General features: G+C 67.7%; 80 protein-coding genes and 1 tRNA gene. 42 read left to right on the forward strand and 39 right to left on the reverse strand.

Translation table 11 applies throughout. From position 1 onward, the window contains the following. Positions 1 to 656 (reverse strand): glycine-rich domain-containing protein (locus J2850_RS27590; protein WP_209989473.1); only part of this gene is annotated, 656 nt, incomplete at its 3' end. A 271-nt stretch (positions 657 to 927) separates the two neighbouring features. After that, positions 928 to 2,841: a hybrid sensor histidine kinase/response regulator gene (locus tag J2850_RS27595; RefSeq protein ID WP_209989477.1), complete on the reverse strand. Its 1,914-nt coding sequence runs from the start codon at positions 2,839 to 2,841 to the stop codon at positions 928 to 930. 235 nt (positions 2,842 to 3,076) lie between these two features. Between J2850_RS27595 and J2850_RS27600 the strand changes: the two genes are divergently transcribed. The 3 genes from J2850_RS27600 to J2850_RS27610 all read left to right on the forward strand — a co-directional run bounded on the left by J2850_RS27600 (position 3,077) and on the right by J2850_RS27610 (position 7,979). Beyond that, the gene (locus tag J2850_RS27600) at positions 3,077 to 6,085 is read left to right on the forward strand and encodes a response regulator (protein ID WP_209989479.1); all 3,009 of its coding nucleotides are present in this window, start codon (positions 3,077 to 3,079) and stop codon (positions 6,083 to 6,085) included. Between the two features lie 122 nt (positions 6,086 to 6,207). Continuing rightward, positions 6,208 to 7,101 (forward strand): SMP-30/gluconolactonase/LRE family protein, encoded by an 894-nt coding sequence (locus J2850_RS27605; protein ID WP_209989483.1) that lies wholly within the window; start codon positions 6,208 to 6,210, stop codon positions 7,099 to 7,101. 134 nt (positions 7,102 to 7,235) lie between these two features. Then, on the forward strand, positions 7,236 to 7,979 hold the full coding sequence (locus tag J2850_RS27610) for an HAD-IA family hydrolase (protein WP_209989486.1): 744 nt from the start codon (positions 7,236 to 7,238) through the stop codon (positions 7,977 to 7,979). Between the two features lie 118 nt (positions 7,980 to 8,097). On the opposite strand, the gene J2850_RS27615 is transcribed toward J2850_RS27610, so the two are convergent. Together J2850_RS27615 and J2850_RS27620 are read right to left on the reverse strand one after the other, a co-directional pair. After that, positions 8,098 to 8,403, reverse strand: a complete 306-nt coding sequence (locus J2850_RS27615) for a VOC family protein (RefSeq protein ID WP_307354566.1) — start codon at positions 8,401 to 8,403, stop codon at positions 8,098 to 8,100. Between the two features lie 31 nt (positions 8,404 to 8,434). Next, a complete protein-coding gene (locus J2850_RS27620; protein ID WP_246513635.1) occupies positions 8,435 to 10,003 on the reverse strand; it encodes a L,D-transpeptidase family protein in 1,569 nt (522 codons plus the stop codon). Positions 10,004 to 10,345: 342 nt separating this feature from the next. Between J2850_RS27620 and urtA the strand changes: the two genes are divergently transcribed. The 7 genes from urtA (at position 10,346) to J2850_RS27655 (ending at position 17,032) form a co-directional block, all read left to right on the forward strand. Then, the gene (urtA, locus tag J2850_RS27625; RefSeq protein ID WP_209989488.1) at positions 10,346 to 11,656 is read left to right on the forward strand and encodes an urea ABC transporter substrate-binding protein; all 1,311 of its coding nucleotides are present in this window, start codon (positions 10,346 to 10,348) and stop codon (positions 11,654 to 11,656) included. A gap of 170 nt (positions 11,657 to 11,826) precedes the next feature. After that, positions 11,827 to 13,449, forward strand: a complete 1,623-nt coding sequence (gene urtB / locus J2850_RS27630) for an urea ABC transporter permease subunit UrtB (RefSeq protein WP_209989493.1) — start codon at positions 11,827 to 11,829, stop codon at positions 13,447 to 13,449. A 4-nt stretch (positions 13,450 to 13,453) separates the two neighbouring features. After that, the gene (urtC, locus tag J2850_RS27635) at positions 13,454 to 14,620 is read left to right on the forward strand and encodes an urea ABC transporter permease subunit UrtC (protein WP_209989495.1); all 1,167 of its coding nucleotides are present in this window, start codon (positions 13,454 to 13,456) and stop codon (positions 14,618 to 14,620) included. 3 nt (positions 14,621 to 14,623) lie between these two features. Further along, positions 14,624 to 15,370, forward strand: a complete 747-nt coding sequence (urtD, locus tag J2850_RS27640; RefSeq protein WP_209989498.1) for an urea ABC transporter ATP-binding protein UrtD — start codon at positions 14,624 to 14,626, stop codon at positions 15,368 to 15,370. Between the two features lie 15 nt (positions 15,371 to 15,385). Then, positions 15,386 to 16,081 (forward strand): urea ABC transporter ATP-binding subunit UrtE, encoded by a 696-nt coding sequence (gene urtE / locus J2850_RS27645; protein WP_209989501.1) that lies wholly within the window; start codon positions 15,386 to 15,388, stop codon positions 16,079 to 16,081. A 148-nt stretch (positions 16,082 to 16,229) separates the two neighbouring features. Further along, entirely contained in the window at positions 16,230 to 16,631 is a 402-nt protein-coding gene (locus J2850_RS27650; protein ID WP_209989504.1) for a COG4315 family predicted lipoprotein, read from the forward strand. Between the two features lie 248 nt (positions 16,632 to 16,879). Next, positions 16,880 to 17,032: a hypothetical protein gene (locus tag J2850_RS27655; protein ID WP_209989507.1), complete on the forward strand. Its 153-nt coding sequence runs from the start codon at positions 16,880 to 16,882 to the stop codon at positions 17,030 to 17,032. A gap of 46 nt (positions 17,033 to 17,078) precedes the next feature. Here J2850_RS27655 and J2850_RS27660 read toward each other — a convergent pair whose 3' ends face one another. Then, complete coding sequence (locus J2850_RS27660; protein WP_246513637.1) at positions 17,079 to 17,951, reverse strand: 5'-nucleotidase, lipoprotein e(P4) family; 873 nt, start codon at positions 17,949 to 17,951, stop codon at positions 17,079 to 17,081. Between the two features lie 145 nt (positions 17,952 to 18,096). After that, complete coding sequence (locus J2850_RS27665; RefSeq protein WP_209989509.1) at positions 18,097 to 18,732, reverse strand: glutathione S-transferase family protein; 636 nt, start codon at positions 18,730 to 18,732, stop codon at positions 18,097 to 18,099. A 98-nt stretch (positions 18,733 to 18,830) separates the two neighbouring features. On the opposite strand from J2850_RS27665, the gene J2850_RS27670 reads away from it, so the two are divergent. Together J2850_RS27670 and budC are read left to right on the forward strand one after the other, a co-directional pair. Continuing rightward, positions 18,831 to 19,739, forward strand: a complete 909-nt coding sequence (locus tag J2850_RS27670; protein WP_246513639.1) for a LysR family transcriptional regulator — start codon at positions 18,831 to 18,833, stop codon at positions 19,737 to 19,739. A 396-nt stretch (positions 19,740 to 20,135) separates the two neighbouring features. Then, the gene (gene budC / locus J2850_RS27675) at positions 20,136 to 20,900 is read left to right on the forward strand and encodes a meso-2,3-butanediol dehydrogenase (RefSeq protein WP_209989512.1); all 765 of its coding nucleotides are present in this window, start codon (positions 20,136 to 20,138) and stop codon (positions 20,898 to 20,900) included. A gap of 6 nt (positions 20,901 to 20,906) precedes the next feature. On the opposite strand, the gene J2850_RS27680 is transcribed toward budC, so the two are convergent. Further along, positions 20,907 to 21,995: a formylglycine-generating enzyme family protein gene (locus J2850_RS27680; protein WP_209989515.1), complete on the reverse strand. Its 1,089-nt coding sequence runs from the start codon at positions 21,993 to 21,995 to the stop codon at positions 20,907 to 20,909. Positions 21,996 to 22,276: 281 nt separating this feature from the next. On the opposite strand from J2850_RS27680, the gene J2850_RS27685 reads away from it, so the two are divergent. Next, positions 22,277 to 22,798 (forward strand): ferritin-like domain-containing protein, encoded by a 522-nt coding sequence (locus J2850_RS27685; RefSeq protein ID WP_209989517.1) that lies wholly within the window; start codon positions 22,277 to 22,279, stop codon positions 22,796 to 22,798. A gap of 89 nt (positions 22,799 to 22,887) precedes the next feature. On the opposite strand, the gene J2850_RS27690 is transcribed toward J2850_RS27685, so the two are convergent. Further along, the gene (locus J2850_RS27690; protein ID WP_209989521.1) at positions 22,888 to 23,055 is read right to left on the reverse strand and encodes a hypothetical protein; all 168 of its coding nucleotides are present in this window, start codon (positions 23,053 to 23,055) and stop codon (positions 22,888 to 22,890) included. 198 nt (positions 23,056 to 23,253) lie between these two features. Here J2850_RS27690 and J2850_RS32140 point away from each other — a divergent pair, with 198 nt between their 5' ends. The 7 genes from J2850_RS32140 (at position 23,254) to J2850_RS27725 (ending at position 28,426) form a co-directional block, all read left to right on the forward strand. Further along, on the forward strand, positions 23,254 to 24,051 hold the full coding sequence (locus J2850_RS32140) for an outer membrane lipoprotein (RefSeq protein ID WP_307354563.1): 798 nt from the start codon (positions 23,254 to 23,256) through the stop codon (positions 24,049 to 24,051). A 73-nt stretch (positions 24,052 to 24,124) separates the two neighbouring features. After that, positions 24,125 to 24,628, forward strand: a complete 504-nt coding sequence (locus J2850_RS27700; protein ID WP_246513641.1) for a PaaI family thioesterase — start codon at positions 24,125 to 24,127, stop codon at positions 24,626 to 24,628. A 181-nt stretch (positions 24,629 to 24,809) separates the two neighbouring features. Further along, the gene (gene rplM, locus J2850_RS27705) at positions 24,810 to 25,274 is read left to right on the forward strand and encodes a 50S ribosomal protein L13 (RefSeq protein WP_209989527.1); all 465 of its coding nucleotides are present in this window, start codon (positions 24,810 to 24,812) and stop codon (positions 25,272 to 25,274) included. A gap of 5 nt (positions 25,275 to 25,279) precedes the next feature. Continuing rightward, a complete protein-coding gene (gene rpsI / locus J2850_RS27710) occupies positions 25,280 to 25,768 on the forward strand; it encodes a 30S ribosomal protein S9 (RefSeq protein ID WP_246513643.1) in 489 nt (162 codons plus the stop codon). Between the two features lie 124 nt (positions 25,769 to 25,892). Then, complete coding sequence (gene argC / locus J2850_RS27715) at positions 25,893 to 26,957, forward strand: N-acetyl-gamma-glutamyl-phosphate reductase (protein WP_209989529.1); 1,065 nt, start codon at positions 25,893 to 25,895, stop codon at positions 26,955 to 26,957. A 165-nt stretch (positions 26,958 to 27,122) separates the two neighbouring features. Continuing rightward, positions 27,123 to 27,659 carry a gamma carbonic anhydrase family protein gene (locus tag J2850_RS27720; protein ID WP_209989533.1) on the forward strand — a complete coding sequence of 179 codons (537 nt, stop codon included), beginning with the start codon at positions 27,123 to 27,125 and terminating at the stop codon, positions 27,657 to 27,659. A 170-nt stretch (positions 27,660 to 27,829) separates the two neighbouring features. Next, the gene (locus J2850_RS27725) at positions 27,830 to 28,426 is read left to right on the forward strand and encodes an OmpA family protein (RefSeq protein WP_209989536.1); all 597 of its coding nucleotides are present in this window, start codon (positions 27,830 to 27,832) and stop codon (positions 28,424 to 28,426) included. Between the two features lie 162 nt (positions 28,427 to 28,588). Here J2850_RS27725 and J2850_RS27730 read toward each other — a convergent pair whose 3' ends face one another. Then, positions 28,589 to 29,278: a pyridoxamine 5'-phosphate oxidase family protein gene (locus J2850_RS27730; protein WP_209989539.1), complete on the reverse strand. Its 690-nt coding sequence runs from the start codon at positions 29,276 to 29,278 to the stop codon at positions 28,589 to 28,591. Between the two features lie 169 nt (positions 29,279 to 29,447). On the opposite strand from J2850_RS27730, the gene pdxR reads away from it, so the two are divergent. From pdxR to glgB, 3 genes are all read left to right on the forward strand, one after another. Then, positions 29,448 to 30,950 (forward strand): MocR-like pyridoxine biosynthesis transcription factor PdxR, encoded by a 1,503-nt coding sequence (gene pdxR / locus J2850_RS27735; protein WP_209989541.1) that lies wholly within the window; start codon positions 29,448 to 29,450, stop codon positions 30,948 to 30,950. A gap of 197 nt (positions 30,951 to 31,147) precedes the next feature. Beyond that, positions 31,148 to 34,489 (forward strand): maltose alpha-D-glucosyltransferase, encoded by a 3,342-nt coding sequence (gene treS / locus J2850_RS27740; protein WP_209989544.1) that lies wholly within the window; start codon positions 31,148 to 31,150, stop codon positions 34,487 to 34,489. A gap of 178 nt (positions 34,490 to 34,667) precedes the next feature. Beyond that, positions 34,668 to 36,932 (forward strand): 1,4-alpha-glucan branching protein GlgB, encoded by a 2,265-nt coding sequence (glgB, locus tag J2850_RS27745; protein ID WP_246513644.1) that lies wholly within the window; start codon positions 34,668 to 34,670, stop codon positions 36,930 to 36,932. 164 nt (positions 36,933 to 37,096) lie between these two features. Here the strand turns inward: glgB and J2850_RS27750 are convergent, their stop codons facing one another. Beyond that, positions 37,097 to 37,333: a hypothetical protein gene (locus tag J2850_RS27750; protein ID WP_209989548.1), complete on the reverse strand. Its 237-nt coding sequence runs from the start codon at positions 37,331 to 37,333 to the stop codon at positions 37,097 to 37,099. 264 nt (positions 37,334 to 37,597) lie between these two features. On the opposite strand from J2850_RS27750, the gene J2850_RS27755 reads away from it, so the two are divergent. After that, positions 37,598 to 37,689: transfer RNA gene (locus tag J2850_RS27755), tRNA-Ser, on the forward strand. Between the two features lie 269 nt (positions 37,690 to 37,958). Here J2850_RS27755 and J2850_RS27760 read toward each other — a convergent pair. Continuing rightward, on the reverse strand, positions 37,959 to 38,369 hold the full coding sequence (locus J2850_RS27760; protein ID WP_209989551.1) for a hypothetical protein: 411 nt from the start codon (positions 38,367 to 38,369) through the stop codon (positions 37,959 to 37,961). Between the two features lie 160 nt (positions 38,370 to 38,529). Here J2850_RS27760 and J2850_RS27765 point away from each other — a divergent pair, with 160 nt between their 5' ends. Next, positions 38,530 to 38,793 (forward strand): hypothetical protein, encoded by a 264-nt coding sequence (locus J2850_RS27765; protein WP_209989553.1) that lies wholly within the window; start codon positions 38,530 to 38,532, stop codon positions 38,791 to 38,793. A gap of 1,259 nt (positions 38,794 to 40,052) precedes the next feature. Here the strand turns inward: J2850_RS27765 and J2850_RS27770 are convergent. Together J2850_RS27770 and J2850_RS27775 are read right to left on the reverse strand one after the other, a co-directional pair. Further along, positions 40,053 to 40,547, reverse strand: coding sequence for a BLUF domain-containing protein (locus J2850_RS27770; protein WP_209989557.1), 495 nt, complete (start codon positions 40,545 to 40,547; stop codon positions 40,053 to 40,055). A gap of 827 nt (positions 40,548 to 41,374) precedes the next feature. Next, complete coding sequence (locus tag J2850_RS27775) at positions 41,375 to 41,857, reverse strand: hypothetical protein (RefSeq protein WP_209989560.1); 483 nt, start codon at positions 41,855 to 41,857, stop codon at positions 41,375 to 41,377. 292 nt (positions 41,858 to 42,149) lie between these two features. On the opposite strand from J2850_RS27775, the gene J2850_RS27780 reads away from it, so the two are divergent. Beyond that, positions 42,150 to 42,422 (forward strand): hypothetical protein, encoded by a 273-nt coding sequence (locus J2850_RS27780; RefSeq protein WP_209989563.1) that lies wholly within the window; start codon positions 42,150 to 42,152, stop codon positions 42,420 to 42,422. Between the two features lie 372 nt (positions 42,423 to 42,794). On the opposite strand, the gene J2850_RS27785 is transcribed toward J2850_RS27780, so the two are convergent. Continuing rightward, positions 42,795 to 43,298 (reverse strand): LysM and BON domain-containing protein, encoded by a 504-nt coding sequence (locus tag J2850_RS27785; protein ID WP_209989567.1) that lies wholly within the window; start codon positions 43,296 to 43,298, stop codon positions 42,795 to 42,797. A gap of 460 nt (positions 43,299 to 43,758) precedes the next feature. Here J2850_RS27785 and J2850_RS27790 point away from each other — a divergent pair, with 460 nt between their 5' ends. Then, on the forward strand, positions 43,759 to 43,950 hold the full coding sequence (locus tag J2850_RS27790) for a hypothetical protein (RefSeq protein WP_209989570.1): 192 nt from the start codon (positions 43,759 to 43,761) through the stop codon (positions 43,948 to 43,950). A 54-nt stretch (positions 43,951 to 44,004) separates the two neighbouring features. On the opposite strand, the gene J2850_RS27795 is transcribed toward J2850_RS27790, so the two are convergent. The 3 genes from J2850_RS27795 to J2850_RS27805 form a co-directional block, all read right to left on the reverse strand. Further along, positions 44,005 to 44,445, reverse strand: coding sequence for an acetyltransferase (locus tag J2850_RS27795; RefSeq protein WP_209989572.1), 441 nt, complete (start codon positions 44,443 to 44,445; stop codon positions 44,005 to 44,007). 516 nt (positions 44,446 to 44,961) lie between these two features. Next, positions 44,962 to 45,147: a hypothetical protein gene (locus J2850_RS27800; RefSeq protein ID WP_209989575.1), complete on the reverse strand. Its 186-nt coding sequence runs from the start codon at positions 45,145 to 45,147 to the stop codon at positions 44,962 to 44,964. 260 nt (positions 45,148 to 45,407) lie between these two features. Beyond that, positions 45,408 to 45,791, reverse strand: coding sequence for a hypothetical protein (locus J2850_RS27805; RefSeq protein WP_209989579.1), 384 nt, complete (start codon positions 45,789 to 45,791; stop codon positions 45,408 to 45,410). 426 nt (positions 45,792 to 46,217) lie between these two features. Here J2850_RS27805 and J2850_RS27810 point away from each other — a divergent pair, with 426 nt between their 5' ends. Further along, complete coding sequence (locus J2850_RS27810; protein ID WP_209989583.1) at positions 46,218 to 47,168, forward strand: LysR family transcriptional regulator; 951 nt, start codon at positions 46,218 to 46,220, stop codon at positions 47,166 to 47,168. Positions 47,169 to 47,191: 23 nt separating this feature from the next. On the opposite strand, the gene J2850_RS27815 is transcribed toward J2850_RS27810, so the two are convergent. After that, the gene (locus tag J2850_RS27815) at positions 47,192 to 48,271 is read right to left on the reverse strand and encodes a tartrate dehydrogenase (RefSeq protein WP_209989586.1); all 1,080 of its coding nucleotides are present in this window, start codon (positions 48,269 to 48,271) and stop codon (positions 47,192 to 47,194) included. A 157-nt stretch (positions 48,272 to 48,428) separates the two neighbouring features. On the opposite strand from J2850_RS27815, the gene J2850_RS27820 reads away from it, so the two are divergent. The 6 genes from J2850_RS27820 (at position 48,429) to J2850_RS27845 (ending at position 55,628) form a co-directional block, all read left to right on the forward strand. Then, complete coding sequence (locus J2850_RS27820; protein WP_209989589.1) at positions 48,429 to 49,343, forward strand: LysR substrate-binding domain-containing protein; 915 nt, start codon at positions 48,429 to 48,431, stop codon at positions 49,341 to 49,343. A 168-nt stretch (positions 49,344 to 49,511) separates the two neighbouring features. Next, positions 49,512 to 50,054: a formate dehydrogenase subunit gamma gene (locus J2850_RS27825; protein ID WP_209989592.1), complete on the forward strand. Its 543-nt coding sequence runs from the start codon at positions 49,512 to 49,514 to the stop codon at positions 50,052 to 50,054. Then, positions 50,051 to 51,631, forward strand: a complete 1,581-nt coding sequence (locus J2850_RS27830) for a formate dehydrogenase beta subunit (protein WP_209989594.1) — start codon at positions 50,051 to 50,053, stop codon at positions 51,629 to 51,631. Before J2850_RS27825 ends, J2850_RS27830 begins: the two co-directional genes overlap by 4 nt. Positions 51,632 to 51,655: 24 nt before the next feature. Then, positions 51,656 to 54,511: a formate dehydrogenase subunit alpha gene (gene fdhF, locus J2850_RS27835; RefSeq protein WP_209989597.1), complete on the forward strand. Its 2,856-nt coding sequence runs from the start codon at positions 51,656 to 51,658 to the stop codon at positions 54,509 to 54,511. A gap of 33 nt (positions 54,512 to 54,544) precedes the next feature. Continuing rightward, entirely contained in the window at positions 54,545 to 55,369 is an 825-nt protein-coding gene (fdhD, locus tag J2850_RS27840; protein ID WP_209989599.1) for a formate dehydrogenase accessory sulfurtransferase FdhD, read from the forward strand. Positions 55,370 to 55,400: 31 nt separating this feature from the next. Beyond that, positions 55,401 to 55,628, forward strand: a complete 228-nt coding sequence (locus J2850_RS27845; RefSeq protein WP_209989602.1) for a formate dehydrogenase subunit delta — start codon at positions 55,401 to 55,403, stop codon at positions 55,626 to 55,628. Positions 55,629 to 55,719: 91 nt separating this feature from the next. Here the strand turns inward: J2850_RS27845 and J2850_RS27850 are convergent, their stop codons facing one another. The 14 genes from J2850_RS27850 to J2850_RS27915 form a co-directional block, all read right to left on the reverse strand. Next, complete coding sequence (locus tag J2850_RS27850; protein WP_209989605.1) at positions 55,720 to 57,336, reverse strand: sensor histidine kinase; 1,617 nt, start codon at positions 57,334 to 57,336, stop codon at positions 55,720 to 55,722. After that, positions 57,317 to 58,129, reverse strand: a complete 813-nt coding sequence (locus J2850_RS27855) for a response regulator transcription factor (protein ID WP_209989608.1) — start codon at positions 58,127 to 58,129, stop codon at positions 57,317 to 57,319. The genes J2850_RS27850 and J2850_RS27855 overlap by 20 nt, the downstream gene beginning before the upstream one ends. A 28-nt stretch (positions 58,130 to 58,157) precedes the next feature. Continuing rightward, complete coding sequence (locus J2850_RS27860; protein WP_209989611.1) at positions 58,158 to 58,844, reverse strand: hypothetical protein; 687 nt, start codon at positions 58,842 to 58,844, stop codon at positions 58,158 to 58,160. 815 nt (positions 58,845 to 59,659) lie between these two features. Further along, positions 59,660 to 60,004, reverse strand: coding sequence for a HesB/IscA family protein (locus J2850_RS27865; protein ID WP_209989613.1), 345 nt, complete (start codon positions 60,002 to 60,004; stop codon positions 59,660 to 59,662). A gap of 21 nt (positions 60,005 to 60,025) precedes the next feature. Continuing rightward, entirely contained in the window at positions 60,026 to 60,460 is a 435-nt protein-coding gene (locus tag J2850_RS27870) for an iron-sulfur cluster assembly protein (RefSeq protein ID WP_209989616.1), read from the reverse strand. A 16-nt stretch (positions 60,461 to 60,476) separates the two neighbouring features. After that, a complete protein-coding gene (gene sufU, locus J2850_RS27875; RefSeq protein ID WP_209989620.1) occupies positions 60,477 to 60,944 on the reverse strand; it encodes a Fe-S cluster assembly sulfur transfer protein SufU in 468 nt (155 codons plus the stop codon). Next, the gene (locus J2850_RS27880; protein WP_209989623.1) at positions 60,941 to 62,203 is read right to left on the reverse strand and encodes a cysteine desulfurase; all 1,263 of its coding nucleotides are present in this window, start codon (positions 62,201 to 62,203) and stop codon (positions 60,941 to 60,943) included. The genes sufU and J2850_RS27880 overlap by 4 nt, the downstream gene beginning before the upstream one ends. Before the next feature lies 1 nt (position 62,204). Beyond that, a complete protein-coding gene (gene sufD / locus J2850_RS27885; protein WP_246513646.1) occupies positions 62,205 to 63,569 on the reverse strand; it encodes a Fe-S cluster assembly protein SufD in 1,365 nt (454 codons plus the stop codon). Beyond that, positions 63,569 to 64,321, reverse strand: a complete 753-nt coding sequence (sufC, locus tag J2850_RS27890; RefSeq protein ID WP_209989626.1) for a Fe-S cluster assembly ATPase SufC — start codon at positions 64,319 to 64,321, stop codon at positions 63,569 to 63,571. Before sufC ends, sufD begins: the two co-directional genes overlap by 1 nt. A gap of 109 nt (positions 64,322 to 64,430) precedes the next feature. Next, a complete protein-coding gene (gene sufB, locus J2850_RS27895; protein WP_209989629.1) occupies positions 64,431 to 65,915 on the reverse strand; it encodes a Fe-S cluster assembly protein SufB in 1,485 nt (494 codons plus the stop codon). 42 nt (positions 65,916 to 65,957) lie between these two features. Then, positions 65,958 to 66,425 carry an SUF system Fe-S cluster assembly regulator gene (locus J2850_RS27900; protein ID WP_209989632.1) on the reverse strand — a complete coding sequence of 156 codons (468 nt, stop codon included), beginning with the start codon at positions 66,423 to 66,425 and terminating at the stop codon, positions 65,958 to 65,960. Positions 66,426 to 66,751: 326 nt separating this feature from the next. Then, positions 66,752 to 67,762: a hypothetical protein gene (locus J2850_RS27905; RefSeq protein ID WP_209989634.1), complete on the reverse strand. Its 1,011-nt coding sequence runs from the start codon at positions 67,760 to 67,762 to the stop codon at positions 66,752 to 66,754. 9 nt (positions 67,763 to 67,771) lie between these two features. Beyond that, positions 67,772 to 68,212 carry a phage holin family protein gene (locus J2850_RS27910; RefSeq protein ID WP_209989637.1) on the reverse strand — a complete coding sequence of 147 codons (441 nt, stop codon included), beginning with the start codon at positions 68,210 to 68,212 and terminating at the stop codon, positions 67,772 to 67,774. Further along, entirely contained in the window at positions 68,209 to 69,129 is a 921-nt protein-coding gene (locus tag J2850_RS27915) for a hypothetical protein (RefSeq protein ID WP_209989640.1), read from the reverse strand. The genes J2850_RS27910 and J2850_RS27915 overlap by 4 nt, the downstream gene beginning before the upstream one ends. A gap of 208 nt (positions 69,130 to 69,337) precedes the next feature. Here J2850_RS27915 and J2850_RS27920 point away from each other — a divergent pair, with 208 nt between their 5' ends. Next, complete coding sequence (locus J2850_RS27920) at positions 69,338 to 70,513, forward strand: hypothetical protein (protein ID WP_209989643.1); 1,176 nt, start codon at positions 69,338 to 69,340, stop codon at positions 70,511 to 70,513. 145 nt (positions 70,514 to 70,658) lie between these two features. Beyond that, positions 70,659 to 72,824, forward strand: coding sequence for a malate synthase G (locus tag J2850_RS27925; protein ID WP_209989646.1), 2,166 nt, complete (start codon positions 70,659 to 70,661; stop codon positions 72,822 to 72,824). A 92-nt stretch (positions 72,825 to 72,916) separates the two neighbouring features. Here the strand turns inward: J2850_RS27925 and J2850_RS27930 are convergent, their stop codons facing one another. Both J2850_RS27930 and J2850_RS27935 read right to left on the reverse strand, forming a co-directional pair. Then, a complete protein-coding gene (locus tag J2850_RS27930; RefSeq protein WP_246513648.1) occupies positions 72,917 to 74,254 on the reverse strand; it encodes a class I SAM-dependent methyltransferase in 1,338 nt (445 codons plus the stop codon). Positions 74,255 to 74,266: 12 nt separating this feature from the next. Next, a complete protein-coding gene (locus J2850_RS27935) occupies positions 74,267 to 74,842 on the reverse strand; it encodes a class I SAM-dependent methyltransferase (RefSeq protein ID WP_209989649.1) in 576 nt (191 codons plus the stop codon). Between the two features lie 350 nt (positions 74,843 to 75,192). Between J2850_RS27935 and J2850_RS27940 the strand changes: the two genes are divergently transcribed. Then, positions 75,193 to 76,014, forward strand: coding sequence for a ParB/RepB/Spo0J family partition protein (locus J2850_RS27940; protein ID WP_209989652.1), 822 nt, complete (start codon positions 75,193 to 75,195; stop codon positions 76,012 to 76,014). Between the two features lie 19 nt (positions 76,015 to 76,033). Here J2850_RS27940 and J2850_RS27945 read toward each other — a convergent pair whose 3' ends face one another. Then, on the reverse strand, positions 76,034 to 76,666 hold the full coding sequence (locus J2850_RS27945; protein WP_209989655.1) for an MBL fold metallo-hydrolase: 633 nt from the start codon (positions 76,664 to 76,666) through the stop codon (positions 76,034 to 76,036). A 283-nt stretch (positions 76,667 to 76,949) separates the two neighbouring features. On the opposite strand from J2850_RS27945, the gene J2850_RS27950 reads away from it, so the two are divergent. Further along, the gene (locus J2850_RS27950) at positions 76,950 to 77,402 is read left to right on the forward strand and encodes an RrF2 family transcriptional regulator (protein ID WP_209989658.1); all 453 of its coding nucleotides are present in this window, start codon (positions 76,950 to 76,952) and stop codon (positions 77,400 to 77,402) included. A gap of 113 nt (positions 77,403 to 77,515) precedes the next feature. On the opposite strand, the gene J2850_RS27955 is transcribed toward J2850_RS27950, so the two are convergent. The 3 genes from J2850_RS27955 to phoU all read right to left on the reverse strand — a co-directional run bounded on the left by J2850_RS27955 (position 77,516) and on the right by phoU (position 81,028). Continuing rightward, positions 77,516 to 78,808, reverse strand: a complete 1,293-nt coding sequence (locus J2850_RS27955) for an adenylosuccinate synthase (RefSeq protein WP_209989660.1) — start codon at positions 78,806 to 78,808, stop codon at positions 77,516 to 77,518. A 99-nt stretch (positions 78,809 to 78,907) separates the two neighbouring features. Then, entirely contained in the window at positions 78,908 to 80,071 is a 1,164-nt protein-coding gene (locus J2850_RS27960) for an ATP phosphoribosyltransferase regulatory subunit (RefSeq protein ID WP_209989663.1), read from the reverse strand. Between the two features lie 165 nt (positions 80,072 to 80,236). Next, positions 80,237 to 81,028: a phosphate signaling complex protein PhoU gene (phoU, locus tag J2850_RS27965; RefSeq protein ID WP_246513650.1), complete on the reverse strand. Its 792-nt coding sequence runs from the start codon at positions 81,026 to 81,028 to the stop codon at positions 80,237 to 80,239. Positions 81,029 to 81,343: 315 nt separating this feature from the next. Between phoU and J2850_RS27970 the strand changes: the two genes are divergently transcribed. The 3 genes from J2850_RS27970 to J2850_RS27980 are packed head-to-tail and all read left to right on the forward strand — an operon-like array spanning position 81,344 to position 85,982. Then, positions 81,344 to 82,090: a hypothetical protein gene (locus tag J2850_RS27970; RefSeq protein WP_246513652.1), complete on the forward strand. Its 747-nt coding sequence runs from the start codon at positions 81,344 to 81,346 to the stop codon at positions 82,088 to 82,090. 36 nt (positions 82,091 to 82,126) lie between these two features. After that, entirely contained in the window at positions 82,127 to 84,262 is a 2,136-nt protein-coding gene (locus J2850_RS27975) for an adenylate/guanylate cyclase domain-containing protein (RefSeq protein WP_209989666.1), read from the forward strand. A gap of 10 nt (positions 84,263 to 84,272) precedes the next feature. Then, complete coding sequence (locus J2850_RS27980; protein ID WP_209989669.1) at positions 84,273 to 85,982, forward strand: ShlB/FhaC/HecB family hemolysin secretion/activation protein; 1,710 nt, start codon at positions 84,273 to 84,275, stop codon at positions 85,980 to 85,982. Positions 85,983 to 86,087: 105 nt separating this feature from the next. Here J2850_RS27980 and J2850_RS27985 read toward each other — a convergent pair whose 3' ends face one another. Further along, the gene (locus J2850_RS27985) at positions 86,088 to 86,690 is read right to left on the reverse strand and encodes a cold-shock protein (RefSeq protein ID WP_246513654.1); all 603 of its coding nucleotides are present in this window, start codon (positions 86,688 to 86,690) and stop codon (positions 86,088 to 86,090) included. 409 nt (positions 86,691 to 87,099) lie between these two features. On the opposite strand from J2850_RS27985, the gene J2850_RS27990 reads away from it, so the two are divergent. Then, positions 87,100 to 88,977: a right-handed parallel beta-helix repeat-containing protein gene (locus J2850_RS27990; RefSeq protein WP_209989671.1), complete on the forward strand. Its 1,878-nt coding sequence runs from the start codon at positions 87,100 to 87,102 to the stop codon at positions 88,975 to 88,977. Positions 88,978 to 89,269 lie beyond the last annotated feature (292 nt).

The raw sequence follows: 89,269 nt of genomic DNA on the forward strand, positions 1-89,269 counted from the left end.
GCGGCCTTGGCTTCGCGGAGGCAGTCTGCGGCCTTGGCTTCGCGGAGGCAGTCTGCGGCCTTGGCTTCGCGGAGGCAGTCTGCGGCCTTGGCTTCGCGGAGGCAGTCTGCGGCCTTGGCTTCGCGGAGGCAGTCTGCGGCCTTGGCTTCGCGGAGGCAATCGGCGGCCTTGGCTTCGCGGAGGCAGTCTGCGGCCTTGGCTTCGCGGAGGCAATCGGCGGCCTTGGCTTCGCGGAGGCAGTCTGCGGCCTTGGCTTCCCGGAGACAATCGGCAGCCTTGGCTTCCCGGAGACAGTCGGCACCGCCGACCAACTTGGCGCTATCGGCTCTGGCTGCCGCCATCCGCTCGGCGGATACGGTCACGCCGTTGTGGTGGAGGTATTCCCCGTAAACGGCATCACAGAAACGGAAATAGGCGCGGGTGTCGGCGACGATGAACTCGTGCCACAGGTCATCGCACGCTGCCGATGGGGGGACGATATCACGGTCGGGGTGCTCGGCACAGGCCAGCAGAAAGCTCTTGAGCTGAAGCAGTGCGCTTTTCGACGTCGAGCGCGGCATGCCCGCCGCGACGGCCCGATCCACGACATAGTTGAAGTCGAAGCCGGCGATGATGTCTCGTGCCCGCGGAACGGTGGAGGTGCTGACGCTAAGCATGCGATGTCTCCGTCGTTATTGGTTCCATACCCCGTTCAAGCCCTCTTGGCTGAGTGCTGGAGTGGCTAGGGGCGTTTCGCGATCGTCCCGGGGGATGGGCGCGATGCCGTCCCTCGAATGCACGCGGGCAGGTCAGCGATCTTATGCACGCAAATAAGAACAGCAAAGCGCAATCCAATACCGTCCGCGCCCAGGCGCAGGAAGGACACGGTATCGGTGGGTTTCCTCCGGCGGACGGCCGGGGGGTGCATCCGGTTTCAATCGACGGCGGTCACTTTGCAGGACTGTCGAGCGGAATGATGCGCCCGGGCGCCGATGTCTCGGGGCCGGTCATCGACGCCACAAGTTCCGCCAGGCGATCCGGCATGATCGGCTTGCCCGCGACCATAACGCCCATGGCGGCGGCACGATCCGATACAGCGCCGTCCAGACGGCCGGAGATCAGGACCGCCGGAACAGCCAGGCCGAACCGGCTCCGCAGTTCGGCAATGAAATCGAGCCCATTCTCGCTGGCGGACAGGTGATAGTCGGCGATGACCGCATCGGGCCGGATGATGCCGCTTTCCACCGCGTGCAAGGCCTCGGCAACGTTGGAGGCGCCATGGGCATGGTGGCCGGCGGAACTGAGGAACATGGTTATGGCCGACAGCACGAAGGCATCGTCATCGATGACGAGGATCGCGGTACGTCCGACCGCTGCGGCTCCGGTAGCGGCCTCCTTGGAAGGAAGCCGGTCGGGTACCGCCGGGCGGAAGGGGGGAGAGAAGGGTGGCGACACGGGCAGGTCGGCATCCGACGGAGTGGACGATGTCGGCGCGAGCGGCACCATCACCGAAAAGACCGATCCCTTGCCGGGGATCGAGCGCACCTTGATCTGGTGGTCGAGCACCGTGCCCAGCCGCTTGACGATCGACAGCCCGAGACCGATGCCGTTGTCGCGGTTGCGCTCCGGGTTGCCGATCTGGTGGAACTCTTCCCAGATGGCGTCGAGCCGGTCTTCGGGGATGCCGATGCCGGTGTCACGCACCTCGATGATCAGGTGGCCCGCTGACTCCATGCAAGCCACCTGGACCTGGCCGGCCGGCGTGTAGCGGATGGCATTGTCGATCAGGTTGCCGAGGAGGCGCAGCAGCAGCACGCGGTCGGTCACCACGGCCACGCGAAACGACGGCATGCCGAAGGTCAGTCCCTTGTTGCGGGCCACCGGGCCGTACTGGCTCTCCAGCGCTTCGAACAGCTCGCCGATCTCGTGCACCGCGATGCTGGCGGCGACGCCGCCGGCATCCAGGCGTGACACCTCCAGCAGTTCGTCCAGGAGCTGCTTCAGGGTCATGACCACATGTTCGATCTTCCGGGCGGCTTCGGCGACGTTGGGGGTGGGGGCCGAGGCGCGCAGCGTGGCCGTCAGCATCAGCAGCGACTGCGCGGGCTGGCGCAGGTCGTGGCTTGCCGCCGCCATGAACTTGGCCTTGGACGCCACCGCCTGCTCGGCCCGTTCCTTGGCGGCCTGCAGGTCGATGGCGTTCTGGCGGAAGGTGCCGAGAGCCTTGGCCATGCGTCCGATCTCGTCGTCGCGGTGGCGAACCGGCACATCCACCGTCACATCGCCGGCCGCGAGATCGGACATGGCGCGGGTCATCGCGGCGATCGGCAGCGTCATGCCGCGCGTCGCCCACACCACGCCCAGCACCACCAGCAGCAGCGTGAAGAGCCCGATCCCGGTCAGGACCAGCACATGGTGGCGGATCGCCGCATCGGTGGGCGCGGCATCCAGGCGGATCAGGAGCGTGCCGATGCTGCGCATGGCGCCGTTGCGGTCGACATGGGTCAACGGCACGGCTGCGGCGGTGGTCGCGGCCTCGCCGGCGATGCCCGGCTTGCGGAAGGTCAGGAAACGCTCGCCATGCGTCCCCAGGATCACCGCCTCGGCGAAGCTGTCGATCGACCGCAACGGTGCCAGGGCCGCGGTTGCGTCTTCCGGGGCGAGATCCCACAGGGCGTCGGCGACGTCGTCGAGTACGATCCTGGTCGCCAGCTCGGCACGGATGGCCAGTTCCTCGCGGGTGTTGCGGACGTCGGCATGGATCAGCACGGCCAGAGGCACCGCGACCAGCACGGTAACGAGCAGCACCGCGGACGCGGTGGTCCGGGCGACCAGGCTTCTTGAGAAGAGGTTCAACTGCATACCGAGATCTTTGGAGGCGACAAGTCGACGAAAATTCCGCGGCGACATCCTATCCGAAGCGGTCCGGAAACACGACAGCGGCTTGCTGGCGATGCGCCATGCACACGGGCGTCTTGCACCAAGTTCCAGGTTATAGACGAAAAGGCGATGCAATTGTTTCGAATCGTCGCTTCTTCTGTCCTTGTTGCCTGTTGTAAAAAACAGGGGCGGAACTGGACCGCCAGGGGGCGGAGCTATGGAAGCCAGCATTTTCATCGCCCTTGCGCATGGGGTCGGACTTCTGGCGTTGGTTCTGCTTGCCTACCGCTTCGTCCTCCGGCGTTTCGGGACCCGGCGCCGGGCCTTCGCCTTGCTCTCCGGCTTGCTGTTCGGGGCAGCCGCGGCCATCACCATGATCGATGCGACCACCGTCTCCCAGGGCGTCCAGGTGGATCTGCGCAACGTGATGATCGGACTGGCCGGCCTGTTCGGCGGGTGGCCGGCGGCGCTGACCTCGGCGGTGTTGGCCGGCGCGCTGCGGCTGTGGATGGGTGGCGGCGGTGCGGTGCCGGGCTTGTCCGGCATGCTGCTGACGGCGCTGGCCGCCCCTCTCCTCGGCCGGGTGATGGCGCGGCGCGAGGCTGGCGGACGGGGCGATGCCGGGCAGGGCGGGGTGGCCTTCGGCTTCCTGCCTCTCGCCGCCGCCGGGCTGGTCCTCTCGCCGCTGATGTTGGTGTCCTTCCTGCTGCTGCCGGACCGCGCCCTGGCCTGGGAGATCCTGGGACAGGTGGCGCTGCCGCTCGTCGGTTCGGGAAGCCTCGGCATCGGCATCCTCGGCACCATGCTGGCACGCGAGCACCGGCGCTTCGCCGACGAACGCGCATCGGCGGAAAGCGAAGCCCTGTTCCGCGCCGTGTTCGACAATTCCGTCGACAGCCTCTTCATCGTCCGCGTCGCCGGAGACGGGCGCTTCGTGCTGCAGCGCGCGAACGATGCCGCCTACCGCGCGTTCGGGACGACCGCCGACAAGGCCGACGGCAGGCCGCTCGACGCCATCCTGTCGCCCGATGCCGCCGCCAAGATGATCGCCGACCTGCAGTCCTGCATCGATGCCGGTGCCCCGACCCGCTTCGAGGAGCATCACAACCTGGATGGGACCACCCGCTGGTGGGAGGTCTCGCATGTGCCGATCCGCGATGCCGGCGGGACCATCGTCATGCTGTCGGTCGGCGCCCGCGACATCACCCGGCGCCACGAGGCGGAACGGGCGATCCGCAACAGCGAGGGACGTTACCGCCTGCTGGCCCGCAGCGTGACCGACATCATCAGCCGCATCGGGCTGGACGGGGTGCGCCGTTTCTGTTCGGAGGCGGCACGCGACAGCCTTGGCCTCGCCCCGTCCGACTTGGTGGGGCATCCGCTTGCCGAACGCGTCCATGCCGAAGACCGTGCCGACCTGGAAGAGGGGCTGGCGCGCCTGACGCCGGAGCGGCCGACGCTGAAGACCAGCTACCGCCTCCGCCATGCCGACGGCCACTGGGTGTGGGTCGAGGCCGCGGTGCGGCTGGTCGCCGACGACTGGGGCGCCCCGCAGGAGTTTGTCAGCGTCGAGCGCGACATCACCGCGCGCAAGGTGATGGAGGCGGAACTGCAGGACGCCCGCCAAGCGGCGGAGGGGGCAAGCCGGTCCAAGACCGAATTCCTGGCCAGCCTGAGCCATGAGCTGCGCACGCCGATGAACGCGGTCATCGGCTTCGCCGACCTCATCGCGCGCGAGGCGGAAGGGCCGATCGGCAACAGCCATTATCGCGATTTCGCGGTCAACATCCGCGACAGCGGCCAACATCTCCTGGAGCTGATCAACGAGATCCTCGACCATGTCCGGGCGGAAGCCGGGAAGCTGGAGCTGGAGGACGAGGTGGTCGATCTCGACGCCGCCGCGGTCTTCGCCATCCGCCTGCTGACCCCGCGGGCGGCCCGGGCCGGCGTCGCCATCGCCGCGCGGGTGGAGCCGGCGGCCCGGTACCTGCGCGGGGACGAGCGGCGCATCCGCCAGATCCTGCTGAACCTGCTGTCGAACGCGGTGAAATACACCCCGGCGGGCGGGGCGGTATCGCTGGCCGCGGCATTGGCGCCGGACGGCAGTCTGCTGATGGAGGTGCGGGACAACGGCGTCGGGATCCCGAAGCAGGATCTCGCGCGCGTGCTGCAAGCCTATGCCCGTGTCGACGGACCCGCCGCGCGGCAGACCGAAGGGGCCGGCCTCGGGCTGCCGCTGACCCGGCGGCTGGTGGAGTTGCATGGCGGCACCCTGTCGCTGTCCAGTCAGGTCGGAGAAGGCACGACGGTCAGCATCTGCTTCCCGGCTGAGCGGGTGGCCGATGAAAGCGGGCGGCCGGTGCATGGGCCGGCGGAACGCCCCAGCCTGTCGATCCTCATGGCGGACGATGACCAGAGCATCCTGGAGAACGGCTGCTCGATGCTGCGCGGCTGGGGGCACCGGGTGGTCGGCGTGTCCGGCGCCGGGGAGGCGCTGGTGGTGCTGCGCGGCCCGGAGCCGCTGGACCTTCTGTTCAGCGACATCGTGATGCCGCCCGGCATGACCGGAGCCGAACTGGCGCGCGAGGCGCGGCGCCTGCGTCCGGGCCTGCCGGTGCTGCTGGCCTCCGGCTTCGCCGCCCACGCCGTGGTCGCCGACGACGTGGCGCTGGGCGGTTACGACCTGATCGCGAAGCCCTATGATCCGGGGGAGCTCCGGGACCGCCTCGACCGTCTGCGGCCGCTTGCACCCTCCCCGGCGGCGCCTCCGCAGCCGGTGCCCACCACTCCCGCCGCGATCCCGCCGGACGCCGCCGCGGCGCCGGCGGCGGACGGGAGCCTGCGCATCCTGGTGGTGGAGGATGTGGAGCTGAACCGCCTGCTGGCGGTGACGCTGTTGAAGCAGGCCGGCCACGAGGTCACCGCGGTGGAGGACGGCTCCCAGGCGGTGGAGGCGGTCAAGCGCACCGACTTCGACCTGGTCCTGATGGACGTCAACATGCCGGTGATGGACGGTCTGGAGGCTACGCGGATCATCCGGACCCTGCCGCCGCCGGCCGGCGGCGTCGCGATCGTGGCGCTGACCGCCAACAGCTTTCCGGACGACGTGGCCCGCTGTTATGAAGCCGGCATGGACGGTTACGTCCCGAAGCCGATCGACCGCGCCGTGCTGCTCCGGGAAATCGACCGCTGCGTCGCCTTGCGGCGGGCGGCCACGGCGCGGTGACGACCGTCGGAAACGCTCCTCCCCGGTGAGGAAACCCGTCCTGCGGGGTTGATCGCTTGCCGGAACTGTCGGAGGCTGCCGGCGTGCCGCGCTTCCACCGGGCTGTGACAGGGGACCATGACATGACCGCCGGATCGTCCTTCGCCTGCATCCTCGACATCCACGCCAAGCTCGGAGAGGGGCCGGTCTGGTCGGCGGCCGAGCAGGTGCTCTACTGGGTCGACATCAAGGGGCGGACGCTCAACCGCTTCGACCCGGCCGCCGGCACCAACCATGCCATGGAGATGCCGGAGGAGATCGGCTGCGCCGCTCCGCGCAAGGGGGGTGGCTTCATCGCCGGCTTGCGGTCGGGCATCTGGGAGCTGGACGGGCAGGGGAGGCCGGTCGCCTGCCTCGCCGCCAACCCCGAGGACCAGGCCGCCAGCCGCTTCAACGACGGCCGCGTCGACCCCGTGGGCCGCTATCTCGCCGGGACCCTGGACGAACCCAAGGCAGGCGGCAAGGCGCATCTCTACCGCTACGACCGGCGCGGCTTGGCGGTGCTGGCAGGAGGGTTGCTGACCTCCAACGGGCTGGCTTTCAGCCCCGACGGGCGGACGCTGTACCATGCCGACACCCCGACCTTCACCGTGCGCCGATACCGCTACGATCCGGCCAGCGGGGAGATGAGCGACGGCGAGGTCTTCGTCCGCCTGCAGCCGGCCGGCGAAGACCGCGGCCGCCCCGATGGCGCGGCGGTGGACGCGGACGGATGCTATTGGGCGGCACTTTACGAAGGCGGGCGGGTCGCCCGTTTCGCGCCCGACGGGACGCTGCTGTCGGAACATCCGTTGCCGGCGCGCTGCCCGACCATGGTCGCCTTCGGCGGTCCCGACCTGCGGACCCTCTACGTCACGACCGCCAGCGCCGGCCGGCCGGCCGAGGAGTTGGAGCGCTTCCCGCAGTCGGGCGGCCTGTTCGCGATGAGGGTCGAGGTGCCGGGCTTGCCGCTGCCGTCCTTCGACCCGGCGGCTTAGAGTATGATCGCTTCAAGCGGTATCGCTTGAAACGTGACCTCCACCGGGGCCGGCTGCCGCGGGGCCGGAGTGGCCGCGGGGGCCATGCATGGACTTACCAACATGGGCGCGACGGAATGCAGGGGATATCACAAATGCAGCCGATCGATGCCGTCCTCCTCGACATGGACGGAACGATCCTGACCTCGATCCGGGCAGCGGAGCGGATATGGAGTGCATGGGCGCTGCGTCACGGCATCGACGTCGATGCCTTCCTGCCCACCATCCATGGCGTTCGGGCGGTGGAAACGATCCGGCGCCTGGGCCTGCCCGGCGTCGATCCGGAAGCCGAGGCCGCCGCAATCACGCAGTCCGAGATCGACGACACCGACGGGATCGAGGCGATCGCCGGGGCCCTGGAATTCCTCACCGCCCTGCCTGGGGACCGCTGGGCCATCGTGACATCGGCACCACGCGCGCTTGCCTTGCGCAGGATCGAGGCCGCCGGCTTGCCCGTGCCGGAAATTCTGGTCACCGCCGACGACGTGGAGCGGGGCAAGCCCGCCCCCGACTGTTTCCGACTGGCGGCCGAGAGGCTTGGAACCACGGCGGATCGCTGCCTCGTGATGGAAGACTCAGCGGCCGGGATCGCTGCGGCGCAAAGCGCGGGCGCATCGGTGCTGGTGGTCACGGCGACCCATCAGACGCCAATGGACGCCGATCCGACCGCGCCTGTCCATGCCATGATCGCCGACTATCGCGACCTTGCGCTGGAGCGTTCTTCCGACGGCTCGATCACGATCCGCCATATTGGTAGCGTCGCCGGACGGCAAGCCCGGCCCTGCTTCCTCATCGCCTCTCCGAGCCGCAGCCATCCACGCTCGGCTGCGGGCGTCTGACCGTCGACGCTTCCGGTGGGCGGCGATGGCCAACGCCATTCCGCGCGGTGTCAACGGCGCGGCGGCGCCGTCGCGCGCGGTTCGCGACCTCGACAAGATTGCCGTCGGGATCGCGGAATTACACCGAAGTGATCTGCCCGGTGGCGCCGGTGCGGGAGACCGGCCCTTCCTCGATGGCGATGCCGTGGTCCCGGAGAGGCGCGATCACCTCCTCAAGCGGCGTTTCGGCGATCAGGCAGAAGTCGCCGGAGCCGGCGGTCGGGCGGGAAGCCTTCGGATCGAGTTCGCGGCCGACCTCATGCAGGTTGATCTTCTGCATCCCGAAGGCCGGCGCGCGACGCCCGTTGCCGAAGCTGACCAACTCCATGCCCAGCACGTCGCGGTAGAAGGCGCAGGTCGCCTCGATCGAGGCGACCGTCAGCACGAGATGGTCGCCTCGATCCTCACGCAGCCCGTCACATGCCGGTCGGCGCCGGTGCCGGCTTGGGCAGAAGCGGAACCGCCGCGGAGGAAAGAGCGCTCGGCGCCGGCATGGCCGGCGCATGGGCGGCCGGAGCCGGAGGGGCGGAGGGATGGGCGACCGGCAGTTGCGAGGCGGCGGCCTGCGCCGGCGGTATCGGCAGGGGGGCGGGCTTGCTGATCGGCCGCGGGGTGGAAACCGGGGTGACCCGCGCCGCGTCGGGAGCGGCGGCCGGCGCCGGAGCGGGCGGATCCTCGTAGATGTCGGGATGGACGCGGACGACGCCGCCGGTATCGACCGACGCGTTCCAGTAGACGAAACGCACCGGGATCGGGTTGGGCAGGCGGATGGTCTTCGTTTCGCCGGTGTCGAGCTGCTGGCCGATGGAGGCGGGAGTGAGCTTGGCGGCGTCGAGCAGCGTTTCCGCCATCATGCGGGCATCCTCCAGCCTGACGCAGCCGGAGCTGGCGGCGCGCAGGTCGCGGCTGAAAAGCCGCGGGTCGTTGGTGCCGTGCAGGAAGATGCCGTCGCCGTTGGTCAGGTTGAAGCGGAAGCGGCCCAGCGCATTGTCGTCGCCCGGCTTCTGGACGATGCGGATGCGGCCGGCGTCCACCGCCCACCAGTTGACGGTCTGTGGTTCAACCGCGCTGCCGTCCAGATAGACGACGGCGTTCTTGATGCCGGGGGTGCCCTTCTTGCGCAGGATCGGCAGCTTGTCCTCGGTCAGAACGGTGGGCGGCACGGTCCAGGTCGGGTTGATGGTGACGCTGGTGATGCGGTCCTGCAGCAGCGGCGTCTTGCGCGACGGCCGGCCGACCACCGCCCGCATGGTGAAGGCCGGGCGGCCATGGTCGATGTAGGTGACCGACTGGGCCGGCAGGTTGACCAGGACGGCGGTGTCGGGGATCGCGGCCTGCTGGGCGCGCATCGCGGCGGCGGCGCGGCGCAGCAGCGCCACGGCCTGGGCCGGCGTGCGGTCGAGCGCCTGGCGCGTCACCTCGCCAACCTTGCCGTCGGGCTGCAGTCCTTCGGCCATCTGGAAGGCGCGCACGGCGTTCTCGACATTGTCGTCGAAGCTGTCCGTCGCCTGGTCCGCCGGCAGGTAGCCCAGTTCGATCAGGCGCTGGGCCACCCGGCCGACACGGTCGGCCAGCGGCGAGCGCACGCTGATGGTCACCGGCGGTGCCGGCTCGATCGGGGTCAGGCCGGGCAGGGTGGGTGCCTGCTCCTGCGTCTCGGCCGGGATCTCGATCGGCGGGGCGACGGATTCGATCATGCCGCCGTCGCCCTTCTTGACGACCGCACCGTAGCCGATGCGGGTGGCCTGTGCCTTGGGGGCGCTCTGGATTTCAAGCGCGCGCTGGTCGAGCGCCGCTGCCCAGCCGGCGATCAGCGGCGGCCTTGCGGCATGCGTCGGGTCCTTCTGCGATGCGGCCAGCGCCGGACCGCTCAGGACGATGCCGACCAGGCCGCCGACCAGGGACAGGGCGGCGGTACGGCGGAAGATCGGACGGCGGGATTCATGCATGGCGGACTGGACCAGATCGTGAACGGAAAGAAACAATCGCTGTATCCTTCGGCGAGCATCCGGGGAACCGCAAGCGACATTTGGTGTCGGCTGCTCTGTTCGTCACACTGTTGCTCCCGTGCATCGCGGCGTCGTCGCCCGCCCCCTGGCAGTTACAACAGCCGGTCACGACGGTTGGACGCTGCCGCATCGCATTTATTCCGGCGGGGCTCGGGATTTTCTCAGGGAGTGCGAAGCGACGAAAGCTGCACGGTTTCAACCGCCGCCGCCTTATGGGTCATTTGACGTAGATACGCCTTTTCGCAGTCGCAGTAGCCTTCTTCCCGACGCTGTGAAGCTCCGGAGCAACCGGGGCGGAAGACGGAAGGGGGCAACTTCATGCGGACCACGAAACTGACGTCGAGCCTTGGCATCGGGGCGCTTGCCGGCCTCGCCATGGGCGCGCTTGCCACTCTGGCCACGCCGGCGCAGGCCGCGGACGACACCATCAAGGTGGGCATCCTGCATTCGCTGTCGGGCACGATGGCGATCAGCGAGACGACCCTGAAGGACGTCATGCTGATGCTGATCGACGAACAGAACAAGAAGGGCGGCCTGCTCGGCAAGAAGCTGGAGCCGGTGGTGGTCGACCCGGCCTCCAACTGGCCGCTGTTCGCCGAGAAGGCGCGCGAGCTGATCTCGAAGGACAAGGTTTCCGCCGTGTTCGGCTGCTGGACCTCGGTCAGCCGCAAGTCGGTGCTGCCGGTCTTCGAGGAGCTGAACAACATCCTCTTCTACCCGGTCCAGTACGAGGGCGAGGAGTCGTCGCGCAACGTCTTCTACACCGGCGCCGCCCCGAACCAGCAGGCGGTCCCGGCGGTCGACTACCTGATGCAGAAGGAGAAGGTCCAGCGTTGGGTGCTGGCCGGCACCGACTATGTCTACCCGCGCACGACCAACAAGATCCTCGAGGCCTACCTGAAGAGCAAGGGTGTCAAGGCCGAGGACATCATGATCAACTACACGCCGTTCGGTCATTCCGACTGGCAGTCGATCGTGGCCGACATCAAGAAGTTCGGCTCCGCCGGGAAGAAGACCGCCGTGGTCTCGACCATCAACGGCGACGCCAACGTTCCTTTCTACAAGGAGCTGGGCAACCAAGGCGTGAAGGCCGAGGACATTCCGGTCGTCGCCTTCTCGGTCGGCGAGGAAGAGCTGGCGGGCATCGACACCAAGCCGCTGCTCGGCCATCTGGCCGCCTGGAACTACTTCCAGTCCGTCGAGACCCCGGCCAACGCCGAGTTCATCAAGGAGTGGAAGGCCTACACCAAGAACGACAAGCGCGTCACCAACGACCCGATGGAAGCCCACTACATCGGCTTCAACATGTGGGTGAAGGCGGTCGAGGCGGCCGGCACCACCGAGCCTGACAAGGTCATCGACGCCATGGTCGGCGTCTCGGTGCCCAACCTGACCGGCGGCTATTCGGCGATGCTGCCGAACCACCACATCACCAAGCCGGTGCTGATCGGCGAAGTGCAGGAGAACGGCCAGTTCGACGTCGTCTCCAAGACCCCGGGCCTGGTCCCCGGCGACGAGTGGTCGGACTACCTGCCGGACAGCAAGGACCTGATCGCCGACTGGCGCAAGCCCATGTCCTGCGGCAACTTCAACGTGAAGACCGGCAAGTGCGGCGGCAAGGGGTCGTGAGGACTGGTGCCCGTTCCCTGAGTTGAGTGGTCGCGACGCTTGCCCCCTCCCTAACCCTCCCCCGCTTTCAGCGGTGGAGGGGATCTCTCCCTCTCCCGCGTCAGCGGGGGAGGGTTGGCGAGGGGGCAAGCGTCGCACGTCTGCAAGCCCCCCGCACCGAAGGACCCGCGATGCGACGCGCTCTCCGCTGGCTGATGGCCGTCTGCGTGGTGGTCGCCACCTCGACCGCCGCGTTCGCCGCCGATCTCCGCCCGATCGTCCAGTCCCTGGGCAGCGGCGGCTATTCCGGAACCGAAAAGGCGCTGGAGCAACTGTCCGAAGCCGGCGATCCCGCCGCCGTGCCGGTGATCGAGGCGCTGCAGGCCGGCGACCTCCAGGTCCGAAAGTCGGACAACGCCGTGGTGATCGCCCGCAAGGCCGGCGACGCCTTCGCGCTGACCGATCCGCTGAGCGGCGCCGACCTCGGACAGGCCGCCGCAGCCGACCTCACCCGCATCCGCATCAACAATTCGCTCCGCCGCGCCATCAGCGCGACGCTGGGGGCGCTCACCCTGATGAGCCCCGACGCCGGCGTCCGCCGCTCCGCCGCCGATGCGGTGTTCAAGAGCCGCGACGCCAACGCGCTGGCGACGCTGGAGACGGCGATCGCCAAGGAGCAGGACAAGGGGGTCCGCGCCGCGATGGAGCAGGCGCGCGCCGCCGTCCTGCTGACCGGGGCCGCGGCCGCGACGATGCCGGACGCCGACGTCCAGGCCGCCGTCGACACGCTGGCCGCCCGCGGCGACCGCGACGCGCTGGTGCTGCTGAACATGGTCGCCGCATCCGGCGCCTCGGAGGCGACCAAGAAGTCCGCCGCCTCGGCGATCGCCACGGTGGAGCAGAAGCTGGCCCTGTGGGGCGCGCTGCAGAACCTCTGGTACGGGCTGTCGCTGGGCTCGGTGCTGCTGCTGGCCGCCATCGGCCTGGCCGTCACCTTCGGCGTGATGGGCGTCATCAACATGGCCCATGGCGAGATGGTGATGATCGGCGCCTACACCACCTTCCTGGTGCAGGAGTTCTTCCGCGCCCATGCCCCCGGCCTGTTCGACCTGTCGATCCTGGTGGCCCTGCCCGCGGCCTTCATCGTGTCGGGCGGCGTCGGCATCATCATCGAGCGCAGCGTGATCCGCTGGCTCTACGGCCGGCCGCTGGAGACGCTGCTCGCCACCTGGGGGCTGTCGCTGGCGCTCCAGCAGGCGGTGCGCAGCATCTTCGGCCCGACCAACCGCGAGGTCGGCGCGCCGAGCTGGATGTCCGGCGCCTTCGAGCTGGGCGGCCTGACCATCACCTACGGCCGGCTGTGGATCGTCGTCTTCGCCTTCGCCGTCTTCGCGGCCTTGCTGGCGGCGCTGAAGCGCACCTGGTTCGGCCTGTCGATCCGCGCGGTGACGCAGAACCGGCCGATGGCCAACGCCATGGGCATCCGCACCGCAAGGGTGGACGCGCTGACCTTCGGGCTCGGCTCCGGCATCGCCGGGCTGGCCGGGGTGGCGCTGAGCCAGATCGACAACGTCAGCCCCAACCTCGGCCAGGGCTACATCCTCGACAGCTTCATGGTCGTGGTGTTCGGCGGGGTGGGCAACTTGTGGGGCACGCTGGTCGGCGCGCTGACGCTGGGGACCATGAACAAGTTCCTCGAACCCTATGCCGGGGCGGTGCTGGGCAAGATCCTGGTGCTGGTCTTCATCATCCTGTTCATCCAACGGCGTCCGCGCGGCCTGTTCGCGCTGAAGGGCCGCGCGGTGGAGGCCTGATCCGATGCTGCTGCGCTTTTTCCTGATGGGTCTGGACCGCAAGGCCGGGATCGTCCTGGCGATCCTCGCCATCCTCGCGGTCGCCGTCCCGGTGATGACGCTGTGGGTGCCGGCCGACTCGCCCTTCCACCTGTCGGTCTTCACCGTCTCGCTGCTGGGCAAGTATCTGTGCTTCGCGCTGCTGGCGCTGGCGCTCGATCTGGTGTGGGGCTATTGCGGCATCCTGTCGCTCGGCCACGCCGCCTTCTTCGCGATCGGCGGCTATGCCATGGGCATGTACCTGATGCGGCAGATCGGCCCCCGCGGCGTCTACGGCAACCCGGTCCTGCCCGATTTCATGGTCTTCCTGAACTGGAAGGAACTGCCCTGGTACTGGCTGGGCTTCGACCAGTTCTGGTTCGCCGCCCTCATGGTGCTGGTGGTGCCCGGCGCGCTGGCCTTCGCCTTCGGCTGGTTCGCCTTCCGCAGCCGCGTCACCGGCGTCTACCTGTCGATCATCACCCAGGCGCTGACCTTCGCCCTGCTGCTGGCCTTCTTCCGCAACGACATGGGCTTCGGCGGCAACAACGGCCTGACCGACTTCAAGGACATCCTCGGCCACGACATCCAGGCCGACGGCACCCGCGTGGCACTGTTCGTGGCGACGGTGGCGGCGCTGGCGTTCAGCTACATGATCGCGTCCGGCGTCATCGCCTCGAAGCTGGGCAAGGTGCTGGTGGCGCTGCGCGACGCCGAGAGCCGGGTGCGCTTCATCGGCTACGACACCGAAAGCTACAAGCTGTTCGCCTGGACGCTGTCGGCCTGCATGGCCGGTGTGGCCGGCGCCCTCTACGTCCCGCAGGTCGGCATCATCAACCCGTCGGAGTTCGCCCCCGCCAGTTCGATCGAGGCGGTGATCTGGGTCGCGGTCGGCGGGCGCGGCACGCTGGCCGGCGCCATCCTGGGCGCGGTGCTGGTGAACATGGGCAAGAGCTATTTCACCGGCGCCCTGCCGGAGCTGTGGCTGTTCGCGCTCGGCGGCCTCTTCGTGCTGGTGACGCTGTTCCTGCCCAAGGGCCTGCTGGGACTGTGGGGCCAGCTTGCCGCCAAGCTGCCCGGCCGCCGCAAGCAGCCCGGGCTTTCCGAGGCGCGGAACTCCGACGCGCAGGCCGCCGGCCAGAAGGGAATGTAACCCATGAGCGCGGACTCGACCCTGCTCTATCTCGACGGTGTCTCGGTCAGCTTCGACGGCTTCCGGGCGCTGAACAACCTGTCGCTGGTGATGCTGCCGGGCGAGATGCGGGCGATCATCGGCCCGAACGGCGCCGGCAAGACGACGATGATGGACGTCATCACCGGCAAGACCCGCCCCGACCGCGGCACCATCCTGTTCGAGGGACGGACCGACCTGACCCGGCTGCGCGAGGCGGCGATCGCCAACCTCGGCATCGGCCGCAAGTTCCAGCGCCCGACGGTGTTCGAGCCGCACACGGTATGGGACAACCTGGAGCTGGCGCTGAAGGCGCCGCGTCGGCCGCTGAAGACGCTGACCTACGCCATCAACGGTACCGACCGCGACCGCATCGAGGAGATCCTGGCGATCACCCGCCTCTCCGCCCTGCGCGACCGCCAGGCCGGCGGCCTGTCGCACGGGCAGAAGCAGTGGCTGGAGATCGGCATGCTGCTGGCCCAGGATCCGAAGCTGCTGCTGGTCGACGAGCCGGTGGCCGGCATGACCGACGCCGAGACCGAGCAGACCGCCGAGCTGCTGTGCAGCATCGCCGGCCGGCATTCGGTGATCGTGGTCGAGCACGACATGACCTTCGTCCGGGCGCTGGGCGTCAAGGTGACGGTGCTGGCCGAGGGGTCGGTGCTGGCGGAAGGCTCGCTGGACTCGGTCAGCGCCAACGCGCAGGTCATCGACACCTATCTCGGCCGTTAACGGGGATCGCTCATCATGCTGGACGTTCGTTCCGTCGATCTGCATTACGGCGCCGCCCAGGCTCTGCGCGGCGTGTCCATGAAGGCCGAGGTCGGCAAGGTCACCTGCCTGGTCGGGCGCAACGGGGTCGGGAAATCGAGCCTGCTGCGCGCCATCGTCGGGCTGAAGCCGGTGTCCGGCGGCGCCATCGGCTGGGACGGCGCCGACGTCACCAGGATGGCGCCGGCCGACCGGGCGCGGCGCGGCATCGCCTATGTGCCGCAGGGTCGTGAGATCTTCCCGCTGCTGACGGTGCGGGAAAACCTGCTGACCGGCTATGCGCCGCTGCCGCGCGCCCAGCGCTCGATCCCCGACGAGGTGTTCGAACTTTTCCCGGTGCTGAAGTCGATGCTGGAGCGCCGCGGCGGCGACCTGTCGGGCGGCCAGCAGCAGCAGCTCGCCATCGGCCGCGCCCTGGTGACCCGCCCGCGCCTGCTGGTGCTGGACGAGCCGACCGAGGGCATCCAGCCCTCGATCATCAAGGACATCGGCCGGGCGATCGCCTACCTGCGCGACAAGGGCACCATGGCGATCCTGCTGGTCGAGCAGTATTTCGACTTCGCCCGCGACCTCGCCGACGACTGGGTGGTGATGGAGCGCGGCGAGGTGATGATGTCCGGCCCGCGCGCCGGCCTCGACGAGCAGGAGGTTCGCAAATACCTGACGGTATGAGGTGCCGCGATGGCGGTTCCCGTCGGCGGTTTCCCCGGCGGCTCCCCGGCGAGCCCCAGGCGGCTCATGGAATAATCCCTCCTCCCCTGCGTCATCCATCCGCTGGCCCCGCTTTCCGGGGAGGCGAATCATCGGGAGGAACCGCAGAATGATGTCCGCAATCCGAGTCACCGCCGCGACCGTCGCCTTCGGTCTGGGGGCCGCCCTGCTCGGCGCCCCGGCCTTCGCCCAGGACAAGGAGCCGGCCATGACGGGCAAGACGGCGATGGGGCCGGTCCTGACCGACGCCAAGGGCATGACGCTCTACGTCTTCGACAAGGACACCGCCGGCAAGTCCGCCTGCAACGGCCAATGCGCAACCAACTGGCCGCCGCTGATGGCCCCCGCCTCGGCCAAGCCGATGGGGAAATACACCGTCGTCACCCGCGACGACGGAAGCAAGCAGTGGGCCTATGACGGCAAGCCGCTTTATGCCTGGGCCAAGGATGCGAAGCCCGGCGACACCACGGGCGACGGCGTGAACAGCGTGTGGCACGTGGCCAAGCCGTAATCCTGTCCCATCCGGCGCCCCGCCGTGCGGAGGCGCGGCGCCGGATGGGGCCGTCGTCCATCTTCCGGCGGACCGGCCGTCCACCGGCCGCCAGCACCCAAATCCTGGCCGGAAGATCGACTGGAGTATGCTTAGCCGGTGGAGGTAACGCACAAACGTCGACTTGGCTGGCGGCCCTCTTTAACAGTCGTTAAGGATCGAAACCGCATGATGACCTCACCGTCATCTGGCTCATGGAGCTGCAAGCCATGTCGATCTACAACGCCACCTCCTTCGAAGCCGCCCCGTCCGCCGAACCGCAGGTCCGCAAGCTGCGTGGCCTTCCGCGGGTGGCGGTCTGGACGGTGATGATCGGTGCGCCGTGGGTCGTTATCGTGCAGGCGGTGCGCCTGTTCTTCTGAGAACGGCGCACCCTGTCGACCGCCAACCCCGCGCAGCAACGCTCCGTTATTGTGCGGGCGCCGTCCACGGCGCCAGCGCTCCGATCTTTTTGGCCCGCTTCTCGTCCGCTGACAGTTTGAAATTGTGGCCGTAGGGCGCGCTCTCGAACGAGCCGTACCCGGGATTGGCCAGCATCATCCAGTCGCGCCCGAAATGCTCCTTGGCCGCCTCATAGGCCTTGGCCCGTTCCGCTTCGCCGCCGTTGGCGGCATCGGTGAAGTCGTTGAAGTTGTCGCCGAACAGCAGGACGATCCGATAGTCCTTGGCGATGTAGGCGCGGCGCGCACTCTTCGCCGATCCCCATTCCTGCTTCTCCTTCGACATCAGGAAGGTGTCGACGTTGCCGCCCATGGGAAAGCCCAGCGCCTGGGCGTTCCGGCGGGTCGGCTCCTCCTGGTCGGCGCTGCGGTTGGTGACGTAGAAGACCTTCACGCCCTTCGAATCGGCATATTGCGTGAACTCGACCGCGCCCGGCACCGCCGTCGCCTTCTCCGCCCGCACCCAGGCGTCCCAGGTCTTGGGCGAGAAATCCGTGCCGGTGGCCACCAGCCCCGTCTGGTAGGCCGAGTTGTCCATCGCCGTCTCGTCGAGATCCAGGATCACTGCCGGCGGGAGTTCCTGGTAGGCGCCGGTCTGCTCGGTCGCCGCGGTCCAGCTCTTCTCGGCCAGCGCCTGATCCAGGCGGATCTTGGCCAGGGCATAGACCGCCAGCGCATTGGCCTTGTATTCCACCGAATTCTGCATCCACAGCTCGGCGTTCAGCAGGTCGTTCTGCGGAACGGGATCGGCGGCGAGCGCCGGGCCGGCCAGCAGCGAAAGGACAACCGCACCGGACAGCAGCGACCAGCGCCCGGATTCGGCGGATTTGCGCATCGACATACCCATCGTTCAGTGTCACGGAACCGTCATCGAAGCACAGTTCGCGGCGCTTGGCGATGGTACCGTGACGGTTGCGCCAGAGGACGGAACGTCGCGGCGCGATGCGGCGCTCCGCCAGGGCAGCGGCCTGCATCTCCGGCCGGGGCTACCGCCCGGAGCCGTCGGCGGTTGCGCTGCCGGGCATCGGCGGCAGGCGGGGGATCGCCTCGACCCGCTTCAGCCAGCGGCACACCGCCGGGTAGGGGGCAAGCGGAACGCCGCCCTCGGGCGCGCAGGCGACGTAGGCGTAGCAGGCGAGGTCGGCGATCGTCGGGTGTCCGGCCGCCAGCCAGTCACGGTCGGCCAGATGCCGCTCCATGGCATCGAGCAGCCGCAGGGCGAGCGCCTGCGCGTCGGCAAGCGTGCCCGGTCCTCCCCATCTCGTGAGGATCCGGGCGAGCGCCGGCCCGAAACGCAGCTCGCCGGCCGCGACCGACAGCCAGCGCTGAACGCTGGTGGCGGCGTCCGCTCCGCCGGGGTTCCATTGGCCGGCCGCGTCGTAGCGTTCCGCAAGATAGACCAGGATGGCGTTGGAGTCGGCCAGAACGCGGTCGCCGTCCACCAGCACCGGGATCTCGCCGAACGGATTGAGCGCCCGGAACTCGGCGCTGCGCCGCATCGCGGCATCGGCCTCGACGGTGCGATAGGGAAGAGCCAGGATGTTCAGGAACGCCTCCACCCGATGGGCGTGACCCGACAAGGGCGTTCCGTAAAGCGTGATGTCAGGGGCAGCCACGGCCATTCCTCCTCGGCTGTGCAGGCGACCGGCCCACTCCACCACTTGTGCGGTCTTGCAGGAATGGGGTTTGATCAGAATAGACCGTTTCGGAAACTGGAAGAATGATGGATCGGCTCGACGAACTGGCAATCTTCGTTGCGATCCTGGACGCCGGCAGCCTCGCCGCCGCCTCGAAGCGGCTGCGCCGGTCGGCGCCTGCCGTCACCCGTGCGCTGTCGGGACTGGAGGAGCGGCTGGGCGTCCGCCTGATCGAGCGGACGACCCGCAACCTCGCCGCCACCGATGCCGGCCGCCGGCTTGCGGAGCAGGCACGCCGCCTGCTTGCCGATTATGACGAGGCATTGGCCGCCACGGGCACCGACCGGCCGCTGCGGGGGCGGCTGCGCGTCACGGCGCCCGTGATGTTCGGCCGCAAGCATGTGACGCCACTCGTCCTGGACTTCATGCGCGCCTATCCGGACATCCGGATCGAGCTGGTGCTGTCGGACGGCAACCTCGATTTCATCGAGGAGGAACTGGACGTCGCCGTGCGCATCGGGCCGCTGCCCGATTCGGGCCTCGTCGCCAAGCGGGTGGGGCAGGTCGGGCGCTATCTGGTCGCCAGTCCCGCCTATCTGGACCGGCGCGGCATGCCGGTGTCGCCGGAGGATCTGGCCCATCATGACCTCATCCTCTCGACGGCCCGTCCTGGCCCGCCGGACTGGCGCTTCCTGGTCGGTGGGCGGGAGCGGCTGATCCGCGTCACCCCGTGCCTTGCCGTCAGCCACATCGAACCGGCCTTGCTCGCGGCCCGCGAGGGGGTGGGCATCGCCCGGCCGCTGTCCTATCAGGCGGCCGAGGACCTCGCAGCCGGCACCCTCGTGCGCCTGCTGCCACAGGCCGAGCCCGAGCCCCTGCCGGTGCAGGTGGTGGTGCCTTCGGCGCGGTGGATGCCCGGTCGGGTGCGGGCCTTCCTCGACCATGCGGTCCGGACGCTGGAAGGGCTGGCGGTGCTGCGGGCCAACGCCTGAAAGCCCGTGGCCGGGCGGCCCGCCATTGCCGCGGCGGGCGACTTCTCCATTCCCAACGCCAGCGACGGCAAGCGCCCAAGCGCGCGCTGTGCCGCCAAGGAGCGGCTCACGACCGTCGAGAGGATCGACCAGCCGGACCACCCGCGTGGTGGTCGACCCCGGCGGCGCCAATGGGAAGTTCGCCCGTGCCGGTTTCGCCGGGACGCCGGCCGAGGTGTGGCCCGGCAACAGGACCATTTTGGGCCAGATCGCGGCGGACGGGGCGGACGTGATGGCGACCGACGGCATCGAGGTCGGAAGGCCAAGCTGGAGGCTGCCATGCGGCAACCATGCCGCAACGGCGGCGGTCCGCTTCTGTTGGGACGGCGAAACCCACCAGCGGAAGGGATTGGAACCATGCATCGTTTCGAGGGCAAGGCGGTGATCGTCACCGGGGCCGGCTCCGGCATGGGGGAGGCGACGGCGCGGCGGTTCTCGCGCGAGGGCGCGATGGTCGCCCTCGTCGACCGCGACGGGGAGGCCGTGCGGCGCGTCGCAGCCGACCTGCCGTCCGACCGCAGCGTCGTCCATGTCGTCGACGTCTCGGACTGCGGGGCGGTCGAGGCGATGGTCGCCGCGGTGGCCGGGCGCTTCGGCAGGCTCGACGTGATCGTCAACAATGCCGGCGTCCATGCCGCCGGCAAGCCGGAGGAAATCGACAACGAAAGCTGGCGCCGGGTGATTGCCACCGACGTGGACGGCGTCTTCTTCGGCTGCCGCGCCGCCCTGCCGCACCTGGAGAAGACGCGCGGCTGCATCATCAACACCGCTTCGGTCTCCGGCACCGGCGGCGACTGGGGCATGAGCCCCTACAACGCGGCCAAGGGGGCGGTGGTGAACCTGACGCGCGCGCTGGCGCTCGACCTCGGCGCCAGGGGCATCCGGGTCAATTCGGTCTGTCCCACCCTGACGCGTACCGGAATGACGGTGGACATGCTGAAGGACGAGGCGCTGGTGGACAAGTTCAAGGAGCGCATCCCGCTGGGCCGCGTCTGCGAGCCGGAGGAGGTCGCGGCGGTGATCGCCTTCCTCGCCAGCGACGACGCCAGCTTCGTGAGCGGCATCAACATGGCGGTGGACGGCGGGCTGTCAGCATCGAACGGCCAGCCGGCCCAGGCCTAGGGCCACTCACCGCGCGGGGTGCGCCGGCCGGCTGCCGGGTTCCAGCGCGGCCGACCGGCCGGACGAGCCGCCGGGAGACGGCCCGGTCGGAGCCAGCTCGCGCACCACGCGGATGCCGTAGGCGGCATAGCCGATCTCGGCGTCCTCGGCGCGGCGGCTGGCCGAACGGGCATAGCGCGGGTTGCTGTGCCATGATCCTCCCCGCATCATCCGCCGGCGGCAGTTGCCGGCGAGGTTCGGGGAGCCATCCGCCGGCGCATCGCCGTAGCCGTCGGCCGCGCAATCCTCGACCCATTGCCAGACATTCCCCAGCATGTCGTAAAGCCCGAAGGCGTTCGGACGGTAGGAGCCGACGGGGGCGGTGAACAGCGCGCCGTCCCGGCATGGCGCGACCTGCCAATCGGTGAAGCGGTCCTTGGCGGTCAGGTCGGCGACGTTGGCGGCGTCGCAGCCGTCCGATGCCCTTTCCCCCCACCAGCGGGCGGACGAGGTGCCGGCGCGGGCGGCATATTCCCATTCCGCTTCGGTCGGCAGCCGGTAGCGTTCACCGGTCCGGCTGCTGAGCCACGCGGCATAGGCCTTCGCGTCGTACCAGCCGATGCAGACGGCCGGGTCGCGGTCCGTCTGCCCGAAGCCCGGGTCGTGCCAGGAGAAGTGCCAGCGCTTCTTCAGCTCGGTCTCTCCGGCATAGCCGTAGCAGCGCGTTTTCGGCTGGTAGCCGCTGTCCTCGATGAAGCGGCCGTATTCCGCGCGGGTGACCGGGTATCTGCCGATGGCGAGCGGGCGTGGGATGGAGACGGTCCGTTGCGGTGATTCCTCGGGGAAGTGTCCTTCCTCGGTCGGCGGCGAGCCCCTGACGAATTGCCCTGCCGGCACGACGACCAGGACGGGGGCGTCGGGATGATCCCAGATCTCCAGGGCAGGGGGGCCGTCGGCGGAGACCGGAAGGGTCTGCCAGGACTTGAAGGTCGCGAGCCGTTCCGCCCGCCAGCCGGACAGGTCGACCGGCTCGATCCTGCGCCACGCGGCCACACCGGCAAGCAGAATCACCAGCGCGATCAGGACACCCAACGATCGGGGCCGGGCAGGGTTCATGGCGCGAGGTCTCCCGGCGCGGTTTCCGAAGGCGGTTTCCGAAGGCGGCTTGGCGGCGGCGGTTCCCAGGTGACCGGCATCGCTATTAACCCGTCGGCACGCCCCTGCCGGCAACCGCTCGCCCGTGTCCTGGTGGGAGCAATCCGGGCGGCATCGGTCGGAGGCATACGGCCTTGCACCCATCGGTTACCTCGGACGACGGGTGGGGTGGAACCGGTGGCCGCGCTGTTGGCCTGAGGGCATCGAGTCACCCCGAGCACCGCAAACACAGGAGAAGACCCATGGCCGCCTATCCCGCGGACCTCACGCGCGACCTGTTCGTAACCGGCCTGCGGAACGCACATGCCCTGGAGCAGCAGGCGCTGGCATTGATGGACCGGCAGTTGGACCGGCTGGTCAACTATCCCGAGGTTGCCGACCATCTGCGGCTCCATCGCGGCGAAACGGAGGGACAGATCACCCGCATCGAGGAGATCCTCGACAAGCTGCAGGAAAGCCACTCCGGCCTGAAGGACGCCGCCCTGTCGATCATGGGCAATCTGGCGGCCCTCGGCCATACCTTTGCCGAGGACGAGATTCTCAAGAATTCCTTCGCCAACTTCGCCTTCGAGAATTTCGAGGTGGCCAGCTACCGCTCGCTGCTGACCGTCGCCGACGCCGGCTCCTTCGCCTTCGCGGTGCCGTTGCTGGAGAGGTCGCTGCGCGAGGAGGAGGCGATGGCCTCTTGGGTGATCGAGAACGTCCCGACCCTCACGCTGAAATACCTGTCGCTGAAGGCTGGCAACCAGACCGCCGGCCGTTAAGCCCCGCGGACGCGAAAGCGGCCGGGGAGGCGGATGCCTTCCCGGCCGCTTTTTCCGTTGTGCCGGATTTTCACCGGACGCCGGGGCCGTCAGACGTCGTAGATCGGGCCGGGGGTCTTCCTGTTGGCGCCGCCCGCAGCGTCCTCCGACTTCTCGGTCAGGGTCTTTTCGCGGCTTTCGCCGGCCTCGGCGGGACGGCCGGCGGCCGGCTTGTCCTTGCCGTGCTCCGGCTTGCCGTGTTTGGAGGCGTCGTTCATCGCGGTTCTCCCGGTTGTGGCCACACCGTCCCCAACAGTGCGCGGGCGCAGTCGTCACCCGCCAGCCGGTCATCGGACGCCGCCCGCCATCCTGTGGCCGCAAGCCTGCTTTCCGGCATTGTCCGGATTTTGCCCGGTGACTGACCGGAGGCATTGCCGTAAGAGACGGGGCGGGCTTCAATACGGATGGAACCCCTCGTGCTCCGATCGATCTCCTTCAGCTTGCTCGTCGCCGCTGCCGCTGGCCTCGCGGGCTGCTCCTCCGACTATTCCCCCAACACCTACTCGGCCAGCGCCGTTCAGCAGGCGAACAAGGTCGAGCCGGCGGTCGTCGTCGGCTTCCGTCAGGTGGCGATCAGCGCCAACGGCACCGTCGGCGCCGTGAGCGGCGGCGCGGCCGGCGGCATCCTGGGCGCACAGGTCGGCTCCGGCGGCATGAACTCGGCGCTCGGCACCGTCGGTGGCACGGCAATCGGCAGCCTGCTCGGCACGGCGATGGAGCACATCGCCGGCGACACCAACGGCTGGGAATACATCGTCCGCAAACCCAATGCGGAACTGCTGTCCGTCACCCAGAAGGAACCGAAGCCCCTGCCGATCGGCCAGAAGGTGCTCGTCATCACCGGCAACCAGGCGCGCATCGTGCCGGATTATTCGACGCCCCTCGATCCGACGGCGGCCGAACAGGCGAAGGCCGACGTCGCCAAGGGCGCGCCGGTCAAGGTCGAACCGCTGACGCTTGAGGAGGCCGCTCCCGCCGCGACCCCGGCGCCATCGGCATTGGCGCCCGCACCACCACCCGAACCCCCCAAGCCGGGCGTCGACGTCGAGCCGCTCCCCCCGCCTGCCGGAGCCGGCGTGCCGCCCACCGCTGCGCCGTCCACCGCGCCTGCCGCCCCTCCCGCGGTCACCTCTCCTGCCGCAATCCCTGCGCCCGCCGCGGCCGGCGATGCCGCGGCGGCGGGCGGCGGATCCGAGGCGCGGGCGGCGGACTAGCACCATACTTGCCCGAATGGTGGAATTAACGCACAGTCTGGTCGTCGGATCATAGCCGTCGATCAGAGGAAGCATGTCCACAGTCGAGCCCGTCCCCTCCAAGCAGGTTCCGTCTCCGGCCATGACCGTCGAGGAGCTTGATGCCCTGATCCGCGAGGGGGTGCCCCTGGTCGGCAGCTTCGGTGTGGTCGTCGACAGCCTGGGGGCCGGCACCATCCGCCTGCGGTTGCCTTACAAGGACGATTTCGTCCGCCCGGGCGGTACGGTCACCGGGCCGGCTATGTTCGGGCTGGCAGACGTGGCGCTCTACGGCGCGGTGCTGAGCCTGATCGGGCGGGTGGAACTCGCGGTCACCACCAGCATGACTATCAACTTCCTGCGTCGCCCGCCGCCGGTTGCCATCATTGCCGAGGCCAGGGTGCTGAAGCTGGGGAAACGGCTGGCTTACGGCGAGATCCTGATCTTCTCGGATGGCGATCCCGAGCCGGTTGCGCATGCCACCGGCACCTATTCGATCCCGCCCCATGCCCCCGTCGCCCTTGCGGTATCCAGTTACCATGCTGGGGAGGCCTTCTGAAAAATCGTTCAAAATCAATGCTCTTGAGGATGCGGTATTTAAATACCGTGCGGGCAAGACATTGATTTCAAATACGAATTTTTCGGTTGACAGGACAGCCCCCGACCCGTAGAAAGCCGTCCGCTTCGGCGCCCCGGATTCGGCGGCCTGCCGATCCGTGTTCTAAGAAACGAGTGTGGCGATGAAGACCTTCAATCTGAAGCCGACCGAAATCGAGAAGAAGTGGTACGTCGTCGATGCCGACGGCCTCGTTCTCGGCCGGCTTGCCAGCATCCTGGCGAACATCCTGCGCGGCAAGAACAAGCCGACCTACACCCCGCACATGGATTGCGGCGACCATGTCGTCGTGATCAACGCGGAGAAGGTGAAGCTGACCGGCAACAAGCGCGATGCCGACTTCTTCTACTGGCACACCGGTTATCCGGGCGGGATCAAGGGCCGTTCCAAGGGCCAGATCCTGGACGGCAAGTATCCGGAGCGGGTGATCGAGAAGGCCGTCGAGCGCATGGTTCCGCGTGGTCCGCTCGGCCGTCAGCAGATGACGCACCTGAAGGTCTACAAGGGCGCCGTCCACCCGCACGAAGCCCAGCAGCCGGCCGTCCTCGACGTCGCTGCCATGAACCCGAAGAATAAGCGGAGCGCGTAATCCAAATGGCTCAGGTTACCACCACCCTCTCCGGCCTGAAGGATCTGACGGGCGCCGCCGCCACCGCGACCGTCACCGAGGAGCTGGCCGCTCCGAAGCTGGACGCCCAGGGCCGCGCCTATGCCACCGGCAAGCGCAAGGACGCCGTCGCCCGCGTGTGGATCAAGCCGGGCACCGGCAAGGTCACCGTGAACGGCCGCGACCAGACGGTCTATTTCGCCCGCCCGGTGCTGCGCATGATGATCGCCCAGCCGTTCGACGTGGCTGAGCGCGTCGAGCAGTTCGACGTCGTCGCCACCGTCGCCGGCGGCGGCCTGTCGGGCCAGGCCGGTGCCGTCCGTCACGGCATCTCGAAGGCGCTGACCTACTTCGAGCCGGGCCTGCGTCCGCCGCTGAAGGCCGCCGGCTTCCTGACCCGCGACGCCCGTACGGTCGAGCGCAAGAAGTACGGCCGCGCCAAGGCCCGCCGCAGCTTCCAGTTCTCGAAGCGCTAATCCCTACACGGGCCCGCGGCTTTACGGTACAAGCGAGGGGCGCCCCGGAAGGGGCGCCCCTTTCTTTTTGTCGCGATTCCCAACCTCAAGGTTCCTCCCGTCGTCAGCGAAGGACATCGGTTCCATGGCCTCGATCAGTTCCATCAGCGGCTCGAAGATCCGCGTCGGCATTCTTGGCGCCTCCGGTTATACCGGCGCCGAACTCGTGCGCATGCTCCTGCGCCACCCGAACGTCGCGATCACCGCCCTGACCGCAGAGCGACAGGCCGGCAAGCCGATGGCCGAGGTCTTCCCGCACCTGGGCGGCTATGGCCTGCCCGACCTGGTGAAGATCGACGACCTGAAGTGGGACGGGGTGGACTTCGTCTTCTGCGCCCTGCCGCACGGCACCACCCAGGAGGTGGTTTCCGGCCTACCCAGCGGCTTGAAGGTGGTCGACCTGTCGGCCGACTTCCGGCTGACGGACCCGGTCGAATACGCCACCTGGTATGGCCATGAACACCGGGCGGTCGACCTTCAGAAGGAGGTCGCCTACGGCCTGACCGAGTTCAACCGGCAGGGCGTGCGCAAGGCGCGCGTCGTGGCCAATCCCGGCTGCTACCCGACCTGCTCGCTGCTGCCGCTGCTGCCGCTGCTGATGGACGGGCTGATCGAGCCCGGCGGCATCATCATCGACGCCAAGTCGGGCGTGTCGGGTGCCGGCCGGGATGCCAAGCAGGCCAACCTGTTCGCCGAGGTATCGGAAGGCTTCAACGCCTACGGCGTCGGGCACCACCGCCACATGCCGGAGATCGAGCAGGAGCTGCGGCTGGCCGCCGGCCGGCCGGTCACCGTGTCCTTCACGCCGCATCTGGTGCCGATGAACCGCGGCATGATGGCGACGATCTACGTCCGCATGGCCGACGGCATCACCGCCGACGACCTGCGCGCGACGCTGGCCAAGCGCTATGCCGACGAACCGTTCGTCGGCGTCACACCGGCGGGCGTGGTGCCGGCGACGCGGCATGTCCGGGCCTCCAACCACTGCCTGATGGGCGTGGTCGCTGACCGCACGCCGCGCGGCGCCATCATCGTGTCGGTCATCGACAACCTGGTGAAGGGCGCATCCGGCCAGGCCATCCAGAACATGAACGTCATGCTCGGGCTGGACGAAACCACCGGCATCAATCAGGCGCCGCTGTTCCCGTAATAAATCCGGCAGCGGGGCTGTGACGGAGTTGTGGCCCCCTGTCCGCACTGTTGCACGGAGGCACCAATCGGGATTTGCTTTGACCTGTCAATGCGAAATCAGGTGGTGCCTTAAGCCTTACGGTGCTTCAATCCGCCCCGTCATGCACGATTTCGGTACGACCTGATGTCTGGCCTTGTCCGCGCCTTCAACGGCATCCTGCCCACCGTCGATCCGACCGCGTTCATCGCGGAAACGGCGGCGGTGATCGGCGATGTCGTGATCGGGGCGAACAGCAGCATCTGGTACGGCTGCACCGTGCGTGGAGACGTCAACGAGATCCGAATCGGCGCTCGCACCAACATCCAGGACGGCACCGTGATCCACGTGGCCTCCGAAGGGCAGGGCACCTACATCGGGGACGACATCACCGTCGGCCATATGGCGTTGCTGCACGCCTGCACGCTGGAAGACGGCTGCTTCATCGGCATGAAAGCCTGCATCCTGGATGGGGCCCATGTCGAGTCGCGGGCGATGGTCGCCGCCGGTGCGCTGGTGACTCCCGGCAAGCGGGTGACGTCCGGATTCTTGTGGGCCGGCAGCCCGGCTCGGCCGGTTCGCGAGCTGACGGAACGTGATCTCGCGGTTTTTCCGGTTCTCAGCCAACGCTACACGGAATTGGCGGAATCCCACCGGGAAAGCTGCTATGGAAGTGGAGCATAGGTCCAAGAACAAGTTCGGTTCGGCCAAACGGCTGAGGTGTCGGAACACCGCCGCACACCACATGTTGGGAAGGTCGCTGCCGCGCTTGCACGTGGGCGGATGCTTCGGTTGATAGGTTCATCCCCCGCAGGCACTCTGATGGGGAAGGGTTCTGGAAGGGAGTGAAGACAATGAAGACTATTGTTCGCGCGGGTCTGGCGGCCATCCCGGCCGCCATCGTCGCTTTCGGCCTGTCGGCGGCCGCCAACGCCCAGGACGCGAGCCTGGTCGGCAAGGGCGTCGAGTGGTGCAACCCGGTCATCGGCTGGGGCAACGTCGCCGCCCGTACCGCTGACGGCGGCTACGTGATCCACCAGGGCAGCTATCCGTGCCCGCCGGCCGCCGCCGCTCCGGCTCCGGCCGCCGTCGCCGCGGTCCAGAGCGAATACCTGGTGTTCTTCGACTGGGACAAGTCGACCATCACCCCGGCCGCCGATCGCGTGATCGGTGACGCGGTGTCGGCCATCCTGAAGAACGGTGGCGCCAAGATCCACGTCGTCGGCCACACCGACACGTCGGGCTCGCCGGCCTACAACCAGAAGCTGTCGATCCGTCGCGCCGACGCGGTGAAGAAGGCCCTGGTCGCCAAGGGCATCCAGGCTGCCAACATCACGACCGAAGGCAAGGGCGAGAGCCAGCTGCTGGTCCAGACCGGCCCGAACGTCCGCGAGCCGTCCAACCGTCGCGCGCAGATCCTGCCGCGTCTGCTGAACGCCCCGTCGTCCTAAGGACGGGTCGGGCGGCTGGCCGTTCCGGGGGTTTCGGAACGGCCAGCCGCCCGCGGGACATCCCGCGCATGATAAAAGGCCGCGCCCGGCTCCACCGGGTCGCGGCCTTTTTTCTTTTCCGGGCAGTCAGACCCCCGGCCGCTCCACCGGCATCGCCGGGACTCAGCCGACAGTCCCCTGCGCCGGCCCCTGCGCCGCCCCCTGCGCCGGGTCACGCTCGGGCTCGCCGGCGACCAGCCGCAGCGGCACCACGCCTGCCCACACCGGATGTGACAGGTCCTCGACGTCGTCGGACGGCGGGCCGGAGCGCCGTTTCGCCGAGGCCTCGGCGATCGGGAAGGCCAGTACGGCGGTTGCCTTCAGCTCCTGCGGGTTCGGCGCGCGCACGCGGCCGCTGCGTCCCGGCTCGATTTTCTCCATCAGCGCGTCGAGCGCCGCCCGCTTCTCCGTTTCTTCCGCCACGAGCCGCGGCCGGCCGAACAGCATCACCGACCGATAATTGACCGAGTGATGGAAGGCCGAGCGGGCCAGCACCCAGCCGTCGATCAGCGAGATCGTCACACAGGCATCCCCGCCGTCCTGCAACCGCCGGATCATCCGGCTGGAGGAGGCACCGTGGATCATCAACTCGTCCCCGACCCGCCAGGGAACGGTCGGGATCACGACGGGGGACGGCGAGCCGTGACCCCTGATGGCGTCGTCGACGAATCCGATATGGCAGATCGGGGCCTCGTCGATGATGGCCTGGATCAGCGCCCTGTCATGGCTGCCGCGGTCGCCCATCCGCACCGCGCGGGTGCGTGGCGTCTGTGGCAAGGTGGCTTCCGGGAGAACTGTGTCGATGCTCGTCATGGTCTGGCGGCTCTGCATCATCAGGGAAACGGGTTGACGCCACCGGCTTCCTCGACCGGCGCGGGGAAGACGGGCGACGCCGATTGCGACGACCAAGCTTTGCCCGCATAATGGCCCTATCGAAAGGTCCGGAATGTGGATTCCGAAGGGGCCAATTGGGGAGGAATCCATGTCTCGTCCGCCGAGGCCGGTGCTCTCCAGCCTGGGGCCGCTGTCCCTCGACCGCGATGGCGCCGAACCGCTGCACCGCCAGCTCTACCTTGCCTTGCGGCAGGCGGTGTTGGATGGCCGGCTGCGGCCGGGGGAGCGGCTGCCGCCCAGCCGGACATTGGCGGCCGACCACGGGCTGTCGCGCAACACCGTGGTCACCGCATACGACACGCTGCTGGCGGAGGGCTACATCGCGGGCCGGACCGGGGCCGGAACCTTCGTCGCCTCCGCCTTGCCCGACGCCAAGCCGGATGGCGTCCAGCCGCGGTCGGAAGTGCGCCGCGGAGTCGGCCTGTCGACGCGCGGCCGGATGCTGGCCGGCGCGCCGGCGCTGGCGCGCGACAGGGTGGGACGGCCGTTCGCGCTCGGCACACCCGACCTCGACGCCTTTCCTTTCGCCCTGTGGGCGCAGTTGCTCGGCCGCTGCTGGCGCCAGGGCGGGAAGTCGCTGGCGGCGGAGCCGGACCCGCTCGGCCATCCGCCTCTGAGGGCGGAGATCGCGGCCTACCTGCGTGCCGTCCGTGCCGTGCGCTGCGAGGCCGAGCAGGTCGTCATCGTGTCGGGAGCGCAGCAGGGGCTGGCGCTGATGGCGCAGCTTCTTCTCGATCCCGGCGATGCCGCCTGGGTGGAGGATCCGGGCTGGCCCGGCAACCGCGCCGCCCTGCTGGGCGCCGGGGCGCGGCTGGTGCCGGTGCCGGTGGACGGCGAGGGGATCGACGTCGCCGCCGGAATGGCGCGCGGCCCGGACGCCCGGCTGGTGCTGGCCACGCCGTCGCACCAGTTCCCGCTCGGGGTGACGATGAGCCTGGCGCGCCGGCTGGGCCTGCTGGACTGGGCGGCGGCACGCGATGCCTGGATCGTCGAGGACGATTACGACAGCGAGTTCCGCTATGCCGGCCCGCCGCTGGCGGCGTTGCAGGGGCTGGACGGGGCCGGCCGCGTCATCTATGTCGGCAGCTTCAGCAAGGTCATGTTCCCGTCGCTCCGGCTCGGCTATGTGGTGGTGCCGCCCGATCTGGTGGAGCCGGTGCGTGCCGCACGCCGCCATTTCGACGGCGGCACCAGCCTGGTGCCGCAGGCGGCCCTCCACCGCTTCCTCGCCGACGGTCATTTCGCCTCCCACCTGCGGACCATGCGGGCGCTCTATGCCGGCAAGCGGTCGGTCATCCTGGACGCCGTCGGCCGCGCCTTCGCCGGCGATGCGAAGGCGGAGGCCGGAGAGGCGGGGATGCATGTCCTGTTGCGGCTGCCGCCGGACTGTCCGGACCGGCTCCTCTCCGAACGCGCGGCCCGCGTCGGCCTGACCGTGCCAGCGCTCTCAAGCTATTCCGCACCCGGCGCCGGGGCCGGCAACGGCCTGCTGCTGGGCTTCGCCGCGCACCAGCCGGAGGCGCTGTGCCGCGCGGTGGAGGATTTGGCGCGGCTTGCGGCAAAAGGGGATGCTTCACGTCACCTACCCTGATCGGCGCATTGCTCTTTCGGCAGCTTGACGCCGCCCTACGTTGAAGTCGCCGGCATTGGATTGCGCCGTCCCGCCTATCCTGAAGTCAGGGGTTGTCTTACGGCCGTTCGGATGAAACCTTCGACCCGTTGTCTTGTTTCCGTTCCGTGTTCCCGCGACACGTGTTCCGTCAATCGCTTCTCGAAAGTGCTGGACCCATGATCGATCGGCAGGACCGGCTCTGGTACAAGGACGCCGTCATCTACCAACTGCACATCAAGGCGTTCTTCGACGCCGACAATGACGGCATCGGCGACTTCGCCGGCCTGACCCAGAAGCTGGACTACATCCAGGATCTGGGGGTGACGGCGGTGTGGCTTCTGCCCTTCTATCCCTCGCCGCTGCGCGACGACGGATACGACATCGCCGACTACACCTCGGTCAACCCGACCTACGGGAACCTGGAGGATTTCCGGCGTTTCATGGAGGAATGCCACAACCGCGGCCTGCGGGTGATCACCGAACTGGTCATCAACCACACCTCCGACCAGCATCCCTGGTTCCAGCGGGCGCGTGAGGCGCCTCCGGGCTCCAATCATCGCGACTACTATGTCTGGTCGGACAGCGACCAGAAATACCAGGGTACCCGCATCATCTTCTGCGACACGGAGAAGTCCAACTGGACCTGGGATCCGGTCGCCAACGCCTATTACTGGCACCGTTTCTATTCGCACCAGCCCGACCTGAACTTCGACAATCCCGAAGTGCTGCAGGAGGTGCTGAAGGTGATGGGCTTCTGGCTGGACATGGGGGTGGACGGGCTGCGGCTCGACGCCATTCCCTACCTGAAGGAGCGCGAGGGCACCAACAACGAGAACCTGCCGGAGACCCACGACGTCCTGAAGGCGATCCGCGCGGCACTCGACGAGAAATACCCCGACCGCATGCTGCTGGCCGAGGCCAACCAGTGGCCGGAGGACGTGCTGCCCTATTTCGGCGATCCCGAGAAGGGCGGCGACGAATGCCACATGTCCTTCCACTTCCCGCTGATGCCGCGCATCTACATGGCGGTGGCGATGGAGGACCGGCACCCGATCGCCGACATCATGCGCCAGACGCCGGACATCCCGGCCGACTGCCAGTGGGCCATCTTCCTGCGCAACCATGACGAACTGACGCTGGAGATGGTCACCGACAGCGAGCGCGACTATCTCTGGAACTTCTACGCCGCCGACCGGCGCATGCGGATCAACCTGGGCATCCGGCGCCGGCTGGCGCCGCTGCTGGAGAACGACCGCCGCAAGATCGAGCTGCTGAACAGCCTGCTGCTGTCGATGCCGGGCACGCCGGTGCTGTATTACGGCGACGAGATCGGCATGGGCGACAACATCTATCTCGGCGACCGCGACGGCGTCCGCACGCCGATGCAGTGGTCGATCGACCGCAACGGCGGCTTCTCGCGCGCCGACCCGGCAAGGCTCTACCTGCCGGCGGTTCTCGACCCGATCTACGGCTTCATGGCGGTCAATGTCGAGGCGCAGGCCCGCAACCCCTCCTCACTGCTGAACTGGATGAAGCGGCTGGTGGCCGTGCGCAAGCAGCGGCAGAGCTTCGGCCGCGGCAGCTTCTCGCTGCTCTATCCGGGCAACCGCAAGGTGCTGTCCTACATCCGCTGCCTGGAGACCGAGGCCGGCGAGGAGATCGTTCTGTGCGTCGCCAACCTGTCGCGCTCGGCGCAGGCGGTCGAACTGGACCTGAAGTCCTTCAAGGGCCGCATCCCGGTCGAGCTGCTGGGGCGCACCGTCTTCCCGCCGGTGGGTGATTTGCCCTACCTGCTGACCCTGCCGGCCTACGGCTTCTACTGGTTCGCTCTGACCGCGGAGGCCGAGCTGCCGAGCTGGCACGAGGCGCCGCCGGAATCGAACCCCGACCTGCTGACCATCGTGGTGCGCGACGGCTGGCACAGCCTGACCACCGGCAAGGCGGCCGACGAACTCGGCCGCGACATCCTGCAGGTCTTCCTGCCCAAGCAGCGCTGGTTCTCCGCCAAGGATCGCCGCCTCCTGGCCTCGCACGTCACCATGGCGGCGCAACTGCCGGGACCGGGCGAGGGGTTCATGCTGGTGCGCACCCGCGTCCGCCTCGATGACGGGGCCGGTTCGGACAACGCCGAGCAGAACTATTTCCTGCCGCTGGCGATGAGCTGGGAAACCGGTGCCGGCGGTGCCGGCTGGCCGCTGCTGCCCTACACGCTGGCCAAGGTGCGGCGCGGGCCGCGGACCGGCGCCGTCTACGACGCGGTCCAGGCCGACGCCTTCGCCCTCTCGCTGATCGAGGCGCTGCGCCGCGGCGACACGCTCCAGACCACCAGCGGCGACGGGACGGGCGACAGCATCCGCTTCACCCCCACCGAGGCCCTGGCCGCGGTAGAGCTGTCGGCCGAACCGGAGGTGCGCCGGCTTGGGGTGGAGCAGTCCAACAACTCGGTGCTGATCGACAGCCAGATCGTGCTGAAGGTGCTGCGCCGCCTGGTCGAGGGCGAGCATCCCGAGGTCGAGATGGGCCGCTTCCTGACCGAGGTCGCCGGCTTCGCCAACAGCCCGGCCCTGCTGGGTTCGGTGGAGCAGGTCGCCGCCGACGGCACGCCGACGGCGCTCGCCGTGGCGCAGGCCTTCGTCCGCAACCAGGGCGACGGCTGGGCCAGCACGGTCGAAACGCTGGAGCGCGAACTGGAGGACATCCGCCTGGGCGTTTCCGCCACCACCGAAGGCGCGGCCGAGGCGGGCGAACCGTTCGGCATGCATCTGGTGATGATGACGACGCTGGGCCAGCGCACCGCCGAACTGCACCGGGCGCTGGCGCAGACCACCGGCAACCCGGCTTTCGATCCCGAACCGGTCACGCCGGAGGACCTGGGGCGCTGGGCCGCCGCCGCCCGTGCGCAGGCCGAGGCCGCCTTCAAGGCATTGCCGGGGGCTCTCGACCGGGTGAGCGCCGACGTGCGCGCTGATGCCGAGAGCCTGCTGTCCCGGCGCGACGAGGCGATGGCCAAGCTCGACGCGCTGGCCGGCATGGCGGTGGATGCGGTCAAGACGCGCATTCATGGCGACTACCACCTGGGCCAGGTGGTGCGGGCGCAGAACGACTGGTACATCCTGGACTTCGAAGGCGAGCCGTCGAAGACCCTGGAGGAACGCCGGGCCAAGGTCAGCCCGCTGCGTGACGTTGCCGGCATGCTGCGGTCCTTCAACTATGCCGCCTGGGCGGCGCTGTTCCGGCTGCAGGATGCTACCCAGTCCGACAGCCCGGCGCTGGCCGCGGCGCGCGATTGGGAGCGGCGCAGCGTCGACTCCTTCATGGAGGGGTACCGCACGGCCATCGAAGGCTGCCCGGCCTGGCCGTCGCGGCTGGAAGCGGCACGCGGTCTGCTGACGCTGTTCCTGCTGGAAAAGGCTTTCTATGAGATCGGCTACGAGGCGGCCAACCGTCCCACCTGGATCGGCATTCCGGTCAAGGGGGTGCTCGGCCTGCTCGACGATGCCGGCGAGGCCGCCCAGTAGGGGTACGGGCGCAACGGGCGTCCATCGGGGCGCGCGCCGAAGACGGCGCCCCGATGGACGCCGATTGCCGGGAATGGTGTGACGAAACCATCGCGGCTATGTTCACCCCTCGTGAGAATGGGGCCTTCAGGAAAAGGGCAGTTGGCCGATGGCAAGCGACATGACGACGGACACCCGAATGGCGCAAGGTTCGACCGGCGCCGGCGATGGCCGGGCCTCCGCCCAAGCCTCCGATACGCGCGCGGCGGCCCTGCGCCCTGCCGCCGAGGCGATCGCGCGGGCGGAGCATGGCGATCCCTTCGCCGTCCTTGGCATGCAGCAGGAGGCCGCCGGAAAGCCGGTGGAGGTGCGCGCCTTCGTGCCCGGGGCCGAGCGGCTCTGGGTGATCGACAGCGCGACCGGCGAGCCGGCCGGCGAGGCCGAACGGATCCACCAGGACGGCTTCTATCTGGCGGTGCTGCCGGAGCGTACGGAACGGTTCCGCTACCGGCTGCGCGCGCAGTACCCGCTGGCGACCCAGGAGTTCGAGGATCCCTACCGCTTCGGCAGCGTGCTCGGTGAACTGGACATCCACCTGCTGGGCGAGGGCACTCACCTGCACGCCTATGAGCGGCTGGGCGCCCACCCGCGCGAGGTCGACGGCGTGGCCGGTGTCGCCTTCGCCGTCTGGGCGCCGAGCGCCCGCAACGTCAGCGTGGTCGGCGACTTCAACAACTGGGACGGTCGCCGCCTGCCGATGCGCCGCCGCGTCGAAATCGGCGTCTGGGAGATCTTCGTTCCCGGCGCCCGCGTCGGCCAGCGCTACAAGTTCGAAATCCGCGGCCCCGACGGCAACCTGATGCCGGCCAAGGCCGATCCCTATGCCTTCCAAGCCGAGATGCGCCCGGCGACCGCCTCGGTCATCCACGGCCTGCCGTCCTACGAGTGGCGGGACCAGGAGTGGCAGGGGCGCAAGCTGACCACCTCCGACCGCACCGCCCCGGTGTCGATCTACGAGGTGCATCTGGGGTCCTGGGCGCGGGTGCCGGAGGAGGACAACCGCTTCCTGACCTACCAGGAGCTGGCGGAGCGGCTGATCCCCTACGCCAAGGATATGGGCTTCACCCATATCGAGCTGCTGCCGATCACCGAGCACCCGTTCGATGGCTCGTGGGGCTACCAGCCGATCGGGCTCTATGCGCCGACGGCGCGCCATGGCTCGCCGGAAGACTTCAAGGACTTCGTGAACGCCTGCCACCGGGCCGGGCTGGGCGTTCTGCTGGACTGGGTTCCCGGCCATTTCCCGACCGACCCGCACGGGCTGGGCGAGTTCGACGGCACCCATCTGTACGAGCATGCCGATCCCCGCCAGGGCTTCCACCAGGACTGGAACACCCTGATCTACAATTTCGGCCGGACGGAGGTGCAGAACTTCCTGCTGGGCAACGCGCTGTTCTGGCTCGACCAGTACAAGCTGGACGGGCTGCGCGTCGATGCGGTGGCGTCGATGCTGTATCTCGACTACAGCCGCAAGGAAGGGGAGTGGGTCCCCAACAAGTTCGGCGGCCGCGAGAACCTGGAATCGATCGCCTTCCTCAAGCGCATGAACGAGCTGGTCTATGGCCAGCAGCCCGGCGCCATGACGGTGGCGGAGGAATCGACCTCCTGGCCGATGGTGTCGAAGCCCACCTATCTCGGCGGCCTCGGCTTCGGCTATAAATGGAACATGGGGTGGATGCACGACACCCTGCATTACATGCAGAACGACCCGATCCATCGCCGCTACCATCACCACCAGATGACCTTCGGGCTGATCTATCAGTTCTCCGAGAATTTCGTGCTGCCGCTCAGCCATGACGAGGTGGTTCACGGCAAGGGCTCGCTCATCAACAAGATGCCGGGCGACGACTGGCAGAAGTTCGCCAACCTGCGCGCCTACTACGGCTTCATGTTCGCCCACCCCGGCAAGAAGCTGCTGTTCATGGGCGGCGAGTTCGCCCAGTGGAGCGAGTGGAGTGAGGCGCGGAGCCTGGACTGGCACCTGCTGGAACAGCCGCTGCATCGTGGCATGCGCGACCTCGTGCGCGACCTGAACGGCCTGTACCGCGAGCTGGAGCCGCTGCACAAGACCGACTGCGACCCGTCCGGCTTCGAATGGATCGAGTCGAACGACAACGAGAACTCGGTCTTCACCTTCCTGCGCAAGGCCGACGAGTCCGGCCACATCGTCGTGGCGGTCTGCAACTTCACCCCCGTGGTGCGCCATGGCTACCGCGTCGGCGTGCCGTTGCCCGGCCGTTACGTGGAACGGATGAACACCGACGACACCAAATACGGCGGCAGCGGCGTGAACAACGGCGGCGGCATCCATGCCGAGGAGGTCGCCTGGCATGGCCGCACCCATTCGCTCGACCTGACCATTCCGCCGCTGGCGACGCTGATCCTGGAGCGGGTGGCGGACTGACCGTTCTCGGCCGGTGGGATGGCGGCGATCGTGGAGAATGATCGCCGCCATCCCACTGCCCTGTTGGAGCCACCCCAACCGTGGGGGCCAGTATCGCCGCTGTCACGGACGGCCAGTCGTGCCCGCAATATGCCGCAGGAAAAGGATCGGGCAGGGCGGGCAGGTCAGGCGACGTGCAGATCGTGGTGCTGGAGGTGCTTGGGCCGGCGTCCTCGGCGTTTCGGCGCGGCAAAGGCGGCAAGGGAACCGTTCTCGCCGCGGAGTTCCGCACTCAACTCCTGCACGCAACGTTGCAACAGCTCCTTTTCCCGCTGGTCCTCGCGATCGGTGATCTCAAGGCAGCTCAGCTTGATCTCCACCAAGTCGATCAGCGTTTCCGTGCAACGGCGTGACAGGGGCATGGCATCCTCCGCGGCGAAGAGGGCGACGGGTTTCGGTGGCAGCGGGCGGCGATGAGAGGTGGCGTTACCCGGGCCTTGGTTTGCTCATTGCCTGACTATATCCGCAGGCCGATAAAAAGTATATAAAATTTGATGTAAATTTGTTTCCGCGCGAGGATTTTCGTGAAAAGCGCATTTCGGCTTCGGTAGGCGTTGACAAGAGTGTCGCCGGCCCGCTAGAACCCTCTCCACGCCGGCGGTGCCCTACGGGACGCCGCACTGGCTGGAGGGGTGGCCGAGTGGCTGAAGGCAACGGTTTGCTAAACCGTCATACGGGTTAAACCGTATCGTGGGTTCGAATCCCATCCCCTCCGCCACCGCGAAAAATCCCCTAATAAATCAAAATTTTACTTGGAAGCCGCACTGTTCGGTTCCGCCTTTGCCCCGTGGCGCCCGTTATAGTCGTGCCGGCTTTTGTGCCGTCCCTGTTCGGCACATATCCCAGACAAATCTCCGTCGTCTTCACGCTGCTGTGCCCCAGATGCTTCGACAGCGCGTAGATGTCCCAGCCGTTCCGCAAGGCCCGCACAGCGGATCCGTGGTGCAGATCATCGCACCGGAACGGCCTGAAAACTGTGCCGGATTGCTATGCCGACTCTTTTGCCGGCCGTACGATCTGCTCGAACCGGACGCTGACGTTCAGATATCGGCGGCCGTCGTCGTGCCAGAAGACGAACTCGCTGTTCAGGAAGCGGGGCCGGCCCTCCAGCAACTGGACCAGCGACGGCTCCAGGTTGACCGATCTCGGCAGGCTGCTCTTCGTCCTGGTGAATGTGACGGTGCCGCTCTTCAACTGGCGATCTGAGCGATCCGCGACCAGTAGGCGGACCGCATCGGCGGCGCGCTGTTCGACCTGGAGGCCGCGCTCGACCATCCCGACCGGGAGCCGCAGGGCAGCCGCCGCGACGGCGTCGCAACGCTGATGCGCCGTCGGGAGACGGGCGGCCGCCGGATCGACGGCGGCGGGCCGATGCGTGGTGTCCAGCCCCGGGTGCACCCGAACGCCGAGGCGGTGATCAACGCGATCCCCGCCATTCCCAACTGGTGTCAGCGTGGGCTGGTGCTCGAATACGCCCAGCTCGGCGACCAGCCGGACGGTCCAACGGCAACCAGACGCTGGTCCTCGTTCCCCGGTGCCCGAAAGCCGAGGCGGGGCGATGCGCCACATCGTTCGGGCGGAGTGGGTGGACCGGCCGCTGCAATCGGTGCTGCTGGCGGACTTGCGGCGCCAGAGCGTGCCGATCCTCGACCGGTACGGCCCGCTGCGGTTTCCCTCGCAGGAGCCGGGCTTCGCTTCCCGCATCACCGCCGACGGCGGGCGTCGGGTGGCCGTGCGCTGGTGCTCGCTGGATCCGTACCCGTCGGACGCCTGGATCGCGAACATGAACGCGCTCTACGCGGCTTGGCATGCGGGGGGATGATGGTGCTGGAGCGGCGGCTGCGACGCGTGGTGCTGCGGGACCACAGGCTCGTCGGGTTCGGCGTGCCGGCGGAACCGTGGGGGTGATGGAGGGGGTAGGGGCGCTTGGTGGAACGAGCAAGGGCCGCCCGGTGAGGAGCGGCCCTTGCTGGTCACCAGTAGTAGGGATGCGGACGCTTGGTTCCGGTGTAGGCCCAGACGATGCCGTCGGCATCCTTAGGGGTCAGCAGAAGCACCCGAAGGGTCCGGTGAACTCGGTAGCCGCTGGGGCCGGGTGTCGAACAGCCGGACCCACCAGCCGCAGGCCTTGCCGCGTCGGCATCCGCAGCTGATCAACCTAACTGTCGACGTTTCGAAATTCAGAAGCCGATTTTTAGCACCGATGCTGCTATGATAATAATTATCGCTAATATAAAGAACAAAATTGTCCTTGAGATTTCAAGGGCCGCTTCGTCTTTTGATGGTCTCACCCAACCACAGTTCAAGCATATCTTCTGCTCCGGCATCATCAGCTTATCACAGCGGTGGCATTGGTAGTTCGCCATTTCCTTAAATTTCCCAGCATTTGCACTGACGTCCAGGCAAGGAAGCGCTCGTTAACGAGGTCCGGAGTGTTGACGTTGTATGTGGCTGTCGCACTGTCAGCGTCAACACACGACGAACTCGCAGTACGCGGTACGCAACCAGGACTGAACGCTTGAGGACCTACAACACGGCAAAATCGATATGTTAAGGGTTTGGCAACGATTTCCCTGCAATAGTTGACGCCATGCACCGCCCGAGGTGCGACTGAACCAAGCCCCGCCGGAGAAATCCGCTGCGGGGCTTCGTCGTTTCTGGAGCTTCGCCACGATGGATACTCTGCTGTTGCCCGACATCGGCGACACGCTCGCCCGTATCGCCATCCTGTCGCCGGCCGCCCGGATCACGGCGCTGCTGGTGATCGGCTGTAGTGGGTCTCTGGATTTGGTGTCGGCGGCTACAGTCCGGCCCGGATGCTCAGATCGTTGTCGAGGCTTTGAAGAGCGCGGCCCAGGCCCAGGTAGAGACGGCGGCCAGCACCGCCGCCATGGCTCAGCAGAACGAACTGATTCTCTCGGAGGTGCGCGGCACAGCCGCGGAGATGCGGGTCATGGTCAATGCCGCTCTGGTCACGATCGAGCAAGCGGTTTGACGGCTGATCTGTTGAGTATTCCATCTGACCTGGTGGCGCGGATGATTGCCGTCAACTAAGCGGCAGGTGCGGGAGCGGCCTGCCTGTCAGCTCCTCAGCATATGTCGCGTGCGGGGAATTCGGCCACGCTTCAGCCCCGTTGCCGCGGGATCGATGTTTATCGCGGAGCATGCGAACTGATAGGCGAGTGACAGCAGGCCCAGCGAGAACACCGGATCCCGTGAGCGACGGAGGAAGTCATCATAGGAGCTTAAGGAGCCTGCTACCCGTCTCCAGAGAAGAGGGTCATCCAGGAACATCAGGTTCATGGCCCATGCGCCGAACTGACGACCGGCTGAACCGGCGGTAGACAGTAGAAGGTCAACATGATGGTGCCTGGCGTCCGCGGATACTCTCTGAAAAGTTGCATCAACAGCTTCCGCAGATCCTTCCAAAATTTGAACGAAGACGCCCCCACATTCGATCATGAAGCCGCTGATGCCATGTCTTCTATTGTTGCGCGCAGATAGAATGCATATGTCTTTGATAACATTGTATGACAATATGGAATTCAGTTCGCTCCGGAAGACGAGCATGTACATTCTTTCCTCCCGTTGATCAGCCGTGCTTTCTCAGTGTGTAGGAAGCTCGACCTTGGCCATCAATCCAAATGACCGCTTTTCCGTCAGGCGAATTGAGGAAGCGTATTTTTTTATTTTCAACCAAATGCGAAGCGGTTCTCTCATCATCGGAGGCCTAGGCGAGAGTCTCGTAATGCCAGCCTTCAAAGGTTGAAATCTGTCGATCGTGCCCTCAACCTCATATCCCCGCTTGCCCCTCTCCATCCAAGGTCACATGGATTAGCAATGCCGCGGCACTTGTGCCATCGGAACAAGTTCGAAAGCGTTGCCTCAACAAAACTCAGGTTCGGCCGTCAGTGTAGCCATGACTGCAACCTGGAGAGGCTGCGGGACACGATGGTGGTTGAGCAGGGTCAAACCGGCTCAGAAAATTTCCCTCGGCTACGGGGGGCCGGGAACCATCCTGTGTCATGGCAGCGCTGGCAGCCGTTCCCGTTGCACGAAGGGCAGAGGATCCAATCGTCGTTGCCCCATCTGGCGGCGACTTCACCATCGCAGGGACCGGCAACGCCACGCGCCGCACAGCCCCGGATGATGGCATCCAGCGTGTAGTAGGGCATTCCGCATTCGAGACAGATAGCGATCGGTGGGCTCTTCCGGGTCATGATGACCTCAACCGCAACGCTAGCTAGGCAGCTCTCACTCTACATACTCTTGTGCGTTTCCGCCATGTCGACGGTGTCGCACGCTGGTGGAAGTGAAGGACCACACCGGCGGCATCATGTGCGAAGCCGTCAACGAACGTTCTCGGTTGGAAGCGGCAACGTCGGAGGGTGAGGGGGAGCAGCTTAGCGCTTCTGCTGCAACGCTTTGATGAAAGCGGCTTGAAGCGTTGTCGGCGTACATGGCATTTCCAGCAGTATTCCGCCGAATGCGCCCGCTTTCCAGCGCTGGATCAGGCTGAGGTCGCCGGTAACTCCGATCCACGGGAGCGGATAGCCGAGTTCGGCTTCGAAGTGCCTGGCCAACTGGTCTCCGGTCTGCTCTCCGTTCATCGGCGGCAGAAGCATCACGGTCGGGCGAAGGCTATTTTCTTTGATGTCTGCGAGAATATGCTCGATGTATTCTCCAGAAATGACATGGCATCCCCAGGACTCAAGCAGCGCCTCGACGCCAAGCCGTAGAACTGCATTCTGCTCAAGAACTACAACGGTGTTCCCGATTATTTCTGGCGCGGCGTTAATTTCTCTATCCCTCGGATGGTGTGTAAAGATGTAGATGGTAAAACAAGTAATCCGGTAGGATGGCGCCTCCGGTCGCTTTTTTGTCATTCACCTGTGGTGAGCTTAAATCGCAGCCGTATAGGGGTATGTGTCATGTCAACCAACTCTGCAATGATCGGCGCCACCACGCTGATCCGGAGCTTGTCCGATGGACAAGTTGGATCGGGACCGATGGAAAGGTATGAGGTGGTGAGTAAGATGCCGGTTGGGGGCTGAACCTATGGCACGCCCCCGTAGCCTCCGCTTGCCTCTGTCCATCCTGGACACCCGCATCGGCAGGGCCATGGTGCCTGCGTCGTCGGAACCGGACCGCAAGTGACGGCTCGACGAAACCCGCGACTTGGCCCGTCAGCGTGGCTGCGACCGCGACTGCGAGACGCTGCGGGCCACGGTGGTGATCGAACCAGGCTGCCGGTGCGAGAGGTGCGGCATCATCGTCGTGTCGAACAAACGGGAGGCCACGGCCAGCCCCGTCCCCGTGGCCGAGGTGGACCGCATCGGGAGCATCACCGACCGGCCGGGCCTGAGGCTCGAGCGATCGAACCTGCGGGTGCTGTGCAAGCCCTCCCACTTGGGGCGGGCGGCCAAGGACCAGGGCGTTGCGCGCGGCTGAGGAGCAGGGGGGCAGTCGAAAGTCTGGGGGCTACGTAGCCAGCGGACCGCGTCCCCCCATTCAGAGTTTTTCCCGACGGATCACTTTGAGGTGCGGGCGTTGCGGTGGGCATGACCGGCCATGGCGAAACGCAAAGACATCGACCGGACAGCGATTGAGGCCACAGTTCGGGCCGGGATGCGCTGCCGATGTCTTTGGACAGAGTTGCCCGAACTCTTCGGTGATGCCCGGCGCGTTGAGCCCCATAGCCGCCACTGCGATGTTCTACTGGGTTAAATCGCGTGCGGCCAAGAAAAAGGCGCCAAGAAAAAGGCGCCAAGAAAAAGTGAGAAAGTGGAGGCCGCTCCATGAGGAGAGCAGCCTCCGAAAGCGTTATGCTCCAGGCGGGATCCGCAGAACCTGTCCCGGGTAAATCTCATCCGGATCCTTCAGCATTGGGCGGTTTGCCTCAAAAATTGCGGAATATTTATTGGCGTCATGGTAGAAGTGCTTGGATATTTTGGAGAGTGTGTCGCCACTTTGAACGGTATAGAATTGGCTGGCGGGATTTTCAGGAGCAGGCGCGTTTGCTGGGGCGCCGCCGCCTCCATCGACAGGCGCCGCCGCTTCGCCGCCACCATTGGCTGCGGAAACTCCTAGCTGATCTTCAACTTTCCCGATGCCGTGGACGTTCCCCAAGGCAATGACTATCTTCTCGCGCTGATCCTGGGAGGGAGCGGCTCCACGAACTGTCACCGTGTCGCCATCGACCGCGATGTCGAGGCCATTGGTGCTGATCCCCAACTGGTTCAGGTGTTGCCGTAGAGCATCGGGTGTCGGGCTTTCCCCGCCGACCTTTGGACCGGCATCGCGTCGGAAGAAATCGAACAAACCCATTGCGTCCTCCTGCTTGCTAATTAGGGAGGAGAACAGGATCGCTCCCGCACCGTTCCGGCACAGCCCCGTTGACGCCTATCATTCCTTTCGCCAACGGGGCCAATCCACCCGCGGACCCGAGCCGGATCACGCATCGGTCCAGGAACCCGCCCGATCGGGATCAATGCGCCTGCTGAGCGCGGCCGGGGGAGCGGGGCTGCGTGGTGGTTTCGTGAGCTGCGCAACAGCGGGCAAGGGAAACCGTGCGTATGGTTTCCTGGACCTGCCGGGTACCAAGGCGCCGATCGTCGCTGCCAGTTCGATTGCCAGGAAGTTCGAAGCCGGCATCGTCATGACGACGGGGGCGGCTTCCGTGCTGGCCGGGTGGGCGCCGGGACCTTCGGGTGTTGCCGGCACGGCGTGCCGGCAAGCTCCCGGGTGCGCAGGTCTGGCCGATCAAACACCATTAAGGAGATGAACAGTGGCGAGCGCCTTCACCATTTCTCAGGGGATTGCCGATGTGGCCGACCTGATCGACTGCGCTGCCCAGCGCGAAGCTTACCGTCGTGCGACCGAACTGCTCAGGCCCGCACTGGGGAGGATCGGCCACACGATGGCTGTCGGTGAAATGGACGGATGGACCGCGGCGTCGCCACGGCTTGCTGAACGCTGAACCGCGCCCGGAATTCCGGGTTGACGACGGTGCTTTCGGTGGAGCCACTGTGGGTCAGTCGGCCAGGACGAGGTGAATCAGTGGGAAAGGCCGTCCGCTACCGTCCAACTCAGAACGGCCCGTTTCCCGAAAGCCCAGACGCTTGTAGAAGGCGCGGGCCTGTGGGTTCTGCTCGTTCACATCCACTTCCAGGAATGGCGAACGGTGCCGGGCGTGATCGATCAGGGCTCGCCCCACGCCTTGGCCGTGCCGACGCGGGTCGACGAAGAGCGCGTCGATCTTCGTTTCACTCATCCCCATGAAGCCGACCGGCTGGTCGGCCTTGTCCACGGCAACAAGGAACTCGGTCTGGGGCAGATAGGAACCGCGGACCTGCTCAGCGTAGAAGGCGATGTCGCTTTCCGTCAGGAAGTCATGCGTCGCCCGAACCGCGGAGAGCCAGATGACAAACAGAGCGTCCTTGTCCTCGATGCGTGACGGTCGGATCGATACCATCGCATTCCGCTTTTAAATCATGGGCTGCCGATGGCCCGGGACCCGTGAGAATAGAGGGGAGCCACCCGCTCCATCAAGACGGCCGCGCGGGGCGGTATGGCGTGTGGAGCACGGAACCGGTCTGTGCATGCGCGGGGTCTGCAAAGAAAATGGGCGCCAGGAAGGCGCCCGCGAGTCGAGGGAGGTTGTCTGACTGCGCCGCCAGACAGCCTCAGCATGGCGCAACCGTCTTTCTCATTCGTGATCAAAGCGATAGGACAACCCCCTATCTCCTTCATGCAGGTCGCCATGGCGCTTCCCATATGGTTGGGTCCGCTGCCATTGCGCCCGGCGAGGGAACGCTGTGGGCCGGTCGGATGGATGTGGCCGAGGCTGTGGCGAAGTCCTTCGGCCGTGGGCATGCCGCCAGCGTCACCGTCATACTGACCGTCGCCGCAGGAGCGGTTCGAGGAATGACCGGTGCGGGGTGCCAGGTATGGCCGGGCCGGGCGGTCGGAGCTCGATATCGGCTCGGCTTTATCGTCGGGTTCGTCCGCGGTCGGGAGCTTCGTGGAAGTCTTCGACGATCCTGCGTGATTTCCGGATCATGTTCGTCGACTGCAGGATCATGATTTCCGACTTCAGCAGGAATTCGGCGCGCCTGCAGCGCTGCTCCTCAAGCAGTTCCAGCATGGTCGTGATGCGCGACAGGAAATATTCCATCACCAAGAGATTGAGCGCCGTGCATAGCATTGCAATACGCTCAGGAAGAAGGCGGCTGCCCGCCGGAAGAGCAGGGCCAACCTATTGCTTTGGTGGAAAAGGAAGCTTGAAGCGTCAGGTGTCGGGGAAATCTCTCGGCCGTTGACTTCCGCAACGTGCATGAACCCTTTCACATGGCGGCTTCCATTCCACAAGGGATGGCGGTGCGGCACTCGGCCACGTGGCGTCGTGTCCACTCGAGCCCCTGCCGGAGCTTGACGTCATGCGGCGGCGCGAAGGCGCATTGCCGGCCGGAGCCTTTGCATCAGTCCCTTGATGCCGAAGCCGGCAGGGAGGGTTTGAAGACAGCGCGGTTGAGGATGACGGCCTGCCGTCGAGCCGCCGGCCTGCCCGGCTTCGACGGTGGACCGTTCCGGCCCGTTGCCGAGGTCGCCGTAGCGTTGATGGATCTCGCCCGGCCCGATGATCGTACCGTCCGGACGGGAGATCACGGCGACGTGCCGGACAGGTTCCGGGATGGTTTCCATTGCATAGCGAACCGCCTCGTCGACACTTTCGAACTCCTTCTGCACCAATGTGCCGAAATCGTTGAAAAGAGGCTCCCAGACAGTGACTGACAATTGGCTCTCCATCATGCCGTCCACGAAGAAGAGTGCCGGAGATAAGTGGGCATGTCCAGGCGACTTTTTGCAATGAAGGCTGTTATCAAAATAAGACTGATATGTTAGCGGCGTTACAGTTCGAAACCGAATTCTACAAAATCATACATTGCGGACACACTGTGCATCATTTGCGTTTGCCGAGCGATAATATCGGCGGGCCAGACTCTAAACCATGTATCCCCCTCATTCATAGAAAGAGCCTCCGTCCATTAGGCGTGCGGTGGCCCGGTCCATGATCCCGGGCGCGGTGTAGAGGCCGTGGAAGCGTCCCGCTGAAGGGCCGTCGCAAGCCGCCGATGCCGGCGCTGGAAAGGCCGAAGAGGGGATGGTGGAAGGGCGCGCGCATTTGCCGCGCTCCCGGAGGCGATTGCCGTTATGCTTCCTCACCCCCAGATCCGAGCGCTTCCGATGTTCCGCAAGTTCGTCTATCTCCTGGCCCTGGCGCGCGAAAAGCATTTCGGCCGCGCGGCGGAGAGCTGCCACGTTTCGCAGCCGACCCTGTCCAACGCCATCCGCCAGCTCGAGGAGGAACTGCAGGTTCCCATCGTCGAGCGCGGGCAGAAGTTCGAGGGCTTCACGCCGGAAGGGCTGAAGGTGCTGGAATATGCCCGCCGCATCGTCGGCGAGCGCGACAACCTGCGGCAAGAGCTGCTGGCGCTGGCCCAGGGCGTCACCGGCCATCTGCGGCTTGGGGCCATCCCGACGGCCCTGCCGGCGGTGGCGCATGTGCTGGCGCCTTTCTCGGCCCGCTTCCCTCACATCCGCGCCAGCATCACCTCGATGAGCTCGCGCGAGATCCAGCGCGGCCTCGACGAGTTCGAACTGGACGCGGCGATCACCTATCTCGACAACGAACCGCTGAACAACGTCCGGACCTTGCCGCTCTATTCGGAGCGCTACTATCTGCTGGCCCAGCGCACCGACCTGTCGGAGGACCTGATCCGCCAGGAAGCGGTGCCCTGGGAACGGGCGGCCGGCCTGCGGCTGTGCCTGCTGACCCCCGACATGCAGAACCGCCGCATCGCCGAGGCCGCCTTCCGCATGACCGGCCGGAGCGTCGAGCCGGCGATGGAGACCAATTCGATCGTCACGCTCTACACCATCGTGCGGGCGGGCACCTGTGCCAGCATCGTGCCCGGCCAGCTCCTCACCTTCATGCCGCCGCACCCCGAGCTCGTCGCGCTGCCGCTCGTCGATCCCGACCTCAGCCATGTCGTCGGGCTCGCCTATGCCGACCGCGACCCGCCGCCGCCGCTGGCCAAGGCGCTGGCCGTGGCCGCGGCCGATGCCGACATCGCCCAGCGTGTCGCCATCGGGGTCGCCGACGCGATGATTCCCTGGCGGGTGGCGATCCGCTGACGCCCGGCCCCGCCAGGGGCGGGTCAGATTGCGGCGGCGATGGCCTTGCCGACCTCAGCCGTGCCGGCGGTCCCGCCGATGTCAGGCGTGCGCGGGCCCTGCGTCAGGACCGTTTCGATCGCCGCAATGATGGCGTCGTGGGCGGCCTTGAAAGCGGCGTCGCCGTTGCCGAGGAAATCGAGCATCATTGCGCCGGACCAGATCATCGCAACCGGGTTGGCGATGCCCTTGCCGAAGATGTCGGGTGCCGAGCCGTGCACCGGTTCGAACAGCGACGGGAAGCGGCGTTCGGGGTTGAGGTTGGCCGAGGGCGCCATGCCGATGGTGCCGGTGCAGGCCGGCCCGAGATCCGAGAGGATGTCGCCGAACAGGTTGGAGGCGACGACCACGTCGAAACGGTCGGGCTGCATGACGAAGCGCGCCGACAGGATGTCGATGTGCTGCCGGTCCCAGGAGACACCGGGATGGGACTTGGCCATCTCCTCCACCCGCTCGTCCCAATAGGGCATGCTGATCGAGATGCCGTTGGACTTGGTGGCTGCGGTCAGCTTGCGGCGTGGGCGCCCCTCGGCCAGTTCGAAGGCGAATTTCAGGATACGGTCGACGCCGTGGCGGGTGAACACCGCCTCCTGCAGCACGAACTCGCGCTCTGTGCCGGCGAACATGCGGCCGCCGACCGAGGAGTATTCGCCTTCGGTGTTCTCGCGAACCACGAAGAAATCGATGTCGCCGGGCTTGCGGTTGGCGAGCGGACAGGGCACCCCGGGCAGCAGGCGCACCGGCCGCAGGTTGACGTACTGGTCGAACTCGCGCCGGAACTTGATCAGCGATCCCCACAGCGAGATGTGGTCCGGCACCGTCGCCGGCCAGCCGACCGCGCCGAAATAGATGGCGTCGAAACCCTTCAGCGTCTCGAACCAGTCGTCCGGCATCATCTGGCCATGCTGCAGGTAATAGTCGCAGCTCGCCCAGTCGAAGCTGGTGAACTCGATCTCCAGTCCGAACTTGGCGGCCGCCGTCTCGACCGCGCGCATCCCTTCCGGCAGCACTTCCTTGCCGATGCCGTCGCCGGCGATGGCGGCGACCCTATAGGTTTTTCCCATGATCTTTCCTCCTGGCGGGATCAAAGCCCGACCGATCTCGGGCCAACCGATCTTGGGCCAACCGATCTTGGCCTGCCTGTTCTCTGGTCGGCCGCTACCATACCCGAAGGAATGCCGTTAATAATCGGGCTGACCATGCAGCCATAAATCACGGATCATGAACAGTGAACCGCTTCTGAAGGACTTGCGCGTCTTCTGCCTTGTCGCACGCAAGTCGGGCTTCGCCGCCGCCGCCGATGCGCTGGGGGCATCTCCCGCCTATGTCAGCAAGCGCATCCAGCTTCTGGAGGGCAGCCTCGGGGTGAAGCTCCTGCACCGCAGCACCCGGCGGGTCGCGGTGACGGAGGCCGGCGAGCGGGTCTACCGCTGGGCGCAATCGATCCTCGACGATGTCGACCACATGGTGGAGGACGTATCGGCGACCAGGCTCGATCCGCGCGGGCTGATCCGCATCAGCAGCAGCTTCGGTTTCGGGCGCGTCCACGTCGCCCCGGCCATCGCCGCGCTGGCCGAACGCTATCCGGAACTGGAGGTCCGCTTCGACGTTTCCGACCGGCTGGTCGACTTGGCGGGCGAGGGGATCGACCTCGACATCCGTGTCGGCAACGGGATCGCGCCGCAGCTCATGGCCAAGCGTCTGGCCGGCAACCGGCGGATCCTCTGCGCTTCCCCCCTCTATCTCGAGCGGCGGGGGGTGCCGAGGCATCTCGACGAACTGGCCGGGCATGATTGCCTGGTGATCAAGGAGCGCGACCATCCCTTCGGCGTCTGGCGCCTGACCGGTCCCGACGGCGAGGTGCCGGTCCGCGTCACCGGCCCGCTCGCCTCCAACCATGGCGAGATCGTCCACCAGTGGGCGATGGCCGGGCGCGGCATCATGCTGCGCTCGCTGTGGGACGTGCGCGCCGCGCTCGCCGCCGGCACGCTGGTGCATCTCCTGCAGGACCATGGCCAGCCGGCCGACGTCTGGGCGGTCTATCCATCCCGCCTGAGCAGCTCGGCGAAACTGCGGGTGTGCGTCGAGTTCCTGGAGCGGCATTTCCGCGAGGTCGGACTTGGGTCGGCGGTTTGATAGTTAAAAGCTATCAGCCCATCGGAAAAAACAATTTGCTGGTATACCGTATCCTCCGCCACTGTGACGGTGCCCGGCCGCGGAGAGACGGCCGGGCTATCCGCAGACGCCAAGCCAGAACGACGCCGTCCCCAAGCCGGCGCGGACGATCGCAAGGAGGGACCCCCCGTGAACGCATTGCAACCGTGGAGCGCCGAGCGCGCCATGACGATTGTCGCCGACAATCGGCACCTGCGCGGCGCCCTGCTGCCGATCCTTCACGCCCTGCAGGAAGAGTTCGGTTACATCGACGAAGAGGCGATCCCCTTGCTGGCGGCGGAGTTGAACCTCTCGCGCGCCGACGTTTATGGCGTGGTGTCCTTCTATCACGAATTCCGCCGCGAGAAGCCCGGCCGCCACATCATCAAGGTCTGCCGCGCCGAGGCCTGCCAGTCGATGGGCGCCAATGCCCTGGTCGACCACATCAAGAAGCAACTGCAGGTCGACTTCCACGGCACCACCGCCGACGGCTCCTTCACGCTGGAGCAGGTCTTCTGCCTCGGCAATTGCGCGCTGTCGCCGGCGGTCATGATCGACGAGCAACTGCATGGCCGCGTCACGCCGGAGCGCTTCGACGCCCTGGCGGCGGAAGCCCGGACGGCGCCGCATGCCCACCCGCATGCTCATCCCCCCGGCCATGGTGCCCACAGCCACAAGGGACATGCCCAATGAGCGGCCACCTCATCACCGTCTATGTGCCGCGTGACGCCGCCGCCCTGTCGGTCGGCGCCGATGCGGTGGCCGCCGCGATCCGGACGGAGGCCTCCTCGCGCGGCCTGCCGCTGCGCATCGTCCGCAACGGCTCGCGCGGCATGCTGTACCTGGAGACGCTTGTCGAGGTGGAAACCCCGGAAGGCCGCGTCGCCTACGGCCCGGTCACCCCGGCCGATGCGCCCGGCCTGTTCGACGCCGGCTTCCTGACCGGCGGGGAGCATGCGCTCGGCCACGGCCTGACCGAGGAAATCCCCTATTTCAAGAAGCAGGAACGGCTGACCTTCGCCCGCTGCGGCATCATCGACCCGCTGTCGGTCGAGGATTACCGCGCCCATGGCGGCTTCCGCGGGCTGGAGAACGCGCTGGCGATGACCCAGGCGGACATCGTCAAGATGGTGACCGACAGTGGCCTGCGCGGTCGCGGCGGCGCCGGCTTCCCCACCGGCATCAAGTGGAACACGGTGATGCAGGCGAAGGCCGACGAGAAGTTCGTCTGCTGCAACGCCGACGAGGGCGACAGCGGCACCTTCGCCGACCGCATGATCATCGAGGGCGACCCCTTCTGCCTGATCGAGGGCATGACCATCGCCGCCATCGCGGTGGGGGCGACCTCCGGCTACGTCTACATGCGGTCGGAATACCCGCACGCCACGGCCACCCTGCGCCACGCCATCAAGCTCGCCTATGACGAGGGCTGGCTCGGCGACAACATCCACGGCACCGACCGCACCTTCCACCTCGACGTCCGCGTCGGCGCCGGCGCCTACATCTGCGGCGAAGAGACCGCGATGCTGGAGAGCCTGGAGGGCAAGCGTGGCATGGTGCGCGCCAAGCCGCCGCTGCCGGCGCTGGAGGGCCTGTTCGGCAAGCCGACCGTGGTCAACAACGTGCTGTCGCTCTGCTCGGTGCCGATCATCCTCGACAAGGGCGGCGAGTATTACCGCGACTTCGGCGTCGGCCGCTCGCGCGGCACGCTGCCCTTCCAGCTCGCCGGCAACATCCGCCAAGGCGGCATCGTCGAGAAGGCGTTCGGCGTCACCCTGCACGAGCTGCTCTACGAGTTCGGCGGCGGCACCATCACCGGCCGGCCGATCCGCGCGGTGCAGGTCGGCGGCCCGCTCGGCGCCTATCTGCCACCCTCGCAGTTCGACCTGCCGAAGGACTACGAGGCCTTTGCGGCGCAGGAGGCGATGGTCGGCCATGGCGGCATCGTCGTCTTCGACGACAGCGTCGACATGGCCCAGCAGGCCCGCTTCGCCATGGAATTCTGCGTCGCCGAGTCCTGCGGCAAGTGCACCCCCTGCCGCATCGGCTCGACGCGCGGCATGGAGACGCTGGACAAGATCATCGCCGGCAAGAATGTCGACGCGAACCTCGAACTGCTCGCCGATCTCTGCGACGTGATGGTGGACGGCTCGCTCTGCGCCATGGGCGGCATGACGCCCTATCCGGTGCGCAGCGCGGTGAAGCACTTCCCGGAAGACTTCCGCAAGAAAAGCCCGGCCGTCCGCGTCACCCACATCGCCGCCGAATAACGAGCGACCCCAGGAGCACCCGAGATGACCCTCATCCACGAGACCGACTACGGCACTCCCGCCCGCGTCTCCGAGACCCTGGTGACGCTGGAGATCGACGGCCGCAGCATCACCGTTCCCGAAGGCACCTCGGTGATGCGCGCCGCGATGGACGCCGGCATCACCGTGCCGAAGCTGTGCGCCACCGACAGCCTGGAGCCCTTCGGCTCCTGCCGCCTTTGCGCGGTGGAGATCGAAGGGCGCCGCGGCACCCCGGCCTCCTGCACCACCCCCGTCGCACCCGGCATGAAGGTCCACACCCAGACCGACAAGCTGGCCAAGCTGCGCCGCGGCGTGATGGAGCTGTACATCTCCGACCATCCGCTCGACTGCCTGACCTGTGCCGCCAACGGTGACTGCGAGTTGCAGGACATGGCCGGCGCGGTGGGGCTGCGCAACGTCCGGTACGGTTTCGACGGCGAAAACCATCGCGCCGCCGCCAAGGACGAGAGCAACCCCTACTTCACCTTCGATGCCTCCAAGTGCATCGTCTGCTCGCGCTGCGTCCGCGCCTGCCAGGAAACCCAGGGCACCTTCGCACTGACCATCGACGGCCGCGGCTTCGCCTCCTCGGTGTCGCCGGGCGCTAACGAGAGCTTCATGGACAGCGAGTGCGTGTCCTGCGGCGCCTGCGTCCAGGCCTGCCCGACCGCGACGCTGACCGAGAAGTCGATCATCGAGCATGGCCAGCCCGAGCACAGCGTCATCACCACCTGCGCCTATTGCGGGGTGGGTTGCTCCTTCAAGGCCGAGTTGCAGGGCACCACGGTGGTGCGCATGACGCCCTGGAAGGACGGCGGCGCCAACGAAGGCCACTCCTGCGTCAAGGGCCGCTTCGCCTGGGGCTACGCCACCCACAAGGACCGCATCATGAAGCCGATGGTGCGCGAGAAGATCACCGATCCGTGGCGTGAGGTGTCGTGGGAGGAGGCGGTCGCCTACGCCGCCGAGCGTCTGAAGGCGGTGCAGGCCAAGCATGGCCGCGGCTCCATCGGCGGCATCACCTCGTCGCGCTGCACCAACGAGGAGGTCTACGTCGTCCAGAAGATGATCCGGGCCGCCTTCGGCACCAACAACATCGACACCTGTGCCCGAGTCTGCCATTCGCCGACCGGCTACGGCCTGTCGCAGACCTTCGGCACCTCGGCCGGCACCCAGGATTTCAAGAGCGTCGACAAGTCCGACGTCATCCTGGTCATCGGTGCCAACCCGACCGACGGCCACCCGGTGTTCGGTTCGCGCATGAAGAAGCGCCTGCGCGCCGGGGCCAAGCTGATCGTGGTCGATCCGCGCCGCATCGACCTGGTGCGCAGCCCGCACGTCCAGGCCGAGTACCATCTCCAGCTCCAGCCCGGCACCAACGTCGCCGTGGTCAACGCCATCGCCCACACCATCGTCACCGAGGGGCTGGTGAACCGCGCCTTCGTCGAGGGGCGCTGCGATCCCAAGGAGTTCGCGAAGTGGGAGGCGTTCATCGCCGAGCACCGCAACTCGCCGGAATATCTGGAATCGCGCACCGGCGTCCCGGCCGATCAGGTCCGCGCCGCGGCCCGTCTCTATGCCACCGGCGGCAACGCCGCGATCTACTACGGCCTGGGCGTGACCGAGCACAGCCAGGGCTCCAGCACGGTGATGGCGATCGCCAACCTCGCGATGGCGACCGGCAACATCGGCCGCGAGGGTGTCGGCGTCAACCCGCTGCGCGGCCAGAACAACGTGCAGGGCTCCTGCGACATGGGCTCCTTCCCGCACGAGCTGCCGGGCTACCGCCACGTCTCGGACGACGCCGTCCGCCAGGAATTCGAGGCCGCCTGGGGCGTCACGCTGGATCCGGAACCCGGCCTGCGCATCCCCAACATGTTCGACAGCGCGCATGACGGCAGCTTCCGCGGCCTGTTCGTGCAGGGCGAGGACATCGTCCAGTCCGATCCCAACACCAACCACGTCACCTCGGCGCTGGAATCGATGGATGTCGTCATCGTGCAGGATCTGTTCCTGAACGAGACGGCGGCCTTCGCCCACGTCTTCTTCCCCGGCACCTCCTTCCTGGAGAAGGACGGCACCTTCACCAACGCCGAGCGCCGCATCAACCGCGTCCGCAAGGCGATGCCGTCGAAGGTGGGCAAGGACGAGCATTGGGTCGCCTGCGCGCTGGCGACGGCGATGGGCTACCCGATGCACTACGACAACACCGCGCAGATCATGGACGAGATCGCCCGGCTGACCCCGACCTTCCGCGGCGTCAGCTTCGAGAAGCTCGACCGCGTCGGCAGCGTCCAGTGGCCCTGCACCGGCTTCGAGGACGACGACACCGGCATGGCGATCATGCATGGCGAGAGTTTCGCCCGCGGCCTCGGCCGTTTCGTGATCACCGAATATGTGCCGACCGACGAGCGGACCACGCGGATGTATCCGCTGGTGCTGACCACCGGCCGCATCCTTGCCCACTACAATGTCGGCGCGCAGACCCGCCGCACCGCCAACGTGGCCTGGCATCCCGAGGACGTGCTGGAGATCAACCCGGTGGACGCCGAGATCCGCGGCGTCAAGGACGGCGACATGGTGTCGCTCGCCAGCCGCATGGGCGCCACGACGCTGCGGGCGCTCATCTCCGACCGCATGCCGGCCGGCGTCGTCTACACCACCTTCCACCACCCGGTGACCGGGGCCAACGTGGTTACCACCGAGAATTCGGACTGGGCCACCAACTGCCCGGAGTACAAGGTGACGGCGGTGCAGATCACCCGCAGCAACCAGCCGTCGGACTGGCAGGTGGAACGCGACCGGCAGGAGGTGGAGCGCAAGCGCATCGCCGCCGCCGACGTGATCGCCGCCGAGTAACGGCCGGAGGCCGGCGCAGCAGGAGAAGGACCCATGACCGCGATGCCTTCGGCCGTTCGACCCGACGATCTTCCCATGTGCTCGATCCCCGTCACCGGCACCGGCTTTCCCGCCGGTGCCGGGATGGAGGATGGGGCGGAGGTCGAGTGGCAGGTGCCGGAGGAGACCGCTGTCGCCTTCGAATACAATGGCCGGTCGCACGCGGTGATGATGGCGAGCCCCGCCGATCTGGAAGACTTTGCTCTGGGCTTCAGCCTGGGCGAGGAGATCGTCGGGACGGCCGCCGACATCGAGGACATCACCGTGCGGGAGACGCCGCTGGGGTTCGTCGTCAACATGACGGTCGATCCGCTTCGGCTCCTGCGCGGAAGTCTTCGCAGCCGCTCCATGGAGGGGCGGAGCGGCTGTGGCCTGTGCGGCGTGGACAGTCTTGTCCACGCCGTTCGGGAGCCCCGCAGGATCGAGACCTCGCTGGAGGTGGAGCCGGCCGCCGTGGCCGCCGCCTTCCGCGCACTGCCGGACCACCAGCCGATGAACCGGGCCAACCGCTCGGTCCACGCCGCGGCGTGGTGCGCGCCGGACGGCAGCATCCGGCTGGCGCGCGAGGATGTCGGTCGCCACAACGCGCTGGACAAGCTGATCGGTGCCGTCGTCCGTTCAGGGGCCGACCCGGCCACCGGCTTCGTGGTGATGACCAGCCGCTGCAGCTTCGAACTGGTGCAGAAGACCGCCGCGGTCGGCATCCCGCTGCTGGCGACCATCTCGGCGCCGACCGCGCTGGCACTGGAACTGGCGCGCAACGCCAACCTGACCCTGGGTGCGCTGTCGCGCCGCGACACCGTCATCCTGTTCCGCTGAACCCGACACCGCTTCGCCAATGGAGACACCGATGAGCCACACGAACCATGCCAAGGACCTGGTCCGGATGGCGAACCAGATCGCCGTCCATTTCGCCACCTATCCGCATGAGGAGGCGGTGACGGAGACGGCGACCCATATCCGCAAATTCTGGGATCCGCGCATGCGCGCCGGCCTGTTCGCCCATGTCCAGTCCGGCGGCGAAGCCGACCTGCACGAGGTGGCGCGGGGGGCGGTGGGGCTGTTGCAGGCGCGGTGAGGGGCGGGGGGCTTCCCCCATTCCTTTCCCGCTCCCGGCGGGGCGATAGTCCGTCCGGTCGCGGGAGAGGGCGTCGGAAGGCTTGACGCTCCTAACCCGCCAGCGGCAGCGTCACCGTCATCCGCAACCCGCCGGTCGGACGGTTCTCCGCACGGACACGGCCACCGAACGCCTCAATGTTGCGGCGCACGATCCAAAGGCCGATTCCGAAATGCGTCGCCCCGGCCTGGTGGGCTGCGGCCTCGTCCTCCGGCATGCCGCGGCCGGGCTCACGCTGCGAGAAGTAGCGTTCGAAGATGCGCTCCAGGTTGGCCGGGTCGACGCCCGGGCCTTCGTCCTCGACCACCAGTTCCGTCCAGCGGCCGCTGCGGGTCAGGCGGACGCTGACCGTTCCTTCGGCGGGCGAGAAGCTGACGGCGTTCTCCACCAGATTCTCGACGATCGTCTCCAGCGTCTCCTCGCTGGCCCGGACCACGAGGCCGGCGTCGATGCGCGAACGCATGTGCAGCCGGCGTTCCGCAAGCAGGCCGGTGTAGCCGCCGGCCATCCGTTCCACCAGCGCCGACAGCTCGACCCGGCGGCGTGCCGGGGCCAGCAGGTCGGCCGCCGCCTCGTCCATGCGCCGGGCGAACGAGACGAGGCCGTCCAGCTTGTCCAGCGACTTCTCGATCATCGTCAGCGCGCGCTGGCTGCGGGCGTTCTCGGCTGGCAGGGCCCGGCGCAGCGGCTCCACCGACTGGCGGATCACGGCGATCGGCGTCTTGAAGGCATGCGCGTTGTCCTCGGCCGCACGGCGCAGCGACTGCGCGCTGTCGCGGAGCGTGGACACCAGCCGGTCGAAATCCTCCGCCACGCCGGCCAGTTCCGGCACCGTGTTGCGGGCGGCGAAGGAGGCATGGCGGCCTTGGGCGTCGGTGCAGTCCTCGCCGCTGACGATGCGACGGGCGAGGTCGCCGAAGCGGTTCAGGTTGCGCCAGATGCCGGCCAGCACCGCAAGCACCAGGGCGGCCATGGCCAGGTAGATCACCGCGGCGGCCTGGACCGCCGGCGTGCTCCAGTAGGGCCGGCCGAGCGAGGAGGAGATGTAGGCTTCGGTGGCGTGGCTGGTCACCAGCGCCCAGCAACCGAAACTGGTCTTGATCGGGGTGATGGAGGACAGGACCTCCTCGCCGCCTTCGGGATGCGGAACGCGCATGGCCAGCGTGGCGTTGCCGGCGCAGCTCGACCCCAGCCGGTCGAGCACCCCCTGCTCAAGCAGCAGGCGCCGTTCGGCGTCGAGGTCGGCGGTGGTCAGGCTGGGAGAGGCGGCGACGTAGAAGAACGGCTCGGTTCCGGCCTTGGTGCCGGGAGCGGCGGGGGAGGCGGTCGTCGTCACCCGCGGGCGCACCAGCAGCTTCAGCCGCGTGCGGTCGTCGCCATAGCGGGCGAGCGCACCGCTGAGGCTGGGCAGGGCGGCGCGGTCGACGCCCAGCAGTTCCGGCTCCAGGGCACGGGCGATCAACTCGCCCTGGCGCTGCGCACTCTTCAGCAGCAATTGCTGCGAGGCCTGGTCGGCCCGCTGGAACTGGTCGTAGAGAAGGACCGGCACCGCGATGAAGACCAGGATGAGCAGCAGCAGGCGGCTCGCCATCGACCGCCAGAGCCAGAGCAGGCGGGCGGACGCCCGTCGGGGCGCCCGCAGCGCGAGGTCAGTCGGCAGCAGCGCCATCGATCAGCATGTCCTCGCCCATTCCATCCTCGTCACGACCCTGGTTGGCGGCACCTTCGCCCTTGCCCCAGCGGTAGCCGAAGCCCGGATAGTTCTCGATGCAGCCGAAGCCGGCATCGACCGAGCGGAACTTCTGGCGGATGCGCTTGATGAAGGCGCGGACGTTGGCGCGGTAGCCCGACGGGCCGTAGCCGGCCATGAAGCCCTTGCCGTGCACGAGGTCGTAGATCTCGCGGTAGGAGACATCCTCCTCCGGCCGGGTCGACATCAGCTTGACGATGTTGAACTCGGTCAGCGTGAGGTCGATGCGCTGGCCCTTCCAGAAGGCGCGGCTGTTCTCCAGGCGCAGTTCCAGTTCGCCCAGGCGGTGGACCGCGGTGTTACCGGCGGCCTCCGCTTCCTCGGCCGTGCCCTTGATGCCGTCGAGGATCAGGCGCATGCGCTTCAGCAGGATCGACAGGCTGCGCGACTTCTCGACGAAGTCGAGCGCACCGCCGGCCAGCGCCGCCTCTTCATAAATCTGATCGGACAGCACCGTCAGGAAGATCACCGGGGTGGCGATGCCGCGGGCACGCATCTGGCGCAGGACGTCGATACCGTCGAGCTTGGGCATGCGCCAGTCAAGCAGGACGATGTCCACCGATCCGCCGGCGGCGAAGAAATCGAGGGCCGGCTCGCCGCGGTCGAAGGTGATGACCTCGTAGCCCTCGTCGCCGAGGTTGAGGCTGAGGGACTCACGGAAGAGGTCGTCGTCGTCCACCAGAGCGATGCGGGCAATGGTCGGTTCGGTCATTGCGGACATTCCCTTGTTCGACTCTCCCTTACTGAACACCTGTGCGGGCGGGGCGCCCGGTGTCAGCCTGTGCGAGGAGTTGGGCGAAGCATCGGTGGTCGGCATCAGGGACATTTTGGCTGCTCTTCATGTCGTAGGAGAGGGCGCGGAAGTCCTGGGAGGAGGTCATGTCCATGAAGAAATAGACCTTGAGCGTGCAATCGCCCTTGGCATACCGCCAGATCTTGGCAGGCGGCGCCTCTTCCCGTGCAACGGGGGACCCCAGGAGGTTGAGAGTCTGGACTTCGTCCAGCCCGACAAGGCTGTCGGGGTCGGCGTTGGTGGTTGCGGGAGGGGTGGAGGGCGCCCCGACCGCCGCCGGTATGGGGGCGGGGGTGAGAGCGGGGGCAGGAGCGGGAGCACTCACCGGGTCGGGAGCGATGCTTGCCAGGTCGCCGGCGGTCACCGGCGGTCCCGGCTGCGGCAGCGGCAGGCTGGGTTCCAGCGTCGCCAGTTCCGGCATCTTGCGGACCGGCTTGGCCTTCGGAACCGGCGGAGCTGCCGGCAGGCGTGGAAGGTTCGCCGACGCATCCGGCCCGCCCATTTCCGGACCCACCGTGCCGCCCGGGCAACCGGCCAGCAGCAGGACCGCGACCAGAAGGCCCGCATGTCGGCCCCGGCCGGCGGCGTAGGCGCCAATCTGCGCCACATCGCGGAGGACTGCCGGCACGGTCATAGGGGCGAGCCTTTCAAATCCAGGAGAGTCGGATATAACGACGTTAACACAGTTGGAACCAATTCCATCTAATCGCAAAGTCAACTTCGCGTCGAGGTTGGAGTTGGCCGCGTCTGATGTCTCTAAATTCAATCCAGTCTGGTTAATGGCGCGTTAAAGCCACAGCCGTTACCCCCATTTTGCGAAAACATACCAATATTTCGCAAAGTTTCGTTTGAAATCCATTGGATTTTTGACAAAGCCATCTGTCTTCCTATCCGAAGTGGTACCTAAATCGGTGGGAAGCTCCCTGTCGCCACTTCCGCCGGAAGGTCGAGCGGCACCCAGTTCGCTGAACTGAGCAGATGGGCAGATGGACGGGGAGGAGGAAGAGGGGAGGGCCAAAAAACAATCGGCGGCGGAGCCACCCGGGTATGGCTCCGCCGCCGCTCAGCCGGACGGGCAACAGGTCATATGTGGGCGCGCGCTGCGGCGGCCCATGGCGTTGCCTCTGGAACTCCAGCCGTGGTTCCGGCCGGCCGTCAGGCCGGTCGGCGTCGTGGGAACAATGCGTTTTCGGCACCATCCATCACGAACGCAATGATGCACCCGGCCCGAACCCCCGGTCAAGGTGGTATTACCAGAGAATAGGAGGGAGGCGCCGCCCCTTGCGAACGTATCGCGCGGGCGCGGAGGCAGCCGCGGCCGCGAGCGGAAGGGGAACGGGACACCTCCACCGGCAGCGCCCGACCGCCATCCCGCCATCGGGCCTGGCTGCGGCGGACATGGCGGTGCGGGAATGGTCCGGCCGGCAGGGCAGGGCGCCGGCAGTCTCCTCAGACGTGGAAGCTCTCGCCGCAGCCGCAGCGGCCCTTCTCGTTCGGGTTCTTGAAGACGAAGCCGGTCTGGAACTTATCGTCGACATAGTCCATCTCGCTGCCGATCAGGAACATGACGGCTGCCGGATCGATCAGGACGGTGACGCCCTTGTCCTCCACCACCTCGTCGAACTTCAGCTTTTCCTTGGCATACTGCACATCATAGCTGAGGCCGGAGCAGCCGCGCGCCTTCACGCCGATGCGCAGGCCGACGATCTCGTCGGTCGCCTTGGCCATCAGCGCCTTGACGCGCTCGGCGGCGGCGTCGGTGATGGTGATCGCCTTGGGAAGCGGGCGGGCCATGGTCGTGCACTCCTTGGACGCTCAGAACATATCCAGTTGCAGTCGGGCTTCTTCGGACATCATCCCCTGGTGCCAGGGCGGCTCCCAGACCAGTTCGATCTTCACCTCGTTGACATCCTCGACGCCCTTCACCGCCTGGCGCACCTGCTCGGGCAGTTCGCCGGCCACCGGACACATGGGGCTGGTCAGCGTCATGTCGATCTCGACATTTCGCTCACCATCCATGTCCACACGGTAGACCAGGCCGAGCTCCCAGATATCGACGGGGATCTCGGGGTCGTAGCAGGTCTTGATGGCTGCCACGACGCGGTCCATGAGCTCTTCCCGCGGGTCGTAGCCTTCGGGCGGCTTGGGCATCGGCGCGAAATCCGTCTTGTCGGCGTCCGCCGCCATCTGCGCCTCCGCCTCGGCGGGCGTCGGTGCGACCGGGCGCTGCATCATCGCTTCGTTCGGCATGATCGACCCCCTTCCGTCAATACTGGTCGCTGGAGGCCGCAGCCTCGCCGTGCAGGGCGGCGTTCATGGCGTGCCAGGCCAGCGTCGCGCACTTCACCCGCACCGGGAACTGGCGCACGCCCGACATCACCATCAGCTTTTCCATCGTCTCGTCGTCGACACCCTCGGGAATGTCCGGTTCGTCCTGGGTGCAGAGTTCGTGGAAGGCGTGGAACAGCCGCTCCGCCTCCGCGGCGGTCTTGCCGCGCACCAGTTCCGTCATCATGGAGGCGCTGGCGGTGGAGATGGCGCAGCCGCGGCCCTGGAAGGCGACGTCCTCCACCAGCCCATCCTTCACGGTCAGGTAGACCATGAAGCGGTCGCCGCACATCGGGTTCTCGCCCTTTGCCTCGCGGTTGGACTCGTCGGGATGGCGGAAGTTCCGGGGATGCTTGCCGTGGTCCAGGATCACTTCCTGATACAGCTCGCGCAGATCGTCCATCATGCTCCGAAGAACTCCTTGACCGCCAGGAGGGACTCGACCAAGGCGTCGGCCTCCTCCCGGGTGTTGTACAGGCCGAAGGAGGCGCGGACGGTCGGTCCGACCCCGAACCGCTCGGCCAGCGGCTCGGCGCAATGGCGGCCCACGCGGACTGCGACCCCGTACTGGTCGACGATGGTGCCGACGTCGTGCGGGTGGATGCCTTCCAGCGCGAAGGAGAGGATCGGCCCCTTGCCGGGCGCGGTGCCGACGATGCGCAGGCCATCGACCTGCGATAGCTGCTGCGTCGCGTACTGCAGGAGGTCATGCTCGTGGGCGGCGATCGCCTCGCGGCCCAGCGCCTCGACATAGTCGATGGCCGCCCCCAGCCCGATGACCTCGGTGATCGGCGGCGTGCCGGCCTCGAAGCGCGAGGGCGGCGCCTTGAAGGTGGTGCCCTCGAAGCTGACGCTCTCGATCATGTCGCCGCCGCCCTGGTAGGGAGGCATCCGCTTCAGCAGCTCGTACTTGCCGTAGAGCACGCCCAGCCCAGTCGGGCCGTAGAGCTTGTGGGCGGTGAAGACGTAGAAGTCGGCATCGATCTCCTGCACGTCGACCCGGCCGTGGACGACGGCCTGGCTGCCGTCGAACAGCACCGGCACGCCGCGCTCGTGCGCCAGCGCCGCGATGGCCTTGGCCGGGGTGACGGTGCCGAGCACGTTGGAGCAATGGGTGATCGCCACCAGCTTCGTGCGGTCGGACAGCAGGTCCTTGTAGGCGTCCATGTCGAGGACGCCGTCCTCGTCGCAGGGCACGACCTTGATGACGATCTTCTTCTCGGCCTGGAGAAGCTGCCACGGCACGATGTTGGCGTGGTGCTCCATGATCGAGAGGATGACCTCGTCGCCCTCGTTCAGGAAGGTCCGGCCGTAGCTGGCCGCCACGAGGTTGATCGCCTCGGTCGAACTGCGGGTGAAGACGATGCAGCGGTCGCTGGGGGCGTTGAGGAAGCGCGCGACCTTGGTCCGCACCGCCTCGAACTGGTCGGTCGCCGTCTGCGACAGGAAATGCACGCCGCGGTGGATGTTGGAATAATCCTCCTCCATGAAGCGCGTCATCGCCTGGATGACCTGGCGCGGCTTCTGGGCGGAGGCGCCGCTGTCCAGATAGACCAGCGGCTTGCCGGGCTTTCCCTTCCTGGCATGGACGCTGCGGGACAGCACGGGAAAATCCTCCCGCACCCGCTGCACGTCGTAGGCTTGGTTCAGGATGGCATCGGACATGTTACTTCTGCTCCTCCAGCCAGCCGGAGACGATCCGCTGGAAGGCGTCGCGGATCGACTCCTCGGCGATTTCCTCCAGGGATTCCGCCAGGAAGGCGCCGATCAGCAGGCCCTGGGCGGTGTCGCGGTCGATGCCGCGGGCGCGCAGGTAGAACAGCGCGTCGTCGTCCAGCTCGCCGGCGGTGCAGCCGTGACTGCACTTGACGTCGTCGGCATGGATCTCCAGCTCCGGCTTGCTGTCGATCTCCGCGGTGTCGGACAGCAGCAGGGCGCGGTTCAACTGGTAGCCGTCGGTCTTCTGCGCGCCGGGGCAGACGGTGATCTTGCCCTGGAAGACCGCGCGGGCGCTGTCGCCGATGACGCCCTTGTAGACCTCGCGGCTGGTGCCGTTCGGCTGGGCGTGGACGATCACCGTCGTGGTGTCGACATGCTGGTTCCCGCGCACCAGATAGCCGCCGCTGACGTGGGTCCGCGCCTCCGTCCCGTCGAGGCGGCTCACCACCTCGTTGCGCGACAGCCTGCCGCCGGTGGTCAGGATGTAGTTGTCGTAGCAGCCGCCGGTCGCCACCGTCGCCGCGATGTGCGCCAGATGAACCGCCGCGGCACCCTCGCGCTGCGCCTTGTAATGGTGCAGCGTGGCGCCCTCGCCGACGAAGACCTCGGTGACGTGGTTGGCCAGCGTCGTGCCGGCGCCCTGGCCGACATGGTGCTCCACCACCACCGCCCTGGCGCCGGCCTCGACGATCAGCAGGCTGCGCGGGTGGCGGGCGGTCGCCGCCCCCTCGGTCCCGACCGAGACGAAGACGAGCTCGACCGGCTGGTCGACCTGCACGCCGGCCGGCACCCGCAGCAGCGGGCCGTCGGCCAGATAGGCACTGTTGAGCGCCACCAGGGGCCGGTCGTCCGCCGCGGCGAGGCGGCCGAGATGGGCCGCCAGCAGCTCGCCATGGCTGGCGAAGGCGTCGGCGAGCCCCAGCAGTTCCACCCCCGCCGGCAACCCGGCGGTGGCGGACAGGTCGGCGCGGAAACGGCCGTCGACGAACACCAGCCGCGGGCCGCTTTCACCCGCGGCGCGCACGGTCGGCAGCAGGTCGATGGCGGCGGCGGAGGCTCCGGCCGGCTCGAATCCGACCTTGCCGAGGTCGCGCAGGTTGGTGTAGCGCCAGCTCTCGTTGCGGATCGTCGGCAGCCCGACGGCGGCGAAGCGCTCGCGGCCGGCGCTGCGCAGGTCGTCGAGCCAGGGCAGCCCGGCGCCCGGCAGCCCGCCAGGCAAGGCGTCCAGCGGCGCCAGGAAACCCGGCGCGGTCGCCGGATCGGCGCCCCGCGTCGAGTAGGTCATCGGTTGCAGGGGGGAGGGATTGCTCATCACGCGGCCTCGTTCACGCCGAAATCGCGGTAGCCGTTCTTCTCCAGTTCCAGCGCCAGCTCCTTGCCGCCCGATTTCACGATGCGGCCGGCCGCCAGCACGTGGACATGGTCGGGGACGATGTAGTCGAGCAGGCGCTGGTAGTGGGTGATGACCAGCATCGAACGCTCCGGCGAGCGCAGCGCGTTGACGCCTTCGGCCACGATCTTGAGCGCGTCGATGTCGAGACCGGAGTCCGTCTCGTCGAGGACGGCGAAGCGCGGCTCCAGCACCGCCATCTGCAGCGTCTCGTTGCGCTTCTTCTCGCCGCCGGAAAAGCCGACGTTGACCGCGCGCTTCAGCATCTCGTCGCTCATGCCGAGCGCCTTGGTCTTCTCGCGGATCAGCTTCAGGAACTGCATCGCGTCGAGTTCCTTCTCGCCGCGATGCTTGCGGATGGCGTTGATGGCGGTCTTCAGGAAGGTGGTGTTGCCGACGCCGGGGATCTCGACCGGATACTGGAAAGCGAGGAAGACGCCTTCGGCGGCCCGCTCCTCCGGCTCCATCGCCAGCAGGTCCTTGCCGTAGAAGCTGACCGAGCCCTCGGTGACCTCGTAGCCGTCGCGGCCGGCCAGCACGTAGGACAGGGTGCTCTTGCCGGCGCCGTTCGGCCCCATGATGGCGTGGACCTCGCCGGGGCGGATCGTCAGGTCGACGCCCTTGAGGATCTCCTTGCCGTCCACCGTGGCGTGCAGGTTCTTGATTTCGATCATCGTCTTCGCCTCGTTGTCTTCCCAAGCCGCCGGCACGCCGTCCGGACGCCGCGTTTCTTCTCTCGTTCCGCCACCGTCCCTCCCCCGTCGGACGGGGAAGGGAGCGGCCTCAGCCGACGCTGCCTTCCAGGCTGATGCCGACCAGCTTCTGCGCCTCCACGGCGAACTCCATGGGGAGCTCCTTCAGGACCTCCTTGCAGAAGCCGTTGACGATCAAGGACACGGCGTCCTCCTCCGAGATGCCGCGCTGGCGGCAGTAGAAGAGCTGGTCCTCGCTGATCTTGGCTGTCGTCGCCTCGTGCTCGATGCGGGCGGAGCGGTTGCGGCTCTCGATGTAGGGAACCGTGTGGGCGCCGCACTGGTCGCCGATCAGCAGGCTGTCGCACTGGGTGTGGTTGCGCGCGCCCTCCGCCTTGGGCAGGATCTTGACCAGCCCGCGGTAGGTCTGCTGCGCCCGGCCGGCCGAGATGCCCTTCGACACGATGGTCGAGCGGGTGTTCTTGCCGATGTGGATCATCTTGGTGCCGGTGTCGGCCTGCTGGAAGTTGTTGGTGATGGCGACCGAATAGAATTCGCCCACCGAGTTGTCGCCCTGCAGGATGCAGCTCGGATACTTCCAGGTGATGGCCGAGCCGGTCTCGACCTGCGTCCAGGAGATCTTGGAGTTCCTGCCGCGGCAAGCTCCGCGCTTCGTCACGAAGTTGTAGATGCCGCCGACACCATCTTCGTTGCCGGGATACCAGTTCTGCACGGTGGAATACTTGATGGTGGCGTCGTCCATAGCCACCAGCTCGACCACGGCGGCGTGGAGCTGGTTCTCGTCGCGCTTGGGCGCGGTGCAGCCTTCCAGGTAGCTGACGCAGGCTCCCTCGTCGGCGATGATCAGAGTGCGCTCGAACTGGCCGGTGTTGGCCTGGTTGATGCGGAAATAGGTCGACAGCTCCATCGGGCAGCGGACACCCTTGGGGATGTAGACGAAGCTGCCGTCGGTGAAGACCGCACAGTTCAGCGTGGCATAGAAGTTGTCTGTGTAGGGCACGACCGAGCCGAGATACTTGCGCACCAGTTCGGGGTTCTTCTGCACGGCCTCGGAGATCGAGCAGAAGATGATGCCCATCTCCTCGAGCTTCGCCTTGAAGGTGGTGGCGACCGACACGCTGTCGAACACGGCGTCGACGGCGATGGCCGGGGTCTTGCCCTCCGTCCCCTCGACGCCGGCCAGGATCTCCTGCTCGCGCAGCGGGATGCCGAGCTTCTCGTAGGTCTTGAGCAGTTCCGGATCGACCTCGTCCAGCGACTTGGGCCCCTCCTTCTTCTTGGGGGCCGCGTAGTAGTGGGCGTCCTGGTAGTCGATGGGCGGGAAGCTGACGGCGGCCCACTGCGGCTCCTCCATCGTCTGCCAGACGCGGAACGCCTTCAGGCGCCACTCCAGCAGCCACTCCGGCTCGCCCTTCTTGGCGGAGATGAAGCGGACGATGTCCTCGTTCAGGCCCTTCGGCGCGACTTCGGCCTCGATGTCGGTCGTGAAGCCGTACTTGTACTTCTGCTCCGTGACGGCGCGGACCTGATCGATGGTTTCCGGTTGGGCGGCCATGGCTATCTTGTCCTTTTCAAGAATTCCGCTGTGAGCGCCGTATCAGTGGGCGGGGCGGGGCGGCAGAGGGGCGGTGGAGGCTGCGGAGGCGGGGGGAGGGAAGGTGAGCGGCGCCATCATGTCGGCCAGCGTCACCCCCTCAAGCGCGCCGCGGATGGCCCGGTTGACCTTCTCCCAGCCGCCGCGCATCGGGCAGAGCTGCTCTACCCCGCATTGGCTGTCGGCACCGTCGACACAGGCGGTGAGCGCGATCGGGCCGTCGAGCGCCGTGATGATTTCCGCGATCGTGATTGCATCGGCAGGCCGGCTGAGCGCATAACCACCTGAAGCGCCCCGCTGCGAGGTGGTCAGCCCCGCCGGGGTCATCGCCTTCATCAGCTTGGCGACTGTCGGGGTGGGCACGCCGGTGCGGTCGGCCAGATGGGCGACGGTGTGGACCGTTCCCACTTGGCGCGCCATCTCGCTCAGCACGACGATGGCATAGTCGGTGAGCTTGCTCAGCCGGATCATGACGACATCCCGTTCGTCCCAGGTTTCGAATACAGGACTAATTTAGTCCTGATTGGAGCCGGAGCAAGGGGTTTTGTCAAGCGGGACATGGTGTCGCTGCAGGTCAGCCTTCGCGGTTCGGAAGGCTTGCCGCGAACGGCCGTGCGGCCCTGTCGAATATAAGCAGCGGCTTGCGGCAGAAGCTTGGCCCACCGCTGCGGCGGACGCGGTCGCATCGACGACTCGGCGGCGATTCGCCGGGGAAGCCGCCGGCCCGCAAACGGGGAAACCCCGCGCCGGCTGGGCGCGGGGTTTCGATCCGGTGCCGGCAACGCTCGCCGTGGCGGTCAGCCCGGCTTCTTCGCCTCTTCGCGAGCGGCTTCGGTGGCGGCGGACACCACGTCGCGGGCGTCCTCCTTGGCCGTCTCCAGGGCGGCCTGGGCGGCACGGGTACCGCGATCCACCGCATCCATCGCCAGCGCCTTGGCGCGCTCGGTCGCCTCGTCGGCATAGTCGCCGATCCAGCGGTTCTCGTAGCGCGTGCCGGGCAGGGCGGCGCCGATGGCGGCGCCGAGCGCCACGCCCATGGCGCCGGCGACGATCGGATGGTCCTCGACCATGTCCCAGAAGCCGGTCGATGCGCTGTGCATCCGCTGGCGCATATGGTCGCGCGACGGCGCCATCGACGACAGGCGCGAGGCCGAGCGGCTGACCTGCGACTGGCGGCCGCCGTCATGCGGCAGGCCGTGATCATCGTCCGAGCCGCCGCGGGACATCATGCCGCTGACGCTGTCGCTGGCGCGGCCATAGACGTCGCCGATCTTTTCGGAGGCGGTGTCGTAGGCCGAGCCGGCAGCCTGGCGCATGCTGTCGGAGGCGTGGCTGAGCGTCTCGCGGGCGTAATCGACGGCGTCTCCCACCCGGTGGCGGGCCGACCGCACCGTGCTGGAACGGGCGATGCGGCGGTCATAGCCCGTGCTGGACAGGGCCAGCCAGCCGAGGCCGATGCCGACCAGTGCGAGGGGGATCGGGTTGCTGGTGACGCTGTCCAGCACCGACCCTGAGGACGAGGATCGCGAACCGCTGCTGTAGCGGATGGTCTGGCCGCTTTCGAAGCGGTCCGCCGGGCGATCGGCGGGGCGGTCGGCCGGCGACGCCGGCGAATAGGTATGCTTCATCATGTGCTCCATCGGGGATCGGGCCATCAGGGATTGGGGTGACCATCGCGCCATGTGGTCGCGCAACCGGGCTGTCCGGTTGCGCAGAGCATCGACGGTGTCGCCGATGCGTTCGCGGCTGGCGCGGATGTTGCCCTCCAGGGCGTCGAGGTCCTGGTGCTGCCGGTCGGAGTCGGTCATCGGCGGGCCTTAGCGGGCAAGCTGGGACCGGGCCCAGCGCTTGTCCTCGTCCAGCGTGTGCATGGTGCGGCGCGGACGGAGGTTGTCGGGCTTCAGACGGTTCTTGCCGACATAGGCCAGGATGCCCCCCACCGCCAGCACCACCACGCCGACGATCAGCGCGGACAGCCAGGGCGAGATGACGTTGGACAGGCCGAGAACCGCAGCCGCCAGAAGGACCAGGAAGCCCGCGAAGGCGACCAGTCCGCCGATGGCGATGAAGGCCACGCCGCCCGCGGCCTCTGTGGCCTTGTCGGTAAGCTCGGCTTTCGCCAATGCGATCTCGGATCGGGCCAGGTTGGCCGTCTCGCGTGCGAGGTCGGCGAACAGGCCGGCCAGCGGCCGGTCCTGACGCGGGTCCCGCTGCTCGTCGTAACGACCGTATTGGGCGCGGTTCTCGGCGGCGCTCATGGACGCTGTCCCTGCGGCTTGGTGGTTGCGGAGGTGGCGGTGCCTGCCGGCGTGGCGCCGACGCCGGTGGTGCCGGAGTTCACCGCGCTGGCGGCGCTGCCGGTGGTCCCGACGGTACCCACCGCGGTTTCCGCCGACGGAGCGGCCGCGCGGCCGGAAACCGAAGCCGGGGCGGCGGCCAGCGGCATGCCGATCCGGGCCGGTGCCGGCTCGCCGGTGCGGCCGGTCACGCCGCCGGTCGACAGGTCACCGGTGCGCACCGGGCTGTGGGAGGGGCTATGGGCGGTGCCGTGGGCAGCGGACTCGCCGATCCCGCCGGCCATCGCGCGGTCGGGCGTGCGGTGGGTATCGGCGCGGCCGGAGTGGTCCCGATACAGCTCGCGGGACTGGCGAGACCCGGAGCGCAGGGAGGTGGACGCACGATGCATCCGCCGTTCACCGGAGCTCTTGATGAAGCGGGCGGCAAGGAAGCCGACCGCGAAGGCGGCGCCGATGAAGACCTCCGGCTGGCGGCGGGCAAAGCCCTCGACCTCGCCGACGATGTCGTCGAAGTCGGCGTCGCGCAGCATGTCGGCCACGCGTTCCACCCGGTCGGCGGCCTGCTCGGCATAGCCGGCGACCATGCCGTTGTTCTCTTCGGTCAACTGCTCGGCAGCCTTGTGCAGCGCGTTGGCGACGCCGCCGAGCTGGTCGGCCGCCCGGCCGGTCTGCTGCTCAAGGAGCGAGCGGATGCGGCCCTGGGCGTTGCCCAGAGTGTCGCGGCCGGCCTGCAACGCTTCGTCGGCCGCGCGGTTCACCGTCTTCTTCATGTCCTCGGCGCCGCTGCGCCCGCCCGATGATTCCCCTCCCACCATCCTGTCGGTGTTGGTGCCGGTCGGGTTGGGTCCGCCGGTGCCGGTCATGTCGCGGTTCGGCATCTTGTCTTTCCTCCTCGGGATTCCGGTCTTCCGCGGCTCCGCGCCTCGCGGTTTTGTACCGCCCGTTGCGGAAGCGGGTGTCGCATGGGGAAACACCAGCCAAGCCTTCGGGGTTCCACCGGACGGTGTTGCGCGAAATGGACAGGACGTACGGTTGTGGTAGACTCCGGCGGGAATATCCTGGGTATGCTTGGCCGGGGGTGAAGCGATGAGCCTCTTCAGCGTGGTAGCCGACGGCCAGTCTGGCCTTTTCCGGCTGCAGCAGGCGAAGAAGCCTTGGGAGAAGGAACTGGAGGCGAAGGACGCCCAGGGTCAGCTCGCCCAGAAGGCTGCGCGGGCGCAGGGGCAACTGCGGCCTTCGCCCGACTGGCTGCGCAACCAGGGCACGGCGCAGGCGGCGCTTGAGGAGGCGCGGCGGGTCGGGAGCCCGAAGGCCGCCGCCGCCGCACGCCTGGAGCAGGTCGAGCGCAGGATCGAGGAAATCAAGCTGGCGATGCGCTTCGCCCGCGGTGACGCCCAGAAGCTGGCGTCGCTGGCGCGCGACGCGGCACTGCTGGCGCGGGAGGCCGGGCGGGCCGCCAAGGAGTATGGCGCCGGCATCAAGGCCGCTGCCGAACTGGGGCTGCCGGGCGACATGGCCGCGGCCGGTGGCGGCGGTGCCATCACCACTTCCGTCAACGTCAGCGTTAGCAGCATGACCCTGCAGCAGACCGAAATCACCCTGGACATCGGCATCTCGGCCGGCGACGACGCAGGGGCGGAACGGTCGGCCGATGCGGCGGCCGATGTGGCGGCGGGAGCGGCCGACGGGCTGGCCGCCGAAACCGCAAGGCTGGCGGATGGCGGCTGCGCGGGCGGGGCGGGGCTTCCGGGTGGCCACCTGCCGGAAGAAGCGGCGCGCTTGGTCGGGCAGGTGCTCGCGGAGATCGGTTCCGCCGGGCTTGCCGGGGGCGCCGCGGCCAATGGCGGGGTGGGCGGGGGGAGTGCCTCGCCCGATCGGCAGGCGTCCATCCGCGCGATGATGTCGGACAACGCGTTGACGATGTCGCGCTACCGCGAGGCGGATGCCTTCGGCCGGCGTGTCGAGACTGTCCTGGCGGCTTCGCGGCGCATCATCGGCGAGGCCAAGGCCGCCAACATGGCGGACGTCTCCGAGGCGCGGCGGCGGGAGCGGCGCGACGGCTTCAAGGCCGACGACAGGATGGTCGGCGCCGCCCAGAGCGAGGTCGATGCCCTGCGTGCCTCCGCGCTCGTCTCGCCTGCTTCCGGACCGGGGGGCGGAAAGGCGGTGCAGGATGGGAAGGCCGGGGACATGGGCGGGCAGGATGCCGGGCCGGCCGCGGCGTCCGCCGCCCCGGCGCCCGTGCTCGACCTGCTGACCTGAGAGCCCGCCGGCCTGCTACCATTTCTCCATACGCTGCGGTGCGACATTGTGTTGACCGATTCAATCGGATGACGCGATAACCCTTTTCCAAGACTCCCGAAGAGGAGTCTGCGAACCGAGCGCAAAGAGAATGGGACGCAACGAGATGAGCAACTGGATTCGCCGCGGCGGCCTCGAAGTCGCCAAGCCGCTCTACGACTTCATCAACGACGAGGCGCTGCCGGGGACCGGTATCGACGCCGATCGTCTCTGGACCGGTCTCGATGCGCTGCTGCATGAGCTGGCTCCGCGCAACAAGGCGCTGCTGGACAAGCGCGACAGCTTCCAGGCGCAGATCGATGCCTGGCACGCCGCGCGCCGCGGTCGGATCTTCGACCAGGGCGAGTACGAGGCATTCCTGCGCGACATCGGCTATCTGGTGCCGGAAGGTCCGGACTTCACGGTCGGCACCGGGAACGTCGATCCGGAGATCGCGACGCTGGCCGGCCCGCAACTGGTGGTGCCGATCACCAACGCCCGCTATGCGCTGAACGCCGCCAACGCCCGCTGGGGCAGCCTGTATGACGCGCTCTACGGCACCGACGCCATCCCCGGTACGCCGGCGGCCGGCGGCTACGATGCCGCGCGCGGCGCGCAGGTGATCGCCTGGGCTCGCAAGTTCCTGGACGACAGCGTTCCGCTGGCCGAAGGCAGCCATGCCGATGCCGCCGCCTATGCGGTCGAGGACGGCGCGCTGGCCGTGGCCCTGAAGGACGGGCGCAGGACCGGCCTGAAGGACAAGGCCGCCTTCGTCGGCTGGCAGGGCGACGCCGCCGCGCCGTCCGCCGTCCTGCTGGTCCAGAACGGCACCCACATCGACATCCGGATCGACCGCAACAGCGTGATCGGCAAGGCCGACGCCGCGGGCGTCGCCGACATCGTGCTCGAAGCCGCCCTGTCCACCATCCAGGACTGCGAGGATTCCGTCGCCACCGTCGATGCGGAGGACAAGGTCGTTGCCTACCGCAACTGGCTGGGGCTGATGACGGGCAGGCTGGAGGCCAGTTTCGCCAAAGGTGCCAAGACCCTGGTGCGCACGCTGAACCCGGACCGCACCTACGCGACCCCGACCGGCACTGTGACCCTGCACGGCCGCAGCCTGCTGCTGGTGCGCAACGTCGGGCACCTGATGACCATCGACATGGTCAGGCTGTCCGACGGCAGCGAGGCGCCCGAAGGCATCCTGGACGGCGTCTTCACCTCGCTGATCGCCATGCACGACCTGAAGGGCGGCGGTCCGCTGCGCAACAGCCGGGCCGGATCCGTCTACATCGTCAAGCCGAAGATGCACGGCCCCGAGGAGGTCGCCTTCACCGACGAACTGTTCGGCCGCATCGAGGATCTGCTGGGTCTCGCCCGCAACACCCTCAAGGTCGGCATCATGGATGAGGAGCGGCGGACCACGGTCAACCTCAAGGAGTGCATCCGCGCCGCCAAGGACCGCGTGGTGTTCATCAACACCGGCTTCCTGGACCGCACCGGCGACGAGATCCACACCTCGATGGAGGCCGGCCCGGTCGTCCGCAAGGCGGCGATGAAGGCCACCAAGTGGATCGCGGCCTATGAGGACAACAATGTCGACGTCGGCCTCAAGGCCGGCCTGAAGGGCCGCGCCCAGATCGGCAAGGGCATGTGGGCGATGCCGGACAAGATGGCCGACATGCTGGCCGCCAAGATCGGCCATCCCAAGGCCGGCGCCAACACCGCCTGGGTGCCGTCGCCGACCGCTGCCACGCTGCATGCCACCCACTACCACGCCGTCAGCGTCGCCGCGGTGCAGGACCAGCTTGCCAAGCGCCAAGCCGCCGCGCTGTCGGACATCCTGACCATCCCGCTCGCCGACCGCCCCAACTGGTCGGAGGACGAGATTCGCGAGGAACTGGAGAACAATGCCCAGGGCATCCTCGGGTATGTCGTCCGCTGGGTCGACCAAGGTGTCGGCTGCTCCAAGGTGCCGGACATCCACGACGTCGGGCTGATGGAGGATCGTGCCACGCTGCGCATCTCCAGCCAGCACATCGCCAACTGGCTGCATCACGGCATCTGCAGCGAAGCTCAGGTGATGGAGGTGATGAAGCGCATGGCGGCGGTGGTCGACAAGCAGAATGCCGGCGACCCGCTGTACATGCCGATGGCCGCCGACTTCGACGGCAGCATCGCCTTCCAGGCCGCCTGCGACCTGGTGTTCAAGGGCCGCGTGCAGCCGAACGGCTATACCGAGCCGGTGCTGCATGCCCGTCGCCGTCAGGTGAAGGCGGCTGCCGGCGCGTGAACCCGTCCCCCGCTGCCCCGCCGCCGGCCGATCAGCGGTCCGGCGGCGGGCGCGGCCCCCGGTCGCCAGAAGGCGGGTATCCGGTCCCTCACTCAGGACCGGGCGCCCGCCACCTCCAGCACGCGCACGGCCACCTGCTTGGTGTAGGGGCTTGCCGCGAAATACTCGTAGCGCAACCCCGTCTCCGCCGCGAACTCCTGGAACGCGCGGTATTCGTCGTCGCGCCAGCTCCGGTTGCCGATATATTCGTCGAAGACGATGACGCTCCCCGGACGCACCCGGTCCGCAAGCGCGCCGAGGACGGTGCGTGCGGAGGCGTAGATGTCGCTGTCGACGTTGGCAAAGCGCAGCGGCCCTGGCGTGTCGGCGAGGAAGGGCGGCAGGCTGTCCTCGAACCATCCCACATGCAGCCGCGCGTTCCCGCGCACCCTCGGCAGTTGGCGGCCGGTGGTCAGTACGCCGCGCGGGGAGTTGACCCAGCCCTCCGGCAACCCCTCGAAGGAATCGAAGCCGTGGACGTCCTGGCCGGCCGCCTCGGCGATATGGTCGAGCGAGGTGCCGCGGCGCACGCCAAACTCCAGGACGAGGCCGGGCAGCCCGGCGCAGGCCAGGGCATGGCGCAGCAGCCGGGCGCTGTTGCCGAACAGACGGAAATCCGCCGCCAGATGCGGCAGCAGTGCCCTCGCGCCGTCCGGCAAGGGACGGCGCTTGGGATTGTCGCCGATCTCCGCCGCCTCGACGGCATCGGCCTCGCCGTCGCGGCCGAGCAGCCGCAGGGTGGCGGCCAGGTAGCCCCAGTATTTGCCGTTGGCCCCGCCGCAGCGGGTGGCCCGGCGCAGGCGCCGCAAGGCCTCGTCGGGGCCGTGGCGGTGCAGTGCCTGGGCATGGCTGCCGAACCAGGCGGCGGCATGTTCGGGATCGTCTGCCAGCAGCGCATCGAAATGGGCCAGCGCCTCGTCGTCGTCGCCGAGATAGGCGGCCGCCATCGCCGCCTCGTACCGCAGGTCGGCACCGGGCAGGCCGTCCGACAGCGCGGCGCGGGCGAGCATCAGGGCGTCGCGGTACCGCGCGTCGCGACGGTAGGCGCCGGACAGTGCCGCGGCGAGAGCCGTCCCGCCGGGGGTGAGGCAGGCGGCCCGTTCGAACCAGCGGACGGCGGGGAAGGGGGCGTTGTCCGCCTGATGGGCCCTGGCCAGCGCCTCGATCGTGCCGGGATCGTCCGGCTGGTCGGCCAGCACGCGCCGCAGGCAGTCGATGGCCGCCGGGGCGTCGCGATGACCCAGATGGGCCAAGCCCCGTAGCCGCAGCCGCTCCAGCCCGCCCGGTCCGGCACCGCGCAGCAGGCGCAGGGCGGCACGGTAGCGGCGCGCATCGACCAGGGCGCGCGCCTCATTCAGGTCGGGGTCGGCTGGCAGGGTGTCAGCGATCAAGATGGCTCGTCGTCAGGGAAGTCGTCGGAAGGTCCAGACCGACGCCGGCGGCAGGTTACGGGCGATCCAGGCGAAGCGCCGCGGTTTCAGCCGCATCCGCCGGATCAACTCCGGGTTCACCGGGGCGAAGGGACCATAGGTGAATTGCACGAAAAGCCCGTCCGGCGCCAGCATCGAAAAGGCGCTGCGGACGATCCGCGCCTGCACGGACAGGGGCATGGCGATCAGCGGCAGCCCCGAAACCACCGCGTTGCATTCCGGCCAGCCATGGGTTTGCAGGATACGCTGCATCCGCGTCGCGTCGCCGCGCACCACCGTCGCCGTCGGATGCTGGAGCGCCAAATGGTCGGCGAAGGCCGGATCCAGTTCGATCATCAGCAGGTTGTCGGGGCTGACGCCATGGGACAGCAGGGCCGAGGTGACCGGCCCGGTCCCCGGCCCCAGTTCCACCACGCGCCGCGCCGGCCCGGCAAGCGCCGCCTTGGCCATCGCGCGGCAGAGTTCCGGGCCGCTCGGAGTGACCGAGGCGACTTTGAGGGGTGAGCGAATCCAGCGCTCGACAAAGAGCTTGCGTTCAGCAAGTGACATCGTCCGATCTCCCACCAGACGCCGGTTCCAAACTCTCGGCTCTGTTTAAACCATTTCTACTGTGATGCGTTTCGTTGCGCCATAAGAATGGATTTTGAACGATCATTTAACAAAACGGCGACATCGCGATGAGGATTTCCGTTCGACTTGTCGTCCTGTGCTTCTTTGCCTTGCGGCTTACGCCGATCGACGCGGCTGGTCTTGGGCCGGCGGCGGAGATTGGCACCCAGTGGCGAACCGGCGGGACGATGTTCTCCTTTTCTTCCATTGCACCGTTGACAGGACCGTGACGGCCGGGGCACCGTTGCGGCGCCGGAAGAAAAAGGGAACGGAGGAACCTGGAAGACGCCATGCCGACGCTCGCACCCGATCACGCGGACCTGTTCGACGATGCGGGCAAGCCGCCGCGGCTGCTGGAGCTGGAGGTGGCGGCGATCATCCGCCGGCCGAACTCGCCCCGCCGCCACTTCGATGCGGATGAGATGCAGGGGCTGGCCGACTCCATCGCGCATTACGGGATGAAGCAGCCGATCCTGGTGCAGGGAACGGTCGGTGGCTACCGCCTCGTCGCCGGCGAGCGGCGGCTGCGCGCGCACGAGATGCTGGGCCTCGCCACCATCTACGCGCTGGTGACCTCCGGCAACCCGGATGAGCTGGCGCTGGTGGAGAACGTCCAGCGCGTGGACCTCGACGCCCTGGAGCTTGCGGAGGCTCTGGCGCGCCTGATCGAGCGCTACGGCTATACCCAGGAGCAGCTCGGCCGCATCATCGGGAAGAGCCAGAGCAACGTCAGCCACACCCTGCGCCTGAACAGCCTGCCGGAGACGATCAAGCACGAATACGCCGCCGCCCACCATGACGTTTCCCGCTCGACCCTGATCGAGATCGCCTGGATCAAGGACCTGGAGGAGCAGATGGCGCTGTGGGAGCAGGTGAAGGCCGGCGACGGCACCGTCCAGGCCGCGCGCAGCCGCAAGGATGCCGCCAAGGAGCCGGCGCTGCGCACCATGTCGGCGGTCGGCCGCTTCCTCGACGCCCTGCGCCGGGCCACCGCCCGTCTCGGCGACCCGCGGGAGCACCGGGCCTATGTCGACGACATGCAGCGGCAGGAGCTGCTGCGCCTGCGCCGCCGCATCGATCTGCTGCTGGGCGAGGATCCGCTGGTGGACTGAGGACCCGGCAGCCCGCCGCTCAGTCGTTCAGGAAAGGGTTGTAGAGCCGCTCCTCGCCGAAGGTCGACATCGGGCCGTGGCCGGGGATGAAGGCGATCTCGTCGCCATACGGGAACAGCTTGGTGCGGATGGAGGCGATCAGGTCGCCGAAGTTGCCCTTCGGGAAGTCGGTCCGCCCGACCGAGCCCTGGAACAGCACGTCGCCGACGATGGCGAGCTTGCTCGGCCGGTGGACGAACACCACATGGCCGGGCGTGTGGCCGGGGCAATGGCGGACCTCCAGCGTCTGGTTGCCGACGGTGACGGTGTCGCCCTCGTCCAGCCAGCGGCCGGGGGTGAAGGAGCGCACCGGCGGGAAGCCGAACATCTGGCTCTGCATCGGCATGCCGTCGATCCAGAACTGGTCCTCGCGGTGCGGGCCCTCGATCGGCAGCGACAGCTTGTCGGCAAGGTCGGCAACGCCGCCCGCATGGTCGATATGGCCGTGGGTGACCAGGATCTTCTCCAGCGTGACGCCCTTGGCCTCGGCGGCGGCGAGGATGCGGTCGAGATCGCCGCCCGGATCGACAGCGGCTCCCTTCATCGTCTCGGGGCACCAGAGGACCGTGCAGTTCTGCTGGAACGGGGTGACCGGAACGATGGCGTATTGCATGGGCTGTCCTTCGGCGCTGCTGGCGATCGGATGGAAGGGTGGGGGACCTTAGCGCGCCGGCCGAAGCAGGGGCAAGCCGCCCATTGCCGCTCTTTGCCGTCCAGGGCCGATCCGCGGCCTTCGAAGGCTCTCGCAACCGGACCGGCGACCGGCTACTGTCCGCAGGCTCCGGCGTCCTCGGATCGGGACGCCGGGAGCGACCGCACGAAATGTTAACCACCGACGCTTTAGACCGGAGGCTGTCGCACCGACTGCCGCCGCACAGGATACGGATTCCGCCGGAATGTTGTCGCAGAAAGCCAAATACGCGTTGCGTGCCTTGATCATGCTGGCGGAGAAGGACAATGGCGACCTGATACTGATCGCCGACATCGCCGAGCGCGAGAACATCCCGCGCAAGTTCCTGGAAGCCATCCTGGTGGAGCTGCGCAAGGAAGGGCTGTTGTTCGCCAAGCGCGGCAAGAGCGGTGGCTACCGGCTGGCCCGCCCGGCGGCCGAAATCACCTTCGGCGAGATCATCCGCCTGATCGACGGCCATCTGGCGCCGATCCCCTGCGCCAGCAAGGGCTCGTTCAAGCCCTGCGAGGACTGCATCGACACCGAGACCTGCTCGGTCCGCTGGCTGATGGTGCAGGTGCGCGACGCCACCGCCAACGTTCTGGACAACCGCACCCTGGCCGACGCCCTGCGGCACCGCCAGTCCACCGGCGGGCTGCCGATGAACTTCGACATCTGAGCGCCGTCGACGACTGGGGGCGCCGACGAGCGCCAAAGGAAAAAGGGCCGGCGGATGCCGGCCCTTTTCAATTCCGCACTCCGCGCCTTGGCGGGCGGCCTCAGTCGGCGGCCTCAGTCGGCGAAGGGGTCGGTCATCAGGATGGTGTCGTCGCGCTCCGGGCTGGTGGAGAGCAGGGCGACCGGCGCCTGGATCAGCTCCTCGATGTGGCGGACATACTTGACCGCCTGCGCCGGCAGCTCGGCCCAGGACCGGGCGCCGCGGGTGGTGTCCTTCCATCCCTCGAAGGTCTCGTAGATCGGCTCGACGCGCGCCTGGGCGCCGGCGTTCGACGGGTAGTAGTCGAGCTCCTGGCCGTCCAGTCGGTAGCCGACGCAGACCTTGACCTCGTCGAAGCCGTCGAGCACGTCCAGCTTGGTCAGCGCGATGCCGTCGATGCCGCCGGTCTTGATCGCCTGGCGGACCATGACGGCGTCGAACCAGCCGCAACGGCGCTTGCGGCCGGTGACCACGCCGAACTCCTTGCCCTTCTGGCCGATCAGCTCGCCGATCTCGTCCTTCAGCTCGGTCGGGAAGGGACCGGAGCCGACGCGGGTGGTGTAGGCCTTGCAGATGCCCAGCACATAGCCGACGGCGCGCGGCCCCATGCCGCTGCCGGCCGCCGCGTTGCCCGCCACCGTGTTGGAGGAGGTGACGTAGGGATAGGTGCCGTGGTCGATGTCGAGCATCGTGCCCTGGGCGCCTTCGAACAGGATGCGCTTGCCGGCGCGGCGCAGCTCGTCAAGCTGCTTCCAGACGACGGCGGCGAAGGGCAGCACCTGCGGCGCGATCTCGCGCAGGGGATCCAGGATGTCGGCCGGGGTCATCTCCGGCGCGCCGAGCGCGCGGAACAGCGCGTTGTGGTGGGCCAGCAGGGCGTCGACCTTCTCGACCAGCACGGCTTCGTCGGTCAGGTCGCACAGGCGGATGGCGCGGCGCGCCACCTTGTCCTCATAGGCGGGGCCGATGCCGCGGCCGGTGGTGCCGATCTTGCCGGCGCCCTTGGCCTCCTCGCGCGCCTTGTCCAGCGCGCTGTGCACCGGCAGGATCAGCGGAACGTTCTCGGCGACGATCAGGTTCTCCGGCGTGACGGAGACGCCCTTCTCCTTGATCGCGTTGACTTCGCGGATGAAGGCCCACGGGTCGAAGACGACGCCGTTGCCGATGACCGACAGCTTGTTCTGGCGCACCACGCCGGACGGCAGCAGGCTCAGCTTGTACTCGACGCCGTTGATCACCAGCGTGTGGCCGGCGTTGTGACCGCCCTGGAAGCGCACCACCACGTCGGCCCGGCTGGACAGCCAGTCGACGATCTTGCCCTTGCCCTCGTCGCCCCACTGGGCGCCGACCACCGCAACGTTGGCCATCTCTCGTCTCCGCAATACTTCAATAGGAACCGCTCGACCTCCCGATCCGCCGCAGGGAACCGTCCGTGCGGCGTGGGGGGCCAGTCACCCGACCTCGGATCACCCGACCGGCTTGACGTCCCCGCCGGCCGGCCAATCCAGCCAATGGCCGCACTGGAGGCGCCGGGCCTCCGCGGCCGCGTCGGCGACCGGGGCGAGCCCGGCCACCGTCACCCACCCGTCGGCCCGCAGCTTGCGCGCCGACTCCCAACTGGTGCCATGCGGCACATACACGCGCCCGGCCGCCGGGGACGGCGGCACCGCCCGCAGCAGCGTATCCATATAGAGCGTGAAGCCGGTGGCCGGCTCGCCGCGCTCCTCTCCCTGGGCGCCGGCGCGATAGCGCCCGCCCTGGCCAAGTTCCCCGGCCCCGCGCGAGAAGAGGGTGAAGCTGAGGCCGGTCTGGTACTCGAAGCCGCGATGCTCGACCAGGTCGATGGTCACGGTCAGGCCCGGCATCGCCGCGCGCAGCAGGGCCAGCGTGTCGGTCAGCCGGCGGCGATCCTTCTCCGCCCCCTCGGGCAGCGGCAGGGCGGCCAGCGCCTGCATGGCGCGGTCGGCCGGGCCGGAGGCGCTCATCAGCGATTCCAGCAGCGCCGCGGCGGGTCCACCCACCGCGGCGACCGCGGCGGCGTCCTTGCGGTCCAGCGCCGCACGCAGGCGTCGGATGTCGTCCTCGCCCAGCCCGAGCCCGGCGCAGATGCGGGAAACCATGGTGGGCACGCAGAGATCGACCGAGAGATGCGGCACGCCGATCGCGGTCAGCGCCTGGACGGCCAGCAGGACCACCTCGGCGTCGGCCTCGGCCGCCAGGGCGCCGAGCAGCTCGACGCCGACCTGGGTGAACTGGCGCTCGGGGCGCAACTGCGATCCCTTCACCCGCAGCACTTGGCCGGCGTAGCACAGGCGCAGCGGCCGCGCCTCGTTCTTCAGGCGGGTGGTGGCGATGCGGGCGATCTGCGGCGTGATGTCGGCACGCACCGCCATCATCCGCTGCGAGTGCGGATCCATCAGCCGGAAGGTCTGCTTGGACATCGCGGCGCCGGGTCCGGACAGCAGGTTCTCCTCGAACTCGACCAGCGGCGGATCGACCCGGCGGTAACCCTGGGCGGCGAATTCGGCCAGCAGCCGTTCGACGGCGGCCGCCTCATGCGCCGCTTCGGACGGCAGCACGTCGTGCAGTCCGGCGGGGAGCAGGGCGGAACTCAGGGCGTCGGCGGGCATGACCAGCGTCGTCTCTTTGCAGACAGAAGGCGAAAGGGCGGACCTGCGTGCCGCGGCGAACGTCGGACACACGGGGCGGGCTAATACCCGACCCCCGCGCCTCATGCAAACGGAAAAGCCCCGCAAGCCGCCGGTATCTCCTCTGCGCCGCCCGGCGCCCCCCGGTCAGACAGCCCTGCCGGCCGGCCCTCCTTCATCGTTGGGCGGATCGGGATGGAGGAGGCCGGACGAAAGGTCGCGGGCTTCCGCGCCCGGCGAGACCACGGCGAAGCTGGTCGCGTCGCCCTTCGGGCGCAGGACGGTCAATGGCGTGCCGACCACCAGGAAGTGGATGATCTCGGCAATGTTGGTGGCATGATCGCCGATGCGTTCAAGGTTCTTGGCCATGAACAGCAGATGGGTGCAGGGAGTGATGTTGCGCGGATCCTCGATCATGTAGGTCAGGACCTCGCGGAACAGGCTGGTATAGAGGTCGTCCAGTTCCTCGTCGCGCTCCCAGGCGGCGATGGCCTTCTCGACGTCGCGCTCGATATAGGCGTCGAGCACCTCCTTCAGGATGGTCTCGACCAGCCGGCCCATCCGGGGAATGCCGGCCGCCGGGCGGACCACCGGGACCTGCGCCAGGGCCAGCGACCGCTTGGCGATGTTCGCCGCGTAATCGCCGATGCGTTCCAGGTCGGCGGACACCTTCAGCGCCGACACGATCTCGCGCAGATCCTGGGCCATCGGCTGGCGCAGGGCCAGGAGCCTCACCGCCTCGGCATCGATGTCGCGCTCGTAGGCATCGAGCCTCGCGTCGGCCTGCATCACCTGGGAGGCGAGCCCGACGTCACGCCGCGACACCGCCTTGACGGCGGCCTCGACCTGCGCCTCGGCGACGCCGCCCATCTGCGTGACGAGGTTCGCCAGTCTCTGCAGCTCCTGCGCGAAGGAGCGGACGATATGTTCGGTGCCCATGGTCCGTCGCGGCGCTCCACTGATGTCGACGCCCGGAACCACAACCGGAACGGATGCGGGACGCGGGGGAACATACATTATCCGGCTGCCGTGACGGCGGCATGGCGGGAACATTGCGGTTTGATGACAATCCGGCGGCGGTTCGCCCGTTTTCCGCCGGCGGCCGGCGGCCGGCGGTGGCGGCCGTGACGAGTCGTGACAGGCGGTCTATTGGGTTTGAAGTGGCCCGGTAACTTCGCTAAAGGACATTGGAGTCGAATCCTATCCTTTCGCACGGGGTAAAGTCCCCGTCGCCGTGACCGGGAGGCCTGACCGATGCCCGCCGCGCCCATCTTCCTCCTGCCTGCCGCGTCCGGGCTTCGGAGGTCCGCCCGCAACCTCCTTGCCGGCACATGCGCGCTGTTCGCCGTGCCGGCTGCTGCCCTTGCCGCCGATGCGCCGTCGACATCCCCCGGAAGCGGGACTCCGGCGGCGCTGGTGGAGGACGTCTCCGACGGCGTGGACGGCGTTCAGCCGATGGATTACCTGCCGGCCGGCCGCAGCGTGGCGCTGAAGCCGGGACAGACGCTGGCCCTCAGCTACCTCGATTCCTGCGTGAACGAAACCATCACCGGTGGTTCGGTCATCGTTGGAGCCCGCGAGTCGGCGGTGGAGGGCGGCAAGGTCGACCGCCACACCCTTCCCTGCGACGGCGGCAAGCTGCTGCTGGCCACCAACGAGGCCGGCAAGGCCGGGGTGACCGTTTTCCGCAGCGCCCCGATCGCCCTGCCGGGCATGCAGGCACCCCTTCCCAAACCCGACCTGACCCTGTTCAAGACCCATCCGGTGCTGGTGCTGTCCGCTCCGGGTCCCGTTACCATCGAACGGCTCGACGTCCAGGGGACCGAGGTCGCGGTCATCGATGTGCCGGGCACGACGCTGGACACTGCCGGGCGGGAGGCGGTGCTGCAGCCGGGCGGGCTCTACAAGGTCAGCGCCGGCAAGAAGTCCTATGTGGTCAAGGTCGATGCCAAGGCGGCCGGCGACGGCGGTCCGGCGCTCGGCCGGCTGATCCGCTTCTGAGCCGCCGGACATGAATCCGGGCATGAGCCGCCAGACATGAAGCTGCCCCGGCGCGTCCGGCTGGTCCTGCTCGGCGCGGCGGCTCCCGCCGTCGCGGCCCTTGCGGCGTTGGCGATCTCGCCGTCGCTCCAGGGGCCGTCGGTCGATACCCTCTATTGGCTGCGGGAGGCGCTGCACGGGCCGAGGCCGGCGCCTGATCCCTCCCCCGTGGTCGTGGTCGGCATCGACGAGGAAACCTACCGGCGGCCGCCTTTCGCCGGCACGCCGCAGGCGTTGTGGGGGCCGCGGCTGGGCACGGTGCTGGCAGCCATGCTGGATGGCGGTGCAGCGGCGATCGGCCTCGATCTCGTCCATCCGACATCGGTCGAGACCCTGATTCCCGGATTCGAGCGCGACTATCTGCTGACGCTCCGCCGTGGCGGGCGGGACGGGCGGCTGGTGCTTGCCAAGGTGCAGCACCAGAGCGACCCGCTGTTGCCCTTCCGCGGCTACATGATCGCTGCCGGGGTCAACAACGTCCGCTCCGTCAATCTGGTCGAGGATCCGGATGGCGTGCTGCGCCGCATCCCGGTGACGCTGGCGGCTGCCGGCGCCGACGGCACGCTTCAGCGGGAACCCGGCATGGCGGTGGAGGTGGCGTCGCGCGCGCTGAAGGCGCCGCTGGAACTGGGACCCGACGGCTCCGCCAGCCTGGGCGGCTACCGGCTGCCGGGCGGGGGCGCTCCGCTGCTGGTCAACCATGCCACCGCGGCCGGAGCCATCCCGACCTATTCGCTGGCCGATCTCCATGCCTGCGCCGAAGCGGGCAAGAGCGACTATTTCGCCGAGCATTTCAAGGGCAGGGCGGTGATGGTCGGGACGGTCCTGGACGTGGAGGACCGCAAGCTCTCCTCCAACCGCTGGGTGACCAAGCCGGAAGGGCGGAACCTGCCCGAGCGGTGCGCCCTGCCGGTGATGGGCGAACTGTATGTCGCCGGCCGCACGCGCGACAGCGTGCCGGGTGTGTATATCCACGCCGCGGCCATCTCCAACCTGATGAGTCACGACGCGCTGGCCGAGACGGGGAAGGCGGCCGCGGCGGCGCTGGTGGTGGTGCTCGCCTGTCTGGGTGCCCTGGTGACACTGGCCGCCCGCCCGCCGGTGGCCGCCGCCGGGCTTCTTCTGCTGCTGGCGGCCTGGAGCGGCGTTGCGGCCGAGGTCTTCCAGGGCGGTCTGGTGCTGCCCTACCTGCAGGCGGCGCTGGCGACGGTGCTGGTCTTTCCGCTGGCGCTCGGCCTTCGCTTCGTCGTGCTCGACCGTGACCAGCGGCGCATCCGCAATGCCTTCAAGCTCTATCTGCCGGGGTCGCTGATCGACGACATGATCGCGTCGGGGCAGTCGCCCAGCCTGGGTGGGGAGGAGCGCGACCTGTCGATCCTGTTCTGCGACATCGCCGGCTACACCAGGATGTCGGAGGGGATGGAGCCGGAGGCGTTGGTCGCCGTGCTGAACCACTACTTCACCCGGATGACCGACATCATCGAGGCCCATGGCGGGTTCGTCGACAAATACATCGGCGACGCCGTGCTGGCGGTGTTCGGCGCGCCCTATGCCATCGACAACCATGCCCGTGCCGCGGTTTCGGCCGCCCTGGCGATGCGCCGGGCGATGGAGGAGGATTCCACCCTGCTGGCCTCGCCAAGCGGCCGCGGCTCCAGCCGCATCGGCATCGCCACCGGGCCGGCGCTGATCGGGAACATCGGTTCCCCCCGCCGCTTCAACTATACGGTGATGGGCGATACGGTGAACCTGGCCTCCCGGTTGGAAGGGGCTAACAAATATTACGGCACCGCGGTCATGGTCAGCGGTGAGACGATGCTCCACCATGGCGATCCGGCCGCCTTCCGGGCACTCGACACCGTGCAGGTGGTCGGGCGCGGCGAGCCGGTGGCGGTGTTCGAGCCATTGTCCGACGCCCGCCGCGCGGATCCCGGGGAGCGGGCCAGGCTGGCGGCCTATGCCGCAGCACTCGGCCACTGGCGTGCCGGCCGCTTCGCCGAGGCGGCGGACGCCTTCGGCAAGCTGGCCGCCGGCGATGGGGCGGCACTCGCCATGCAGCGCAAGGCGGGAAAGCGTGCCGGCACCATCGCCGAGCCGGATTGGACCGGCGTCACCGCCCTCACCGACAAGTAGCCGCGCCGCCATGATCCGCTCGATACCGCCCGTCCGCGGCCTGTCCGCCGTTCTCGTCCTGGCCGCTGCCCTGCCGGCCGGTGCCCTCGCGCAGGCGGGGCCGCCGGCCGTTCCGCTGCTGCCGCCGTCGCTGGACCCCAGCCGCGTCGAGCAGCGCTTCGAGCGTCCCGCCGTGCCGCAGTCGGTGCCGGAGATCGAGATGCCGGAGCCGGAGAAGGCTCCGCCGCCCAAGGACGCGGAGCGCATCACGCTCACGCTGTCGGCGATCCGCATCGACGGCAACAGCGTCTATGACAGCGACAGCCTGGCCGAGCTGTGGCGCGACCGGCTGGGCAAGGCGGTCACCCTGGCCGACCTCTATGCCATCCGCGACGCCGTCACCGCCCGCTACCGCAACGACGGCTATGTGCTGTCCCAGGCGGTGGTGCCGGCGCAACGCATCCGCGACGGCGTGGTCCGGCTGCAGGTGGTGGAAGGCTATGTCAGCGAGGTGCTGATCCAGGGGGAGGCGAAGGACCGGCTTGGCCTGCTGCCGCGCATGGCCGAGAAGATCAAGGCGTCCCGCCCGCTGCGAATGGCGGACATGGAGCGTTACGTCCTGCTCGCCGACGATTTGCCCGGCGTGACCGTGAAGACGGTGCTGGAGGCATCGCCCGACACGCCCGGCGCCTCGCGGCTGACGCTGACGCTGGAGCGCACGCCGGTCGAGGGTTTCGTCTCGCTCGACAACCGTGGGACGCGCTCTGTCGGGCCGATGCAGCTCACGGGAGCCGTCAACGTCGAGGACCAGCTTGGGCTGTTCGAACGGACCGCCGCGCAGGGCATCGTCACGCAGCAGGTGCGTGAGCTGCGCTTCTTCGATGTCGGCCAGTTGGTGCCGGTGGACGCCGAGGGCACGACGGTGGAGTACGGCGTCCGCCGGTCCTGGTCGAAGCCGGGCGACAGCGTGCGCCCGCTGGAACTGGACGGACTGACCACCTCTGCCCGCATCGGCTTGTCGCACCCCTTTATTCGCAGCCGCGCGCAGACCCTGCGCGCGGGGCTGAGCTTTACCCTCCGCGACACCCGGACCGACGCGCTGGGCGACCGGCTGTCCGAAGACCGGCTGCGCATCCTCTCGGCGACCGTTTCCTACGATTTCGCCGACGGCTGGGGTGGCGCGAACCTGCTGACCGCCGAACTCTCCAAGGGGCTCGACATCCTCGGCGCCACCCGGTCGGGCAGCGCCGGGTTGACCCGCAGCGGCGGGCGCAGCGATTTCCGCAAGCTGAACGTCGTGGCGCAACGCAATCAGCCCCTCAGCGGCTCGACCACCCTCGTGCTGTCCGGCGAGGCGCAATACAGCCCGGACCAGCTTCTGTCGTCGGAGGAATACGGCATCGGCGGCAAGCTGTACGGCCGCGCTTTCGATCCCTCGGAACTCACCGGGGACAGCGGCATCGCCGGGCGGGCGGAGTTTCAGTACATGGTGCCGGTTGGCGGCGACGGGCTGGATTACGCCATGGCCTACGGCTTCGGCGACTATGGCGCCGTCTGGAACCATGAGGCCGGGACCCGCCACGGCCGCCGCTCCCTGGCGTCGGCCGGCATCGGCCTGCGCATCGGCCTGTTCGGTCGGGTCGACGCCGGCGTTGAGCTGGCCAAGCCCTTCCTTGCCACCCCGATCAGCACGCTGGACCGCGACCCGAGGGTGTTCTTCACCCTGTCGTCGCGCTTCTGAGGCAAGGCAATGCCGGAACAGATTGCGACCCGATCGGGAGCCGCCGCGCCGGTTGCCGGCGCGGCGGCCTTTCCGGAAAGAAGAGCCTGATGCCTTGCCCGGGCGTCAGATCAGTTCGACCCGCTGGGCAACCGGGGCGTCCTCGGACCCGACGGCGACATAGCGGACGTCCTCGCCGTCGGCCACGATGTCCAGTCCCGACTGCCGCAGGGTGGCGCGGTCGAAATAAACCGTCGCGCCATCTTCCCAGGGCTCGATCAGGCCGGACTGGCTGTCGAGATTGTACCAGCGCACCGTACCGTAGGCCATCACCGCCGGGCCGGCCGGCTCCGCGGTGCGCTCGCGCCGTTCGCGTTGCGGCTTCGGCATGCGGGCAACGGTGTCGCCACCATCTTCCGGCATGCTGGCCGTGGCGGTGGGCCGCGGCGGGCGTTGATTGCGGGCGCGGGGCGGCGGCGGGGTTTCCGGGGGAGTGGCGGAGTGAATGGCGACCACCTGGGGACCCTTGGCGCCCTGGGCAAGGTCGCAGACGACCGTCGTTCCCTCCACCGGGTTGGGCAGGGAGGCGGCGGCCAGGACGGAGGCGTGCAGGAAGGCCTCGCCGGAACCATCGGCAAGCCGGACGAATCCAAATCCCTTTTCCGGCTTGAACCACTTCACCGTCGCGGTGACGTTCGTCGCGGTGACGTTCTTCAACTCTTCGCTCAAGACAGGTCCCTTTCACGTCCTGTAGGCCGGGGGCGGTGTCCCTTGTCCTAACCTGGGCGTGGACCCGCTGTTTGACCATGAAAAAGACCCCGGCGGGCTCAATCGTATCATGGAAACCGGGAAAATGACCAGGGTGGTCTGGTCTCGCAATTGCTTTGACGTGGACGAAAACGCGCCCGCGGTTTGTGGCCGGGACAGGTGTTGAGCCAGGTTTGCAACCCCTGTTGCACAAACCGCCCTGAATATTCCAGGAGGGAAGAGTCATGGCGTCTCCAAATTCGGGTGCGGTAACAGAGTACAAGAAGCCTTTCTTGCGGTCTTGACCTGTCCATCGGAGGTACCCTGGAGAGAAATAATTTATTAACCTAAAAATTTGACTCATCCCTCCGCCAATACGGAGGATTGACTTATGACGACCACCGACCAGACCGCCTTTTACGTGTCCACCCAGGGCAAGGATAGCTGGTCCGGGCGGCTCGCCGCTCCCAACGCCGCCGGCACCGACGGTCCCTTCGCGAGCCTCGAGAAGGCCCGGGACGCGATGCGGGCGGGCGATACCGACACCACTTACGTCCGCGGCGGCACCTACCGCCTGGACCAGACCCTGACCCTCGACGCCCGGGACGACGGCCACAGCTTCCTCGCCTACAAGGGCGAGGCGCCGGTCCTGAGCGGTGGCGAGCGCGTGCAGGGTTTCACCAGCGAGGGCAACGGCCTCTATTCGGCCAAGCTGTCGGACGCCAACGGTCTGGACGTCACCATCGGCGGCATCCGGCAGCATGCGGCACAGACCGGAGACTTCGATCCGGCGAACCCGGCGACGAGCGGCTGGCACGTGACGAAGGCCGGTTCCGATGGCGCCAGCAAGACCAGCTTCAACTTCAAGGCCGGCGACATTCCGTCGACCCTGAAGCCGCATGACGGACTGGTCGTTCAGACCTTCGACACCGAGCGGCTGACCGACAACATCTCGTCGGTAAAGGAGGTCGACGCGTACCATCACACCGTGACGCTGGACTCCCCCGCTTCCTACGCATTGCGTTCCGGTGGCACCTATCGCGTGATGAACGATGCCTCGTTGATCCGGGATGCCGGCGAATTCGGATGGCGCGCCTCGGATGGCAAGCTGGTGGTGAAGCCGGAGCATCCGGGCAGCTTCCAGGCCGACGGTGTCGTCGTCGCCCGATTGGGAACGCTGATCAGCACCAGCAAGGCCAGCAACCTGACCATCGAAGGGTTGACCTTCACCGACGCCCGGTATGACGGCGCGGCCCTGTCGATGAAGGGCGGGCACGGAAATTCCGTCGGCGGCAACCACTTCGTCAATGTCGGGACGGCGGTCGCGCTCGACGGCACCGACAACAGCCGCGTTGCCGGCAACCATATGGAGCATCTGGGGGGCAACGGCGTCTCGATGATCCATGCCGCCGACGGCAACCGCATCTATGCCAACACCATCGAGCATATCGGCGAGATCATCAAGGGCGGTGCCGGCATCGGTGGCGTCGGCAGCAGCAACGCGCTGATCAGCCACAACGACATCAGCGACGCACCGCGCTACGGCGTTTCGCTGAAGGAGTGGGACGACGGCCAGCTCAACCGCAACAACACCGTCCAGTTCAACCGCATCCATCATGTCGGCCAGGAAACCGCCGACGGCGGCGGGATCGAGATGCTCGGACGGTCGGGAGCCGCCACCGGCTCGGTGATCCGCGGCAACGAGGTCATCGATACCGGCGGACTGGCCACCGACGCCAACGGCTCCTGGCTGACCGATCACAAGGGCTGGGGCATCTCGCTCGATGACCTGACCAGCGGCGTCACGGTGCGCGACAATCTGGTGAAGGGATTCTCCTGGGGCGGCATCTATGTCCATGGCGGCGATGGCAACCTGCTGGAAAACAACTTCGGCGTCGCCAGCCGCGCCGAGGATGCCTTCATCCGTGTCGAGTGGGTGCCCAAGGCAGGGGCCGAGGCCCGGGCGCAGGACACCACGGTGATCCATAACCTTGCAGCCGGAGAGGTGCCGATCGATCGCTACTGGAAGCTGCTGAGCCCCGGCACCCTGACGATGGACGGCAACCTCGCGGCAAACGGGCATGGCTACGGGGCCAATGATGCCGTCTTCAATCCTGGCTTCACCGATTCCGCTCGCGCCGACTATTCGCTGAAGGAGGACGCCGCGGCCCTGTCCTTCGGCATCCATGACCTCAGTTGGTCATCGATGGGCGTGGACGGTTATCATGCCGGCGGTGACCTGCCGCAGTTCTGGGATCAGGCTGCCTGATCATCGGCATGGCATGATCCTGTCCACCTGTGAGAGGCGGCGGTTCACGCAACCGCCGCCTCTCATGGTCCGCGTGCGACCCCCGCCGCGGAGAAATGCGATGTGGGTGAAAAAAGTGCTTGCGCGGTCCGGGGGGTGCCGCATATAAAGCGCCTCCCGACGCGAACGACGCCGGCGCCGCCGAAACGGCAGCGACAGGTACGCGAAACGGGAAGCCCGACAAACCGGCGCTCAGCACCCGAACCCCAGATGGTTCGGGCCGACAGCCGGTTCCGCGTCGGGCGGGTTCTTT

Source organism: Azospirillum picis (genome assembly GCF_017876115.1).
GTDB classification, from domain to species: domain Bacteria; phylum Pseudomonadota; class Alphaproteobacteria; order Azospirillales; family Azospirillaceae; genus Azospirillum; species Azospirillum picis.

Bases quoted from the DNA above. Each gene is read 5' to 3' on its own strand.
- J2850_RS27800 (WP_209989575.1), bottom strand. From the start codon at position 45,147: ATGGAATATTTCCTGTCGCGCATCACGACCATGCTGGAACTGCTTGAG.
- J2850_RS27920 (WP_209989643.1), top strand. From the start codon at position 69,338: ATGAGCCTCTTCAGCGTGGTAGCCGACGGCCAGTCTGGCCTTTTCCGG.
- J2850_RS27655 (WP_209989507.1), top strand. From the start codon at position 16,880: ATGTCGATCTACAACGCCACCTCCTTCGAAGCCGCCCCGTCCGCCGAA.
- J2850_RS27990 (WP_209989671.1), top strand. From the start codon at position 87,100: ATGACGACCACCGACCAGACCGCCTTTTACGTGTCCACCCAGGGCAAG.
- pdxR (WP_209989541.1), top strand. From the start codon at position 29,448: ATGTCTCGTCCGCCGAGGCCGGTGCTCTCCAGCCTGGGGCCGCTGTCC.
- J2850_RS27850 (WP_209989605.1), bottom strand. From the start codon at position 57,336: ATGGCGCTGCTGCCGACTGACCTCGCGCTGCGGGCGCCCCGACGGGCG.
- budC (WP_209989512.1), top strand. From the start codon at position 20,136: ATGCATCGTTTCGAGGGCAAGGCGGTGATCGTCACCGGGGCCGGCTCC.
- urtE (WP_209989501.1), top strand. From the start codon at position 15,386: ATGCTGGACGTTCGTTCCGTCGATCTGCATTACGGCGCCGCCCAGGCT.
- J2850_RS27730 (WP_209989539.1), bottom strand. From the start codon at position 29,278: ATGACGAGCATCGACACAGTTCTCCCGGAAGCCACCTTGCCACAGACG.
- urtD (WP_209989498.1), top strand. From the start codon at position 14,624: ATGAGCGCGGACTCGACCCTGCTCTATCTCGACGGTGTCTCGGTCAGC.
- J2850_RS27610 (WP_209989486.1), top strand. From the start codon at position 7,236: ATGCAGCCGATCGATGCCGTCCTCCTCGACATGGACGGAACGATCCTG.
- J2850_RS27600 (WP_209989479.1), top strand. From the start codon at position 3,077: ATGGAAGCCAGCATTTTCATCGCCCTTGCGCATGGGGTCGGACTTCTG.
- sufU (WP_209989620.1), bottom strand. From the start codon at position 60,944: ATGATGGACGATCTGCGCGAGCTGTATCAGGAAGTGATCCTGGACCAC.
- J2850_RS27945 (WP_209989655.1), bottom strand. From the start codon at position 76,666: ATGCAATACGCCATCGTTCCGGTCACCCCGTTCCAGCAGAACTGCACG.
- J2850_RS27720 (WP_209989533.1), top strand. From the start codon at position 27,123: ATGTCTGGCCTTGTCCGCGCCTTCAACGGCATCCTGCCCACCGTCGAT.
- J2850_RS27905 (WP_209989634.1), bottom strand. From the start codon at position 67,762: ATGACCGACTCCGACCGGCAGCACCAGGACCTCGACGCCCTGGAGGGC.
- J2850_RS27935 (WP_209989649.1), bottom strand. From the start codon at position 74,842: ATGTCACTTGCTGAACGCAAGCTCTTTGTCGAGCGCTGGATTCGCTCA.
- argC (WP_209989529.1), top strand. From the start codon at position 25,893: ATGGCCTCGATCAGTTCCATCAGCGGCTCGAAGATCCGCGTCGGCATT.
- sufB (WP_209989629.1), bottom strand. From the start codon at position 65,915: ATGGCCGCCCAACCGGAAACCATCGATCAGGTCCGCGCCGTCACGGAG.
- urtB (WP_209989493.1), top strand. From the start codon at position 11,827: ATGCGACGCGCTCTCCGCTGGCTGATGGCCGTCTGCGTGGTGGTCGCC.
- urtA (WP_209989488.1), top strand. From the start codon at position 10,346: ATGCGGACCACGAAACTGACGTCGAGCCTTGGCATCGGGGCGCTTGCC.
- fdhF (WP_209989597.1), top strand. From the start codon at position 51,656: ATGACCCTCATCCACGAGACCGACTACGGCACTCCCGCCCGCGTCTCC.
- rplM (WP_209989527.1), top strand. From the start codon at position 24,810: ATGAAGACCTTCAATCTGAAGCCGACCGAAATCGAGAAGAAGTGGTAC.
- J2850_RS27910 (WP_209989637.1), bottom strand. From the start codon at position 68,212: ATGAGCGCCGCCGAGAACCGCGCCCAATACGGTCGTTACGACGAGCAG.
- J2850_RS27880 (WP_209989623.1), bottom strand. From the start codon at position 62,203: ATGTCCGATGCCATCCTGAACCAAGCCTACGACGTGCAGCGGGTGCGG.
- J2850_RS27950 (WP_209989658.1), top strand. From the start codon at position 76,950: ATGTTGTCGCAGAAAGCCAAATACGCGTTGCGTGCCTTGATCATGCTG.
- J2850_RS27820 (WP_209989589.1), top strand. From the start codon at position 48,429: ATGAACAGTGAACCGCTTCTGAAGGACTTGCGCGTCTTCTGCCTTGTC.
- J2850_RS27915 (WP_209989640.1), bottom strand. From the start codon at position 69,129: ATGCCGAACCGCGACATGACCGGCACCGGCGGACCCAACCCGACCGGC.
- J2850_RS27595 (WP_209989477.1), bottom strand. From the start codon at position 2,841: ATGCAGTTGAACCTCTTCTCAAGAAGCCTGGTCGCCCGGACCACCGCG.
- J2850_RS27775 (WP_209989560.1), bottom strand. From the start codon at position 41,857: ATGACAAAAAAGCGACCGGAGGCGCCATCCTACCGGATTACTTGTTTT.
- J2850_RS27770 (WP_209989557.1), bottom strand. From the start codon at position 40,547: ATGTACATGCTCGTCTTCCGGAGCGAACTGAATTCCATATTGTCATAC.
- rpsI (WP_246513643.1), top strand. From the start codon at position 25,280: ATGGCTCAGGTTACCACCACCCTCTCCGGCCTGAAGGATCTGACGGGC.
- J2850_RS27785 (WP_209989567.1), bottom strand. From the start codon at position 43,298: ATGGGTTTGTTCGATTTCTTCCGACGCGATGCCGGTCCAAAGGTCGGC.
- J2850_RS27725 (WP_209989536.1), top strand. From the start codon at position 27,830: ATGAAGACTATTGTTCGCGCGGGTCTGGCGGCCATCCCGGCCGCCATC.
- J2850_RS27925 (WP_209989646.1), top strand. From the start codon at position 70,659: ATGAGCAACTGGATTCGCCGCGGCGGCCTCGAAGTCGCCAAGCCGCTC.
- J2850_RS27970 (WP_246513652.1), top strand. From the start codon at position 81,344: ATGCCCGCCGCGCCCATCTTCCTCCTGCCTGCCGCGTCCGGGCTTCGG.
- J2850_RS27955 (WP_209989660.1), bottom strand. From the start codon at position 78,808: ATGGCCAACGTTGCGGTGGTCGGCGCCCAGTGGGGCGACGAGGGCAAG.
- J2850_RS27650 (WP_209989504.1), top strand. From the start codon at position 16,230: ATGATGTCCGCAATCCGAGTCACCGCCGCGACCGTCGCCTTCGGTCTG.
- treS (WP_209989544.1), top strand. From the start codon at position 31,148: ATGATCGATCGGCAGGACCGGCTCTGGTACAAGGACGCCGTCATCTAC.
- J2850_RS27700 (WP_246513641.1), top strand. From the start codon at position 24,125: ATGTCCACAGTCGAGCCCGTCCCCTCCAAGCAGGTTCCGTCTCCGGCC.
- J2850_RS27860 (WP_209989611.1), bottom strand. From the start codon at position 58,844: ATGACCGTGCCGGCAGTCCTCCGCGATGTGGCGCAGATTGGCGCCTAC.
- J2850_RS27815 (WP_209989586.1), bottom strand. From the start codon at position 48,271: ATGGGAAAAACCTATAGGGTCGCCGCCATCGCCGGCGACGGCATCGGC.
- J2850_RS27975 (WP_209989666.1), top strand. From the start codon at position 82,127: ATGAAGCTGCCCCGGCGCGTCCGGCTGGTCCTGCTCGGCGCGGCGGCT.
- phoU (WP_246513650.1), bottom strand. From the start codon at position 81,028: ATGGGCACCGAACATATCGTCCGCTCCTTCGCGCAGGAGCTGCAGAGA.
- J2850_RS27605 (WP_209989483.1), top strand. From the start codon at position 6,208: ATGACCGCCGGATCGTCCTTCGCCTGCATCCTCGACATCCACGCCAAG.
- J2850_RS27865 (WP_209989613.1), bottom strand. From the start codon at position 60,004: ATGGCCCGCCCGCTTCCCAAGGCGATCACCATCACCGACGCCGCCGCC.
- J2850_RS27670 (WP_246513639.1), top strand. From the start codon at position 18,831: ATGATGGATCGGCTCGACGAACTGGCAATCTTCGTTGCGATCCTGGAC.
- J2850_RS27845 (WP_209989602.1), top strand. From the start codon at position 55,401: ATGAGCCACACGAACCATGCCAAGGACCTGGTCCGGATGGCGAACCAG.
- urtC (WP_209989495.1), top strand. From the start codon at position 13,454: ATGCTGCTGCGCTTTTTCCTGATGGGTCTGGACCGCAAGGCCGGGATC.
- J2850_RS27680 (WP_209989515.1), bottom strand. From the start codon at position 21,995: ATGAACCCTGCCCGGCCCCGATCGTTGGGTGTCCTGATCGCGCTGGTG.
- J2850_RS27855 (WP_209989608.1), bottom strand. From the start codon at position 58,129: ATGACCGAACCGACCATTGCCCGCATCGCTCTGGTGGACGACGACGAC.
- sufC (WP_209989626.1), bottom strand. From the start codon at position 64,321: ATGATCGAAATCAAGAACCTGCACGCCACGGTGGACGGCAAGGAGATC.
- J2850_RS27665 (WP_209989509.1), bottom strand. From the start codon at position 18,732: ATGGCCGTGGCTGCCCCTGACATCACGCTTTACGGAACGCCCTTGTCG.
- J2850_RS27870 (WP_209989616.1), bottom strand. From the start codon at position 60,460: ATGCCGAACGAAGCGATGATGCAGCGCCCGGTCGCACCGACGCCCGCC.
- J2850_RS27810 (WP_209989583.1), top strand. From the start codon at position 46,218: ATGTTCCGCAAGTTCGTCTATCTCCTGGCCCTGGCGCGCGAAAAGCAT.
- J2850_RS27960 (WP_209989663.1), bottom strand. From the start codon at position 80,071: ATGCCCGCCGACGCCCTGAGTTCCGCCCTGCTCCCCGCCGGACTGCAC.
- J2850_RS27750 (WP_209989548.1), bottom strand. From the start codon at position 37,333: ATGCCCCTGTCACGCCGTTGCACGGAAACGCTGATCGACTTGGTGGAG.
- J2850_RS27685 (WP_209989517.1), top strand. From the start codon at position 22,277: ATGGCCGCCTATCCCGCGGACCTCACGCGCGACCTGTTCGTAACCGGC.
- J2850_RS27940 (WP_209989652.1), top strand. From the start codon at position 75,193: ATGCCGACGCTCGCACCCGATCACGCGGACCTGTTCGACGATGCGGGC.
- J2850_RS27980 (WP_209989669.1), top strand. From the start codon at position 84,273: ATGATCCGCTCGATACCGCCCGTCCGCGGCCTGTCCGCCGTTCTCGTC.
- J2850_RS27660 (WP_246513637.1), bottom strand. From the start codon at position 17,951: ATGTCGATGCGCAAATCCGCCGAATCCGGGCGCTGGTCGCTGCTGTCC.
- fdhD (WP_209989599.1), top strand. From the start codon at position 54,545: ATGACCGCGATGCCTTCGGCCGTTCGACCCGACGATCTTCCCATGTGC.
- J2850_RS27900 (WP_209989632.1), bottom strand. From the start codon at position 66,425: ATGATCCGGCTGAGCAAGCTCACCGACTATGCCATCGTCGTGCTGAGC.
- J2850_RS27690 (WP_209989521.1), bottom strand. From the start codon at position 23,055: ATGAACGACGCCTCCAAACACGGCAAGCCGGAGCACGGCAAGGACAAG.
- J2850_RS27830 (WP_209989594.1), top strand. From the start codon at position 50,051: ATGAGCGGCCACCTCATCACCGTCTATGTGCCGCGTGACGCCGCCGCC.
- J2850_RS27765 (WP_209989553.1), top strand. From the start codon at position 38,530: ATGCGCCACATCGTTCGGGCGGAGTGGGTGGACCGGCCGCTGCAATCG.
- glgB (WP_246513644.1), top strand. From the start codon at position 34,668: ATGGCGCAAGGTTCGACCGGCGCCGGCGATGGCCGGGCCTCCGCCCAA.
- sufD (WP_246513646.1), bottom strand. From the start codon at position 63,569: ATGAGCAATCCCTCCCCCCTGCAACCGATGACCTACTCGACGCGGGGC.
- J2850_RS27795 (WP_209989572.1), bottom strand. From the start codon at position 44,445: ATGGTATCGATCCGACCGTCACGCATCGAGGACAAGGACGCTCTGTTT.